The following is a 111,767-nucleotide window of genomic DNA, read 5'->3' as shown; positions in this document are numbered from 1 at the left end:
GCCCCGCAGAGAAGCCCTACGGGCAGGGCGCGAACTTCTCCCGCTACCAGGACCAGCGCGGACCCACCCCGTCCAAGTCGTGGATGCACTGGCGCACCTGGCCCACGTAGCCGCTCCGCGCCCGGATCAGGCGGCAATCGAGCGAAACTCCTGAATACGGGTGCTATCCGGCCTACGGTCGGGGTATGAACTTCACGCAGAGCTTCCAGAACATGATGGACAGCGTCATCGCGTTTCTGCCGCGGGCGCTGGCATTCATCGCAATCCTCGTCGTCGGCTGGTTCATCTCGAAGTGGATCGGGCGCCTGGTCGGGAAACTCCTCAACCGGGTCGGCCTCGACCGGGTCGGCGAGCGCTCGGGGCTGCGCCGCTTCACCGGCAAGTTCGAGCTGAGCGACCTGCTCGGGCGGGTCGTGTACTTCATGCTGCTGCTGTTCACGCTGCAGCTGGCGTTCGGGGCGTTCGGGACCAACCCGGTGTCGACGCTCCTCAACCAACTCGTGGGCTGGCTGCCGCTCCTGTTCGTCGCGCTCGTCATCGTCGTGGTCGCCTTCGCGATCGCCAACGCGGTGTTCAAGCTCGTCGACGGGACCCTGGAGAACACGAGCTACGGGCGGACCGTGGCGCGGATCTGCCAGGTCGCGATCATCTTCTTCGGCGCCGTGGCCGCGTTCGGCCAGGTCGGCATCGCCACGACGGTGACCACGCCGATCATGTGGACCGTCCTGTCGATCATCGCGGGCGTGACCATCGTCGGCGTCGGCGGCGGCCTCGTCGCGCCGATGCGCGAGCGCTGGGAACGGATGCTCTCCAGCGCCGAGACCGAGGCCGGGCGCATGAAGGACGACATGCAGGAGCGCGGCACGCACGACGCGACCGCCTCGATGTCCACCACGTACTCCTCGGACCGGTACGGCGCCGAGGCGAACACGCAGGTCCAGGAGCCGACGCCGCCGACCGGCGCGCCCGCGATGGGCGACCCGGGCGCGGCGGGCCAGGGGATGGACCCGAACACCCGCTGACGTCCGCGGCGGGAGTCCATGTGTCCGGTCTCCCGCACCGCGACATGAGCGCAGCTCGACACGCTGCTCCACGATCGGCCGCATCCCGTGCACGGGGGGTGCGGCCGGTCCGCGTTCCGGGGGCCGCGTCCCGCCGAAAGTGGGCTTTTGCTCCCTGCTCGCAGGAGTACGCCCGAGTAACCTCATCTGGGTGGAAAAGCAAACAGCAGGCGGACGGGGCGGGTCCAAGCGCCGCCGCGAGATCCTCGACGTCGCGGTCAAGCTGCTGGCGAAGCACGGCTACCACGGCGTGTCGATGGACGACATCGGCGCGGCCGCGTCCATCACCGGCCCGGCCCTCTACCACCACTTCAAGGGCGGCAAGGAGCAGATGCTCGCCGACGCCCTCATCCCCGTCTCCGAGCGCCTCCTTGCGGGCGGGCGCCACTGGGCGTCCGTGCACTCCGAGGACCCGCAGGCCGCGCTCGAAGCGCTCGTGGACTTCCACCTCGAAGTCGTCATCGACTCGCCCGAGATCGTCATCCTCCACCTCCACGAGCTCGACCGGCTCCCCGAGGAGCCGCGCCGCGAGGTCCGCAAGCTCCAGCGCGTGTACGTCGAGGAGTGGGTGGGCGTCCTGTGCCGCCTGCGCGAGGGCCTCAAGCCCGAGCAGGCGCGCGTCCTCGCGCACGGCGCGTTCGGCCTCATGAACTCCACGCCGTACCTCTCGCTGGGCCAGGAGGTCTCCGCCGACGAGACCGCCGCGCTCCTGCGGGCCGCGGCCCTGCGCGCGCTCGACCCCGGCTGACGTCCCGCCCCGCGGGATAGCATGGGCGGGTAAAAGGTCCAACGACGGACGGAGGCGGCACATGCACCAGCCCGATCGGGTCACGCTCAGGGAGGTCGCCCCGCGCGACGGGCTCCAGAACGAGCCGCCGGTGCCCGCCGCCGGCAAGATCCGCCTCATCGACGCGCTCGCCCGCACCGGCCTCTCCCGCATCGAGGCCGTCTCGTTCGTGAGCCCGAAGGCCGTCCCGCAGATGGCCGACGCCGCCGAGGTGTGGGCCGCGGTCGAGAAGCACCCCGGCATCCGCTACTCCGCGCTCGCCCCGAACCGGCGCGGCGTCGAGCGGGCCCTGGACGCCGGGTTCACGGCCGTCGAGGTCGTCGTCTCCGCGTCCGAGACCCACAACCGGGCCAACATCGGCCGCTCCGTGGCCGAGTCGCTCGCGGAACTGCCGGACATCTGCGCGGTCGCCAAGGAGCACCTCGCGGCCGTCGAGGTCATCATCGCGACGAGCTTCGGCTGCCCCTTCGAGGGCGACGTCGACCCGGGCCAGGTGGCCCGGATCGCCGAGGCCGCCGAGGCCGCGGGCGCCGGGCGCGTCGCGTTCGGCGACACCACCGGCATGGGCACGCCGCGGCGCGTCACCGACCTCCTCGACGCCGTCTCCACCGGCCTGCCGATGCTCATGCACTTCCACGACACCCGCGGCACCGCGCTCGCGAACCTGCTCACGGCCCTCGACCGGGGCGTCACCGAGTTCGACGCGAGCGTCGGCGGCATCGGCGGCTGCCCCTTCGCGCCCGGCGCCTCCGGGAACGTCGCCACCGAGGAGGTCGTGCACATGCTCCACGACATGGGCGTGGACACCGGCGTGGACCTGGACGCGCTCATCAGCACGGCCGAGCTCGCCCAGGAGATCGTCGGCCGCCCCCTCGAATCCGGCGTCCTCCGCGCCGGCCCGCGCACCAGGCTCTCCCCGAAACCGTAGCGAGAACCTCACGGCCGCAAGGCAACCTGCGGCGTCCGGGCAGCGTCTTCTGTAGGCAACCGCTGTCCTGCGGGTGCGCACCTGCAACACAAGGAGAACCGATGCGCCAACGCGTCATCGCCGCCCTGAGCATGCTCTCGGCGGTCCTCGGCTTCCTGGTCCTGGCGGCCTCGCCCGCCGCGGCCGCCGAGGTGAACTACGCCGTCGACGCCGACTGGCCCGGCGACGGGGACTACAAAGACTGCATGTCCGCCTACGGCTACACCTACGCCCAGGTCCAGGGCTGCTTCGAACCGGACGGCGACACGTTCTGGGTCGACGACCGGGCCGCCGACGGCTACGGCGTCGGCATCAAGTGGCGCGACACCGAGGCCGGACGGTCCGGCTACTGCTACCACAACCTGGGCTCCGCGAAGGCGTGGGCGATCTGCGCCAAGAACTTCCAGGAGGACAACCAGGTCAGCTGGACGCTGATCTGGGACTCCGCCAGCGGCTGGAAGGAGGCCGCGATCTGGATCACCACGCCGGCCTAACCCGCTGACCTGCCGCCGGAGGTGCGCCCGGCGGCAGAGCGAAGGCCCCGGGGTCTCGAACCTCCCCGGGGCCTTCTTCTCGGACACCGCCACAGGACGGCCGGTGTCCGCGTGCCGGGTAAAACCTCCGAATACCCGGACGTCCTCATCGTGACACCGGAACCTCAGAGCCAACACGCAACTCGGGCGAACCTCACGTCACATTTCGCTAACACTAGGTGTCGTTCGGCACATGCTCCGCGAACTTCCAGGCAGCGAGCACCGCCGCGACCACGAGCAGGCCGAACACCCCGCGCCATCCGTACAGCGGCAGCGCGAGCAGGGCCAGGACCCCCGCCGCGACCCCCGCGAGCAGGGCCGCCGCCGACAGGGCCACCGAGGCCGAGCCGTCGCCGACCTCGACCGCCGCGAGCACCCGCCCCGAGACCGCCACGACCGTGCCCGCCGCGACGCCGAGCAGGCCGCACGCGGCCACCGCGAACGCGAAGCCCGGCGCCAGCGCCGCCGCCAGTGCCAACAGGGCGAGGGCGCCGGCGCCGGCGCCGCCGACCGCGCGGGCCCGGCCGAGCGGGCCGGTCCGCCCGGTCGTGCACGCGGCGAGCGTGAAGCCGATCGCGAACGCCCCCAGCGGCCACAGCCGCGTCCCCGCCGCGGCATGGAACTGCGCGGCGGCGTCGGCGGCGAGGAAGGCGGTCACCGCGCCCGAGGCGAACGCGACGGCCTGGGCGTACGCCGCCCACAGCGCGGTCGCCCAGCGGCGGGGCGCCGAGCGGCGCCGGGCCGGTGCGGGGGTCTCCACGGTTGCGGTCATGGCTCGACCGTAGGCGCGCCGAAGCGCCTGCGCCCCAGTCGAACGACCGGGCCCGGCGACCGGTCCGCGGACCCGGTCCCCGCAGGGGCCGCCCACCCCAGTCGAATGACAGATGCGACCGGGGTCCGGGCGCGGATACGCTGGAAGCGTCCCCGGTCGTCCTGAGGATGGAGTCCCCTTTGCCGCCTGCATACGGCCCCGCACCGCAGCCCCTGCGCGAGAGCCAGGCGGCGTACGGGGAATCGCCCGCGCCCGCGCAGCGCGCCGTCCTCTACGGGCGCGACCGGGAGCTCGACTCGATCCAGGCGCTCCTGGACGGCGCCCGGGTGGGCCACGGCGGCGCGCTCGTCGTCCGCGGCGAGCCCGGCATCGGCAAGTCCGCGATCGTCGACGCCGTCATCCCCCGCGCCGAGGGCTTCACGGTCCTGCGCACCCTGGGCGTGGAGGCCGAGCACACGTGGTCGTACGCGGGGCTCCAGATGCTGCTCCACCCGCTGCTGCACCGCCTCGACCGGCTGCCCGCCGCGCAGGCCGACGCGCTGCGCACGGCCCTGGGCATGGCCGACGGCACGGGCAGGGCCCACTCGCTCCAGGTGGGGCTGGCGCTGCTGAACCTGCTCGTGGACGCGTCCGCGAAGCAGCCGGTGTACGTGGTCATCGACGACGCGCACTGGCTCGACCGCGACTCCACGAACGCGCTGCTGTTCGCGGCGCGGCGCCTGTCGACCGAGTCGATCGGGATGGTCCTGGTCGTGCGGGACGGGTTCGCGCCCGACTTCCCCGCGCCCGGCATCCCCGAGCTCACCCTCGGGCCGCTGGACCTGCCCGCGTCGCAGGCGATCCTCGACATGCGCGCCGACGAGATCCCGTTCACCAGCCGCGACTGGATCCTGCGGATGTCGGAGGGGAACCCGCTGGCGCTCCTGGAGCTGCCGGCCGCCGACAACGAGGAGTCGCTGCTGCGCGCCGACACCTCGAACAGCCGCTACTCCACGACCTCCCGCATCAAGCAGGCGTTCACCGAGCGCATCATCGCGCTCCCCGACCGCACGCGCACGATCATGCTCCTGGCCGCCGCCGAGGAGACCGGCGAGACCGCGGTGATAGCGGAGGCCGCGGCCCGCATGGGCTCCAGCCTCGCCGACCTCGAACCGGCCGAAGTGGACGACCTGCTGCGGTACCATCGGGGCCGCATCGAGTTCGTGCACCCCCTGATCCGCTCCACCGCCTACCACTCGGCGCCGCGCGCCCGCCGCATCGAGGCCCACCGGGCCCTCTCGGAGGCGTTCGGCGACGGCGACATCCGCGCCGCCCGCCACCTGGCCGCCGCGACCACCGGCCTGGACGAGAAGGCCGCCGCCGCCCTCGAAGCGATCGCGTCCTACGAGGCCGAGCGCGGCGGCTGCGTCGCCGAGATGGCCGCGCTCGAACGGGCCGCGAGCTTCACGCCCGACCCGCACCGCCGCGCCCGCCGCCTCGTCGAGGCCGCGCAGTGCGCGTACGCCGCGGGCATGACCGGCAAGGCCGTCGAGCTCGCCGAGGACGCCGAGCGGCTCACCGACGACCACGTGCTCCTCGCCCGCACCGCGCTCATCCGCGCCACGATCCTCTCCTGGGCAGGCCACTCCAAGGGCTTCGACGTGTGGATGGAGTCGGCCGAGCACTACGCGGCCACCGGCCACGAGAACACCGGCTACCCGCTGCTGCGCGGCGTCTGGAACGCCTGGGAGACCGGGGACTTCGCGAAGGTGAAGTACGCGTCCGGGCTCGCCTCGAAGTACGGCGGCTCGAACAACGCGTGGGTGCGGCGCCTCGCGCGCGCCGCCGCCGGGCTCAACCGCCAGCCCGGCGACACCGCCGGGGAGGCCGTGGACGCGCTGCGGTCCCTCTACGACTACTACCAGCCGCTGCACGAGGACTTCCAGGCGTTCGACCAGGTCCTGGCGGCGCGCTGGCGGTTCCTCGCGGGCGACGTGCCCGCCGCGCACCAGGCGGCGGCCGAGCAGGTGCGGTGGTGCCGCGAGCGCGGGGCGATGAGCCCGCTCGTGCAGGCCCTCCTGGTGCAGGCGCAGACCCAGTTCCACTACGGGCGGTACGCGGACGCGCAGGCGTCGGCGACGAGCGCGATCGAGCTGGCGCACGAGCAGAACGACCGCCGGGCGCTCATGCAGGGCCGCATCTGGGTGCTGCTGCCGATCGCGGCGATCCGCGGGGAGGAGCGGCGCTGCCGCGAGCTGGTGGCCGCCGCGATCGAGGACGCCCCCGAGGACTCCGTGATCCCCGCCGACACCGCGCTGGGCCTGCTCGAACTGGGGCTGGGCCGGTACGAGGCGGCGTTCGACCGGCTGCTGCGCATCGCCGAGGGGCTCACCCCCATGGAGGTGCTCACGCAGGTCCCGACGCTCGTGGAGGCCGCGTTCCGGGCCGGGCGGCTCGCGGAGGTCAAGGAGGCGTTCGACTGGTTCGCCGACTGGGCCGACGCGACGGGCCGCTCCTACTGGGAGGCGCTCGTGGAGCGGTGCCGGGCGCTCATGGCGACCGAGGCGGAGGCGGGGACGCACTTCGCGCGGGCCGTGGAGCTGCACCGCGCCGACGACATCGACCCGTTCGAGCGGGCCCGCACCGAGCTCGTCTACGGCGAGTGGCTGCGCCGGGTCCGGCGGATCAACGAGGCCCGCGCGCACCTGCGCGAGGCCACGGAGGTCTTCGAGCGGCTCGGCGCCGCCCCCTGGACCCAGCGGGCCCAGGGGGAGCTGCGGGCCGCGGGCGACTCGACCGCCGTCGAGTCCAAACCGGACCTCGCCGAGCTGCTGACGCCGCAGGAGCTCCAGGTGGTGCGCCTGGCCGCCGACGGGCTGACGAACCGCCAGATCGGCGAGCAGCTGTTCGTCAGCCCCAGGACGGTGGGCTACCACCTGTACAACGCGTACCCGAAGCTCGGCGTCTCCTCCCGCACGGAGCTCGCCAAGCTCGACCTCTAAGCGGCCCTTGGGGTCCGCCACGGCTTCGTGGTGGCCTGGAGGAGCGCCCCGGCGACGAGCATCGCCGCGACGACCCACGCCGAGAGCTGGTAGCCGTCGACCGCGGTCGCGCCGAGGCCCCACGCGAGGGCCGCCAGGACCGGGCCGAGCGAGGACCCGATGGTGCGGGTCGTCGCCATGAACGCGCCCGCCGTGCCCGACTGCTCGGGCGGGGCCGAGTTCAGCAGGTACGTGTTCATCGGGCTGTTGAACACGCCGTACGCCAGGCCCAGCAGGCCGATCCGCGCGCCCAGGCCCAGGAGTGTCGAGTCCTCGCCGACGGCGATGAGCGGGCCGACCGCGGCCACCACGAGGACCGCGCCGGCCAGCGACACCCGGCCGGGCCCGTACCGGTCGGCGAGCCAGCCCGCGACGGGCGTCATGGCCGCGACGCCGCCGATGAACGCGAGCATCACCGTCGACACCAGCTCCGGGCGCGCGCCCTGCACGTCGGTGAGCAGGTACGGGAGGCTGAAGTTGAGCAGGCCCGTCACCCCCGACAGGAGCGTGAGGCTCAGCAGCGCCCCGCCCAGCTGCGGCGACCGCAGCAGCCCCACCGTGGGGGCCGACGACGGCTGGCGCACCCACGCGGTCGCCAGGAGCACGCTGAGCGCGAACGCGCCCGCCGCGATCCACGGCGCGGTGTCCACGTACTCGAACGCCAGCAGGAACGACGCGATCGCGCCGCCCGAGGTGGCCGTGTCGACCAGGAGCGCCCGGTCGGGGCGCGGCAGCCCGGTCCCGTTGGAGGGCACCGCGACCGCCACGGCCGCCACCGCGGCCGCGCCCATCGCGGCGAACACCCAGAACAGGCCCTGCCAGTCGAACGCGGCGACGACGAACCCGCCCGCGCCGACCATGCCCATGCCGCCCACCGTCATCATCAGCGCGATCGCCGACATGGCCCGGCCGCGGTGCTCGGGCGAGGACGAGGTGACGACGATCCGCCCCGTCATCCCGAACAGCAGCCCGCCGAGGAGCCCGCCGACCGCCCGCGCGGCCAGGAGCAGCCCGAACGAGGGCGCCAGCGCCGCCGCGACCGACGCGACGGTCAAGGCCGCCATGGAGAACACGGCGACGGCGCGCAGGTCCGCGCGGTCGGCGAGGCGGCCCGCGGCGATCGCGACCGCCCCGACGGGGAGGGCGTAGGCGAGGAGCACCCAGGCGGTGGCGGCCTCGGACACGCCGAACTCGGTGCGGATGAGCGGGAGGGCGACGGCGATGCTCGACATCGCGCCCGCGACGACGAGCTGGGAGAAGCCGACGGCGAGGATCGCCCCCCACCGGGTGGCGGCCTCCGGGGCCGCTTGCGTTGCAGTGGTCATGGCCGCCACCGTATTGACCGGCCGACCGGCCGGGCATCCGTCATGCGACCGGAAACGGTGCGGTCACCGCCGCACCGGGGCCGACCGTACCCGGCCGGCGGGCATGCCCCCGCCGGTGCGGCCCTGCTCCGCGTGCGGTTCCAGTCGGCGGCCAGTCGCTCGACGGATGTGGCCCCCGTCGGTCCGTCCGTAGCTTCGTCCGGGAAGCACACGAGACCGGAGGAACCGTGAACGACAAGCTGAACCTGGGCGTCATCATCGGATCGACCCGCGAGAGCCGCTGGGCCCCCGCCCCCGCGAACTGGATCGCGGGCGTCGCCGCCGAGCACGGCGGATTCGACGTGGACCTCATCGACCTGCTCGACGCCGACCTGCCGCAGCACCTCGCCGAGCACGACATGTGGTCCACCCCCAGCGACCCGTCCGCGGCCGTGGCCGCGCTCGCCGAGCGCCTCGACCGCGCCGACGCGTTCGTGGTCGTCTCGGGCGAGTACAACATGTCGATCCCCGCGGCCCTCAAGCACGCCGTGGACTACTACATGAACGAGTGGGCGGCCAAGCCCGTCGCCATGGTCACCTACGGCGGCAAGGTCACCGGCGGGCAGAACGCCGCCCAGCACCTGCGCCAGATCTTCCCGGAGCTGCGGACCATGACCATCCGCAACACCATCGCGTTCCCGCGGTTCTACCAGCACTTCGACGAGCGCGGCGAGTTCACCAAGTTCGACGAGTCCGAGCCCGCGGCGAAGAGCCTCCTCGACGAGCTGCACTGGTGGGCGCGGGCGCTTGCGAACGCGCGCGCCGCGACCCCCCTGCCGAGCCCGTTCTAGGGCCCGTCCCGGACCGGACCGGACATGACCGCCCAGTGGCCGCGCCAGGGGCGAACCGGGCGGGCGGCGGTACCGTTGGAACCGTGCTGTACGGACGCGACACGGAGACCGCCGCCCTCGCCGACCGCCTCGACCGGGCCCGCGCGGGCACCGGCTCGGCGCTGGTCGTGCGCGGCGAGGCCGGGATCGGCAAGTCGAGCCTCGCGGCCGCGGCCGCCGAGGCCGCCGCGGACTTCACCGTGCTGCGCTGCACCGGCGTCGAGTCGGAGCACTCGTGGTCCTTCGCGGGCCTCCAGGCGCTCCTGCTGCCGCTGGCCGGGCACCTCGAATCGATCCCCGAGCACCACGCGTGCGTGCTCTCGCGGACCCTCGGCCTCGAAGCGGTCCCCGAGAAGGCCGCGCCGCCCGGGGACCTGCGGTTCACCGTCGGCCTCGCCGCGCTGAGCCTCCTCGCCGCCGCGGCGGCCGACCGCCCGGTGCTGTGCGTGGTGGACGACGCGCACTGGCTCGACCCGGACTCCGCGGCCGTCCTGCTGTTCATCGCCAGGCGCCTCGCGGCCGAACCGGTCGCGATGGTCCTCGCCGTGCGCGAGGGGTACGCGCCCGACTTCCCCACGCCGGGCCTCGACGAGATGCGCCTGGGGCCCTTGGACGACGCGTCCGCCGGGGCCCTGGCCTCGGCGCGGCTGTCGGGCCTGCCCGCGGACGCGCGCGCCCGCGTCCTGCGCACCGCCGAGGGGAACCCGCTGGCGCTGCTGGAGCTGCCCGCGGTCGAACCGGACACGCGGTCGGCCGTCGACTGGACCGGCGCGCGGTCCACCACGACCCGGCTCACGCAGGTGTTCGGCGACCGCATCGACCGGCTCCCGGAGGCCACGCGGACGCTCCTGCTGCTCATCGCCGCCGACGAGACCGCCGACCCCGCGCTCGTGCTCGACGCCGCCGCGAAGCTCGGCGCGCAGCTCACCGACCTCGCGCCCGCCGAGGCCGACGACCTGGTCCGGTTCCAGAGCGGGCGGTTCGCGTTCGGGCACCCGCTCATCCGCTCCGCCGCGTACCAGGGCGCGCCCGTGTACCGGCGGCTCGAAGCCCACCAGGTCATGGCCGACGTCATGGACCCGGCCGACCACCGGCGGCCCTTCCACCTCGCGGCCGCCGCGACCGGGCCCGACGAGGCCATCGCCGCCGCCCTCGAAGCGTCCGCCGAGTGCGCCTCCACGTGCGGCGGGCACGGCGTCGAGTACGCCACGTTCGAGCGCGCCGCCGCGTTCACCCCCGAAGGGCCCGAACGGGGCCGCAGGCTCCTGCGCGCCGCCGAGGCCGCCGCCGCGGCGGGCAACGGCCCCAAGGCCCGCGAGCTGACGTTCAGGATCGGGCGGGCCACCGGGGACCGGGCCGTCCACGCCCGCGCGACCCTCATCGCCGCGATGGTCGCCGCCTGGGACAACGACGTGAGCGAGTCCTACCGCCTCTACATGGAGGCCGCCGACCACTACACGGCCGCGCAGCCCGAGGCCGCCGGGTACCCGCTGTTCCGCGCCGTCGAACTCGCCTGGCAGGCAGGGGACTTCTCGCGCGCGGAGGTCGCCGCCGAGCACGCCGAGCGCCTCGCGATCGACCACTCCCCGTGGGTCCGCGACCTCGCCGCGGCCACCGCCGGGTTCAACCGGTCCTGCACGATCACCGTCACCGAGGCCGTCGCGGCCCTGCGGCGGCTCATCGCGATCCACGTCGGGTTCGGCGAGGCCGTCAGCCCCGAGAACCGCGCCATGATCGCCTGGTGGCAGACCCTCGTCGGCGACATCGCCGCCGCCGAGCGGACCGCGGCGGGCGCCGTGCGCGCCGCCCGCGAGTCCGGCGCGGCCGGGGCCCTCCCGCGGCTGCTGACCCTGAACGCGCTCACCGAGTTCCACCGCGGCCGCTGGAACGACGCCGAGGCGCTCGCCGCCAACGCCGTGGACCTCTCGGTCGAACTGGGCCAGCGCATCGGGCCCGTGAAGGCCCGCGCGTACGTCCTCGCGCCGGTCGCGGCGCTGCGCGGCGACGCCGACCTGACGCGGGAGCTCGTCGACGCGGCCGTGCGCGACTCGCCCGGGAACAACCTCGTCCCCATCGACGTCGCCACCGCGCTCCTCGACTTCTCCATGGGCCGCAACGAGGAGGCCCTCGACCGGCTCGCCGCGCACCTCGACTCCGCGGCTCCCGGCGACGCCCTCGGGTACGTGCCGGTGGCCGTCGAGGCCGCCGTCCGCGCGGGCGAGCCCGGGCGGACGGCGAAGGCGTTCGACTGGTTCGCCGAGTGGGCCGCGGCCGACGGACAGGACCACTTCGCGGCGCTCGTGGAGCGCTGCCTCGGCCTCCTCGCCGCGGACGCGGAGGCGGGGGCCCACTACGAGCGGGCGGCGGGCCTGCACCGGGCCGCCGAGCTGGCCGGGAACGCGTTCCCGTTCGAGGCCGCCCGCACCGACCTCCTCTACGGCGAGTGGCTGCGGCGCGCGCGGCGCGTCAACGAGGCCAAGTCGCGGCTCCGTTCGGCAGCGGCGGTGTTCGAGCGCCTCGGGGCCGAGCCGTGGACCGAGCGGGTCCGCCGCGAACTGCGCGCCGCGGGCGACGCGGGCCCCGTCGAGGCGGCCCCCGACCTCGCCCGGAGGCTCACTCCCCAAGAGCTGCAAGTGGTCCGCCTCGCGGCCGCGGGCCTGAGCAACCGCGAGATCGGCGAGCACCTGTACCTGAGCCCCCGCACCGCCGGGTACCACCTGTACAAGGCGTACCCGAAGCTCGGCGTGGCGTCCCGGACGGAACTCGCCAAGCTCGGCCTCTGACGGCCTCTAGAGGCCGTGGCGCTCAAGGAAGTCGAGCACGAGCCGGTGCCACTCCTGCGTCTTCTCGGCCATGAGCACGTGGCCGGATTCGAGTTCGGCGTACTCGGCCCCGGGGAGGTGTGCGGCGAGGAACCGGTGGTTGGCGGGGTCCACCAGCAGGTCCCCGGTCGCGGCGACGACGAGCGTGGGGACGGCGACCGCGGCGAGGTCGGCGGTGGTGTCGACGCGCCGGATCAGGTCGAGCTGGGCGGCGGCCCCGCCCGGCTCGCGGCCCGCGATCCCGGCGAGGGCCGCGGCGACCTCCTGCGGCGGGAGGCCGTTGGTGAACGCGGGGCTGAAGGCCGCGTGGAGCGCGAACCGCGCGAAGGACTCCCGGTCGCCGCGCTCCAGGAACGCGTCCCAGATGTCGAGGGCCAGCCGGGTCCGGTTGTCGGCCTTGGCGATTCCGGCGGCGAGGACCAGTCCCGCCACGCGGTCGGGGTGGCGGACGGCGGCCCGGACGGCGACGGCGGTGCCGAGGGAGAAGCCGATGAGCGCGAACCGCTCGGTGGCGGCGTCGGCGACGAGCGCGTCGGCGAGGGCGTCGAGTTCGAGGTGCGTGTCGTCGGCCGGGTAGTCGGAGGCGGTGACGGTGTGGGCCTCGGCGAGGAGCGGGATGAGCGGCCCGAAGTTCGCGTCGATGCTGCCGGTTGCGCCGTGGGCGAGGACGATGCCGGGGCCGGTGCCGGAGACCCGGGTGTCGAGGACGATGGGATTCGCGGAAATGTTCGTCATGTCCGGGACGTTATGGCTTCACACCAGTGTGAAGGTCCAATGAAAGTGATGGAGGCCACGATGCTGATCGGCGACCTGTCGCGGCGCACCGGGGTGAGCGCCCGGCTGCTGCGCTACTACGAGGAGCAGGAGCTCCTTGTGCCGCAACGCGACGCGAACGGCTACCGGTCCTACGCCGACGACGCCCCCGCCGCGGTCGAGCAGATCCGGGCCTTCCTCGACGCCGGACTGACGACCCGCGCCATCCGCGAGCTCATGCCCTGCCTGTGCGAGAAGGGGATGCGCCACTGCGACCACTCCCGCGAGATCCTCGACAGCGGCCTCTCCCGCCTTGATGAGCAGATCGCGGCCCTCACCGAGAAGCGCGGCCTCCTCGCCGAGCAGGTCGAGGACGTGGCGAGCCGGCCCCTCCGGCCCGGCCCGTCGTAGGGCAGCCCGCGCACCGCCCGATTCCCCGGGGGTGGGCCCCCGGTTCGCAATGGTGCCAGGGGGGTCCGACAGTCCGCGGCGGTCAGCCGCGGCGGGCCCAGGTGCGGGCGGCGGCCTGCTTGGCGTCGTTGATGGTCTCGACCTCGACGACCTCGATGCGGTGGCGCTCGGAGACCGAGCCCTTCGGGACGATCGCGGTCTTGAAGCCCAGTCGCGCGGCCTCGGAGACGCGGCGGTCGGCGTTCACCGTGCGGCGCACCTGGCCCGTGAGGCTCACCTCGCCGATCGCGACCAGGTCGGCGCTCACCGCGATCTCCTGCTCGGCGCTCACCAGCGCCAGCGCGAGCGCGAGGTCCGAGGCGGGCTCGCGGACGCGGATGCCGCCGATCGTGGTCGCGTAGACCTCCCGGTCGAGCAGGCGCATGCCGCCGCGGCGGGTGAGCACCGCGAGGATCATGTTCAGCCGCGCCTGGTCGAGCCCGGAGACGGTGTGGCGCGGGATCGCGCCGTCCTTGACCGACTTCCCCACGAGCGCCTGCACTTCCACCGGCACGGCGCGGCGGCCCTCCATGGTGACGGTGACGCAGGTGCCGGGCGTGGGCTCGGCGGGCGCGTCGTCGAGGAACAGGCCCGAGGGGTCGGCGAGGGAGACGATGCCGTCCTCGGTCATCTCGAAGCAGCCGACCTCGTCGGAGGGGCCGAACCGGTTCTTGACGCCGCGCAGCAGCCGCAGCATCGAGTGCCGGTCGCCCTCGAAGTGGACGACGGTGTCGACCAGGTGCTCCAGGGCGCGCGGCCCGGCGATGCCGCCGTCCTTGGTGACGTGGCCGACGAGGATCACGGCCATGTTGCGGGCCTTGGCCTCCTGGGTGATCGCGGTGGCGACGGCCTTGACCTGGGTGACGCCGCCGGGGACGCCGTCGGTGTCGGGGGCGATGACGGTCTGCACGGAGTCGAGGACGAGGAGGCCGGGCTTGACGTCCTCGATGTGCCCGAGGACCGCGCCGAGGTCGGTCTCGGCGGCCAGGTACAGCTCCTCGGAGAGGCACCCGGTGCGGTCGGCGCGGCGGCGGACCTGGGAGGCGGACTCCTCGCCGGTGGCGACGAGCGCGCGCCCGTACCCGGCCTCCCCGAAGCGGTGGGCGACTTCGAGGAGCAGTGTGGACTTGCCGACGCCGGGCTCGCCGGAGATGAGGGTGACGCCGCCGGGGACGATGCCGCCGCCCATGACGCGGTCGAACTCGCCGATCCCGGTGGGCAGGCTCGCGGCCTGCTCGGCGGAGACGGTGCCGATCTTCAGCGCGGGCATCGCGGGCCGCCGCACGGCCGACGCCGCACCGGCGGGCCCGGCGGCCTGCCGCGGCGGAGCGGCGGTCTCCTCCATGGAGCCCCACTCGCCGCACTCGGGGCACTGCCCCACCCATTTGGGGACCCGTGCCCCGCACGCCCCGCAGGCGTACGCGATTCGCTGGCTCTTCGGCATGGCGCCCAGCTTACGGCCCGCTCCCGACAACCCGCCGTTCGAAGCGCCGCCCCGGCCCGCTGTCGGACCCCCCTGGCACGATTGCAGACCGGGGGCCCAACCCCAGGGCCCCGGCGGGCCGGTGCCGTGCCCGGAAACGCCGAGGGCCGCGGCCGGGCCCGGTGCGATGTCGGACCCTTCGGGCACCATTGCGAACCGGGGGCCCAACCCCGGCGGCCGGGCGGCTCTCGCCGTGCCCGGCGGGCCGACACGTCCCGGGAGCGGTGCGACAAGTGGCCGAAAGGGGTTTGCCGCGCTGTTTACACTTGCGGCATGAACGCAGCGGCGCACCGCGACGGCTCACCGGCACTCGCGCTCGAACCGGCCCCGGCGCCGGCCCGGTCGCAGGGCGGCGCGGTCTTCTTCGACCTCGACAAGACGATCATCGCCAAGGCGAGCAGCCTCGCCTTCTCCCGCCCGCTCTACCAGGGCGGGCTCCTCGCGCGCCGCGACGTCCTCAAGGTCGCCTACTCCCACCTCCTCTTCCGCCTCGGCGGCTCCGCCGACGAGGCGCAGATGGCGCGCACCCGCGACTCGGTCGCCGAGCTCTCCCGCGGCTGGCCCGCGCACGAGGTCAAGGCGATCGTGGAGGAGACGCTCGACGAGCTCATCGCGCCCGCCGTGTACGCCGAGGCCGCCGCGCTCATCGAGGCGCACCGCTCCGCCGGGCGCGCCGTGGTCCTGGTCAGCGCCTCCGGGGAGGAGATGGTCGCGCCGATCGGGCGGATGCTCGGGGCCACCGACGTGATCGCCTCGCGCATGGTCGTCGGCCCCGACGGCCGGTACACCGGCGAGATCGACTTCTACGCCGCGGGCCCGGCGAAGGCCGAGGCCATGCGGCTGTTCGCGGCCGAGCGCGGGATCGACCTGGGCGCGTCGTTCGCCTACTCCGACTCCATCACCGACGAGCCGATGCTCCGCGCCGTGGGCTTCCCGCGCGCGGTCAACCCCGACCGCGGGCTGCGGCGCCTCGCGCAGGAGGAGGGGTGGCCGCAGCTGACGTTCCGGCGCCCCGTGGCCCTGCGCCCGCAGCTGTCGGGGCCCAGTCCGCTCAAGGTCGCGGCGGCGGGCGTCGGTGTTGCCGCAGTTGCGTACGTGGTCTGGCGAGTGTGGAGGGACCGGCGCCTCCGGACCGCTTGAGCAGCGCTTTCCGCAGATGAGTAGCCTCAGCGAGATGGAACGCAAACAACCGGCCCGTCTGGCCGACGTCGCCCGAGCCGCCGGCGTCTCGGTGGCCACCGCCTCCCGCGTGCTCAACGGCTCACCGCACCGGGTGAGCGACCAGCTCAGCGAGCGGGTCCGCGAGGCGGCGCGACGGTTGCGGTACGCCCCCAACGTCGGCGCGCAGGTGCTCGCGCGCGCGACCTCGCAGACCGTGGCCCTGCTGCTCCACGACGTCACCGACCCGTACTTCGGGCAGATCGCGGGCGGCGTCCTCGCCGAGGCGGCCCGCCGGAACGTGCGCGTCCTCATCGCCGACACCGGCATCGACCCCGACTCCGAGGTGCAGCACCTCGACTCGCTGCGCGGCTACCGGCCGCGCGCGGTGATCGTCGCGGGCTCGCGGACCACCGACAAGGCCGCGGAGCAGCGCCTCTCCGAACACCTGTCGGACCTGCTGGAACTGGGCGCGACCGTGGTCTCGGTGGGCCAGCCGGGCCTGCCGGGCCGGGTCGTGCGGCCCGCGAACCGCGAGGGCGCGGCCGGTCTGGCGCGGCACCTGTCGGAGCTGGGGCACCGCCGGTTCGCGGTGGTCGCCGGGCCCGAGCAGCTCCAGGTGGTGCGCGAGCGGCGCGAGGGGTTCCTGTCGGCGCTGCCCGAGGACGCCGAGGTCGTGCACGTCCCGGCCGAGTTCACCCGGGACGGCGGGTACCAGGCGGGGCGGCGGCTCCTCGACGGCGAGCGGCTCCCGACCGCGGTGTTCGTGACCTCCGACGTGCAGGCGACGGGCCTGTGCACGGCCCTGCGCGAGGGCGGCGTGGCGATCCCCGAGCAGGTGTCGGTGGCCGGGTTCGACGACATCCCGATCGTGCGCGACCTCACGCCGTCGCTGACGACGGTGGCGCTGCCGCTCCACGACATGGGCGTGCAGGCCCTGGAGGCCGCGCTCGTGGAGGAGGAGGACTACCCCGAGGAGCTGTCGGTGGACGCCGAGCTCATCGAGCGCGACTCGACGGCCCCGCCGCGGGCCTGAATCGCGGCGAGCAGGGCGGGGCCGATCGGCCCCGCCCTTCGTGTTGTCCCCAAATGTGGGCTTTCTCAAGTCGATGTAACCGAGTGGAAACGCAGGCGGGCCGCATTTCTTGCCGGTGCGCGCTAACATCAAGAATCAGAGCTGTTCTATATGTTGGGATGTCGATCGATCGACCGGGGTGAATCCGCTCTCACCGTGAAATCGGCAACCGCTTGAACATAGGGAGATTTAGATATAACTCCTGGTAGTGCGGCCTCAACTCAATAGCCGTCCCTGCGGCCTGCGAAATGATCAAGTGTCGGCGGTGGCCCCGTCGGCAGTGCAGGCGTAATCTCGGCGTTGGATCCGGACCGGGCCTGGTGCAGCCCGATTCGCGGTCCAGCGGAACCGAAAGCCTTTGCGAGCCGGAAGCGTCGTCGTTACCGCCCGGCCACACCGCGGGGGCATATTCAGGGTTGGAACTGGATTAATGGCAGTGCGGCCGAATCCGGTTCCGACTGGAACCAATCCGGAAGGAACACGATCATGGTGCGAGTCACCGTCGAGGCCGAGACGCCAGTCTCGCCGGTCAGCGGCGAAACGCTCTCCAAGTCCGACGCGGAGCGCATCGCGGGTGTCCTCAAAGCACTCGCCGATCCGAACCGCCTCCAGCTCATCAGCCTCATCCAAGCGGCTCCCGAGCAGGAGGCGTGCGTCGCCGAGCTGACCGAACCGCTCGGGCTCTCCCAGCCCACCGTCTCCCACCACCTGCGCATCCTCGCCGAGGCGGGGGTCGTCCAGCGCGACAAGCGCGGGGTGTGGGCCTACTTCCGCCTCGTCCCCGAGACGATGCGGATCGTCGCCGACCTGCTGACGCCGCCGAAGCGGCGCCCGCGCCGCCGGTGACCCCCAGCGGACGCCGGGGCCGACCGGGACCGGGGCGAACCGCCCGGAACCGGCTCGGCCCGGGGCGTCCGTGACGTGCCGTAACGCTCGGTCCCCTTGGGATAACTGAAAAACGCGACCTCGACGGCGTTTGCCCCAGGTCATACACTCGTCACATGACCGGTGTGCACCGCAAGCGAGGGCGCCTCTCGAAAGAGGGACGCCGCCTCCTCGGAGGCGCGGCGCTGCTGGCCGTCTTCGCGCCGGTGACCGCCTACACGCTCAACGCCGCCATCGCCCACGTCCAGTCCTGCGGGACGGAGGTGGAGCTCCAGGTCGCGGCCGCGCCCGAGATCGCCGCGGTCCTCGACGACTTCATCGCCGCCGGCGGCGGCGCCCCCTCCCGCGGCTCCGACGTGTGCGCCGACATCACCGTCACACCCGTCGCCGGGAACGCCGTCGCGGACACCGGCGCCGACGTGTGGATCCCCGAGACCGGCCTGTGGCGCAACCTCCCGGAGGCGGGCCTCGCGGAGCAGTGGGAGGTCCTCCAGGAGTCCACGGCCTCCAGCGCCGTCGGCCTCGCCCTCCCCGAAGGCGCCGCCACCGACCAGGTCCTCCCCGACGAGACCGAAGTGGCCCTGCAGGACCCGCGCCGGCACGCCGCGAGCCTCATGTGGATCATCATCTTCGGCGTGGACGAGTACACCGCCGAAGGCGGCGACGGCGCGGCCGTCATGTCCGCCCCCGAGGTGGCCGCCCACAACGCCGCCGAGGCCGACCAGCTCCAGGCCCCCACGGGCGCCACGCAGGTCGCCCAGTTCGAGTACCCCATGTACATCGCCGCCGGGACCGGCGAGGACGAGCGCGAGGCCGCGCAGAACCTCCTGCGGTCCTACAGCAGCCAGCAGTACTCCGACCTCCTCGCGCAGCACGGGCTCACGCTCGGCATCCCGCAGCCCTCGCCGACCTCCACGGACATCATCACCGCGGCTCTCGCGGCCTGGGACGAGCGGTAGCGCCGAGCGGCAGGGGCGCTAGGCGGCCTTCGCCGTCGCCTGGTTCAGCACGTCGTTGAACACCTGCCAGCACTCGTCGGAGCGGAAGTCCGCCACGTCCACGCTCGACCACGCGTGGAACACCCCGTCCCCGGTGTCGGTGAACACGCTCAGCGCGCCCCGCCACCGGCCCGACACCTGGGTGCGCTCCGAGACCCCGATGTCGCCGTTCTGGAACTCCTGCAGCGGCTGGTACGGCAGCGCCTCCCGCATCGCGTCGCGCGCCGCCGTCGGGCAGCTCCCCGCGCACGCCTCCCAGCCCACCGTGATCTTCGAGTCCCCGGCGTCCGCCGTGCACACCGCGCTCTGCCCGGACTCGCTGCACGAGAAGCCCTCCGGGACGCGGAACGCGAACGGCCAGCCCGCGTACGCCACCGTCCGGGTCCCCTGGCCCTCCTCGAACAGCGTGCCGCCGACGCGCTCCTGCGGCGCCTCCGGGTCCCACTGCGGCACCTCGTTCTCCGGCGCCCCGTCCTCGGCGGCCTCCGACGGGGCCCCGGTCGCCTCGCCCGCCGCCGTGGTGGTGTCCGAGGGCTCGGCCGAGGAGTCCGACGGGTCGTCCCCGCCCGACAGGAGGACCCACACGCCGACGACGAGCGCGAGGATCACCACGACCGACCCGATCCCCACCAGGATCGGCACGAGCTGCGAGCGCTTCTTCGGCGGCGCGATGATGACCACCGGCGGCGACATCGGCGGCGGCGAGCCCGCGAAGCCCGCGGCCCCGCGGGGGCTCCCCGACGCGGGCCCGGCGGGCGCGGCCGGGGCGGCCGAGCGCCGCGCCGCCGCCAGCTGGTGCCCGGCCCGCTGCGCGGCGGCCGCGGGCCCCACCGGGAGCGGCCCCGTGGCGGGCCCGAGCGCGAGCAGGCGGTCCATGATCCGGTCGGCGCCGCGCAGCCGCGGGTCCTTCAGGACCACCACGTACGGCTGCTCGGCTTCGAGGTCGGCCACGAGGATCGGCGCGTCCTCGGGCCCGGCGGTCGCGTACGCCCAGGCCACGGTGTCGGAGAGGAGGCCGCGGCGGGCCGGGTCCTTGGAGGAGGTGGAGCCGAGGGTGAGGATCTGGACGGGGCGGCCGCCCTCGTCGCTGCCCTCGCACAGCTCGTAGGCCCCTTCGACGCGCGCGGTCGCGACATCGTTGTACGGCCCGACCGTGCGACTCATCGAAGCCCCCTCAACCTGCGATAGCCGAGCGCTGTCCGGGCGCGGAGCCGTAAGAAGCGCGGAATTACCACTAAGTATGGCCCGGCCCCGCACGCCGTGCGACACCTGGCCGAACGCCGCTCGCGAAACGCCCCGCGCGGGTCGGCCGCGCGGCCCCGGGGCCTCGGTCCGATGACCGAGGCGGGCTCGAACGCGAGCCCGTTACGCTGGCGGCGTGACCAACATGCTCAGCGAAACACTGGCACTGGCCGCCTCCACGGGAGACGTCACCCACGCCGACGAGTACGACGGCATCATCGGATGGGTGCTCGACCTGATCACCAGATTCGGTGAGGTGGGCGTGGGCCTCGCGCTCGCGATCGAGTCCGTCTTCCCCCCGATCCCCTCCGAGCTGATCCTCCCGGTGGCGGGCTTCCTCGCCTACCAGGACAAGATGAACTTCTGGCTCGCCATGTTCTTCGCCGCGCTCGGCTCCATGGCCGGCGCGTACATCCTCTACTACGTCGGCTACTTCTTCGGGCGCGAGCGCACGCGCTGGCTGTTCGAGAAGCTGCCGCTCCTGGAGCTCAAGGACTTCGAGCGCTCGGAGAAGGTCTTCGCCAGGTGGGGCGGTGTCGCCGTGCTGGCCGGGCGCTGCCTCCCCCTGGTGCGCAGCGCGATCTCGGTCCCGGCGGGCATCGAGAAGATGCCGTTCTGGAAGTTCACGGGCTACACGCTCATCGGCTCGGTGGTGTGGAACGGGATCTGGATCGGCCTGGGCTTCGCGTTCGGCCCCGCGATCGAGCCGATCCTCGCCGAGTACTCGGGCCTGCTGAGCAAGATCGTGGTCGGCATCATCGGGGTCCTGTTCCTGTGGTTCGTGGTGTCGCGCAGCATCAAGCTGATCCGCAACAGGCGGGGCGGCGGCGGCGAGGACCAGAACAACGGCGGCGGCCACTCGGACACGATGATCCTGCGCCGGGTGCAGTAGCAAGGATCACGTCTTTTCCTTTGCGGCCCTTCGCCTTCGGGCGGAGGGCCGTTCCGCGTCCCCGTGAAAGACCCGAGTCGGGCATATGCGTCATCCTCATATTTCGGGTGCGCAACATCGCATCTTTTTTGAATTTCTTCGCGTCTGGGCGTAACCGCGCCCCCGCCTCTCCAGTTATGCAGGGTGGCCGCACGCGATGCGGCCGGGCCGGAGTGTCACCGGCCCTTGGACAGCGAGCGCGGTCCCCGATCCGCCGGAGATCCAGCCGGTGCGGTCGCGGCTGGGGGTCGCAGGTGCGGGCGCCGCTACCGGCGCCGCCGCCATCAGCCGCTGGTGAACCGACAATTCAGCGATCTTGCACCGCTCCGCGGTCCGTCCGTGCTGCTTCCCCAGCCGCCGGACCAGGGCGGTACGAAGAAAGGCAAACAAGCAGATGAAGATGCGCACTGTGCGTACGGCGGGCCTCGTCGGGGGCCTCGCCACGGGGGCTCTGCTGCTCGCGGGGACGGCCGCTCAGGCCGCCGACACCGGCGTCGAGGAGTCCGCTGGCGACCTCGTCGCGGCGACTCCGGAGGCCCTCGGGGGGCTCCCGGTCTCTCCCGACCAGGTCACCGGGATGGCCTCGGGCGTGACCCAGCAGGTTCCCGGCCTCTCCGCGGTCTCCGCGGTCCCCGGCCTCAACATGCTGGTGCCCTCGGGCCCCGACGCCGAGGCGAAGACCGACCAGCCCGCCGAGAACCCGGCCAAGGGCGGCCAGGACCAGAAGAAGGACGAGGAGCCCCAGGGCGGTCCGCTCGACGCACTGCCGGTCGACGACCTGCTCGGCGGCCTCGGCGGCGGCCTCCCGGTCCCGCTGCCCTTCTAGGGCGCCGCACCACGACGGCCAGGCGCCCGCCGCGCCCGGCCCGACCCGGACGACGGGCCCGTCCGGCCCGCGGAAGTCCGCGACATGAGCGAACGCGCTGAGGCGGTGCACCGCCGAGGCCGCGCGAGCCTGCCCGCGGACCGCCGCACCGGACGGCCCGCCGACCGCACAACTCTCCCGGTTTCGATAGCACCCTGTCCGACAGGTGGGACCCAGCCCGCCTCCGGACGCGCACAAGCCATCGGAGCCACGGAGCTTCACGGGGGACGTGATGAGACAGCAACAACCATTTCCCTGAAAGGTGAGACTTCGTGACTAACTCATGGGCTCGCAAGACCGCGCAGACCGGACTCGTCGCCGTCGGGGCGGTCCTCGTCGCCGGCGCCGGCACCGCGCACGCCACCGGGCCTGACACGACCACGCAAGGCAACGTCGGGGCCGTCTCCGGCAACCAGGTCGTGGCCCCGATCCAGGTGCCCGTCAACATCTGCGGCGTCGCCGCGGCCGTCCTCGGCACCGCCGACGCCGGCTGCGAGGGCGGCGCGGACGCCGAGTTCGGCGGCGCGGGCCACCTGACCACCCAGAACAACACCGGTCTGGCGAACGGCAACCAGGCGTTCGCCCCCGTCCAGGTCCCGGTCGACGTCAGCGGCATCGCCGCCGCGGTCGGCGGGCACTCGGGCGCCGGGTCCGACGGCGGCTCCAGCGCCGTCGTCGCCGAGTCGGGGCACGCGACCGAGTCGGGCAACACCACCACCCAGCGCAACTGGGGCGCCCTCTCGGGCAACCAGCTCCTCGCGCCGATCCAGGCCCCGATCAACGCCTGCGGCAACGCGGTCGCCATCGGCGGCGTGTCCGACGCGGGCTGCGAGGGCGGCGCGGACGCCGACTTCGGCGGCGCGGGCCACCTGACCACCCAGGACAACGTGGGCCTCGGCAACGGGAACCAGGTGTTCGCTCCGATCCAGGCGCCGATCAACGTGTGCGGCAACGCCATCGCGATCCTCGGTGTGGCCACCGCCTCGTGCGACGGCGGCTCCGAGGCCGAGATCCCCGGCGGGCACGACGGCCACGACAGCCACAAGGGCCTGGACCAGGGCGACATGGAGGCCGCGGACGTGGACCTCAACGAAGAGGCCCTCCCCGTCCCCGGTCTCGACACGGTCGGCGGCGTCGTCAGCGGCGCCCCGGTCGTGGGCGGCCTCACCGGCGGCCTGGTCGGCAACACCACCTCCGAAGGTGTTGCGGACACGGCCTCCGACGCGGTCTCCGGCGTGACCGAGCTGGCCGGCGCGGGCGTCCTCTAGGACCCCGCACCGCAGGGGACGCACCGGCCAGGAGCGGCCCCGCCACTACTGAACACACGACTCGCGCCGCGGTCCCCCAGGGCCGCGGCGCGAAGCCCCGTCTTCAGTCCCGGTCCCCGGGCTTCTCCCGGAGGCGGGCGGCGAGCGCCTCGTTCATCGACGTGAAGCCGCGCTCGGTGTCGCCGAGGGTGCCCGCCATGAGCGGCACCAGGATGCCGGTGAACCGCTCGCCGTGGGTGAGGACGGTGGTCCCGTCCTGCTGCGGTTCGAGCACGAGGTAGTGCTCGCCGTCGAACAGCCCGCCGGGGCCGAGCCTCCCGAGCCAGCGGATCTGGCGGGCGGGGGAGACGCGCAGCACGCGCGGCCGGAACGTCATCGACTTCCCGTTGCCCTGCAAGAAGACCGCTTCGAGGCGCTCGTCCTCGGCGAGGAGGCCCGAGATCGCGGTGATGAACGGGTTCCACTCGCCGTAGGCGGGGAAGTCGGTGAGGACCGCCCACACCTCGTTCGCGCGCGCGTCGAGGTGCGCGGTGGTCTCGATCCGGTGCTCCTTGCCCCCGGCCCAGATGGCGTATGCGGTTGCGGCGGCGACGACGACGGCCGCGACGACCAGGATGATCACAGTCCCAGACTCCAGAATTGAATGTTGCCTTGGTCGTCGCCGGTGACGGCGTACTGCACGCCGTCGACGGTGACGTCCACGAGTTTCAGGGGCGTGCCGGCGTCGTCGGACGCGAAGTCGACCGTCTCGCCGGTGCCGATCGCGACGGCGCGGGCCTCGTCGTTCTCGTTGATGTACAGGAGGGACTGCTCGGGGTAGTCGCCGCCGCCGAGGTCCATGTCCACCATCTCGGTGTGGAACTCGTCCTCCGTGCTCTCGTACGCGAGCGGGGAGAGCGCGGGCGTCTGGCCTTCGAGGTCCCAGAAGTGCAGGTAGCCGTCGTCGCCGTAGAGCATCGCGTACGGGGTCCCGAAGTCGTAGACGACGCCGAACGCCTCGGTGACGACGCCGTCCATGTACTCGTCGGACATGTTCAGGCCCATGGGGTCCCCGGTGCCGCCGTCGATGACGTCGACGGTCTGGTCGCCGGTGACGGCGACGATGTTCATCGAGGTGCCCTCGAACGTGGTGTAGAACCGCGGGTAGCCGTACCCGTCGGGGAGGTCGAAGCGCGAGCGCGTGATCTGGTTCTGGAGGTCGAACAGCTCGTACTCGTCGTCGTTGAGCATCCCGAGCGTGGGGTGGTACTCGACGGTCCCGACGCGGTTGTACAGGTTCTCGGCGCCTTCGGCGACCATCTCCGGGAGGAGGGTCTCGGTGAAGTCGCCGGTGTCGGGCGTCCACACGTAGGGGACGGTGCCGGTGCCCATGGCCACGACGTACTCGTCGCCGTTCGAGGCGAACACGGGCCACAGGGCCTGGACGCCGGTGCCGAGGTCGTATTCGTCGATCATCTCGCCGGAGCCCATGTCCCACTGGCGGATCACGCCGTCGTCGCCCGCGGAGAACAGGCTGGTGCCGTCCACGTCCTCCGCGGCCGCGAGCGACTGGACGCGGTCGGCGTGGGCGCCGGTGATCTGGAAGAGGAGCGTGCCCGCCTCCTCGGTGTCCCAGTAGGGCTCGAACGCGGTCGCGGCGCCGTCGGCGTCGTATTCGCCCTCGAAGCCGTCGTCGCGGTTGAAGTACCAGGCGAGACCGGCGACGATGAGCAGGTCGACGGCGATGAACCCGGCGAGGAGGCGGCGGCCGATCTTCTTGCGGCGCAGCCGGTCGGCGTCGGTCTCGGGGGGCTCGGGGTCGCCGCCGGAGACCGTCACGGGCGGCGTGACGGGCTGGGCGGTGCGCGGGGGGAGGGCCTGCGGGGCCTGCGCGGGAGGGGATTGCGGGACCGGGGCCGTCCGCGGCGGGCTGTCCTGGCGGTACGAGTGGGGCGTGTGCGGCGCGAACGAGACGGCGGTCTGCGGGGTGTGCGGGGCCGGGGCGGGCGGCGCCGGGGGCGTGTAGGGGCGTTGGAGCGAGAGGGTCGAGGTGTCGGGGCCCGACCACAGGACCGAGCCCTCGGCGACGACGACCTCCGGCTGGTCGAGGACCGTGGGGGCGACGCCGAGCTCGCGGTGGAGCATGGTCGCGACCAGGGGCATGCGGCTCGCGCCGCCGACGAGGAACACGCCCGCGGAGTCGGCGAGGTCCAGGCCCGCGGCCCGGATCACCGCCTGCGTGACGCGGATCGTCTGCTCCAGGTGCGGGCGGGCGAGCTGCTCCAGCTCGGTGCGCGTCAGGTGCGCCTCGACGTCGAGGAGGGGGATCGCGATGTCCGACTGCTGGTGGCGCGAGAGGCGCTCCTTCGCGCCGCGCACCTCCTCCTGGAACTCGCGGAAGTGGCGGCGCTCCTCGACGGTGGCGGGGTTCACGAGGCGCTTCCAGCCGTCGCGGTCGCCGTAGACGGAGCCGAGGTGCTCGATGAGCGCGGCGTCGATGTCGAGGCCGCCGAGGTCGCCGCGGCCGTCGAGGGCGACGGTCTCGAAGCCGTGCTCGGTGCGGCGCACCACGCTCGCGTCGAACGTGCCCGCGCCGAGGTCGTAGACGACGATCGAGGAGCCGACGGCGGCCCGGTGCTTCAGGGCCTGGGCGTAGTAGGTCGCCGCGGCCACCGGCTCGGGCACCATGCGGACCCGGCCGAGCCCGGAGCGGGCGGCGGCGTCCTCCAGGACGTGGCGGCGGGCCGGGCCCCACTCGGCGGGGAACGTGAGCGTCACCTGCGCGGGGCGGCCGACGACCCGGCGGCATTCGTCGGCGACCGCGTCGAGGACGGCGGCGATGAGGTCGGCGACGGGGAACTCCCGCTCGCCCAGGAGCGTGGAGGGCAGGTCGATGAGCCGCTTCGGGTTCGGCTCGAACCGCTCGGGGTGCCTGCGGCCCGCGTGGACGGCGTCCCTGCCCACGAGCAGGCCGCCGTCGCCGTCGGCGCACACCGCCGAGGGCATCAGCGGCGCGCCGTCGAACAGCAGCGGGCGCACGCTCCCGTCGGCGCGGCGCACCACCGCGATGGTGTGCGAGGTGCCGAAGTCGACGCCGAGCGAGGTTCCTTGGGGGCCGGGGCTCATGACAGGAATCGTAACGAACCGTACGGCCGCGTCAGGGCCCGCGCTCGCAACCCCCTTGAATTTGTTCGGTCGTACGTCGTAATGTCGTGGGGTACTGACGCCGACCGATCGGACCCGCATGAGCGCTCCCGCCCACCTCGACCCGACCAGGCCCGTCGCCGAGCGCGTCGAAGCCCTCCTCGTCCTCCTGAGCGACGAGCAGAAGCTCGCCTGCCTCAACGGCATCCCGGAGACCGTCCTCGCCGACGGCACCGTCCTCCCGGCCTTCGGGAACGCGTTCAACGAGGTGCTGCACAGCTCCGGCAAGAAGCCCGACGCCACGTTCTTCCCGCAGGCCATCGGCCTCGGCGCGACCTGGGACACCGAGCTGCTGGAGGCGGTCGGCGCGGCCGTCGCCCACGAGGTGCGCGCCCGCGACGCCCACGTGTACGCCTCGTTCGGGCCCGTCGCCGACATCCGCTCCAACCCGCTCGCCGGCCGCTTCGAGGAGGGCTTCGGCGAGGACCCCCTCCACGTCGGCGCCATGACCACCGCCTACGCCTGGGGCCTGCGCGGGCGCCACCCCGTGTACGTCAAGACCTTCACGCAGATGAAGCACTTCCTCGGCTACGACCACGAGTGGCACCGCGCGCAGAGCTCCTCGTCCATGGGCGTGCGCGCCCTCCACGAGTACCAGGCCGTGCCCTACCGGATGCCCGTCGAGGCGGGCGCGGTCATGGGCGCGATGACCGCGTACAACAACGTCAACGGCGTGCCCTCGATCATCTCGCCGCTCTTGCAGGTCCTGCGGGCCGAATGGGCCGAGGACGGCGAGTTCTTCTTCCTCCCCGACGGCTGGGACGGCGTCAACCTGCACACCACCAAGGGCGAGCCGTGGGACACCTGGCAGGTCGACCCGCGCGGCGACGTGCCCTACCCGACCGCCCTCGCCGCCGAGCAGGGCCTCGACATCGACGAGGCCGAGAACGGCGTCTACGCCTCCGCGCTCATGCTCCTCGCCGGGGTCAGCCACTTCCACGACGGCTCCGAACTGCCGTTCGTGCCGAACGCGGGCGAGGCCGTGCGCCGCGGCGTCCTCGGCGTCACCATGTCCCATGTGGACCGGGCGGTGCGCGACTGGCTCCGCTTCCTCGTCCGCACCGGCAGGCTCGACGGCGACGCCTGCGAGTACAACCGCATCCCGGCCGACCCGCACCCGCAGGACCGGCCCGAGCACCTCGCCCTCGCCCGCCGGGCCGCCCGCGAGCAGCTCGTGCTCCTCAAGAACGAGTCGGCCGCGCTGCCGATCCCCGAGACCGCGAGCCTCGCCGTCCTCGGCCCGCTCGCCGACCTCAACCTCCGCGACTTCTACAGCCCCACCGTCCCCGCCGAGCGCCGCCCCAGCCCCCTCCAGGCCCTCCGCGAGCGCTTCGCGCAGGTGACCCACCACAGCGGCAACGACACCGTCGCCTGGCAGGCCGGCGGCCGGTACGTCACCGTCGCCGAGGACGGGGCCCTCGCCGCCCGCGCCGAAGGCCTCGGCGCCACCGAGACCTTCGAGGCCTGGGACTGGGCCCACGAGCAGCACATGTTCCGCCACACCGCCACCGGGAGGTTCGTGCAGGCGAACCTCCTCCAGCGCGCCGACGGCCCGGCCACCTTCGAGAACCAGGCCGGCGCCTCCGGCGGGGGCGGCCCGCGCCTCGAAGCCCTCACCGACGTCATGGAGGACGGCGACGCCTGGTTCACCCACCAGAACCTCCACTACCGCCGCGGCGACGGCGCGGCGGACGGCGCGGTCGAGCTGTTCGGCGTCAACCACGTGCCCGCCGAAGCCGACGGCCCCTTCCACCCGCGCCTCGCCCAGGACGGCACCCTGCCGCTCGTCAAGGGCCCGGCCGAGCCGCTCCTCACCGAGACCCTCGTCGAGAGCGGCCCCGAAGCCGCCGCGGCCCTCGCGGCCGAAGCGGACTGGGCGGTCGTGTTCGTCGGGAACCACCCGATGGTCAACGCCCGCGAGTGCTTCGACCGGCCCGGCCTCGACCTCGCGCCGCGCCAGGCGGACCTGGTCCGCGAGGTCGCCGCCGCCAAGCCCGGCCGCACCGTCGTCGTCGTGGTCTCGGCCTACCCCTTGGCGATCGGCGACATCGCCGCCGACCCGAACGTGGCCGCGATCCTCTACACCGCCCACGCCGGGCAGGCCCTCGGGCCCGCGCTGGCCGACGCGATCAGCGGCGACCACTCGCCCGCCGGGCGGCTCACCTCGACCTGGCTCGCCGACACGTCCTCGCTCCCGAAGGCGGGCCCGCGCCGCGAGCCGTACCGCGTCGGCGAGGTCGACATGCTCGAATACGACGTCATCAGCGCCGGACTCACCTACCAGTACTCGAAGGCCGAGCCGGTCTACGGCTTCGGCCACGGCCTGAGCTACACCCGCTTCGCGTACGGCCCGCTCCGCGTCCCGACCGCGGTGGACGCCGACGAGCCGTTCACCGCCGAGGTCGACGTCACGAACACCGGCGACCGCACCTCGGACGAGGTGGTGCTCCTGTTCGCGAGCATCGCGGCGTCCGCCTACGGCGACCGCGTCCCCGGGACGCGCCTCGCGGGCTTCACCCGCGCCCGCGACATCGCCCCGGGCGAGACCCGGCGCGTCGCGATCGAGGTCGACCCGCGGCACCTGTTCGTGTGGGACGTCGTGGGCGGCAAGCGGATCGTGGAGACCGGCGACTACCTGTTCGGCGTCGGGACCGACAGCGAGGGCCCCGAGGCGCAGGTCCGCATCGAGGGCGAGACCATCGCGCCGCTCGACCTGTCGCAGGGCGCGAACGTGTGGGAGAAGGCCACCATCGCGCAGGGCGTCACGTACTGGGAGGTCTCCAAGCTGAACACGCTCAAGCGCGAGGGCGGGTACCACTCCACGGCCTCGCGCCGCCCCGGCGACCACGTCGGGTTCACCCGCGTGGACCTGAACGGCGCGAAGCGGATCGAGCTGCGCACCGCGACCACGGCCGCCGACTGGGCCGACCTCGCGGACCCCGTCGTCGAAGTGCGCGCCGGGGACGCGGACGGCCCGCTCCTCGCCGAGGTCGCCGTCCCGAAGACCGCCGGCCTCCAGGACTTCGCCGCGGCGGGCGCCGACCTCGAAGGCGCCGAGGGAATCCAGGACCTGTACCTGGTGTACCGCGCCGGAGGCGTCTACATCGACACGATCCGCCTGGCCCGCTAGGCGAACGACGAAGGGGCGGGACCGCATCGGTCCCGCCCCATCGCGCTGCGCTCTAGTCGTGGTGCTCGGTGGCGACGAGCCGCCCGCCCGCGGTGTGGAACACCACGAACTCGCCCTTCTCCAAGGGCCCCACGGGGACGGGGGTGCCGAGGCGACCGCTCGTGTAGGCGATCATCTCGTCGATGTGCTCGCCGTGCCCGCACACCACCGCGGGCCTGCCGGACTCGATGATCTCGTCCAGGCGCGCGGTGGCCTTGGCGGGCTTGAGGGTCCCGATCGTGAACTCGGGCAGGCCCGTGACCGCGACGCCCTCGGCGGCGCAGTACGGCAGCAGCGTCTCCAGGCAGCGCGCGCTCGACGAGGAGTACGCCGCGCCCGCCGGGAACGCCGCGAGCAGCACTTCGAGCTGCTGGGCGCGCTCGCGGCCGCGCTGGTTCAGCGGCCGCAGCTCGTCCTGGTCGAACCAGTCGGCCTTCGACATCGCGACGGCGTGGCGCACGAACACGATCGGGACGGTCTCGCGCGCGATCTCGCGGGAGAAGTCCTCCAGCACCGGCCGGTCGCGCTCGTAGGTGAGGCGGTCGGCGACCCGGTCGAGCGGGATCCACTCCAGGTCGTCCACCTCGCGCGGGTCCACGGCCTCGTCCACGGCCTCCGCGTCGGCGGCGGGCGTCGCGCACCAGTAGTCGACGCGCTTGAGCCTCCCCTCCTTGTCGTAGAAGGAGGGCGCGAGCGGGCGGCCGAGGACCGGGCGGATGCCGGTCTCCTCGAAGACCTCGCGCTGGGCGGCGGCGAGGAGGTGCTCGCCGCGCTTGAGCTTGCCCTTCGGGAACGTCCAGTCGCCGTACTTGGGACGGTGGATGAGGGCCAGCTCCGGGCCGTCCTCGCCCTGGCGCCAGAGCACGGCGCCTGCCGCGAGGATCTCGGGTTGCATCAACGGTGCTCCTGCATGAGTTGTTCCTGGAGGTCCGCCCCGCCCCGCGGGCGGGACCACAGGCCCAGCGGGCCGAGCCTCCAGGTCCGCGTCCCGTCGTCCATGCCGCGGTCGAGGAGCGAGGTCAGCTGCGCGCGATGGGCGTCGCCGTGGACCCGCACCAGCACCTCCACCCTGCGGTCGAGGTTGCGGTGCATGAGGTCCGCGCTGCCCAACCATACTTCCGGGTCGCCGCCGTTCTCGAACACGTACACCCGGGAGTGTTCGAGGAAACGGCCCAGCACGCTGCGGACGCGGATGTTCTCGGACAGGCCGGGCACGCCCGGGCGGAGCACGCAGATGCCGCGCAGGAGCAGGTCGACCGGGACGCCCGCCTGGGACGCCCGGTACAGCGCGTCCACGATCCCCTCGTCGGTCAGCGAGTTGCACTTGAACCGCAGGCGCGCGGGCAGGCCCGCCTTGTGGTTCTCGATCTCGCGCTCGATGCGCTCGATGAGCCCGGGGCGCAGCGAGTGCGGGGCGGCGAGGAGCCGGTGGTAGTCGACGTCCCGCGAGTAGCCGGTGAGGTGGTTGAACACGGCGTTGACGTCCTCGCCCACCTCGGGGTCGGTGGTGAGGAGCCCGAAGTCCTCGTAGAGGCGGGCCGTGGTCGGGTGGTAGTTCCCGGTGCCCACGTGCGTGTACCGCAGGAGCGTCCCGTCGGCCTCCTGGCGGACCACCAGCGACAGCTTGCAGTGCGTCTTGAGGCCCACTATCCCGTACATGACGTGGCAGCCCGCGCGCTCCAGCTTCTGCGCCCAGTCGATGTTCGCCTGCTCGTCGAAGCGGGCCTTGATCTCCACGACCACCACGACCTGCTTCCCGGCGGCGGCGGCGCTGATGAGCGCGTCCACGATCGGGGACTTCCCGGACGTGCGGTAGAGCGTCTGCTTGATGGCGAGGACCTTCGGGTCGGCCGCGGCCTCCTCGATGAGCCGCTCGACCGAGGCGGTGAACGAGTCGTAGGGGTGGTGCAGGAGCACGTCGCGGTCGCGCATCACGGCGAACAGGTCGGCCTCGGGCGGGAGCACCTGCTCGGAGGGGCGGAACCGCGGGTACTTCAGGTCGGCCCGGTCGATGTTCGCGATCGCGTCGAGCCCGGCGAGGTCCAGCGGCCCCGGCAGGCGGTAGACCACCTCGTCGTCCACGCCCAGCTCCGCGGTGAGGCGGTCGAGCACGCGCGGGTCGATGGTGTCCTCCACTTCGAGGCGCACCACGGGGCCGAAGCGGCGGCGCAGGAGCTCGCGCTCCAGGGTCTGGAGGAGGTTCTCGGTGATGTCCTCGTCGATCTCCAGGTCCTGGTTGCGGGTGACCCGGAACGTGTGGTGCGCGAGGACGTCCATGCCGGGGAACAGCTGCGCCAGGTTCGCGGCGATGACGTCCTCAAGCGGGGCGAACCGGCCCGGGGCGACGGCGATGAACCGCGGCAGCAGCGGCGGGACCTTCACGCGCGCGAACCGGGTGGTCCCGTTGCGCGGGTCGCGGACCTGCACGGCCAGGTTGAGGGACTGCCCGGAGATGTACGGGAACGGGTGCGCCGGGTCCACCACCAGGGGCGTGAGCACCGGGTACACGCGGGTGCGGAACAGCTCCTGCATGCGGGCGCGCTCGGTGTCCTCCAGGTCGGCCCAGCGGACGATCGCGATGTCCTCCTTGGCCAGCAGCGGCGCGATCTCGTCCCGGAAGTACTCGGCGTGCTCGATGCTCAACTGGTGCGCGAGCCCGGCGATGCGGCCCAGGAGCGCGTGCGGGGAGCGGCCCGAGGAGGTGCGCACGGGCAGGCCCGTGGCGAGGCGGCGCATGAGCCCGGCGACGCGGACCATGAAGAACTCGTCGAGGTTGTTGGAGAAGATCGAGAGGAACCGGACCCGTTCGAGCAGCGGCAGCTCGGGCGACTGCGCCAGGCGCAGGACGCGGCCGTTGAACCGCAGCCAGCTCTCCTCGCGGTCGAGGAACCGGTCGGGCGGCAAACCGGCGTCAACGAGGGGAACAGGGTCACTATTCGTCATACATCACAAGGTTAACGAAGAAAATGAACTCGCGGTGAACGCGCTTTGAAATCCGCTCATGATCACGGGATCACGGTCCGTGACCACTGAGGAGTCGCGCTGGCAGCGCGTCCGCGGCCGTCTCGCGCGAACGCGTGCAGAGACGGCCGTCCCGGGGAACACTGGGCGCCGGAGCGCAACGCCAAGCGGAAGGGAGGCGCCGTGAGCGACGACGTCAATGAGGGCGACCCGTACGGCTACATCGACGACGGCGAGGAGGAGGGCGAGGAGGTCGAGGACGACATCCTCGACGCCCGCGACTACAGCGAGGCCGACCGGTGGGGCATGACCGCCGACGAGGAGCGCCGCGGCGCCCCGCTCGCCGACGAGCTCGCCGCCGAGGAGCCCGACTTCGGCGCCGGGGACGACGAGGACCGCCCCGGCCCGGGCGACCCGGTCCCCGACCGCGCCGAACCCGAGGACCCGCCCTCCTACTGAGCGCACGAAGAAGGACCGCCGACGAGTCGGCGGGCCTTTCCCTCACTGCGGTCCCGACGGGATTTGAACCCGCGACCTCCACCTTGACAGGGTGGCGAGCACTCCTAGCTGCTCTACGGGACCTTGGTCGATTCTTCCGAATCTGCAAGGTCGCAAGACCTCTTCATTTATACCATCCGCGTCCGAGTGACCGGCGCCGCGTCTGGGCTGTACCCCCAACGGGATTCGAACCCGTGTTACCGCCTTGAAAGGGCGGCGTCCTAGGCCACTAGACGATGGGGGCGCACGTCGATCCTGGCATGCGGCAACAGGTGTCGCACTCCGTTTTCTCCGGCTCACCACCGCGGAATTCCGCTTGGGCTCGACAAGCATACGTGACCGCGGAGGGCCTCCGGGAGGAGGGTGGCCGTTGAGACCGCGGTCTCAACGCGGCCCGCCGCGACGGGCCGGACGCGCTGCTCGCGGCCGCGATAGCGTTGGCCCATGGAGTTCGCCTATCTGGGACCGCGCGGGACCTTCACCGAAGCCGCGCTCCGCCGGCTGCCCGCCGCCAAGGGCGCGGCCACCGTGCCGATGCCCTCGATCCCCGAGATCCTCGACGCGGTCCGCCGCGGCGACGTCGCCGCCGGGTTCGTGCCGATCGAGAACTCCCAGGAGGGCACCGTCACCCTCACCGTCGACGAGCTCGTGGGCGGCGACCCGCTCGTCATCGCCGGGGAGGTCGTCCTCCCCGTCACGTTCGTGCTCGCCTCCGCGAAGCCCCTCGCCGAGGTCGCCACCGTCGCCTCCCACCCGCACGCCATCGCGCAGACCCGCGGGTACCTGCGCCGCGAGCTGCCGAACGCCGCCGTCCACCAGGCGCTCTCGACCGCCCAGGCCGCCCAGCGCGTCGCCGACGGCGAGTTCGACGCCTGCGTGTGCGCGCCCTTCACCGCCGAGGCCGCCGGACTCCCCGTGCAGGCCTTCGACATCGGCGACAGCTCCGGCGCCGAGACGCGCTTCGTGCACGTCGTGCGGCCCGCCGCCCCGCCCGAGCCCACCGGCAACGACATCACCTCCCTCGTCGTCTCCATCGACCACGACCGGGTCGGCGCGCTCCTGGCCGTGCTCACCGAGCTGGCGATCCGCGGGATCAACCTCACCCGCATCGAGTCGCGCCCCACCGGCGAGGGCCTGGGCCGGTACGCGTTCTTCCTCGACTGCACCGGGCACCTCGCCGACGCGCGCATGGGCGAGGCCCTCACCGGGCTGCGCCGCATCTGCGCCGACGTCCGGTACCTCGGGTCCTACCCGCGGGACCACTCCGACCGGCCCGTGCCGCACCCCGAGGGGCTCTCGGACGGCGACTTCGCCGACGCCGCGGCCTGGCTGGAGCGCCTGCGCTCGGGGGGCGCGGCCTGAGCGCGGCTCCGCTCCCGAGAACCCCGCGTCAGGGCCCGCGCGCCTAGTCTGGGGGCATGGCCTCACTGCCCGAGGAGCTCGCGCTCCTCGCCCACGACGACACCACCGGCCGCGACCGGTCCGGCGGCCACCTCGACCTCGGACTCGCGGGCGCGGTCCTCTACGAGCTCGCGCTCGCCGGACGCGTCGGCGTCGAGGGCGGCAGGGTCCGCGTCCTCGACCCTGCGCCCACCGGCGACCCGCTCGCGGACGCCGGGCTCGCCGCGATCGGCGCCGACAAGCCCCGCATCGCCCGCGTCGCGGTCGAGCGGACCGCCAAGGGCCTCAAGCGGACCGTCCTCGACGACCTGGTCGCGCGCGGCGTCCTGCGCCACGAGCGGGGCAAGGCCCTCGGCCTGTTCCCGGTCAACCGGTACTTCCCGCAGGACCCGAACGCGAAGGCCGACGCGCGCGCCCGCATCAACGCCGCCGCCCGCTCCGGGCGCGCCTTCGACGACCGCACGAAGGCCCTGCTGTCCCTGGTCAGCGCCATTCGCGTCGACGCCGCCGCGTTCCCCGACCGCGCGTCCCGGCCCTCCCGCAAGGAGCTCAAGGCCATGGGCGGCGACTCGTGGGTGGGCGAGGCCGTGCGCAAGGCCGTCAGCCACAAGGACGCCGCGTCGGCGGCGGCCGCCAGCTCCGGCGGCGGGGCCTGACGGCGGGTCCTGCGCGGTCCTGGGTGCGCCCGCCGCCGCGGCGTGGTTGACTTGGGGCATGTCTGAAACATCTCCTTCGCATCGCGACGAAGGACCGCCGATGGTCCCGATCCCTCCGGCGATCCCCTTCCCGCCCGGGATCCCGGTGCCGCCCGTGCCGCCGACGCCCCCGGACCCGGTGCGGGGGAAGCGGTTCCCGAACCAGGTGCGCATCAGCGACCCCGAGCGCATGAAGGCCCTCGCCCACCCCGCCCGCATGGCCGTGTTCGACTTCCTCGGCACCCGCCGGGTCGAGGGCTTCGACGGGGCCACCGCCACCGAGATCGCCGAGGTCGCCGGGATGACCCCGAGCGCCATGAGCTACCACCTGCGGACCCTCGCGAAGGCCGGGTTCATCGAGGAGGCGCCCAGCCGCGGCGACGCGCGCGAGCGGGTGTGGCGGCTCGCGCTCGACAGCTTCTCGATCTCGGCGGAGGACGACGCCTCGCCCGCCGACCGCGTGGTCGAGCGGACCATGGGCCAGATGTTCACCGACCGGCAGGAGCAGAACTACGAGCGGTGGATGGACCGCCGCCTGGAGGCGACCCGGGAGCTGCGCGACGCCACCGTGGCCTCGCAGGGGCGGCTGCGCCTGACGCTGGAGGAGTCGAAGGAGTACATCCAGCGCTTCCACGAGCTCGAAGGCGAGTACGCGGAGCGCTCGCGCCGACGCTCGGAGCAGGGGCCGAACCCGGACGACGGCACGGTCGTCTTCAACTACCTGTTCCGCGTGTTCCCGCAGTCCTGACCGGCGGCCGGGCGGCCCGCGCCGCCCGGCGGCGGGCCGTCACCGAAAGTCGTGAAAGAACTACTTCGAAAAATCTGAAAAACCTCTTTCGCAACCCGGTGTGAAAGTGTATCTTCGAAATATGTCTTTCACATCCTTCACCGACGGGACCCGCTGGTCCGACGTCTACACCTCCGCCGCCTGCGCCTTCCTCGCCGGCACGGCCATGTTCACGGCCGACTTCGCCCTCACCCTCCGCCTCCAGACCGACGGCTACGGCGGCATGGCCATCGCCGCGCTCATCATCTGCGCGACCCTCCCGCTCGTGGTCCTCTCGCCCGTCACCGGCCGCCTCGCCGACCGCTTCGACAGCCGCACCCTCATGGCCCTCTCCGGGCTCCTCCAGGCCGCCGCGATCGTCCCGATGGCCTTCACCGACAACCTGATCGCCCTGTACCTGCTGGTCATCCTGAACGCCTGCGGCACCGCGGTGAACCAGCCGGTTGTCAGCGCCCTGGTCACGGTCATGGCCAGGCCGAAGGACCTCCCGCACGCCGTCGCCATGGTCCAGACCGGCACGCTCACCGGCCTTGCCGCCGGACCGGCCCTCGCCGGGTTCGTCATCGGCAGCCACTCCGCGGGCGCGGCCCTCATGCTCGCCGCCGGGTTCGCGCTCCTGCGAGTCCTGTTCTGCCTCGACATCCGCACCCGCCGCGGCGGCCTGCGCCGCGACCTCACTGCGCAGGCCGCGACCGCCGCCGCGCCGTGGCGCCTGGGCGGGGACCGGCTGCTCACCGCGATGGTCTTCGGCCTCAGCGCCGTCATCGCCGCGATGTGCGCCGTCAACGTCCTCAGCGTCTTCCTCGTCCGCGAGGTCTACGACGCCACCGAGTCGATGTACGGCCTCATCAAGTCCTGCTGGACCGTCGGCATGGTCGCGGGGGCCTGGATCGCCGCCGCCCTGATCCGCCGCCTCGACCGCGACGTGCAGCTCGCCTGGATGCTCATGGCCTGCCTCGCGGGGGTCGGCCTGGTCTGCATCGGCCAGGGCGTCCCGCTCGCCACGGTCCTGCTCATGGTGCCGCTCAACCTCATCGGCGGCGTCTTCAACGCCGGGGAGAACTCGGCCCTCGGCATCGCGATCGCCCGCCGCGTCCCGGAGGCCTTCCGGGGCCGGGCCAACGCCGCCGTGAACGGCCGCGTCAACGCCGCCCAGCTCATCGGCTTCCTCCTCGGCGGCGCGATGTCCACGTTCATGGACGTGCAGACCGCGTTCGTCGCGGTCGGCCTGGTGTCCATCGCGATCGTCCTCGCCTGCCTGCCCGTCATCCGCCGCGCCGCCCGCCGCGACGGCGCCCCCGCCGCCGCGGAGGCGGCCCCCGAGCGGGTGCTGGCGGGCGCGGCCGCGTGAGCGCCGCACCCGTTGCGGGGGCGGTGAACAGCTCCAGGGAAACGGGAGACAGAGGGCCGGAGGCAGTGCGTGCCTCCGGCCCTCGCCGCCGTTCAGGCCGGGTAGGCGCGGATCTCGGCGGCCTTGACCGCGGCCCAGACCTCCTGGCCCGGTTCGAGGCCCAGCTGCGCGGCGGCGGCCGGGGTGACGTCGGCGGCGGCCTTCAGGGGGCCGTCGAGCTGGACGCGCAGGTGGTCGCCGTGGCGGTGGACCCCGGCGACGACCGCGCGCCAGGTGTTGCGCGGGCTGCCGTCGGGGCGCGAGCGGTACAGGGCGACGGCGCTGGGCGCGAACGCGGCGAACGCGTCGCCGTCGAGGGCCTCGGCGGTGGCGAGCGTTTCGCCGGAGGAGAGGGCCACGGTCCGGCCGGTCGCCGTGCCGCGGTAGAGGTTCAGGCCGACGAGGCGGGCGATGTAGTCGGTGCGGGGGCGGGCGGTGATCGACTCGCCGTCGCCCTCCTGGACGGCGCGGCCGTCCTCGACGACGACGAGGCGGTCGGCGAGCATGAGCGCGTCCACCGGGTCGTGGGTGACGAGGACCGCGGGGCCCGCGAGGCCGCCGAGATGGCGGTGGAGTTCGGCGCGCGTGTCGAGGCGGGTGCGCGCGTCGAGGGCCGCGAGCGGCTCGTCCAGGAGCAGCAGCGCCGGGTCGGTGGCGAGGGCCCGCGCGAGGGCGACGCGCTGGGCCTGGCCGCCCGAGAGCTGCCCGGGGCGGCGCTTCCCGAAGTCCCCCAGGCCGACCCGGTCGAGCCAGTCCGCGGCGAGGGCCCGCGACTCGGCGCGGCCGAGGCCGCGGCGCCTGGGTCCGAACGCGATGTTGTCGGCGGCGCTCAGGTGCGGGAACAGCAGGTAGTCCTGGAAGACGACGCCGATGCGGCGGTGCTCGGGCGGGACCCAGCGCGCCGTGCCCGTCGGGTCGTCCAGTCGCGCGCCGTCGAGGTCGATGTGGCCGCCGGAGAGCGCCTCCAGGCCCGCGAGGGCCCGCAGCGCGGTGGTCTTCCCGGCCCCGTTGGGGCCGAGGAGGGCCACGGTCTCGCCGGGGGCGGCCGTCAGGCGCAGGTCGAGGCGGAAGGCCCCGCGGTCGACCACCAGGTGCGCGTCGAGGCCGCTCATGCGACGGCCGTCCAGCGGTCGCGCAGCGACGCGAGCACCGCCACGGACACCGCGAGCAGGATCAGGCTGAGCACGATCGCGGCCTCCAGGTCCGATTGCAGCGCCAGGTAGACGGCGAGGGGCATGGTCTGGGTGCGGCCGGGGAAGTTCCCGGCGAACGTGATCGTGGCCCCGAACTCGCCGAGGGCGCGGGCCCAGCACAGGACCGCCCCGGCGAGGACGCCCGGGGCGATCATCGGGAGCGTCACGTGCGTGAACACGGTCCACCGGCCCGCGCCGAGGGTCGCGGCGGCCTCCTCGAAGCGCACGTCCGCGCCGCGGAGCGCCCCTTCGACGGAGACGACGAGGAAGGGCATGGACACGAACGTCATGGCGAGGACGACCGCGGTCGTGGAGAACGGGATCGTGACGTCGAACCGCTCGTGCAGCCAGGACCCGACGACGCCGCTGCGCCCGAACACGAGCAGCAGCGCGACGCCGCCGACGACCGGCGGGAGCACCAGCGGCACCGTCACGAGCGCGCGCAGGAGGCTGCGGCCGGGGAAGTCGCCGCGGGCGAGGAGCCACGCGATGGGGACGCCGAACAGGAGCGACAGGGCGGTGGCGAGGGTGGCGGTGACCAGGGACAGCCGCAGGGCGTCGAGCATCGCGGGTTCGGCGAGGCGCGCGGGCAGCTCGGTCCAGGGGGCGCGGGCGAGGAGGCCCGCGAGCGGGAGGATGAGGAACGCCAGGCCGACCGCGGCGGGCGCGAGGAGCGCGGCCGGGACGCGGCGGCGCCTGCGGGTGCGCTTGGCGGGCATGGCGTTCCCCATCGTCAGGTGTTCACGGCCGCTGGAATCCGGCGGCTTCGAGGACGGCCCAGGCGTCGTCGCCGAGGACGTACTCGGTGAACTCTGCGGCCAGGTCGGGCGCGGCGGCGTCGGCGAGGGCCGTCACGGGGTAGGAGTTCACGGCCTCGGCGGACTCGGGGAACTCGACGGCGTCGACCTCGTCGCCCGCGGCGATGGCGTCGGTGCGGTAGACGAGCGCGGCGTCCACTTCGCCGAGGGTGAGCTTCTGGAGCGTGGACTTGACGTCGGCCTCGAAGGTCACGGGCGTGAGGTCGGCGCCGGAGGCGGCGACGGCGGTCTGGGCGGCGGCCCCGCAGGGGACCTCCTCGGCGCAGGCGGCGAAGTCGAGGCCCGCGAGGTCGGCGAGGCCCGCGACGCCCTCGGGGTTGCCCTCGGGGACGGCGATGACGAGCTGGTTGAGGGCGAACACCTGCGGGTCGACCGCGGCGTCGGCCTCGATCACCTTGTCCATGTTCTTCTGGTCGGCGGAGGCGAACACGTCGGCGGGCGCGCCCTCGGTGATCTGCGCGGCGAGGTCGGAGGAGGCGGCGAAGCCGAACTCGACGGTCACGCCGTCGTGCTCGGCCTCGAACTGCTCGCCGATCTCGGTGAACGCCTCGGTGAGGGAGGCGGCGGCGAGGACGGTGAGCGTGGTCGGCTCGGCGTCGCCGGTGTCGGCGTCGTCCCCGCTGCCGCAGGCGGCGAGGGCGGCGAGCGCGAGGGCGGCGGTGAGGGCGAGGGCGGGTCTGGTGCGGCGCATGGGGCTCCCGGGTCTCGGCGGCGTCAGGCTTCGACGACGACGTTGGTGGACTTGACGACCGCGGTCGCGAGGGAGCCGACTTCGAGGCCGAGGTCGTCCACGGCCTCGCGGCTCATGAGGGACACGACCCGGAACGGTCCGACCTGGAGGTCGACCTGGGCCATGACCTGGTCCTTGACGATCGCGGTGACGATGCCGCGCAGGCGGTTGCGGGCTGAGGAGGTCCCGTTGCCGCCCGGGTCGGCGGCCCGGGCGCGGGCGAACGCGGCCAGGTCGGCGCCGGTGATCGCCCGGTGCCCGTGCTCGTCGCGCGCGGCGGCGAGCCGCCCGGCGTCGATCCAGCGGCGGAGGGTGTCGGCGGAGACCCCGAGCAGTTCTGCGGCCTCCCCGATGCGGAACGTCGTCACCGTACGAGCATAGCCTCGCGGATGCGACGCCTGTGTTGACAAGCGCTCGCATTTGCGAACCCGCAATCGTGAATCATCCGCGGATGCGAGCGCACTGTCGGACCCCTGTGGCACGGTTTTTGAACCGGGGGCCCAGCGGTTGGGCGGGACTCGCGACCGAACAGCGGCTTGTGATGCCCTGAAAACGCGCTCCGGGCCGGTCAGCCCCAGCCGAGCTCGTGGAGGCGCTCCTCCTCGATTCCGAAGTGGTGCGCGATCTCGTGGACCACGGTCACGGCGACCTCGTCCACGACCTCCTCGGGGGTGGCGCACATGCGCAGGGTCGGGCCGCGGTAGATCGTGATCGTGTCGGGCAGGACCCCGCCGTACTCCCAGCCGCGGTCGGTCAGGGCCGTGCCCTGGTAGAGCCCGAGCAGCTCCTTGTCGGCGCCCTCGGGTTCGTCGTCGACCAGGATCACCACGTTGTCGAGCATCGCCATCAGCTCGGCGGGGACCGCGTCGAGCGCGTCCGACACCGCCGCCTCGAAGTCCGCCTCGTCCATATCTACCGCCACACGCCCACAATATGCGCTGGGGCGGCCCGCGGCCCGGCCGGTAATCTGTGGACGTGATTGATCTGCGAGCACTGCGAGAGCACCCTGACGCCTACCGCGACAGCCAGCGCAAGCGGGGCGCGTCCCCGGACGCCGTCGACGCCCTGCTCTCCGCCGACGCCGAGCACCGCAGTGCGCTCCAGTCCTTCGAGACGCTCCGGGCCGACCAGAAGGGCCTGGGGAAGCGGATCGCCGGCGCCGCCGCCGACGAGAAGCAGGCGCTGCTCGAACGCACGAAGTCCCTGGCCGCGGAGGTCAAGGAGGCCGAGGCGCGCGTGACGGAGACGGCCGCGGCGTTCGACGCGGCCGGGAAGGCCATCCCGAACCTGGTCGCGGAGGCCGCGCCGCCCGGCGGCGAGGACGACTACGTGGTGCTGCGCGAGGTCGGCGAGCGCACGAGGATCGAGGACCCGAAGGACCACCTGGAGATCGGGACGGCGCTGGGCCTGCTCGACACCGAGCGGGGCGCGAAGGTCTCGGGCTCGCGGTTCTACTACCTGACCGGCGACGGGGCGCTGCTCCAGCTGGCGATGCTGAACCTGGCGATGGCGCAGGCGGTGGAGACGGGCTTCACGCCGATGATCCCGCCGGTGCTGGTGCGCCCGGACGCCATGGAGGGCACGGGCTTCCTCGGCGAGCACGCCGACGAGATCTACTACCTGGAGCGCGACGAGCAGTACCTCGTGGGCACCTCGGAGGTGCCGCTGGCGGCGTACCACTCGGGGGAGAACCTGGGCGAGCTGACGCGGCCGGTGCGGTACGCGGGCTGGTCGTCGTGCTTCCGGCGCGAGGCGGGCTCGTACGGGAAGGACACCAAGGGCATCATCCGGGTCCACCAGTTCGACAAGGTCGAGATGTTCTCGTACTGCCGCCCGGAGGACGCGGAGGCGGAGCACGAGAAGCTCCTGTCGTACGAGGAGGCGATGCTCCAGAAGATGGAGCTGCCGTACCGGGTCATCGACGTGGCCGCGGGGGACCTGGGGACGTCGGCGTCGCGGAAGTTCGACTGCGAGGCGTGGGTGCCGACGCAGGGGCGGTACCGGGAGCTGACCTCGACGTCGAACTGCACGACGTTCCAGGCGCGGCGCCTGAACGTGAAGTACCGGGACGAGCAGGGCCGCAACGCGGTCGCGGCGACGCTGAACGGGACGCTCGCGACGACGCGGTGGATCGTGGCGATCCTGGAGAACCACCAGCTGCCCGACGGTTCAGTGTCGGTGCCGAAGGCGCTGCGGCCGTTCCTGGGCAAGGACGTCATCGAGCCGAAGAAGTAGCACCGGAGCATGGAGCGGCCCGCCGACCCGGAGGTCGGCGGGCCGTCTCGCTGTCGTCGTTACTCGGAGAGCTGCTCGTCGAGCCAGGACTTGAGGACGAGGGCGTGGTTGACCTCGGGGTCCTTGGCGGCGTAGAGGAGCGTGACGGGCCCTTGGCGGGCGGCGTCGAGGAGCGGCTGGGCGCGCTCGGGGTGGCCGTCGAGTTCGCTGCGGTAGCGGCCGGTGAACTCCTCGAAGCGGTCGGCCGTGTGGCCGAACCAGATGCGGAGGTTCGGGGAGGGCGCGGCGTCCTGGGCCCACTCGACGCCGTCGAGGTCCTCCTTGCTGACCCCGCGCGGCCACAGCCGGTCGACCAGGAACACCGTCCCGGCCCGCTGCGGGTCCCGGCGGTAGTCGTAGACGCGTTCGATCGTGATGTCGGACATGTACGCACGGTATGCCCCTTCCGCCAGTGATGAGGGTGTTTGGTGTGATTGCAGCTTTCATGAGGGCGGCCACGTGAGTTCAGCCGCTCGACACCCCGCCGTTCACCGGGGTGGGGCTACCGTTGAGGCGTGTCAGACATCGCCCCGGACCCTTCGCGAAGAGATCAGCCCCCGAAGCTCGTCGCCGTGGACCTCGACGGCACGGTCGTCGACTACCACGACGAGCAGCTCACGACCCCTTCCCGCGCGGTGATCGAGGCGATCGGGCGGGTCAGGGCGGCGGGCGTGCCGGTCGCGGTGGTCACCGGCCGGGCCCTGTGGGGCACGGTCCGCACCGCATCCGACCTGGGACTGGACGAGGGGTTCGCGTCCTCGAACCACGGCGCCGCCGAGTTCGACCTGGGCCGCGGCGAGGTCTCCTACGAGGCGGTCGTGGACGTGCGGTCGGCGGTCGAGGCGTTCATGGCGGCCGACGGGGCGGTGGAGTTCGCGGTCGCGCACGGCCTCGACGGCTGGTGGCACACCAAGGGCTTCAAGCGCGACTTCCACGCGAAGTGGGCCGGGGTCATCGACCTCGACGACCTCCTGGACCGCCCGGCGGCCCGGATCGTCGCCCGCGTCGCCTCCGACAACAAGTACGGCAGCGCCACCCGCTGCCCGCACGCGATGCGCCTCGCCGACGGCGCCGGGCTCGACCCGCTCGCGTACCACGTGGAAGTGGGCTACAACGGCTGGGTCGACATCGGACCCCCGGGCGTGACCAAGGCGACCGGCATCGCCCGCATCGCGGAGCGCTACGGCGTATCATCGGCCGACACCGTGGTCTTCGGCGACGCCCACAACGACCTGACCATGTTCGCGTGGGCCGGTCACGCCGTCGCTATGGCGCAGGCGGACCCCGACGTGCGGGCCGCCGCGGACGAGGTCGCGCCCTCGGTGTGGGAGGACGGCGTCGCGAAGGTGCTGTCCCGCTGGTTCCCCTGAGCCCGGCGGGAGTTCGACGAACGAGAGATTCGCGGCAGCGGGTCGAGACTACCGAGGAGGACGCATGATCCAACTGGCCCGGCTCCCGAAGCTCGTCGCGACGGACCTCGACGGGACGGTGGTCCGCTCGGACGAGTCCGTCTCCCCCAGAACGATGTCGGCGCTCAAGCGGCTCGCCGCCTCCGGGGTGATCCTGGTGGGCGCCACCGGCCGCGGCCCGCGGCTGCTCGACATGTGCCGCAACGACGTGCCCTCCGCGGACTTCCTCGTCCTCGGCCAGGGCGCGTTCGTGTACGAGTGCCGCTACGACGACACGGTCGTGCAGCTCGCCGACCGGTCCGTGGACGGGGAGATCCTCCACGAGGCCCTGCGGCTCATCGAGGCCGAGGTGGGCCCCGTGCGGGCCCTCGCCGAGCCGGCCGACCCGGACCGGCCGCTCACCGGCGACCCGATGCCCGACTGGCCGTGGCCCGCGGTGCGCCTGGAGACCGCGCCCCGCGACGTCGCGTTCACCGGCCCGATGGTCAAGGGCTACTTCGTGTCCGACCACCACACCGGCCCCGAGCTGCTGGTCGCGGCGCAGGACGTCATCGACGAGGACCTGGTCACGGTCACCGAGTCGGGCGTGGGGATGCTCGAAGTGTGCCCCGTGGGGGTCACCAAGGCCGCCGGGATCCAGGTCGTGCTCGACAAGTTCGGCATCGACTGGTCCGACGTGCTCGTCTTCGGCGACGCCACCAACGACCTGTCGATGATGCGCGCCGCCGGGCACTCGGTCGCGATGCCCAACGGGCACCCGTGGGTGCAGGCCGCGGCCAGCGAGATCGCCCCCGCGGGCAACAACGACGACGGCGTCGCCCAGTACGTCGAGGCGCTCCTCGAACTGCCGTAGGCGCCGCCGTCCACTGCACTGCATGACCGGCGCGCTGCCGTTGCGGCGCACTGTCGGATCAAGGACAACAGCGGCGGACCCGTTGCGCCCCGGCGCGATCGGCCATAGGCTCCTCCCTGGTGGGGACCCCGGGCCGAGCCCGTCGCAGACGGCGCGGCCGGGACCGTCGTCCACCAGTACGATCCCGGTCGCGCCTTTTCAGCGGCGCAGCGGCTTCAGCGCACGTCCCAGACGGGCTCGTCCGACTCGACGACCTCGCCGTCGCGCTGGAACACCACGAACCGGTCGAAGCCGCGCGTGAACCAGCGGTCGTGCGTCACCGCGATGACGGTGCCCTCGAAGGACTTCAGGCCCGCTTCGAGCGCCTCGGCGCTGGCGAGGTCGAGGTTGTCCGTCGGCTCGTCCAGGAGCAGGCACGTCGCGCCCGACAGCTCCAGCAGCAGCACCATGAACCGGGCCTGCTGCCCGCCCGAGAGCGTCCCGAAGTCCTGTTCGGACTGGAGCGCGAGCTCGTAGCGCGACAGGGCGCTCATCGCCTTCGACCGCTCCAGCGAGGGCCGGTCCCGGTCGCCGTCCCACAGGATCTGGCGCAGCGTGCGGCCCGTGAACTCCGGGTGCTCGTGCGTCTGCGAGAAGTGCCCCGGACGGACGCGCGCCCCGAGCCGCGCGGTCCCGTTGTGCCGCACCGGCTCCAGCGCCGCGACCACGCCTCCTTCGGGGTCGGTGCCGCCGCGGGCGAGCAGCCGCAGGAAGTGGCTCTTGCCGGTGCCGTTGGCGCCCAGGACCGCGACGCGGTCGCCGTACCAGACCTCCAGGTCGAACGGGAACGTCAGGTCCTCCAGCTCCAGCCCCTCGCACACGACCGCCCGCCTGCCGGTGCGCCCGCCTTCGAGCTTCACGCGGATGTCCTGGTCGCGCGGGGGCTCGGGCGGCGGCCCGGCCTCCTCGAACTTCCGCAGCCGCGTCTGCGCGGCCCGGTACCGGGAGGCCATGTCGGAGTTGAAGGCCGCCTTGTTCTTGTACATGAGCATCAGCTCGCGCAGCTTGTGGTGCTCCTCGTCCCAGCGGCGGCGCAGCTCCTCGAACCGCTCGTGGCGGGCCGCCCGCGCCTCGTGCCAGGTCCCGAACCCGCCGCCGTGCGTCCACGCCGTGCCCGCTTCGAGCGTCACGATCCGGTCGGCGGCGTTGGCGAGGACCTCCCGGTCGTGCGAGACGAACAGGATCGACTTCTCCGACTCCCGGATCGCCTGCTCCAGTTCGCGTTTGGCGGGCACGTCGAGGAAGTTGTCCGGCTCGTCGAGCACGAGCACCTCATCGCGGCCCTGGAGCAGCAGGTGCAGCGCGAACCGCTTCTGCTCCCCGCCCGAGAGCGTGCGCAGCGGCCGCGCCTCGACCTCCGTCCACGGCAGACCCAGGACCGACACGGCGACCGTGTCGCACACGACCTCGAACTCGTACCCGCCCGCCTCGCCCCAGTCGGCGAGGGCCTGCGCGTACGCGAGCTGGTCCCGCTCGGCGCCGCCCGCCATGCGCGCCTCCGCGGCACGGCGGCGCCGCCACACCTCGCGCAGCCGCGGCGGCCCCAGCTCGGCGGCCAGGTCCCCGAGGGGCCGCTCACCCTCGCGCATGCCCACGAGCTGGCGCATCACGCCCAGGCCGCCCGCGTGGGCGACCGTCCCGGAGTCCGCCGACAGGTCGCCGGTGACGATCCGCAGCAGCGTCGTCTTCCCCGTCCCGTTCGCTCCGACGAGCGCGACCTTCGCGCCCTCGCCGACACGGAACGACACGTCCGAGAACAGCGTCCGGCCGTCGCCGAGCACGTATCCCACGCCTGAGAGGTCTGCGAATCCCATCCCGCGATTGTGGTCGGACGTGCTCCGCCCGTCAAAGCGTTTGCGGCGGTGGCCGCGGCCCGCGGGACCTGAATACGCTGGAGCGATGAACGACACCCCCGACAGCAACGGTCCGGAGCGGACCCCCAAGGGCTTCTGGCGGCGATTGTCCGCCAGCGACTGGGTCGAGCTGGCCATCTACGTCGCGTTCGGACTGATCGCGCTCATCGCCGGGATCGGATGGCTGCTCGCCCGGGTGTGATCCCCCGGAACCCCTCCTACCATTGCGGGATGGACCCGCTCAGCGAACTCCTCGGCGGCATCCGCGCCGAGGGCGCGATCCTCGGCGACGCGCTCCTCAAGGCCCCCTGGGTGGTCCGGTTCGACGACCGGGCCCCGCTCACCATGGTCACCGTCGCCCGCGGCGGCGGCGTGCTCCTCCTCGCCGACGGCGCCAGCGTCCCGGTGCGGGAGGGCCAGACCGCGATCGTGCGCGGCCACGAGCCGTTCCGCATGGCCGACGACGCCGCGTCCGTGGAGCGCCCGCACCTCGACTACTGGCTCACCTGCTTCGACCCCGAGGCGTGCGCCTACGAGGCCGCCCCGCCCGCCGGGGACGGCCCCGCCACCGACCTGTTCGTGGGCGCCTACCGGGCCACCGGCCGCCGCCACGAGCGGCTCCTGCGCGCCCTCCCGCCGGTCATCGTCGTCGACGACGACGCCGAGACCGCCGGCCTCCTCGCCGTGTGCGCCTCCGACCTCGCGTCCCGCAAGCCCGGCACCCAGGCGTACATCGACCGCCTCTTCGACTGGGGCCTGGTCTGCACCCTCCGCACCTGGTTCGACGAGCAGGCCGACGGCGCCCCCGGCTGGTACCGCGGCTTCGCCGACCCCGTCGCCGGGCCCGCCCTGGAGGCCATCCACACCCGCCCCGCCGCCCCCTGGACCGTCGCCGCCCTCGCCCTCCAGGCCGGCGTCTCACGGGCCCTCCTCGCCAAGCGCTTCACCGAGGTCATGGGCGCCCCGCCCCTGACGTACCTGACGGAGCGGCGCATGGAGCTCGCCGAAGAGCTCCTCGCCGACCCCGACCTCACCGTCGCCCAGATCGCCCGCACCGTCGGCTACGCCGACCAGTTCGGCTTCAGCAACGCCTTCAAACGCCGGAAGGGCAAGAGCCCCACCGCCTACCGGGCCGCCGCGCCCGTCTGATCACCGCTCCGCGCGCACCCACCAGTGCGCGCCCAGGCCCGCCGGGTCGGTGAGCCGGGCCGACTCGCCCGCCAGCGCGAGCGCCGTCGCGTACTCGACGGGCGAGCGGCGGGCGAGGTCCAGGGGCGGGCGGGCGGCGGTGACGCCGAGGCCGCGGAGGGCCTCGCGCTGGCGCTCGCACCGGTCGCCGCCGAGGGCGTCCACGGCGACATGCGCGGTGAGGTCGCAGGTCCCGTCGGGCACGGGCGCGGTGTCGCGGCCGTCTTTGAAGCCGGTGAGGGTGCCCGCGGGCGGGCGGCGGTCCCCGGTGTGGCCGTAGTCGACCGCGAGGGCCGTGCCGCGGTCGAGGCGGCCGGTGAGGGCCCGCCACGCCTCGTCGCGGGGGCGGCCGATCTCGGCGCGGTCCCCGGGGGCCCCGATGGGCCACCACCGGTCGAGCCACGCGTCGTCGGCGGGTTCGAGCGGGCCGCCGGGCCGCACGGCCCCGGACGGGTCGACCTCCTCGTACCGGCGCTCGCCCGCCCCGTCGACGACGGCGACGTCGCAGGGGACGTTGTCGAGCAGCTCGCAGGCGACGAGGAGCCCGGTGACGCGCCCGGGGGGCTCGGGGAGCCACGCGACGCGCGGGGGGAGGCCGCGGGGGCGGGGGCGCAGCTCGACGGCGGTGAGCGCGATCCGCTCGGGCAGGAGCGCGGCGAGGTGGGCGAGGAGGTCGCCCCCGCCCGCGCCGACGTCCACGACCGCGAACGCGTCGGGCCGCCCGAGGCGCTCGAAGGTCCGGGCCGCGAGCCGCGCGACGGCGGCGGCGAACGCGCGGGTCTGGGCGCTGGTCGCGAAGTGATGGGCGGGCAGTTCGCGCCGGTAGAACCCGCCGGGGCCGTAGAGGGCGCGGTCCATCGCGGCACTCCAGCGCTCGAATCCGGCCATGCACCGAACAGTAGGCCCGCAGTGAGAATGGCCACTCGGGGGCTCCCGGACTGGCGTTGCCGTCGCGGAGACGCACAATTAACGCGTAAGCAATGACCGGTACCTTCCGAAGGACTGGATCAGCATCATGGATCAGCAGCGCAGCGGCGCGTCGCAGCGACCGGCCTCACGGCTCGCGGTCGGCGTCGTCTCCGCGGGCCGGGTCGGCTCCGTCGTCGGGGCGGCCCTCACCCGCGCCGGCCACCGCGTGGTGGCCGCCTCCGCCGTATCCGAGGACTCGCGCAAGCGCGCCGCCAGGCATCTGCCGGGCGCCGAGATCCTCCCTCCCCCCGACGTGGTCGCCGCCGCCGAGCTCGTGCTCGTCGCCGTCCCCGACGACGCGATCGCGCCCCTCGTGGCGTCCCTGCCCGTGCGGCCCGGCCAGATCTGGGTCCACACCTCGGGCGCGCTGGGCGCCGAGGCGCTGCGGCCCGCCCGCGACGCGGGGGCGCTCACCGTGGCGCTGGCCCCGGCGATGACGTTCACGGGCCGCGACGAGGACCTGGAGCGCCTGAACGGGATCTCGTGGGCCGTCACGGGCGAGGCCGAGGCCCGCTTCGTGGGCGAGGCGCTGGTCCTGGAGATGGGCGGGGAGCCCGAGCACGTGGACGAGGCGGACCGGGCCCGGTACCACGCGGCGCTGGTGTACGCCGCGAACCACCTGATGACGCTCGTGAACGACGCCGCGGACCAGTTGCGGGCCATCGGCGTCGCGAACCCGGAGCGGCTCATGGAGCCGCTCGTGTCGGCGTCCCTCGACAACGCCCTGCGCCACGGCGACGCGGCCCTGACCGGGCCGGTGTCGCGCGGCGACGCGGGCACGGTCGCCAAGCACCTGAAGGCCCTCGCGGGCACCGGCATCGCCGGGACCTACCGGGCCATGGCCCGGCGCACCGCCGAGCGCGCCCTGGACTCGGGGCGCCTGCGGAGCGCCGACGCCGAGGGCCTGCTCGACGTGCTCGCCCACCCCGACAAGGAGGAGACGCCATGACGGCGGTCGTCCACACCAAAGCCGACCTGGCGAAGGCCCGCGCGGCCCTGCGCGGGCGCGTCGCGGTCGTCCCCACGATGGGGGCGCTCCACGAGGGCCACCGCGCGAACTTCAAGCGCGCCAGGGAATCCGCTGACTCGGTGATCGTCACGATCTTCGTGAACCCGCTCCAGTTCCGCCCGAACGAGGACCTCGACAAGTACCCGCGGACCCTCGACGCGGACCTGGCGGTCTGCGAGGCCGAGGGCGTCGACCTGGTGTTCGCGCCGAGCGTCGCCGAGATGTACCCGGAGGGCCGCGAGGGCCTGACGACGGTGCACGCGGGGCCGGACGGGGAGCTGCTCGAAGGGGCGTCCCGGCCCGGGTTCTTCACCGGCGTGCTCACCGTCGTGTCGAAGCTGTTCCACCTGACGCGTCCGGATGCGGCCATGTTCGGGGAGAAGGACTTCCAGCAGCTCGCGATGGTCCGGCGCATGGTGCGCGACCTCGACATGGGGATCGAGGTGGTCGCCGTCCCGACCGATCGCGAGGCCGACGGCCTGGCCCGGTCGAGCCGCAACGTGTTCCTGTCGGCGGCCGAGCGCGCCGCCGCCCTCGCGATCCCCCGCGCGATCGGGGCCGCCCAGGCCTCCCCCGACCCGCTCGCCGCCGCCCTCGCGGTCCTGGCGGCCGAGCCCGGCCTGGACGTCGACTACGTCGCCGTCCGGGCGAACGACCTCGGCGAGGCCCCCGACCGGGGCCCGGCGAGGATCCTCATCGCCGCGAAGGCGGGCACGACCCGCCTGATCGACAACGCCCCCGTGAATGTAGGAGACGCCCGATGATCCGCACCATGTTCAAGTCGAAGATCCACCGCGCCACCGTCACCCAGGCCGACCTGCACTACGTCGGGTCGGTCACCGTGGACGCGGACCTGCTCGACGCCGCCGACATCCTCGACGGCGAGATGGTCGCCATCGTCGACATCACCAACGGCGCGCGCCTGGAGACGTACACGATCGCCGGGGAGCGCGGCTCGGGCGTGATCGGCATCAACGGGGCCGCCGCCCGCCTCGTCGCCCCCGGAGACCTTGTGATCCTCATCTCATACGCGCAGTTGGAGGACGCGGAGGCGCGGGCGTTCACGCCCACGGTCGTTCACGTCAACGAGCGCAACGAGATCATCGAGGTCAACGCCGACAAGGCCCACCCGGCGCCCGGGACGGCGGGCAACGCGGTGGCGTCGCCACTAGCCGGGCGGTAAGTTACAGACTCATGAGCGAAGAACCGAAGAACGAGACCGCGCCCGCCGCCGAGGACAAGAAGGCCGACAAGCCCGACCCCGTCGACGACCTGAAGACCACCCGCCACACCCTGGGCGACCTCGCGTACACGGCGACCACCGGACGCATCGTGTTCCACGAGGAGGTCACCGAGGACGACAAGTTCAACGGCCGCAAGCCCAAGGCCGAGGTCTCCATCACGTACTACACCCTCGACGACGCCGACGTCACCGAGCGGCCGGTCACCTTCGCCTTCAACGGCGGCCCCGGTTCCTCCTCGATCTGGCTGCACATGGGCCTCCTCGGCCCGCGCCGCGTCGACTCCGGCGACGCCGGGAACCTCACCCCGCCCCCGTACGGCCTCCTCGACAACGAGGAGACCCTCCTGCGCCACACCGACCTGGTGTTCATCGACCCGATCTCCACCGGCTGGTCGCGCGCCGTCGAGGGCGGCAACCCCCGCGACTACCACGGGTTCACCAAGGACATCGAGTCCGTCAGCGAGATCATCCGCCTGTGGACCACGCGGAACAACCGCTGGCTCTCCCCGAAGTTCCTCATCGGCGAGTCCTACGGCGGCACCCGCGGCGCGGGCATCGCCGAGTACCTCCTGACCCGGTTCGGCCTGGCGCTCAACGGCGTCATGTTCATCGCCCCGGCGTTCAACATGGAGACGCTGTTCCACACCAGCCGCTCCGACCTGCCGGGCCCGCTGTTCCTGCCGATGTACGCGGCCACCGCGCACTACCACGGCCTGCACCCGGACCGCGAGCTCGACGACCTGGTCGCCGAGGCCCGCGCCTACGCCGACGAGTACCGCGCCGTCCTCGCCAAGGGCCAGAACCTCGACCCCGCCGAGCGCGCCGCCGCCGTCGCCAAGGTCGCCTCGCTCGCCGGCGTCTCCGAGGACTACGTCGACGCCGCGAACCTGCGCCTGGAGCACACCCGCTTCTACGCGGAGCTGCTGCGCCACAAGCGCCTCGTCACCGGCCGCCTCGACACCCGCTTCACCGGGCCCGCCGACCACTACACGTACGAGAAGATGCCGTACGACCCGTTCCTCATCGGCACCGACGGGCCGTACACGGCCGCGCTCCAGCACTACGTGCGCACCGAGCTCGAATACGAGAACGAGCACGTCTACGAGCGCCTCTCGCGCGCCGTGCACCCGTGGTCGTACAAGGAGTTCGAGGGCGAGGCCGTCGACGTCATCGGCAAGCTCGGCAACGCCATGCGCCTCAACCCGTACATGAAGGTCCACGTCGCCATGGGCCGCTACGACGGCGGCGTCCCCGTCGAGGCCATCGAGTACACCCTCGACCACCTGGAGATCCCGCTCGACGCCCGCGCGAACGTCGAGACGAAGACCTACCCGGCCGGCCACATGATGTACGTCCACGAGCCCTCCCGCCTGGCCCAGTCGGCCGACCTCGCCGACTTCGTCCAGCGCGCCTCCGCCCGCGGCTGACCCCACCCGTGACCACGACCGACCCGGGCCCGGCCCCCACCGCACACCGCGGTCCAAGCCGGGCCCGGCCCCGTCCCCACGACGCCCGAACCGCGCCCCGCCTCCGCCCGCGAGGCTCCCGAACCGCACCACGGCCCCCCTGTCGGACCCTTCGGGCACGCTTGAAAGCGGGGGCGCCAGCGAACCCGCGAACCCTTCACATTCCCGCCCGCCGCGCGGCCGCGCCCGACCCCGGGCCGCTGGCACGGCTCTCCTGTCGGACCCCTCGGGCACGCTTGAAAGCGGGGGCGGCCGTGAACCTGCGCATCCTTCACCTTCCCGGGCCTTCGTGTGACGCGATCGTCACGTCTGCTGGCGCGGAGGCGCCCGGTGAGGGCACAGTTGATCCGAACCGCGCGCCGGTCGGCGCGCACACCGAGCGGGTCCCCGGGCGACCGGGGCGACCCGGCTAGAAGGGCGACGGCACGTGCCACCCGTGTTCACAGGGCCGGAGGCCGGGGCGCTCCCGCACCTGCCCCGCCTGCCGCGGCGGCTGCGCGCCGCCGCGCCGTCCTGGACCGAGACCACCGACGTGTGCGTCATCGGCTCCGGCGTCGCCGGACTCACCTGCGCGCTCAACCTGCGCCAGGCCGGATTCCACGTCACCGTCGTCACCAAGGTCCACATCGACGACGGCTCCACCCGCTGGGCGCAGGGCGGCGTCGCCGCCGTGCTCGACCCGCACGACACCCCCGCCGCGCACGCCCGCGACACCCAGATCGCCGGCGTCGGCCTCTGCGACCCTGCGGCCGTCGACGTCACCGTCACCGAAGGCCCCGAACGCATCGCCGACCTCATCCACCTCGGCACCGAGTTCGACCGCGACCCCGACGGCTCACTCCAGCTCGCCCGCGAAGGCGGCCACCGCGCCCGCCGCATCGTCCACGCCGGCGGCGACGCCACCGGCGCCGAGATCCAGCGCGCACTCCACGCCGCGGTCCTGCGCGACCCGTGGATCCGCATCATCGAGAACGCCATGGTCCTCGACCTGCTCACCGACGCCCGCGGCCACGCGGCCGGGGTGAGCCTCCACGTCCTAGGCGAGGGCGTCGAGCACGGCGTCGGCGGCGTCGAGGCCCGCGCGGTCGTGCTCGCCACCGGCGGCCTCGGTCAGATCTTCCAGTCGACCACCAACCCCTCCGTGTCCATCGGCGACGGCGTGGCGCTGGCGCTGCGGGCCGGTGCGACCGTGACCGACCTGGAGTTCGTCCAGTTCCACCCGACGTCCCTGTACGTCGCAGGCGTCGCGGGCGACGGCCTGCGCGGTCTGCCCGGCGCCTCCGGCCCCGGCGGCGGCACCGCGGCCGGAGGCTCCGAACTCGGGACCGACGGTATCCCCGGGGACCGACAGTCCAGTCTCACCGCAGGCCAGGGCCCGGACCGGGTCCGCGCCGACCAGCAGCCGCTCATCTCCGAGGCGCTGCGTGGCGAGGGCGCGTACCTCCGCGACTTCACCGGCGACCGGTTCATGATCGGCCGCCACGAGCTCGCCGAGCTCGCGCCCCGCGACGTCGTCGCCAAGGCCATCACCAACCGCATGATCGCCGAAGGCAAGCCGCACATGTGGCTCGACGCCCGCCACCTCGGCCGCGACATGCTGGAGCACCGCTTCCCCACGATCACCGCCTCGTGCCGCGCGATCGGCGTCGACCCCGTGGCCGACCTGATCCCCGTCGCGCCCGCCGCCCACTACTCCTCCGGGGGCGTGCGCACCGACCTGTACGGGCGCACCAGCGTCCCCGGCCTGTACGCCGCCGGGGAGGCCGCCTGCACGGGCCTGCACGGCGCGAACCGGCTCGCCTCTAACTCCCTGCTCGAAGCGCTCGTGTTCGCGCAGCGCATCGCCGACGACCTCGCCGAGCGCAAGCCGAGCCCCGGCGTCCCCGAGCTGCCCGAGGGCGAGGGCACCGTGTGCTCCACGACCTCCCGTGCGCCCCTCCAGGAAGCGATGACGAAGGGCGCGGGCGTGCTCCGCTCCGAGTCGTCACTGGAGGCCACCGCGGCGTCGCTCACCGCACTGGGGGACAATGTGTCCGGACGTCCGCGACCGGCCACATGGGAGGCCACGAACCTCTTGACCGTGGCGGCCGCCGTCACGGCCGCGGCGCACCGGCGCCGCGAGACCCGGGGCAGCCACTGGCGCGAGGACCACCCCGACGCCGCCGACGCCTGGCTCGGCCACCTCGCACTGTCCATCAGCTCCGACGGGGAGCTCGAAACCACCTGGGAGCCCATCAGATGAGCAGATTCGCCGAAGTCCCCGGCGGGGCCGGACTGGACGAGCGGCTGCTCGCCTGCCGCCTCGACCCCGAGGACGTGTACGTCGCCGTCCAGGACTACCTGGACGAGGACCTCTCCCACGAACGCCGCGACGTGACCTCCGAGTCGATCTTCGGCCCCGAGCACACCTCCACCGTCGCCGTCACCGCCCGCGCCGACGGGCTCCTCGCGGGGCTCCCGGTCGCCCACGCGGTCTTCCACGCCATGCCCGGGGACGTCGAGTTCCAGTACCTCGCCAAGGAAGGCGCGCGCATCCGCGCCGGGCAGGTCCTCGCCCGCGTCACCGGCCCCACCCGCTCGCTCCTCGCCGCCGAGCGCACCGCCCTGAACCTGCTGTGCCGCATCAGCGGCGTCGCCACCCACACCCGCCGCTTCGCCGACGTCCTCGCCGACTGGCACACCACCGTCCTCGACACCCGCAAGACCACGCCGGGCCTGCGCGCGTTCGAGAAGTACGCGGTGCGCGCCGGGGGCGGCGACAACAAGCGCATGGGCCTGTACGACGTCGCCATGATCAAGGACAACCACAAGGAGGCCGCGGGCTCGATCACCGAGGCGTTCAACGCGGTCCGCTCCGCCGAGCCCGATGTGGACGTCCAGGTCGAGGTCGAGACCATCGAGGAGGCCCTCGAAGCGGTCGCCGCCGGTGCCGTGTTCCTCCTGTGCGACAACATGAGCCCCAAGGAGCTCGCCGAGGTCGTCGAGGCCGTCGGCGAGCGCGCCGAGCTGGAGGCGACCGGCACGATCACCCTCGACACCGCGGTCGACTACGCCGCCACCGGCGTCGACTACATCTCCGTGGGCGCGCTGACGCATTCGTCGCCCATTCTGGACATCGGCCTGGACTTCGAGGAGTAGACCCGTGCTGCTGTGCGTGGACATCGGGAACACGAACACGGTGCTCGCCGTGTTCGACGGGGAGACCCTCAAGCACTCGTGGCGGATTCGCACCGACCCGCACGCCACCGCCGACGAGCTGGGCCTGACGTTCCGGGCCCTCCTCGACGGCGACGGCGTGGACCTCTCGGGCATCGCGCTGTCCTCCACGGTGCCCCAGCAGGGCGCGGAGGTCGCGAAGATGGCGCAGCGGTACTACCCGCACGCACGCCTCGTGCAGATCGCCCCGGGCGTCAAGACCGGTGTGCGCCTGAGCATCGACAACCCGCGCGAGGCCGGGCCCGACCGCATCGCGAACACGTACGCGGCGTTCCACCTCTACGGCGGGCCGTGCATCACCGTCGACTTCGGAACGTCCACGAACATCGACGTGATCTCCGAGACCGGCGACTTCCTCGGCGGCGCCTTCGCACCGGGCATCGAGATCTCCATCGACGCCCTCGCCTCGCGGGCCGCGAACCTGCTGAAGATCCCGCTCGTCAAGCCGCGCAGCGTCATCGGCAAGAACACCGTCGAGTGCCTCCAGTCCGGCATGGTCTACGGCACCGCCGCCCAGGTCGACGGCCTGGTCCGCCGCATCACCGCCGAACTCGGCGGCTCGGTCGCGGCGGTCGTCGCCACCGGCGGCCTCGCCCCGGTAGTCATCGAGCAGTGCGAGACCGTCACCCACTACGAGCCCAACCTCACCCTCCACGGACTCCGGATGATCTGGGACCGCAACGCCTGACATAACCGGAATTCCGGAAATGTCCGACGGCGGCGCCCCCGGACAACCCAAATTATCAAGGGCCACCGACAGGACGCCGCGGCGAGAGGAGACCTCAGGCGGCCGGGCCCGGGACCGGGCCGTGGGCCAGGTGGACGCTTCGGGCTCCGCCGCGCATTCTGATGCGGCGGGCGAGGGCGACGGCGTGTTTGACGTCGTCGGCGAGGAAGAGGACGGTGGGACCGGAGCCGGAGACGTGGGCGGTCAGGGCCCCCTCTTCGAGGCCGCCGTGCATGAGGGAGGCGAGCTGCGGGCGCAGGCTCACCGCCGCGGCCTCCATGTCGTTGACGAGGAGGCGGGCCAGGGAGTCGGCGTCGGCGCCGGTCTCGAAGGCCCGTACGATCTGGTCCACATCGGAGGAAAAGCGGCCGATGCCGTCCTCGCGGAGGCGGTCGACCTCCTTGTAGCACTCGGGGGTCGAGATCTGCGTGTCCGTGGTCGCCACGACCCAGTGCCACGTCCCCTTGGCGGCCACCGGGGTCAGCTCCTCGCCGCGGCCCGTGCCGATCGCCGTGCCGCCCTTGAGGCAGAACGGGACGTCGGAGCCCAGACCCGCCGCGAGGCGGTGCAGCTCGGCGTCGCCGATCTCGACGTCCCACAGCCGCGAGCAGGCGATCAGCGCACCGGCCGCGTCCGCGGAGCCCCCCGCGAGGCCCCCGGCGACGGGGATGCGCTTGTTCAAGTGCAGCTTGACGTCCGGTTCGATCCCGGCGTACAGGGCGATGAGCTTCGCGGCCTTGTACGCGAGGTTCCCCTCGTCCGTGGGCAGCTCCCCGGCGCCCTCGCCGGAGATCGTGATCTCGATGCCCGGCTCGCCGCGCCGCTCCGCGGTCACGGTGTCGTGCAGCGAGATCGCCTGGTACACCGTGGACAGCGCGTGGTAGCCGTCGGCGCGGGCGTCCCCGACGCCCAGGTGCGGGTTGATCTTGGCGGGGACGTCGACGGCAACGCCGACCGGCGGTGCGGCCGGCGCGGTCTGTCCGGTCATTCAGGCCTCCTCAGGTCCGACTGGTCCCGCCCAGCGCCTCCTTGGCGTCGGCGAGGGCGATGAACTCCGCTATGTCCAACGACTCACCCCGCCTCGTGGGTTCGATCCCCGAGCGCTCCAGCACCGCGTCCACGTCCTCGCCCGCCCACGCCTTCAGCGACTGGCGCAGCATCTTGCGCCGCTGCCCGAACGCGGCGTCCACGGCGCCGAACACCTCGACGCGGTTCGCGTCGGGGCTCTGGATGCGCTCGAACGCGACGAGCGCGCTGGCGACGTTGGGCACCGGCCAGAACACGTTTGCCGACACCGAACCGGCCCGCTTCGCCTTGGCGTACCAGGCCATCTTCACGCTCGGGGAGCCGTAGATCTTCGACCCGGGCGAGGCGGTGAGCCGGTCGCCGACCTCCGCCTGGACCATGACGAGGCCCTTGCGCAGGGTCGGGAAGTGCTCCAGGGCGTGGAGCACGACGGGCACGGCCACGTTGTACGGCAGGTTCGCGACCAGCGCCGTCGGCGGCTCGGGGAGCTGCGCGGGGTCGATGCGGGCGGCGTCGGTCTCGACGACGACGAGCCGCTGGTGCTCCTCGGGCGCCCGGTGCGCCACCGTCGTGGGCAGCGCGAGCGCCAGCTTCGGGTCGATCTCCACGGCGATCACTTTGCGGGCGGTCTCGATGAGGGCCAGGGTGAGCGAGCCGAGGCCGGGGCCGACCTCCATGACGACGTCGTCGGCGTCGAGCTTCGCGGCGGCGGCGATGCGGCGCACCGTGTTCGCGTCCACGACGAAGTTCTGGCCCCACTTCTTGGTGGGGGTGATGCCGAGGCCGCGCGAGAGCGTGCGGATGTCGCCCGAGGTGAGCAGGCGCGCCATCAGCCCTGGCCCCCGGCCAGGAGCGGCTCCAGGACGATGCCCGGGTAGTCGTTCTGGATGGTCTGGATGCGGTACTTGTTCGGCAGCGCCACGAGGAACGCGCCGTCGCGGGGCCGCGAGAACACCTCGACGCCCGGGGCGGTGCGCAGCCGGGCCGCGCCCTCGGCGTCGGTGAGGCGCGCGAGCTGGTACGGCAGGTTGCTGATCGTGGCGGGGACGTCGAACTCGGCCTGGAGCCGGGCCGTGGTCACCTCGAACTGGAGGGGCCCGACCGCGGCGAGCACGGGCGTGGCCTCGCCGCGCCGCTCGGAGTACAGGACCTGCACGACCCCTTCGGCGTCGAGCTGCGCGATGCCGCGCCGGAACCGCTTGGCCTTCGAGGTGTCGTGCATCTGGAGCGCCCCGAAGTGCTCGGGCGCGAACGCCGGCAGCGGCGGGTACTCGACGGCCTTGCCCTGGTAGATCGTGTCGCCCACCGACAGGCCGGTGGCGTTGACGAGGCCCACGATGTCGCCGGGCCACGCCTCGTCCACGGTGTCGCGCGCCGACCCGAACAGGGTCTGCGCGTACTTCGTGGACATGGTGCGCCCGCCCTGCGCCTGCGTCACCTGCATGCCGCGCTCGAACCGGCCCGAGCAGACGCGGATGAACGCGAGCTGGTCGCGGTGCGAGGCGTTCATGTTCGCCTGCGACTTGAACACGAACCCGGAGAACCCGGTCTCCAGCTCGCGCGGCTCGCCTTTGGCGTCCTCGCGCGAGAACGGCGAGGGCGCGATGTCCACGAGCAGGTCGAGGAGCTGCCCGACCCCGAAGTGGACGAGCGCGGCGCCGAACAGCGTCGGCGTGGTCTGCCCGGCCTCGAACGTCTTCTGGTCGAAGTCCGCCTCGACCTCGCTCAGCAGCTCCGACTCCTCCTGGGCGCGTTCGTACTCGGCCCCGAACTGCGCGGCGGCCTCCTCGGCGCCGAGCTGCTCGGCGATCGCCGACCGCTCCCCGCCCGGAGACCGCTCGTACCGGACCATGCCTGGGACCTGCGGGCCCGTCTCGCGGCGACCGTCGCGCCACGGGCCGAACCCGATCCGCTCGATGACGCCGCGGAACTCGCCGCCGACGCCCACGGGCCACGTCACGGGCGTGGGCTTGATGCCGATGCGCGTCTCGATCTCCTCGATGAGTTCGAGCGCGTCCTTCGCGGGCCGGTCCCACTTGTTCACGAACGTGATCACGGGGATGCGCCGCGCCCGGCACACCTCGAACAGCTTCAGCGTCTGTGGCTCCAGGCCCTTCGCGGCGTCCAGGAGCATCACGGCGGCGTCGACGGCGGTGAGGACCCGGTAGGTGTCCTCGGAGAAGTCGGCGTGGCCGGGGGTGTCGAGGAGGTTGACGACGCAGCCGCGGTACTCGAACTGGAGGGCCGCCGAGGTGATCGAGATGCCGCGGTCCTGCTCCATGGACATCCAGTCGGACACCACGCCCTTGCGGTCGCCCTTGCCGTGGACGGCGCCCGCGGTCGAGATGGCGCGGCCGTGCAGCGCCAGGGCCTCGGTGATCGTCGACTTGCCGGCGTCGGGGTGGGAGATCACCGCGAACGTGCGGCGGCGCGCGGCCTCCGCCGAGATGTGGCTGGACATGGATTCCTCAAGGTGTTGAAAAGTGCTTCGGGCCCGACCCTCAACGATAGCCGTGCGCAGCGACACGGCCCGGCCGCGTCACTGCGCGAGCGCGTCCTTGACGATGCCCGCGACGAGCTTCCCGTCCGCGCGCCCGGCCGTCTTCGGGCCGATCGCCTTCATGACCTTGCCCATGTCCTTCGGCCCCGAGAACCCGCCCTCGATGATCGCCGCGCGCACCAGTTCAGTGACTTCCGCCTCAGTGAGCTCCGTCGGCAGGTACCGCTTGATGACGGCCTCCTCCGCGAGCTCGTTGTCCGCGGACTCCTCCCGGCCCCCGGCGCGGAACGCGTCCGCCGCCTCGCGCCGCTGCTTCGCCTGCTTGACCAGCACCTTCACGATCTCGGCGTCGTCGAGTTCGCGCTTGCTCTTCCCGGCGACCTCTTCGTTCCGAATTGCCGTGATGATCATGCGGAGCGTGCCCAGTGTCACCTTGTCCTTCGCCTTGAGGGCGGCTCGCATATCCGTTTCCAACTGGGTCTTTAGCTCGCTCATATCTCGACAATCTACCGTTGGGGGTATGAAGATCAGCCGTGGACTTGCCGCAGCAGCCGGGATCGGGGTCGGCGCGGGGGCGCTGGCCCTCGCGTACGCGTCGCTATACGAACGCGTCCAGTACACGCTCAGGCACTTCGCGGTGCCCGCGCTTCCCGAAGGTGCCGAGCCTATCCGGGTCCTGCACATCTCCGACCTCCACATGACGCCCGGCCAGGTGCGCAAGGCCCACTGGGTCGCGTCCCTGTCGGCGCTCGACCCGGACCTGGTGCTCCTCACCGGCGACAACCTGTCGCACCCGGACGCGGTCGACCTGGTCGCCAAGACCCTCCGGCCGCTGCTCAAGGCGCCGGGCGCGTTCGTGTTCGGCTCGAACGACTACTACGCGCCGGTGTTCAAGAACCCGCTCCAGTACTTCAACCGCAACCACGAGCACCGGTACGGCGAGCCGCTGCCGACCGAGGAGCTGCGGAAGGTCCTCGTCGACGGCGGGTGGCTCGACCTGAACAACGCCGCCGCCGACAAGGTCGTGTCGGGCATGAACGTCCACTTCGCGGGCGTCGACGACCCGCACTTCGACCTCGACGACTACGAGCTGGTCGCCGGGCCCGTCCCCTCCAGCGCCGACCTGTCGATCGGCCTCACCCACTCGCCCGAGCCGCGCGTCCTCGACGCGTTCGAGGCCGACGGCTACGACTTCGTCGCCGCGGGCCACACACACGGCGGCCAGGTCTGCGTGCCCGGGTACGGCGCGCTCGTCACCAACTGCGGCATCGACCGCGAGCGCGTGAAGGGCCTGCACCCGTGGGAGGACATGTGGCTGCACGTCTCGGCGGGCCTGGGCACCAGCCCGTACGCGCCGGTGCGGTTCGCGTGCGCCCCGGAGGCGAGCCTCCTGACGTTCGTCCCGAAGGTCTTCTAGCCGCGGGGCCGGGGCCCGGATGTGACCGGGCCCCGCGCCCCCGACCCCGTTCGACGGCCCCGCCCGGGTTCGGGTAGCATTTCCAAACGACGCATCCGCCCAGCGTGTGCGCGAAAACAGAACATCGGGTTGTGGCGCAGCTTGGTAGCGCACCTCGTTCGGGACGAGGGGGTCGCAGGTTCAAATCCTGTCAACCCGACCACACGGTTCAGGCCGGGAGTTTCGACTCCCGGCCTGATCTGTGCTCACGGCTTGGGGGCGACCAGGCCCGCGTCGTAGGCGGTGATGACGGCGTGGACGCGGTCGCGGGCGCCGATCTTGGCGAGGACCCGGCCGACGTGCTTCTTGACGGTGGACTCGGTGAGGACGAGCCGCTCGGCGATCTCGGTGTTCGACAGGCCCCGGCCGACCAGGACGAGCACCTCGCGCTCGCGGTCGCTGAGGGCGCGCAGGCGCGGGTCGTCGGCGGGCTCGGCGGGCGGCGAGAGCACTTGGTGCGCATAGGCGTCGAGGAGGCGCCGGGTGAGGCTGGGGGCGACCACGGCGTCCCCGGAGGCGACGGCCCAGATGCCCGCCACGAGCTCCTCGGGGCGGGCGTCCTTGAGGAGGAAGCCGCTCGCGCCCGCGCGGAGGCCGTCGTGGGCGTACTCGTCGAGGTCGAACGTGGTGAGGATGATGATCCTGGTGCGCCCGCCGGAGGCGACGATGCGGCGGGTCGCTTCGAGGCCGTCCATGCCGGGCATGCGGATGTCCATGAGCGCCACGTCGGGCCGCAGGCTCGCGGCCGCGCGCACGGCCTCGGCGCCGCTCGCGGCCTCGCCGATCATCTCCAGGCCCTCGGTGCCCTGCAACAGCATCCCGAGGCCGAGGCGCTGCATGGGCTGGTCGTCGGCGACGAGCACGGTGATCACTGGGACGCTCCTGTTCCGGGCGGGGCGGTGGCCGGGTCGAGGACCACGTCCACGGTCCAGCCGCTGCCGCTTCCGTTGGGGCCGATGGTGGCCGTGCCGCCGTACAGGGCGGCCCGCTCGCGGATGCCGATGAGCCCGCGGCCCGGCTCGCGGCGTCCATTGCGGACGACGGGTTCGCCGCCGGTGTCGAGGACTCTGATGTGGACTCTGCTGTGGTCGACCGTCAGCGTCACCGCGGCGGCGGCCGGGCCCCCCGCGTGCTTGATGGTGTTCGTCAGGGCCTCCTGGATGATCCGGTAGACCGTCAGCTGCACGCCCGGCCCGAGCAGGTCGAGGCGGCCCGAGGTGCGGCAGGTGACGACCAGCCCGGCGGCGCGCACCCGGTCGAGCAGCGCGTCCAGGTCCCCCACGCCCGGCTGCGGACTGAGCGAGCGCGGGTCGCGGTCCTCCGCGTGCAGGACGCCGAGGACCCGCCGCAGCTCGTCCATCGCCTCGCGTCCGGTCTCGCCGAGCATCCGCAGCGTCGGGGCCGACTCCTCGCCGCGCCGGTCCGCGAGCGTCGCGGCCCCGTCGGCGAGCGTGACCATCACGGACAGGTTGTGGCCCAGGATGTCGTGCATCTCCCGGGCGATGCGCGTGCGCTCGGCCGCGGCGATGAGCCGCTCGCGCTGGTCGCGCTCGACCTCCATGCGCCTGGCGCGGTCTTCGAGGGCCGCGGTGTACATGCGGTGGATGCGCGCGGTCAGGCCCAGCGCGCCCGCGGCGGTGACCGTGCCCAGGATGAGGACCAGGCTCAGCAGCGGCTGCGACATGTCCTCGAACACGAGCACCATCAGGAGCATCCCCGCGCCGATCAGCACTGCGCCCCAGGCGAACAGGCGCAGCGGGCCGATCGAGGCGAGCGTGTAGAACGCGAACAGGGTGCAGAACGCGAATATGATGCTCACGCGCGCCGGCAGCCACAGACCGGACGCCGACTGCGCGACCACGAACACGGTGAGCGCGAAGAACACCGCGGCCGGGTGGCGGCGCCGCCACCACAGCGCGAGCGCCATCGCGACGGCGCACGCGTACGGCACGAACGCCGGGACGCCGCCGCGGTCCGCGTCCGGCGCGCTCTCGCCGAACAGCAGGTCCGACACGGCGACGAGGGCGACGGCCGCGACGACCGCCGCGTCCAGGACCCGCGGGTGCCGCCGGTCGAACCCGCGGGCCCGCCGCCGGAGCCGCACGGCGCGGTCCAGCAGCGGGTCGGCCGCGGGTTCGGGACTCATGGCCTTCATTGTCCGCGAAATCAGCGCGCCGCGTCGACGAGCGCCGCTTCGCCGCCGGTGCCGCCCGCGCCCTCCCCGGCGAGCCGCTCCTGGAGGCGCTCGCCTTCGACGTCCACGTCCGGCAGGATGCGGTCCAGCCACTTCGGCATCCACCACGAGCCGCGCCCGGTGAGCGCCATGACCGCCGGGATCACCGCCATGCGGACCACGACCGCGTCGAACACCACGGCCATCGTCAAACCGAAGCCCATCGACGCGATGAACGCCTGGTCGGCGAGGATGAACGCCCCGAACACCGAGACCATGATGAGCGCCGCCGCCACGACCACCCGCGAGGAGTGCCCGTAGCCCTCGACGATCGCCTGCCGCGGGCTCGCGCCGCGCACGTACGCCTCGCGGACCCGCGTCACCAGGAAGATCTGGTAGTCCATCGCCAGGCCGAACACGAGGCCGATCATCAGCACCGGCATCATCGACATGATCGGCCCCGGGTCCTCCACCCCGAACAGGCCCGCGCCCCAGCCCCACTGGAACACCGCGACCAGCGCGCCGAGCGCCGCGCCGACGCTGAGCACGAACCCGAGCGTCGCCATGAGCGGCACCAGGACCGAGCGGAACACCAGCATCAGGATGAGCGCCGCGAGGACGACCACGAGCGCCAGGTACGGGACGAGAGCGTCGCTGAGCGTCTCGGAGATGTCGATGCTCATCGCCGTCGCGCCGGTCACCGACCAGTCCGCGCCCGGGTCGCCCGCGAGCGCGTCGCGGATGGCGTGCACCAAGTCAGTGGTGGCGGCGTCGGCGGGCCCGGTCTCGGGGGTGACGGCGATGAGGACGGTGTCGCCCGCCTCGTTCGGGACGGCCTGCCCGACCGACGCGATCCCGTCGATGCCGTCGAGCGCGGCGGCGGCGTCGGCGGCGGCCGTGGCCGCATCGGCGCCGTCGAGGTCGCCGACGACCAGGAGCCGCCCGTTGTAGCCGTCCCCGAAACCCTCCTCGATGAGCGCGGCGGCCCGGCCAGCGGTCGTGTCCGAGGCTGGCCCGGTGGACATGCTCAGCTCCAGGTCGGCGGCGGGGATCGCGACGATGCCGAGCCCGACCGCGCCGACGAGGCCGACCAGGACCGGGCGGCGGGTCACGAACGCGGCCCAGCGCCTGCCGCGGTTCGGCTTCGACTCGTGCGCGCCTTCGGCGATGCGGCGGCGCTGGCGGCCGGCGAACACGCGCTTGCCGAGGAGGCCGCCGAGGGCCGGGAGGAGGGTCACGGCGATGACGACGGCGAGCGCGACGGCGACGGCCGCGGCGGCGGCCATCTGCGTCAGGAACGGGATGTTCACGACCGCGAGGCCCAGCAGCGCGATGATCACCGTCAGGCCCGCGAAGACCACGGCCGAGCCGGCGGTGCCGACGGCGCGGCCCATCGCCTCGGAGCGGGCGTCGGGGTCCTCGACGCGGCCGTCCTGCGCGAGCTCGGACCGGTAGCGCGAGAGGATGAACAGGGCGTAGTCGATGCCCACGGCCAGGCCGATCATGACCGCGAGGATGCCGGTCGAGTCGTTGACGTCGAGGAACGCGGTGGCGGCCGCGATGCCGAACGTGGTGAGCACGACGCCCAGGAGCGCGGTGAGGATCGGCAGGCCCGCCGACATGAACGCGCCGAACGTGAGCACCAGGACGATCAGCGCGACGCCGACGCCGATGATCTCGGTGGCGGGCGGGCCGCCGGACTCCTTGAGGACGTCGCCGCCGACCTCGATCTGGAGGCCCTCGGCTTCGGCGTCGGCGGCCGCGACGGCGTCGTCCAGGTAGTCGACCGTGGCGTCGTCGAGCTCCTTCGCCGGGGCGGCGTAGGTCACCTGGAGGACGCCGATGGTCTGGTCCTCGGCCGACAGCATGCCGATCGGGGTGCCGTCGGGTGCGGTCGCGAGGGGGCTGACCACGGTCGCGACCTGCGGGGAGTCCTCCATGGCGGCGGTCAGGGCCGCGATGGCGGCGGCGTTGGCCTCGGCCGTGAGCGGCTCGCCGTCCTCGGAGGCGAACACGATCCGCGCAGCGCCGCCGTCGGCGCTCATCTGCGGGAACCGCTCGTCCAGGAGGTCGAACGCCTCCTGCGACTCGGTGCCCGGGAGCACGAACTCGGCTTCGGTCTCTTCTTGCAGTGCGCTCGCGGCGACGCCGGCGCCCGCGGCGACGAGGACCCACACGGCGAGGACGAGCCATCGCAGACGCATGGACCCCCTGCCGAGCCGGTAGAGGAAGGTGGCCATTGGACTTGCGCTCCAATCGAAAGGACCGGTCCTGCACGCCTCACGGCGGCAGCTCCGCCGAACCTACGACCACCCCGGCCCACCCCAATGGGCCTGAAGTGGAATCCTCCACCCCGCAATGGGCCCCCGGTACCACTCGGACGCCGTCCGGCGGGCTCGCCGTTCACACGAACGAGGGAGCCCTTACGGCCAGTGATCGATCAACCGCTCAGCGGATTTCATTGAACGCTCAACAGGCATAGCCTCTCCCTACCCCGGCGCACCCTCCGATCCCCTGGGAGGCAACATGTCCACCCCCAGCGCCCAAGGTCCCGTGAAAGGCCGGAAAGGCACTTGGTCCAACCCGTCGACGCCGCAGATCGTCGCCTTGGCGATTTCCGGAACGGCGTTGATGCTCTGCTGCGCGAGCACGCTCGGTTCGATGGTAGGCAACGGCGACGAACCGGAGACGCCGACGGAAGTCGCCACCGAGAGCGAATCAGTCTCCACAGCGCCGACCACCGAAGGCCCGACCTTCTGGGGACTGACCGAGGAGCCCAGCTCGGCCGCTCCCGAACCTGAACCGGAGCCGACCACTGAGGAGGCCGAAGAGGTCTACTACGAGAACTGCGATGCCGCCCGCGCGGCGGGCGCCGCGCCGGTCCGCGAGGGTGACCCCGGCTACCGATCCGGCCTCGACCGGGACGGCGACGGGATCGGCTGCGAAGACTCCTCCTCGGGCGGCGGCTCGGATTCCGGCGGCGATTCCGGTGGCGGCAGCGACGACGGCGACGACTCCAGCTCCGTCTACTACGAGAACTGCGACGCCGTCCGCGCCGCAGGAGCCGACCCCATCCACCGCGGCGACCCGGGCTACCGATCCGGCCTCGACAGGGACGGCGACGGCGTCGGCTGCGAGTGAGGGGTAGAGGAAAGTTCACCACGGAGTCGGGCGCCTGCGGCAATGCCGGGAGCTGCGGGTCTGCTTAGGGTTTTAGGCATGGACATCGCAATGCCGCAGGCGCTCCCGTGGCGCCGAGCGCCCCGCGTGATCGTGCGGGGGCTGTGGGACGGCCGGACGTGGCTCGCCCTCGTACACCTGGTGACCGGGTCGGTGATCGGCACGCTCGGCGGGATCGTCATCGGGGTGCTGTTCGCCACCGCCGCAGCAGGTTTCGTCACCCTCGTCATCCCGGCGATCGCGCTCGCCGCGACCCTCCTCGTCAGCGCCGCGCTCACCGTCGTGCAGCGCGCCCGCCACACCGCCTACCTCGGGATCGTCTGGCCCAAGGACCAGTCGGCGCCAGTGACGTTCACGCCGCGGTCCCTCATCGGCGTGGTCGGCTCCGCGAAGACCTGGCGCCAGTTCTCGTACCACGTCATCGCGGGCGTGTACGGGTTCATCGCGGGGATGATCGCCCTGACCGTGTGGACGATCGCGCCCGCGATGATCGCCTCGCCGGTCTTCGGCCTCGCCTCGGGCCTGGAGGCCCGGCACCTGGGGATGTTCCTCGGCGGCGTGATCCTCCTGCTCGCGGCCCCGTGGATCACGCGCGGGCTCTCGGAGCTCGACGCGCTCTTCGCCCGCCAGCTCCTCGTGGGCACCACCCGCGCCCAGGTCCTCGAAGCGCGGGTGACGAACCTGACGGAGAGCCGTCACTCTACTGTGGATGCCGCGGACGCCGAGCGCCGCCGCATCGAGCGGAACCTCCACGACGGCGCGCAGCAGCGCCTCACCTCCCTCGCCATGAACCTCGGCATCGCCCGCGCCACCCTCACCGACCTCCCCGATGACGGCAAGCGCGCGCTCGCCGACGCCCACGAGGAGGCGAAGCAGGTGCTCACCGACCTGCGCGACCTCGTGCGCGGCCTGCACCCCGCGGTCCTGGAGGACCGGGGCCTGGACGCCGCGCTGTCGGCGGTCGCCGCGAGGTCGCCGATCCCGGTGCGGCTCAAGGTGGACATGGAGCGGCGCGTCGCCCGCGACGTGGAGGCCGTGGCCTACTTCGTGATCTCCGAGGCGCTCACCAACACCGCGCGCCACTCGGGCGCCGAGCACGCCGCCGTCGAGGTGACCCTCGAAGGAGAAACGCTGCGGCTCAGGGTGATCGACGACGGCCGCGGCGGCGCCGACGCCGAGAACGGCACCGGCCTCAAGGGACTGTCAGATCGCGTCAAGTCGATCGACGGGACGTTCAAGCTGACCAGCCCGCTCGGCGGGCCCACCACCATCGAAGCGGAGCTGCCATGCGCGTCGTGATCGCCGAAGACTCGGTCCTCCTCCGGGAAGGCCTCGCCAGGCTCATGGAGATCGGCGGGATCGAGGTCATCGACACCGTCGGCGACGCCGAGTCGCTGCTCCGCTCGGTCGAGCGCGACCGCCCCGACCTGGTCGTGGCCGACGTGCGGATGCCGCCCGACCAGAGCGACGAGGGCGTGCGCGCCGCGCTGGTCCTGCGCCGCCGCTACCCGGACCTGGCGATCCTCATGCTCTCCCAGTACGTGGAGGAGCGGTACGCGGTCGAGCTGCTCACCGGCCAGATGCGCGGCATCGGCTACCTGCTGAAGGACCGCGTCGCGGACGTCGAGGAGTTCCTGGACTCGCTGCGCCGGGTCGCCGACGGCGGCACCGCGCTCGACCCGGAGGTGATCTCGCAGCTCCTGGTCCGCCGCGAGGGCGACGAGCTCGACCGGCTGACGCCGCGCGAGCGGGAAGTGCTGTCGCACATGGCGGAAGGCCGCTCGAACGCCGGGATCGCGGGGGTCCTGTTCCTCTCCGAAGGGGCCGTCAGCAAGCACATCAACTCGATCTTCGCGAAGCTCGGGCTCCCGCCCACCGACAGCGGCAACCGCCGCGTGCTCGCCATTCTCAAGTTCCTGCAAGGCAACACGAAGGACCGGTCATGATCGACACCCCGACCAAGCCCGCCGCCGGCTCGCCCGACACCCCCGACCAGCCCGTCTACCCCGCCCGCAAGGTGTGGTGGATCGTCGGCGGCTCCATCACCGGCGCCGCCCTCGTCACCGGGTTCGCCTTCTACGGCGCCTGGTCCTGGGTCGTCTCCGCGGAGGACCGCGACGACTCGCGCACCGAGGAGTTCGACCGCGCCGTGAGCGCCGTCGACGTCACCGCCGACGTCGGGGACGTGCAGCTCGACGCCGCCGACGGCACCGTGCTCGACTTCCGCCTGGACGCCGCCTGGCGCGGCACCGAGCCCGACACGACCGAGGAGTGGAGCGGCACCACGCTCCTCGTCCACGGCGAGTGCGACGACGGCAACGTCCTCGGCCTCGACGTCGACCAGTGCCAGACGAACTACACGCTCGCCCTGCCCGCGGGCACCGACGCCTCGGCCGAGACCGGCGTGGGCGACATCCGCCTCGACGGCCTCGACGGCGACATCGACGTGGTCGCGGGCATCGGCTCCATCGACGGCGCCGACCTGCGCTCCACCGGGGTCACCGTGTCGAGCGGCGTCGGCGACGTGGACCTGGAGTTCGACGAGGTCCTCGGCGACATCACCGTCGACGCGGGCGCCGGGGACGTGGTCATCACCGTCCCCGACGACGGCACCACCTTCGACGTGCAGATCGACGGCGGCGTCGGCGACCGCGACATCCGCGTCGCGACCGACCCGAGCATCGAGGCCGACTACGTCATCAACGTGACCAGCGGCGTCGGCACCGTCACCGTCAAGTACGGGGCCTGAACCGCCCCAACGGGAACCGGAGACCCGGAGTCCCGCGGCAGGGTCAGGCCGCCTCGGTCCCGAGCGCGTCGACCGCGCGCAGCGCGATCGCGGCGGCCCGCCGCATCGCCGCCGAGGCGGCCTCCGCGTCCTCGCCGTCCTGGAGGCTGACGATCGCGGCGGCGCACACGGCGCCGACGACGGCCCCCACGACGCCCGCCGCGCTCGTCCGGTCCAGCGCCTCCGGATAAGCCGCCCGCATCGCCTCGGCGATGCGGGCCTGCCCCGTGAAGACGCTGCGGAGGATGCGCGCCTGGACCGTCGGCGACTCGACCATGAGCCGGGCCCGCATGGCGGCCATGCCGTTCGGCAGGTCGGCGGAGGCGGTGTCGGCGATCATCGCGTGCACCGCCGCGGCGAGGACCTCGCGCATCGGCGCCTCCGGCGCCCGCTCCCCGATCACCCGCAGCGCCAGCTCGATCCGCGCGGGCCCGTCGCTCAGGAGCACGTCCTCCTTGGTGGGGAAGTGCAGGAAGAACGTGCGCTTCGTGACGTCGGCGGCCTCGGCGATGTCCGCGACGCCCGTCGCGTCGTACCCGCGCTCGTTGAACAGCCGCGCGGCCGTCTCGATCAGGGTGCGCCTGGTCTGCTGCTTCTTGCGCTCGCGGCGCCCGAGTTCCTCCACCACCGGCCCAGCATAGTGCATCGCGAATACTAATACTCTAGGTATATTAATGCACTCGGTATACTGATAGGCTCGGGCCACTGAGCGCCTCGATCCGAGGCGCGACACCGAGAAGGAGTGCAGTCATGGGCGAGCTGACAGGGCGGACGGTGCTGGTCACCGGCGCGGGCAGGGGCATCGGGCGGGCGGAGGCGCTGCATCTCGCCTCGCTCGGCGCGAACGTCGTCGTGAACGACCCGGGCGTGTCGATCGACGGTCACGGCGGGGACGAGAGCGTCGCCGCGGCCGTCGTCGCGGAGATTCACGCCCTCGGCGGCCGGGCCGTCGCCGACACCGGCAGCGTCACCGACTGGGACGACGCCGGGAGGATGGTCGAGCGGGCCGTCGAGGCGTTCGGCGACCTGCACGCCGTGGTCAACAACGCCGCCACCGAAGTCAACAAAGGACTCGAACGGCTCACCGAAGCCGAGTTCGACGGCGTGGTGGCCGTGAAGCTCAAGGGCGCGTTCGCGGTGAGCCACTGGGCCGCCGCGCACTGGCGGCGGGAGTCCGACGCGGGCGCGACGGCCGACCGCGCGATCGTCAACACCGCCTCGGGCTCAGGGCTGTACAACCCCCTGCCGGGCCAGTCGAACTACGCGGCGGCCAACGCGGCGGTCGCGGCCATGACCACCGTCCACGCCCTGGAGCTGGGGCGCCTGGGCGTGCGCGTCAACTGCATCGTCCCCTCCATGGTCCGCACCCGCCTGACCCTCCAGGTGCCGGGCATGGACCAGGCCCCGCCCGAGGACGGGCCGGACCCGAAGGACCCGGCGGTCGTCGCGCCTCTCGTGTCCTATCTGGTCAGTGCCGCGTGCCCGCTGACGGGGCAGTTCCTCTCCGTGCGGGGCGGCACCGTGAGCGCGATCCGCGGATGGACGCCCGGCGAGCACGTCAGCAAGGACGGCGATGCGTGGACGGTTCCCGAACTCGCGCAGCGCTTGGAGGCGCTGCCGCTCGACGACCCGTTCGAGCGCCTCGCGGCCGCGCTCGGCACAGCGCTCGGCACCCATGGACGCGAAGCGCTGCAAGCGATGATCGCCGCCGAGCTCGACAAACCCTGACCCGGCGCTCAACCCGAGGTGTTGCTCGGCCTGCCGGGCCGACCGGGACGGCGGGCCTCGGCGCCGATCAACCCGCAGCGCCAGTTAGCCTGCGGTGCCGGTCGGACCGCAGTGCCGCCCAACCCGCCACGCCGGTCGGCCGACAGTGCCGGTCGGCCCGCGGCGCCGGTCAGCCAGCGGCGCCGGTCAGCTCCGCGAAGGCGTCGTCCCTCCCCAGAGCCACCCCGGCGTCGTACGCCTCCCGGAACGCCTTGTCGCCCAGCGCGTCACGGGTCCGCACCTCGGTGCGTAGTGCGGCGTCGTAGCCGCGGCCGTCGTCGATGCCCAGGAGGGCGCGGCCGAAGCCGAGCCTCCGGGCCGCAAGGGCCGCATCGCCTTCGGCGAGCGCGTTCGCCGCGGACACGCGGGCCGCCATCGCCAGGTCAGCGGCGCCCGCGCCCTCGACCTGCGACTGCGGCAGTCCCGCGATCGCGCGCGGCGACGGCTCGTCCCGCAGCAGCGCAACAAGATCTTGGATGGCGGCGCTCATGACGCGCATGCGCTCGCCGAGGCTCGGCGCCCCGTCGAGGGCGCTCTGCGCGGCGGGCAGTTCGGCGACGGCCTCGTCGTACCGGCCCTCGGCGACGAGCACCGGGAGGCGGAACCACCGCACGTACGCCTGGCTGAGCGGTTCGCGGGCGGCGTCGGCGAGGGCGGTGGCGCGTCCGATCGCCTCCCAGGCGCGCGGGATCGATCCGTTGCGGGCCAGGCAGTATGCGAGTTCGGCGTACGCCTCGCTCGCGTCGCCGCGCGTCCCGAGTTCGTCCAGGAGCCGGGCGGCCTCCACAAGGGCCAGTTCGGCGCCTTCCATGTCGCCCTGCCAGCCGAGGCGCTCGCTCTTGACGCGCAGGGCGGACGCGAGGCCCCAGCGTTCCCCGAGTTCGGCGAAGATCGCCTCGGCGCGGTCGATCGGCGCGGCCCCTTCGAGTCCGGTGAGGATGCTGCCGGTCGCGGCGGCGATGAGCAGGGCCGTGCCGAGTTCCCAGCCGTGCAGGTTCCGGCCCTCGATGTCGGGCGCGTCGGGCAGGTACGCGGCGCCCATGGAGACGAGGAACCGTCCCGGGGCGTCCTCGGGGAGCGCCTGGCCGAGCTGGACGCCCTTGCTGACGGCCTCTTGGCCTGCGGCGTAACCGCCGAGCTCGACGGCGGCGACGCCTTCGAGGATGAGGGCGGCGGGCTGGAGCGGCTCGGGGATGTCGGCGGGGACGGCCAGCACGAGGTCGGTCCAGGTGCGGAACTCGGTGTGGCTGCCGAGGAGGTGCCAGTACCAGAACATGGCGGCGACCATGCGCAAGCCGGTCTCGATGTCGGCGGTGGCTGCGGCGCGGCCGATGACGGCGACGAGGTTGCCGTGCTCGGCGTTCAGGCGGGCCATGGCGTCGAGCTGGGCGGCGGTGCGCAGTTCGGCGTCGGAACGCTCCACGAGTTCGACGCAGTACACGGCCATCTCGTCGGCGACGCGCTCGGCGTCGCCGCTCTCCTCCAGGCGCGCGACGGCGTAGGAGCGGATGGTCTCCAGCATCCGGTACCGCTCGCCGTCCCGGTCCACTAGGGACTTGTCTACGAGCCCGGCGAGCGCGTCGAGGTCCTCGACCCGTTCCAGGGCGACCCCGGCGGGGTTGACGCACAGCCGCATGGCAAGGGCGCGTTCGTCATCTGAGAGCAGGTCCCAGCTCCAGGCGATGACGGCGCTGAGGGTGCGGTGCCGGGCGGGCGCGGTCCGATCGGCACCGGCGAGGAGCGCGAACCGGTCGTCCAGTCTGGACGCGATCTGCGCCGCGTCGAGCGCCCTCATGCGGGCGGCGGCGAGTTCGACGGCGAGCGGCAGGCCGTCGAGTCGGCGGCAGATCTCCACGACCGCATCGATGTTCGCCGCGTCGAGCTTGAAGTCCGGCTTGACGGCCGCGGCCCGCTCCACGAACAGCCGCACCGCGGGGCTCGACGCGGGGTCTTCAGTGGACAGCGGCAGGGGCGGGATCGGGAACAGTCGCTCCCCGCCGATCGCGACCGCTTCGCGGCTGGTCGCGAGGATGCGCAGCCCCGGGCACGCGCCGAGGAGGCGCGCGGCGAGATCGGCGACGGCGTCGAGCTGGTGCTCGCAGTTGTCGAGGACGATCAGGGCGTCCTGCCCGCCGAAGTACTCCTCCAGGCGGGAGGCGGCGTCGTGCGCGGACGGCTCCAGCAAGCCCGCCTCGCGCGCGCCGATGGCGCGGAGCACGGCGGGCGCGACGTCGTTCCCGTCGGTGGTCGAGGCGAGCTCCACGAGCCAGACCCCATCGGGCGCACCGCCTTCGGCGGCGATCTTCGCGGCGGTCTCGACCGCGAGGCGGGTCTTCCCCGCGCCGCCGGGCCCGGTGACGGTGACCAGGCGCGCGCTGCCGACGGCGTCGGCGAGGGCGGCGAGGTCGTCTTCGCGTCCGACGAAGCTCGTCAGCAGCGACTTGAGGTTGGAGCGGCGCGCGGGCTTCTGCACGGGCGCGGCGGACTGGCGCAGGATCTGGAGGTGCAGGTCGGCGAGTTCGGAGGAGGGGTCGGCGCCGAGTTCGTCGGCGAGGCGCTCGCGGGTCTGCTCGTACACGTCGAGGGCCTCGGCGGGGCGGCCGGTCGCGTAGAGGGCGCGCATGTGGAGGGCCTGCCAGCGCTCGTCGAGGGCGTGGGCGGCGGCGAGGGGTTCGAGTTCGGCGAGGACGTCGGTGCCGGTGGCGATTTCGAGGGCGAGGCGCTCTCGGGTGGTCTCGGTGCGGAGGCGTTCGAGCCTGACGGCCTCGTTCTGGGCGAACCGGTAGTCGAGGAGGTCGGCGAGGGCGGGGCCGCGCCAGAGTCCTTCGGCTTCCTTGAGCGCGTTGAGGTCGCCGCTGCGCCTGCCGGTCTCGGCGAGGCGCTCGAAGCGGACGAGGTCGACGTTCCCGGGTTCGACGTCGAGCTTGTACCCGGCGGCGCCGCGGACGACCTTGTCGGCGCCGATGGCGCGGCGCACGCGGGAGACGAGGGCCTGGAGGGCGTTCGTGGAGGTCGCGTCGTCCTCCCAGATCGCGTCGATGAGCGTGTCTGCGGAGACCTCCCGCCCGGCCTCGAAGGCGAGCCGCGCGACGAGCGCGCGGAGCCGCGCCCCGGCGAGGTCGAGGGGCTGGTCCTTGTCGTCGCGGAGGTCGAAGGAGCCGAGAAGGAGTACGCGCATACGGGTAGTGTGCCCTGCCCGCCTGAGCGACGCCGAAGTCGGCCCGGTCCGTCTTGACGTTCTCTTGACGCTCCCGCCCGTGAACGCCATCACATATCACCCGATCGTGGACAGCGGGTCGGAAACTGTCGGACCCCGTCGATAGCTTCGAGTGAGCAATTGAATACCGCGCCGGACCTCCGGGTCCGCCGCGACAAACGATCGGACGGTGCGATGACCATGACGACCTCATCCAGCAGCCCCCAGATCCACACGAGCCTCGACACCGACCCGCCGGCGCCCGCGACTGCGCCGCCCGGCCCCGAAGCGCTCGCGCAGGCGCTCCAGTTCGAGACGATCCCCATCGACCTCCTCCGCGAGCACTTCACGAGATGGCTGGTCGAGACCCTCACGCAGCACCGCTTCCCACCGGCCGAGGGAGCGCCGGAAGCGGCGGTGTCGCCGATACCTGGAGCGGCCCCGGTCGCCGAACCGGCTGCGGCCACGGGACCCGCGCGAAAGCCGAAGCGGCCCAGTGCGGGCAGTCGCCCGCCGACCCGGAAACGGGAGGGCCCGCTCGCCGACGCGATCCCGCCGCCGCTCTCCTCCCCGCCGGTTCCGCCGCCAGACTCAACTCCGCAGCCCGATCCGCCCGCATCGCCGGAACCGCAGACAGGCCGACCGCAGTATGTCCGCATGGGCGACAAGTCGGTCTGGCTGACCAAGCCGATGCTCCGCTCGCGCGGCTGGACCGAGGCGGCGATTCGGGATTTCCTGCCCGGACCTGAAGCGCTGAAACCGAACCCGCGGTTCGCGGTCTCGGGCGCGCCGATGCCGGTCTGGCGGCCCGCCACGGTCGCCAAGGCCGAGTCCGACCCGAAATGGCGGGCCTGGCTCGAACGCTCCCTCAACCGGAGGCAGACCACCCTCGCCGACCTGGCCGAGACTCCCGACCTGGAGTTTCGCAACCGCATCGAACTCGCCGACCAAGCGATCAAGGAGTGCCTGGCCCCGCCGACCCTCCTGGAATCCCTGGAGCCCGCCATGTGACCGAATCCGAGAGACCCCGCCGCCGCTGGCCGCTGAAGCCGCCACCGGCAGCCAGCGGCGGCGCACCGCGATTGGGGGAGGGGGAATCGGGAAACCGGGGATGGAGGGGCGGGCCGGATCTTAGGTTGGAGGTCGGTTCGCAGGGGATCGACAGGAGGTTTGCTATGAGTGATTTCGCGTTCGCGGGCAAGACGTTCGTGGTCCGGCTCGACAACGGCGTGGTGCTGCACAACATCTATGCGGCCGAGGGCAACAGGCTCCAGTACGCGGAGATCGACGGTGCCTCCGAGAGCGCCTCGGGGACGGTGGACCTGCACGTCGCGGAGGTCTCGCCCAAGGTCTACCTGCTCGGATGGAACGAGGTCACCGGCACCGCGGTCACCCACGTCATGAACTTCCACGACCGCACGATCACCGGCTTCTGGTCCTTCGCCGACCACGGCGGCCGCACCGGCGAAGTCCACTCCGGGACCTTCGAGGAACTCGACTAGCCGCGGCCGCAGGTGGGAGGATGAGCGGGCCCGAACCGAGGAGGACGCCATGAACGTCAACGTGGACCGGTCGAGCGTCGCCATGGGCGACGACGTCTACCCGCACACCGAGACCGTCGACCTGCCCGAGGCGAGCACGATCGCCGAGGCCGTCGCCTACTTCCGCCAGCGCCGGTACCTTCCGCTCATCATCGGCGGGCGCGCCACCTGGCTCCTCGAAGTCAACGGCAAGCCTGCGGCCGTGATCGCCGAGCAGTGGCCCGAGCCCAAGTTCGCCGTCGACCCGTCCGACACGCTCGGCTCCTTCGGCGAACCGCTCTCCCTCATGTTCAAGTACCGCGCCCAGATCGACCCCGACGACCTCTACGACACCCTCGACGGGGGCTGACCGACCGGGCCTGGCGAGCACGCGGGTCAGGCGAGTTTGAAGCCCGCTGCCGTGGCGAGTTCTCCGGCGATCTCCACGGCCTGGTCGGGGGTGATGAGGGCGCCTTTGAGGCTCATCAGGCCGGTGATCCGGCCGAGGTCGGAGCGGCGGAGGTCGCAGCCCTTGGCGTTGGCGACGCGTGAGAAATCCGCGCCGGGGAAGGAGCAGTCGATGAAGACCGCCTTCGAGAGGTCCCCGAGGAACGTCGCGTTCGTGAACCGGCAGCGCTCGAACACGACCGGGCCCTTCGCGGTGCCGATCGAGACGCCCGCGAAGTCCGCCCGCGAGTCGGCGACGTAGAGGTCCTGGACGAGCGTGAACTGCGCCTGCCAGCCCACAAGCTGGCTCTCGGTGATCTCCACCCGGCGGGCCGTCGCCTGCTCCCAGCGGGCGTTCGACAAAACCGCGTGGTCGACGGCCACATCGACCACCTCGAACGGCGAGAGCACCGCCCCGGACAGGTCGCTGTTCCGGATCACCGAGCCCTCAAGGCTCCCGTCGCCGTGCCCGCCGGTCCAGTCCGCGCCCTCGATCAGGCGCTCGCTCCACTCGAAGTCGTAGTCGAGCGCCTCGTCGAGCGGCCGCAGCCGCTCCTCCTCGACCAGCGGCTTGCGCATCACCAGCTTGTCGTCGATCTTCCTGAACTTCACCCGGCGCCTCCTCCATCGACCTCGGCAGGCTACGCCACCCCACCGACGATTCCGGCCCGTCGACGCCCGCGGAAGTGACCCCGCCGCCACAACGCCGGGACACCCCGGTCTCCCGATTTCCGCTATGGTCGGCCATATGTCTTCATCCACCCCCGATGAAAACGCCCACAACAACAACACTCCAGACCCCGATGCGAACGCCCCGGACCGAACCGCCTTCCTCGCCTCGATGCGCGAGGGCGTCTCCGGCTCGATGGCCCGCCTGCGCGCCTCCCTCCACAAGGCCGCCCACCCGACCCTGACCGCGCTGATCTGCGCGAGCGCCTGCGCGCCCGTGATCGCCGCCGCGGCCGGCGCCGGCCTCACCCTCACCGCCGCCCTCGCGCTGCTGGGGTCCGTGGGCGGGAACGCCGTCAGCGAGTTCATCGGCGACCGGCTCGCCCGGCTCAAGGGCCGGGACGCCCCCGCCGCGGAGGCCGCGCTGGCCGAGGCGTTCAGCGAAGTGCTGCAATCGGATTCGCCCGACACGGCCGAGGTGCGGCGGGCCCTGGCGGCCCTGCTGGAGCAGACCGGCGCCTTCACCATCGTGATCGGGGAGGCCGCCCGCGACGACGACAGCGAACTCCTCGAAGCCGTGCGCGCCGAGTTCGAGCACCTCGCCGGGCTCAGCGAGGAGAACCACCGGCTCCTCCTGGAGCAGGGCGCCCGCATCCTGGACCTGTGCCGCGACCACGCCGCGAGCCTCAGCCTCCAGACCACGGTCCGCGACACCGCGCAGGAGACCCTGGGCGTGCTCGTCCAGTTGTTCCAGTTCGTGCAGTACGTGGCCGCGACCCCCGGCGCCGAGCACGGCACGACCCGCTGGGACGGCAACCCCTACCTCGGGCTGCAACCGTTCACGACCAGCGACGCCCCGATCTTCTTCGGCCGCACCGCCACCCTCGCGCAGCTCGTGGCCGCGGCCGAAGCCTTCGTGCCCGGCGGGTCCATGATCGTCACGGGCCCTTCAGGAGTCGGCAAGTCCTCCCTGCTGCGCGCGGGGTTCGCGCCCGCGGTCGAGCACGGCCTCTTCCGGGAGGACCCGAGGCAGGGCCCCTGGCGCACGGTGCTCCTCGAACGCCCCGGCGAACGGCCCCTCACCGCGCTGGCGGCGGAACTCGCCAAGCACGGCGGCCCCGACTCGACCACCACCGAGCAGTCCCTCCGCACCGGCCCCGAGGCCGCCGCCGCCCGAGTCGAGGAGCGCCGCAACGGCCCTGACGGCGCCCGCCCCGAACGCCTCCTCATCCTCCTCGACCAGGCCGAAGAGCTCTTCACCCTCGCGAACGAGGAGGAAAGAACTCTCTTCCTGCGGGCGCTGGAGTCGATCGCGAAGAGCCCGGGCGCCTTCACCGTCCTCGGCATCCGCAGCGACCACATCGACGACTGCATGGCGGTCCCCTCGCTCCGCGACACCGCGCAGCACCGCCTGTTCAGGGTCGGCCCCATGACCCGCGACCAGATGCGCCAAGCCATCACCCTCCCCGCGGCCGCCGCGGGCGTCCGCATCGACGACCGGGTCGTCGCCACCCTCCTCGAAGACCTCTTCGGCACCAAGGACACCCCGAGGTCACCGGGCGCGGCGCTCCCGCTCATGTCGCAGACGATGCTGCTCCTCTGGAACCACGGCCGAGCCGACCGCCGCCTCACCGAAGCCGAGTACCTCGCCATCGGCGGCGTCCACCGCGCGGTCACCACCGCCGCAGAGGCGGCCTACAACACCCTCACCGAATCCGAACGCATCACCTCCCAGCACCTCTTCCGCCGCCTGGTCGGCGCCGAATCGGCGGATCGGCTCGTCCGCACCGAAGTCGCGGCCGACTCCCTCACGGATGCGGAGCGAGCGGTCGCCCGAACCTTCCTCGACGCCCGCCTGCTGGTCGCAGACGCCGCAACCGTACAGATAGCCCACGACATTCTCCTGGAGCAGTGGGACCGCCTCAAGAAATGGATGGAACCCGACCTCACCGCCCGCATCCTCCTCACCCGCCTCGAAGCCGCCGCGGACCAACGGAAGCAGGGCACTGGCGACCTCTACTCGGCCGCCAGCCTCGCCGCGATCGCGACAGACGGCGAACCGCGCTGGGCGGCATTGCGACTCGCGCCGACCAAGGACGCCGCCGAGTTCCTCCAGCAGTCGCGGGCCAACGCGCGACGCGCCGACCGCGACCGCCGCATCCGCCTCGCCACGCTCTCGGCACTCGCCGTCATCGCCATGCTCATCGGCCTCTACACCATCTTCCAGAACGGCGAACTCACCGACGAACGCAACCGAGCCGTCTCCCAACGCCTCGCGGCCGACAGCATCGCCCTCCTCGGCACCGACGGCGAACAAGCCCGACTCCTCGCGGCCGCCGCCTGGAACCTCAGCGAAACCGACGACGCCTACGAAGCCCTCATCCGCTCCGCGAACGACACCTCCACCGGCCTGGTCACCACCGACACCCTCGACAGCATCATCGACCTCGCAGTCAGCCCGGACGGGGCATGGGCAGCCTCTATCGGCTTCGGCGGCTCGATCGAGCTGTGGAACACCGAGAATTGGACCTCCGTGCATCTCGCTTCGGACGGTCTCTACCTCCTGAACGCCAGCGCGCTGGAATTCAGCCTGGACGGTCGAATGCTCGCAGCAGCTACCGAGTCCGGAATCATCATCTGGGACACCGCAACCGCAGAACAGGTCGCAGGGTTCATCACGCTCGCCGAGGGTGATCTGGCGTTCAGCCCTGATGGCAAGAAGTTTGCGGTCCTCGCCAAGGGTGCGGTCGAACTATGGGAGCTTCCGACACAAGGAATGGTGACTGAGCTTCCTTCAACGGAGGACATCAGTGCCTTGGCCTTCACGAATGACGGGGATTCGCTCCTCGTATCCGGAATCGATGCAGGTCTGCGCGAATGGAACCTGGCGACCGACGAGCTATCCGAAGTGCAGGTTCCCCCGAGCTCGTGGATCGATCAGATGTGGGTGAGCCCTGAGTCCTCGAACGAGATGCTGGGCTGCTTTGAACAACAATGCATGTCGAGACCTCAGGAAGGACAGTGGGAACCGATCGAGTCGGCGCAGTGGAGCGCCACTTACGCCATCGCGCCCGATGGCAGTGGGATCGCGAACTACGACTCGGGCGGGTTGTCTGTCTGGGACGCCGAGACTGATTCCTGGTCCTTCACCTCGCTCCCTGAGACCGATGTGAAGCGGCTGGTGCTCTTCCCCGAGGGGCACACTGCCGCCGCCGCTACCAGCGCGGGCATACAAGTGTGGAACCTTACCAGCCCGGCCACCACGGGCTCTCGACCCGAGTCCGTGGAGAGCGTCACCACTGCCGCAGCCTCCGATCGAGTCGTCTTGCACAGCCTCGATGGCACTGCCGTCTGGGACTTCCCGGACACGCTCCTCAGGCAGCTCGACGATGAAGGGGATGCCACGGTGTTCACACCGATCCACCTCAGCGCAAACGGAAGTGTCGCCGGTGGGAAGGGTCTCGTCAACGGGCAGAGCGCTGTCCAGTTGTGGGAGGCAGATACCGGTGCGCGACTACCTGCGCCGGATGGACACGGCAAGCTCTTTGAGCAGATCGCGCTCAGTCCAGACGGGGCGCGGCTTGCAGCGGTGGTTCGTATCGATGACACCTCCGTAATCCAGACCGACGAGTTGTGGATCTGGGACCGCTCCTCAGGGGAGGCGATCTTGTCGGCGGCCAAGTCGAGCGAGGACATCAGCGCACTTGCGTTCAGCCCGGATGGGACGGCAGTGGTTACTGCCGAGGCATCTGGCGAGGTCAAATTCAGGAGCAGCACGGATGGGCGCACGATAGACACGCTCGCAAGCGGAGACAGCAGCCTCTACAACCTCACTTTCAGTGCCAACGGTCGATATCTTGCCGCGAACGGGAACGCCGGACCGAGGCTTTGGGACCTGGAAACCGGTGAAAGCCGGTCTGCCGAGGCGGTTCCGGCCACCGCGGGTATTGCGTTCTCGCCGGATGGCAAATTCCTAGTACTCAGTGACGACCTGGGTCTGAGCGTTTGGGACCTCGAACGTGACCAGGTCGTCCGCCAAGTCTTCTTCGAAAGGGCTGGTGACTTCGCCGGATTCCGGTCCGATTCCTGGAACCTGATCGGACTGAATGTGCAGCGGCTCGTCGTTCACGACCTCTCGTTCCTCACGGACCCCTACCAGACAGTGTGCGAGCGGACCGATCGGGGGTTGACCCGGGAGGAGTGGGACGAGTACCTCGGGGAGTTCGAGTTCGAGGAGTTCGAGGTGTGCGGTTAGGGGAGCATCTGGACCAGGTCTTTGACCGCGACCTGCTGGGAGAGCAGGAGCCACAGGAGGAGTCCGACGAGGGCGATCTTGACGAAGAGGCCGGTGGCTCGGTCGGTGAGGTCGATGCCCGCGGAGAGGCGGGGGGCGCGGGCGGGGGTGTGCTCTGGGCGGGATTCGTCGCGGAAGCGGTGGAGGCGCTGCTCGGTTTCGGCGAGGTAGGCGGTGTCGGCCGTGCCCGCGAGGACGATCGCCATGCGGGACAAGGTCTCCTCGACCTCGGGCGGGACCGAGGCCAGCATGGAGTCGTGGCCCGACAGGTGCTCCCGCAGATGCGCCACGCTCAACCGCAGCAGCAGCGCGGTCGGGTGCTCCACCCCCGGGCCCGCCCCGGCCTGGAGGTGCCGGGCCTGGCGTTCCGCGGCAACGGCGACGGACTGCAATGCCCTGCGCCGCTTTCCGGAAGCGTCGGCCGCGGGGTGCTTCGCGCGCTTGTCGGGCAGCGACGCCAGGAACTCCGAGACCCGGTCGAGCGCGTACCACCGCCGTACCCGCGAACGGAGCACCCGGTCGAAGGCCCATACGCATCCGGCCGAGGTTGCGATGCCGAGCAGCAGCATGAGGAAAGCGCGCTCGTTCTCCCTGGCGGGGCCGGGCGACAGCAGGACCTCGGTTGCGACCAGGAACGCCGCCAATGCCGCCGACAGCAGCCCGACTCTGGAGAAGAGGTGAAGACGGTAGACCGCCTTCGCCGCCTGAAAACGGCTCTGCGCGTCGATGTGCGCTGCGGGCAACGGGAGCGGCGGGGCCCAGAAGTACCAGGCCCGCCGGTCCGAGTACATCCACTTGAACGGCCGCATGAACCCCAGAGGGCTCCACAGGTCGACCGCGAAGAGGCAGAGAAGGAGCGCGAAGGAACCCAGGTCGCCGCTGAGCGGCGACGTGTCGGTGTACGACCCGACCGCGAACAGCACGAGGTACACCCCCGCCCCTGCGACCGCGAGCGACGACAGGAGCAAGAACGGGATTCCGAACGCGTTGTGGATCAGCGCCGACACGGTTTTGAGCCCCCGGCCGCCCCGGTTCTGCTCCATTCGGGCTGCACGGAACATGTACTTGGCCGTCACGAGCGGGCCCCGCTCCGCGAGGCACCTCGCCCATCGCTCGTCGATCACCTCGATCAGGATGCTGAACAGCCAGCCGAGTGCGCAGAACAGCAACAGGTGCAGCAGGAACAAGCCGGTCGTGGCAACCAGAACGGTCGCGACGAATTGCAGCGCATACATGCGAGGGGCACTCCTGGAGGGGGAGAAGGGGCCCAAGGATGATACTGCGGCCGGGCGCTTGGCGGGGGTTCACCGAGTCCCGCGGAGGCGCTGGGCGAGGCGGTGGATTGCTGTGGTGATTGGGCCGCGTTTGGTTGGGCGGGGGCGGCCGGTGGTGTGGGCTGCTGCCAGGGGTTCGGAGGCTTGGAGGAAGCGGTCCCAGGCTCGTTCGCGGAAGAGGGGGAAGGAGTCGGGGGCTTCGTAGCGGCGGTGGCGGCCGGTGCGGGTGTCGCGGTGGTAGGTGTTGGTGGGGTGCCAGGGCCAGGGGCCGGGGTCGAAGGCGTCGTAAGGGGCGGTGCGGAGGATGTACCCGGATGGGTGGGTTGTGAGCTGTGTCGGACGGTTTTTGGGTGCAGTCGGCTGCGGTATCGTCGAACACGACATAGGAAGCTCTGCTTTCTTGTTGGAAGCCGCCCGGTGGTCGTAGTTGGTAGCTAAGTTGCCACTGGGCGGCGTTTTTTATGGACGGTGTAAAGAATGAACACCGCCCACGGGATTGTCAACCCCATGTGACGGTGTGTCGCGAAGTCTTATATGGATTTTGTTGGGGGCAGCCCTATCAGCGCGCGGCCCGCAGGAGGCTCTTGAAGTCCGAGACTGCAAGGTCGAAGACCGGAGACTCGTTGCCCAGCTTGGAATCCCGGATGTGCATGGCGTCTGAGTCGTTGCAGGCCATCAGTTCTACGCAGTTGGTGTTGTTGTCGCTGCCGCTGCGAGAACTCTTGCGCCAGGCCCGACGAAGCTCAACGCAGCTGGTGTTGTTGTCACTCCCGCTGCGGGTGCTCTTCCGCCAAGCTGTCACGTCGGTCATCGAGGTGCTCCTTCAGCGCGATCGATTTTCCCAGGAGGAACTTCCATCGCTCATCGTATCGCTCGATGCGAGGGATTTCCTCGATGCACCAGCTGTCGTCCAGCACCTCGGTGTACACGAAATCCGGGCCGCCGAACTCGGCCTCACCTGCGCGGTAGATGTCAAATGCACCGCCGTGTTCCAGGTGCACCGCCGGGACGATCCTGATCTCCCAGTTCGGAAGCGAGTCAAGGTATTGGAGCCGCTTGAGCTGCTCGATGCGGTCGGCCTCTGGGAGGAACCGCAAGTTCAGAAGCGCGGTCTCGCTGATGAGGATCACGACCCGCGGATTGTCGGTGCGGGCCAGCAACGCCTTGAGCCGCTCCAGCTTGAACTTCCAACCGCGATTGAGCTGCTGATCGGTGGAGCCTTCGGCCATCCGCAGGAACTTGAAGTGGTAGGCGCGGGTCTGCGCGATGCCCGGGATGTACAGCGGATCCCACTTGCAGATCACGCCGTTGTACATCTCGGCGTACTGGAGGCAGATCGCATTGAAGCGCTGGTCTGCTCGGAAGTTGCTCTGCGCTTCGTTGCGGGCGATGTCGATCATGTAGTCGCGCAACTCGTCGCTGAGTTCGAGCAGGTCCGCGAGCGCGTAGCAGTCGCCGACCGAGGGGCAGGATCGACCCTGCTCCATCTTCGCGATCGTCTGGTAGTTCTTGCCGAGGAAGTTCGCGACATCCGTCTGAGTCAGGCGCTTCGTCTTCCGCCCGAGCGAGACGACTCGGCCCGGGAACCACTTGGCGAGCTTGGACTCAGGCACGCGGTGCCTCCTTCATCGGAGTGATGACCATTCGACGTCTCATGATGACACTCCGTTGTCGATCGGCAAACATCTGTCAGTTTTCGTCATTCAGGAATCGTCATTGTTCCGTCGTCATTCAGAACTCGGGAGGTGAAGCTACTGGTCAGGGGCTTGTGGGCGGCCTACATTCGGTGCATCGCGGGAATGGAGGATGCGATGAGCAGACCGAGACCGGGTGAGTCGGGGCGAGAGGCGTTGGAGCGCGGGGGGTTCAGTGACGGGCGGGGCGAGTTCACGGTGCGGGCGTCGAGTTCCGTTGCGCCGGACTCGTTCCAGGTGTACACGGGCGAGGGGCACGCGGACATCGTGTTGATCGTGTCCGGGCTGAACACGGGGCACCTGCATGCGACGTGGGGCGCGAAGTGGCGGGCCTGCACTCCGGAGTGGAAGGTGTGGTTCGAGGACGCCGCGTTCAAGGTGTTCTACACCGGGCACGGGATCGGGGTGCGGTTCTGTGACGGCTGATGAGGAGGGGGTCCACCCGGACGAGGACGGGTGGCTCGGCGACTTCGCCAGGGGGCCTGCGGTGTTCGCGGTTTACCGGGAGACGAAGGGGGCGCATCCGCTGGCGCCGCCGGAGTACCGGATCGAGTGCAACGACGGGGCGGGGCCGCGGGTGATCTGTCGGATTCTCGACGCGTCCGATCCGGTGCCGGAGTGGTACGGCGCCTGGGAGGGCGACCAGTGGTGCGAGTGGATCTTGCAGCGGGCCTTCGGGCTCATCAAACGGCCGCGGAACCGGTAAGGGGCCTTCGGCCTCCGCAAGCCGCCCGAGGTCCGGGGGAACCCCCAGGCCTCCCGACCCGGGCATGAAAAGGGCCGGCCGATGCTTGGTGGAGCATCGGCCGGCCCGCTCGCCTTCGTAGATCCTATATCCTATAGGAAATAGGATGTAGGATCGCCGGTCAGAAGTCGGCCGGGGCGAGGATCGGGCTGCCGAGCTTGCCCATCAGGTCGTTCGCCGGGTGGTTGCGCTCGCTGCCGAGGAAGAAGCTGAAGATCGTTCGGCGCCATTCGTCGGGCGAGATGCGGTTGTCGTGGTCTGCGTCGAGGAACTCGAAGAGTCGGTGGCTCTCTATATAGTCGACCCCGTTCCAATTGCGAAGGAGGTGGACGAACTCGCCGGAGCTGATGAGGCCGTCGCCGTCCTCGTCGGCGATCGTGAAGTAGGCGTCGGCGATCGAGGCGAGCTTGGCGGCAGCCGTGATGCGGTCGGCGAGCATGTGCTCGGCGAGCGCGTTGCGCAGTTCGCGACGGGTGACTCGGGCTTTGTCGTCCACCGCGGCCGGGGCGATGAACTCAGTCCACAGGCGCTGCGTGGCCTCGCGCAGTTCCAGGCCCATCGGGCTGTCCACCGGGACGCCGCGCGCACCGAGCACGCGGTCGGCGGCCTGGCGCAGGTTCTCCTCGGCGATGTAGTCGTTGCCGTCGATGTCGAGCGTGTCGAACCAGCGGTCGAACTTGTTCCGGCTCACGCTGCCCACGACCGGGCGGCGGCGGCTCCTGACCGTGGCGACGATCGCGGCCCCCGCGGCGATCGTGGTGGCGGCGATGGCGCCGGTGACCAGCGCCTTCGTGGCCCGGTTCGACTTGCGGGCCCTGCGGGCCCCGGCGTTCCGGTTGCGCGACTTCGTGTTCTGCGAGGTCGTGATCCGCGGCATGGATTGCACCTTCCCGTTGGAGTTCCCTTACGCGTTCCCTGTCCAGGTCGGATCGTGCCATGGCGGGAAGGGCCGGGGACTGAAACGGCCGATCCGGGACGAGGGGGCGGAATCCTATATCCTATATCCTATAGGATGCACGATCCGGAGCGCGAGCGTCCATTCGCGAGGCGGTGTCCGAGGAGTGGCACGGGCGCGCGGCAGGGTACGCCGGGCGGGTCGATCGCGCTAGCGTCAAGATCATAATTGAACGTGTTCAAGTATCGGGGTATCGTTGGGGGATAAGGAGGAACCCCCATGAAGATCGTCATCCCCGGAGGCACCGGCAACCTCGGCGCCGTCCTTGAACGCGGCCTCCTCGCGGCAGGCCACCGCGTCACGGTCCTCACCCGGAACCCGGTGCGGCCGAACCACCTCCACTGGGACGGGCGCACGCTCGGGCCCTGGGCGGACGCGGTCGACGGCGCCGACGCCGTGATCAACCTCGCCGGGCGCAGCGTCAGTTGCCGGTACACGCGGGAGCACCTCGACGAGATGGCGGCTTCGCGCGTCGACTCGACCCGCGTGGTGGGGCGGGCGATCGCGGCCGCGGCGCGGCCGCCCGCGGTGTGGCTCCAGGCCGGGACCGCCACGATCTACGCCCACACCCAGGGGCGGCCCAACGACGAGGCGACCGGCGTCATCGGCGGCGGCGAGCCCGGCGCGCCCGCGTACTGGGCCGAGAGCGTCGCGATCGCGCGGGCCTGGGAGGCGGCGCTCGACGAGGCGGACACGCCCGCGACGCGGAAGGTCTCGATGCGGACGGCGATGGTGATGAGCCCCGAGCGCGGGTCGGTGTTCGACGTGCTCTCGCGGATGGTGCGGTGCGGGCTCGGCGGGCCCGTCGCGGGCGGGCGGCAGTTCGTGTCGTGGATCCACGAGGCCGACTTCGTGCGGGCCGTGGCGTTCCTGCTGGAGCGATCGGACCTCGACGGGGCGGTGAACGTGTGCGCGCCGCATCCCCTGCGGCACAAGGACTTCATGCGCATCCTGCGGCGGGCCCGCGGCGTGCGGTTCGGGCTCCCGGCGACGCGGTGGATGGCCGAGCTGGGGGCGCTGGCGCTGCGGACGGACACGGAGCTGCTGCTCAAGAGCCGCCGCGTCGTCCCGGCCCGCCTGGAGGCGGCCGGGTTCGGGTTCGAGTTCCCGGCGTGGGAGGCCGCGGCCGGGGACCTGGCGGGCGTGGCGCGGGAGACGGAGCGGACGTTGGCGGCCTGAGGAGAGGAGTTCGTGGAACATATGATTCCGTTCTGATATGCTGAGGCGAGTCTTCAGCGACGCAGAGAGGGAATCCCATGAACTCCAAGCCCGACACCGTCCCCGCCGGGTACGGCACGGTCACGCCGTGGATCGTCACCGCCGACACCGTAGCGCTCCTCGAATTCCTCACGGCCGCATTCGATGCCGAGGAGCTGGGGCGCGTCGAGAACCCGCCCGGGAAGATCGGGCACGCCGAGGTGCGGATCGGCGACTCGGTCGTGATGATGTTCGACACGCCGTTCAAGGTCGCCACCCCCGCGCTCCTGCGCTTCTACGTGGAGGACGCCGCCGCCACGATCCAGCGGGTGGTCGACGCGGGCGGGACCGTGGCGACGCCGCTGACCGACGTGCAGGCGTGGGGCGACCGGGTGGCGCGCGTGCTCGACCCGCTCGGGAACCTGTACTGGCTTCAGGAGCGCGTCGAGGAGGTCGACCCCGAGGACGTGCCGCGGCGGATGCAGGAGGACCGGTACCTCAAGGCGATGGAGCAGACCCAGGTGCTTGACGCGCCGGGCCTGACGTAGCGGCGGCCGGGCCGTGACCCGCTGGGGCTCAGGGCTTCTGGAAGCGGTCCTCGATGAAGCCCGCGAGCGCCATGAGGGCCGCGACCGCGGCGGCCGACCAGCAGACGGCGCTGAACGAGACCTCGTGGGCGAGCACCGAGCCGAGGCCCGCGCCGAGGAGGTAGACCGCCCAGACGCCCGCCTGGAGGCGGGCCGAGCGGAGGTCCTCGCGGTTGCCGGACAGGTTGACCGACAAGGCGATCAGGGTTCCGGTGAGGACCGTGGTCGTAACCCCGGCGAGTCCGATGCGGGCCGCGTGGATGCTCTGGACGCCCATCGCGAACGCCGCCAAGGCGATCGCGACCTCGAAGCGGCCCGCGAGTCCGGCCAGGGCCAGGAAGACGACCTCGGCGACGAGGAGCGCGGGGACGCCGAAGCTGGTGAGGACGTGCCTGCGGGTCGCCAGCGACGCGAGGACCGCGCCGGCCGAGAAACCGCCCAGTGAGCACAGTGGACCGACTGCGGAGAGGTAGTCGCTGCGGCCCGTCAGCTCCCCGGACAGGGAGACCGCCAGGAGCACGGCGTTCCCGGTCTGGTTCGCGACGAACTGCTGCCCCAGGCTGAGGAACCCCGCCCCGTCGACCGCGCCGGCCAGCGCGGTCAGCACGAGGGCCGTCCACGCGTGGGCTCCGGCGCGGTCGATCGGGGCGCGGTCCGCCATCAGTTCTGCCTGCCCCTGCGGCGCATCGAGGCCGCGGCCACCACTCCGGCGCCGACGACGACGAGCGCGACCGCGCCGAACACGACCGGGCCCAGCGAGGAGCCGGTAGTGGCGAGCGGGACGCAGTCGCCGGTCGTCTCGTCGGCGCCGCCGGACGGCGACTCGGAGGCGCTCGGGACCGCCGTCGTCGGGCCGTCGGTCGTGGGCGCGTCGGAGGTCGGCGCGTCGGTCGAGGGCTCCTCGCTCGGCGTCCCGGTCGACTCGCTCGGGCTCACCGACGGGCAGTCCGTGGGGCCGTCGGTGGTGGGCGCCTCGGTGGTCGGGCCGTCGGTCGTGGCGCTCGGCGTGGGCTCGTCGGACTCGCATTCGAGCTGCGCGCGGAACGGGAAGTAGTGGACCTCGCCGCCGTTCTCGCCGACGTCGCCGAAGAGGGCGTTCTTCGCGATGACCTGGCCCTCGACGTTCTCGGGGCTCACGTCCCGGAAGTCGGCGTCAGGGGCGAGGATGCTGCCCTCGACGGTGTCGCCCGAGACGATGTCCAGGCGGGTGGTGTCCTTGAAGTTCCAGAGGATGTAGGGGGCGCCGTTGCCGCCGCCCGCGCCCGCCTGGTTCGGGACGTCCCAGTCGAGCTCGCCGCCCGTCCCGGAGGTGTCCACATTGATCAGCAGCGGCGTGTCGGCCGACGGCTGGGCGGAGAAGGTCAGCTCGGACATGTTGTTCAGATCCTCGCCGGTCACATTGAGGATGTTGGTGACACCGGGCTCCAGTGTGATGCGGATCTGGTCCCCCGGGGCCACCCCGCCCTTGGGGACGGCCGTGCCGTCGGGGGTGTGCATCTCGATCTCGTGGGCCTCGCACACGTACAGGTCGTTCGCGTTGGCGCGCAGCTGCGCGAACGCCGCGTCGAAGTCGATCGGGCTCGCCGGGCCCACCGACGCCTCCGGCTGGCGGGTCGTGAGCTCGATGCGCGGCGTCGAGTCGTAGCCCGCGCCCTGGGCCGTCAGGCGGGTGTTCACGACCGCGCCGTTGACGTCGTTGTTGACGACGTCGGTGCCCGTCATGTCGCCGACCTTCACGTACCCGTCGCCCTCGACCCGCACGACCGAGGTCGCCGGGTCCTGCGAGTAGTCGATCTTGCCGCCGACGACGAGCGCGGACGGCCGCGCGTCCCCGGGGGCCGTGAAGGTCGCCTCGCCGTGGATGTCGACGTTGTAGGAGCCCTTGATGACCAGGTCGCCGCCGGTCGCCATGGGGCCCTCGGACTCGGTCGAGACGAGGGTGGTCCGGTCCTCCACGAACGTGTTGAAGTTCAGCGCGGGCGCGAGCGGGTCGATGGCGACCGCGGCGGCCATCGCGGTCGGGCCGGTGCCCGCGGCGTTGAAGGCGATGGCCGTCGCGGCGGCGGCCGCGGTGAGCGTCACCGCGCCCGCCAGCGAGAGGCGGCGGGCCCTGCGGCCCGGAGTCCTGAGATGCACTTGTCCCCCTGGGGTGCTCGATGGTCAGGATCGGCGGGGGAACCGGGCCTGAGCCTAACGGCGGGAGCGGTCAGGGGAGGCGTGTGAAACGCTCACCGGACCGGTGGAAATTCACTCGTTCAGGAGACGGAGTACCACTGGGCGGGACACGGTCCCGGCGACCTGCTTCGCGAGACGGTTGGCGCTGGCACCTGCGGTGTTGGCGCGGCGCAGGGCCGCGCCGAGGTGCTCGCGGGCGGCGTCGGCCTCGGCCTGGGCGCGGCGCAGGCGCTCGGCGGCGGCGGCGACCTCGTCCTCCGCGTCGTCCTTCCCTTCGTCCTCCGATTCGCCCTCCGCCGCCTCGGGTGCGGCGGCCGGGTCGGCGAAGGCGAGGGCGGCGTGCTCGGCGAACGGGACGAGGAGGGCTTTGATCGCGTCGGCGTCGTTCGAGCGCTCGCCGAGCATGAGGCGGCGCAGCTGCGGGACCAGGTTGAGCCAGTTGGGGACCCCGCAGATGAGGAGGGTGATCAGGCCCGCGCGGAAGGCGTCGTCGGTGGCGAACTGGGCCATCGCGGCGTCGAGCTTGCGCTCGTAGTGGGCGGCGCGCCAGCCGTCGATGTCGTGGGCGTCCTCGCCGCGGTCGAGGCCCTCCCAGGTGAGCAGGCGCAGGAGCTGGGGGTGCTCGCGGTGGTAGTCGTAGAGGCGGACCACGAACGGGCCGACGCGGCCGTCCTTCCAGAGGGGGTCCACGACGTCGGTGAACTCCTGGAGGGCGTGGATGAGGACGGCGTCGAAGAGCTTGTCCTTCGAGCCGAAGATCCCGTAGATGCGCTCCTTGTTGACGCCCGCGGCCTCGGCGATGCGGTCGACGCGCGCGCCCGCCAGGCCGCGCTCGGCGAACTCCTCGCGGGCGGCGCACAGGAGGGCGGCGCGGGTGGCGTCGGAGCGCTTGGCCTCGTGCCTGGTGTCTGCGGTCGGCATGAGGGCCAGATTACCAGAAGATAAACCAACTATTTGGTTGACATAGACGCGCGGGCGGGCCTACATTTGCCCGCATGACAGCAACCACCACCGCGTCATCCGCCCGGTACGTGCCCGCGGGCCCGCCCGGACGCCCCCGGACCGGCTTCACCCCGGCGCGCACCGCCGTGCCGGTCTTCGCCTTCGCCGCGCTCCTCGCGACCGGCCAGATGTACACCCCCATACCGATGTTCGCGCAGATGGAGGCGTCCTGGGACGCCGGGATCGGCGCGATGACCTGGATCATCAGCGCCTTCGCGTTCGGCTACGCCGCCGGATTCGTGCTCTTCGGGCCCATGGCCGACCGCTTCGGGCAGCGCCGCGTCCTGGTCACCGGATTGATCGCCGCCGGAGTGGTCACCCTCTTGACCGGTCTGGCGCCCTCGCTGGCCGTCGCGATCCCCCTGCGCGTCCTCCAAGGGCTCGCCGTCGGCGCCATCCCGCCCGCGATGACCGCCTACGCCACCACCAGGATCGACCCCGCCCGGCGCGCGGTCGCCGTCACCTCCATCATCACCGCGTTCCTGTCCGCCACCGTGATCGGCCAGCTCGCCGCCCAGGCCGTCGTGCGCTCCGCCGACTGGCGGTGGGTGTTCGCCGGGTCCGCGGTCCTCTTCGCCGTCGCCGCGCTCGCGGCCTTCCGGATCATGACGCCCGACGAGCCGCGGCCCGGCGCGAGCCTCGCCCGCAGCTACGCGGCCATTCCGCGGGTGCTGCGGATCGGGCGCCTCGTGCCCATGTTCGGCGCGGCCGCACTCGCCATGGGCGCCATGGTCGCCGCGTACACCGGGATCGAGCTGACCGGCGTCGTCTCCGGCAACGCCGAACTGCTCGCCCTGCGCGCCAGCGCGCTCCCGGTGATGATCGCGCTGCCGTTCATCGCCGTGCCGCTCGCGCGGCTGGAGCGGACGACGCACCTGCTGCTCGGGACCGCCGTCGCCGGGCTCGCGATGGTCGGGGCGGCGTTCGCGGGCGGGCAGGTCGTGGCCCTCGCGTTCCTGCTGGCGCTCCTGGTGCTCGGCATCGGGATCGTCGGCCCGGCCATGAACCAGACCGCGGCCGAGGCCGGCGGGGAGCACCGGGCCGCGGCGACCTCCGTGGCGATGTTCAGCTTCTACGTCGGGGCGACCGCGGGGCCGCTGGCGGCGCGGGCCGTCGCGCCGCACGGGTTCGCCGCGCTCGCGTGGACGCTTGCGGCGATGCTGCTCGTTGCAGCAGGATTGGCCTTGTGGGGCAAGCGGAAAGCCTCACGCGACTGAATAGTCAGGACAGTGGAGGGCCAACTCTGATGGAGCAGCACTACGAGCGCGGGCTGAAGGCGCTTCAGTTCGTCTCGGGGGAAGCCGACCCGCAGGTCGTCTCCTCCCTCGCGGACATCGCCCCCGAGCTGGGCCGGTACATCGTCGAGTTCGGGTACGGCGAGGTCTACTCGAACCCGGTGCTGGAGCCGCGCGACCGGCAGCTGGTGACGCTCGGCGCCCTTGCGGCGCTGGGCAACGCGGAGCCGCAGCTGCGGTTCCACATCAACGGCGCGCTGAACGCGGGCTGCACGCGGGCGGAGGTCGTCGAGGCGCTCACGCAGATCGCGGTGTACGCGGGGTTCCCCGCGGCGATCAACGCGGTGACCGCCGCCAAGGACGTGTTCGCGGCGCGCGACGCCGAGGCCGAGAAGGAGTGACCGGACGGCGGGCGGGCGACCCCACATCGCCCGCCCCCGCCGTCCGCCCCCGTGCGGGAGTTCATCCCAGGGTGAAGCGCAGGACCGCGGCGCCGTCGGCGTCCATGCCGAGGAGCTGCACGAGCAGTTCGCCCGCGGCCGGGGCGGTGTCGTCGAGTTCGGCGATGTCGCCGACGCACCGGGACTGGAACGAGGTGCCGACGGCGGTGAGCTCGCAGACGCCGTTGACCGAGCCGCCGACGGACGAGCCGCCGCCTGCGATCGAGAACTCGATGCCTTCGCCGGTCACCGCGGTGACCTCGAACGGCAGGGTCTCGCCTGGCGCGCCGACGGTGATTGCGACCGGTTCGGCCACGGCCACTTCGCAGGCGCCGTCGGCGCAGGCCGTGTAGTCGTCGCCGTCGGCGGCGGCGAGTTCGGGCTCGGCCGGCGCTGACGCGGTGGTCTCGGCCCCGGTCGCGGGGTCCCGGGTCGTGGCGTCTGCGGCCGGGTCGTCGGCGGGCTGCGCGCCGCAGACGGCCAGGGCCGCGGCGGCGAGGAGGGCGGTGGCGGTGCGGACGGTGGCGGTGCGGGCGGTGGATCGCATGCGCCGACGGTAGGCGCGCGCGGGCGGGACCGGTCCCGGGGCTCCCGTGCTGCACTGGGGTTCCCGAGGGCCCGAGGAGTGCCGCATGTACCCCTTTCCGATCGTGCCGCAGGCCGTCCCGCCTGCCGCGCCGCCGCCGAGGCCGACTCCCCGCGACGCCGACCCGATGGCCGCGGTCGCGGGCAACGCGACGATGCTCGGCGTCGGGTACATGCTCATGCGGCGACCGGTCCTGGCCGCGGTGGCGCTGTGCGGCACCGGGTTCCTGACGTGGTCGGCGGCCGTCCAGACCGAGAATCCCCTGTGGAGGTACCTGCTCCCGGTGTGGGGGCTGGCGATGATCGCGCACGCGTGGTGGCTGACGCGCCGCGTCCTGCCGTCCCCGCTCGTGGACCCCTCGGACGCGGTGCGGCGCCTGCGGTTCTTCGCGGGCACCGCCGCGGCCCTGGTGCTGCTCTCCTTGGGCTGGTTCCGGATCGACGCGTGGTGGATCGTCCACGACGCCGAGGGCGCGCAGGCCGCGGGGGACTGCGGCGGGGCCGTCGCGGCCCTCGACGACCTCGACGCGGTGCACCGGGTCGCGTTCGGGCCGATCGCGCTGCGCGCCGAGGAGGAGCGGGAGGCGTGCGGCATCCTCCTTGCGGCCCTTGGCGAGGAGCCCGGCGAGGCCGCAGAGGGCGTGGGCGAGTACATGGAGCACCCGGGCGCGCTGTGGGACGGCGCGGGGGTCGAGCGGGCGTCGCTGCTGCTCGCGGCGGCCGCCGAGGGGGCCGTGCTCGACCTGGTGGACGTGGAGAACGCGTTCGCGCAACTGGAGGCCGTGCTCCGCGAGACGCCGGGCCAGGCGGGGGCGGTGCGGGAGGTGGCGGAGGCGTTCGTGGCGGACCTCGCCGGGATGCCCGTCTGCAAGGGGTACGCGGGCGACGAGTGGATCGCCGCGCAGGACTGGGACGCAGCGGAACTCACCGGGCCGGTCGCGGACGGCGCGGACCTCGTCCCGGCCCGTGTGCTCGGGTGCGCCCAGGAGCGCGCCGAGGAGGGCGACGGCGAGGGCGCCGTGGTCCTCTTCCGGGAGTTCCTCGCCGAGTACCCGGAGCACGAGCTCGCGGGCGAGGCCGCGGACGGGGTGCTCGCGTCGGGGACGTACTGCGCGGACCCGGTCGCCTACGCGGGCGCGCCCGCCTACAGCGGCCGCGGGCCGCACCCGATGCAGATCGTCGGCGGCGGCTGGGGCGCGGGCGGGCGCGGGTTCCCCGACTCGTGGCTGGGCACGTCCGCGGACGGCACCGAACTGGCCGTCTGCGTCGACGCGGAGGTCGGGGAGTTCCAGGAGTTCTGCCGGTACTCGGGGTCCTCCGGGACCGTCGACGTGTGGTTCTTCGCGCACCTGTTCACGATCAAGGCGTACGAGCTGCGCACCGGCGAGCTCGTCGCCGACTACACCCGCGAGATCGGGGACGCCTGCCCCGACACCATGGACAACACGTTCGAGACGGTCTACCTGTCGTGGTCGGGGTCGAGCATGAGCCTCGCCTCGGAGTTCACCGACGCGGACTTCCGCGGCATGTTCTCCGGCATTGTCGGTGCCTAGAGGTACTGTCCGACCTGCTGCTGCGGGACCTGGTGCTCGGTGCGGTTCGGGCTCGTGCCGCCGCGGCGCGCGTACAGCTCCGCGAGGGTCATCGGCTCGCGGACCTGGGCGCCGCCGAGCCAGTCGCTGGATTCGAGCGTCGACAGCTCGCCGACCTCGATCTGCGCGAGGCAGCGGCCGGGCCTGACCACGGCCGGATGGAGGCGGTCGAGGCGCTCGTTCGTGGTGATCGCCACCATGATCTCGCGGCCCTGGCCGAGCAGGCCGTCGGTCAGGTTCAGCAGGCGCGCGAGCGACTGCCCCGACGCCTCCTTCGCCTCGCCGCGGATGAGCTCGTCGCAGTCCTCCAGGACCATGAGCCGCCAGTGCTCGCGGCGCGGCTCGCCCGGGGCGAGGTCCGTCTCGATCGCGAGGTCCATCTCCGACCCGATGATGACCTCCATCAGGTAGGACGGGTCCGCGAAGAACGCCTCCGGGTCGAGGACCGTGTCCACCTGGCACCACGGCGCCCACTCGCGGGCGAGCGCCCGCAGCGCCGTCGTCTTGCCCGTGCCGGGCGGGCCGTGGAAGAGCACGAGGCGGCCCGTCACGTCCGAGGACTGCGTCGCCATGAGCTTGCCCAGTGCCGAACCGGCGCTGGAGGAGTAGTTGCGCTCGATCTCGGGCCAGCGCGGGGCGCTGATCGACCGGGTCGAGCGGAACGGGCCGCGCGCCGACCGGTACCAGAAGCCCATGTCGACCTTGTCCTCGCCGACCTCCTCGACCGAGCCGGTCCGGTCGGTGACGTACGCGGCGATCTCCTCGGCGCGCTCGCGGGTCACGGCCGTGACCACCGCCTGGCCCGAGCCGTCGCGCCAGCGCTGCGTGCGCAGCGTCCAGCCGTCCCCGGTCACCAGCTGGAGGAACGAGGTCCCCGAGATCGACCGGACGAGCACCCCGCCCTCGGGGATCAGGTCGACGTCGTCCGCGACCATGTCGAGCGCCCGGACCACCGCATGCGGCTGCGAGCCGCTCACGTACGCGTCCAGTGCCATGAGGTTCAGCACGTTGGACGGGTCGTCCGAGCCGTCCAACGTGAAGTGCATGTTGCCCAGCACGCCGCCGCCTCCCTGGAGCAGGTTCATGATCTCACCGCGTCTTTCGATGATTCCCATCGCGATCCACCATAGAAAATACGGCTCCGCCCCCGTCGCTGCGACTGGCAAGGCTACTTGGACGGCGCCCCGTGATCGTGCCTTATGACCCCGACATGGCGGGTCGCCGCCCGCAGGGTTGGCCGGGGGAGTCGCCGGAGATATCTGACCCCACCCGGTGGGGCGTGAGCTGGAACAATCAGCCATGCTGGGCTACGTGACCGCATCGACCGAGACCAGCCAAAACACCGCCGACACCATACCTGTTGGCGGCGGCGGTCCCCGAAGCGGGCTGCGCGCGTCGCGGCGCCGGGGGCTGCGGGCCCTCGCGGTCGCCGCGGCGGCCCTGGCCGGGCTGCTCGCCGCGGTGATCGCCCTCGACCTCGGCGGGGCCGTGGACGTCGAGGAGATCCCCGGGCTCTCGGCCGCCGACCCCGCCGTCACGTGGGCCGCCGGGCTCCTCAAATACGCGTACGACCTGGCGATGCTCGCCGCCGTCGGCTGCACCGTCGCCGCCGCGTGCTTCCTGCCCGGCCGCGCCGACGCGCGGAGCAGGCTCGCCGCGCAGCCGTGGCGGTGGCTGCGCGTGGGCGCCGCCGCCTCCGGGCTGTGGGCGGCCGTCGCGCTCGTCAGCCTCCCCGTGGACTTCGCGAACACGTTCGCGCGGCCCCTCTCGGAAGTCACCCTCCCGGGTCTGTGGTCCTACATCGCGCAGTACGAGCAGGGGCGGGCCCTCGGGCTGACCGTGCTCCTCGCGGGCGCGGCCGCCGTCGCCGCGGCGCGCGCGTTCACGATCCCCGGCGCGGCCCTCGCCGCGGCCCTGGCGCTCGCCGCCGCCGTGCCGCCGGTGTTCACCGGGCACTCCGCGTCCAACGGCAACCACCAGATCGCCGTGGACGGGCTGCTCATCCACATCGTCGCCGCCGCGTTCTGGGCCGGGGGCCTGTTCGCGCTGTTCATCGCCCGCAAGGACCCCGCGGTCGCCGCCCGCCGGTACTCCTTCGCCGCGGCCTTCGCGTACCCGGCGGTCGCCGCCTCCGGGCTCATCGTGTTCGTCGCGAACGTCGCGTTCACCGACCTGTGGGAGTCCGCGTACGGGCGCATCGCGCTCGCGAAGCTCGCGGTCCTCGCCGTCGGCGGCGTCCTCGGCTGGGCCCACCGGCGCAGGACCCTCCCCGCCGTCGAAGCGGGCAGCCGCCGCGCGTTCCACCGGCTCGCCGCCGTCGAGCTGGCGCTCATGGCGATCGCGTTCGGCCTCGCCTCCTCCCTGTCGGTCACCCCGCCCCCGGCCGAGGAGCTCCCCGACCCGAACACGGCCCTCCTCGGCTTCCCCACGCCCGAGCCGCTCACGCTCGCGCGCATCCTCACCGACTGGTACCCGTCGGTCCTGTTCTGCGCCGCCGCGCTCGCCGCGACCGGGTTCTACATCGCCGGGGTCGTGCGCCTGCGCCGCCGCGGCGACACGTGGGCCTGGTACCGCACCGCCCTGTGGGTCGGCGGCTGGGCGGTAATTGTGCTCACCACCTCCACCGGCCTCGGCAAGTACGGCATGGTCCTGTTCAGCGCGCACATGGTGCAGCACATGGCGCTCAACATGCTCGCGCCGATCCTGCTCGTGCTCGCCGCGCCCGTGACCCTCGCGCTGCGCGCCCTCAAACCGGACCGCGCCGGGGGCCCGCGCGAATGGCTCCTCGCGGCGCTCCACAGCCGCTGGTCGAGCTTCGTCTCCCGCCCGCTCATCGCCCTCCTCGTCTACCTGACGAGCCTGTACCTCATGTACTTCACCGGGATGTTCGAGTGGGCCATGCGGTCCCACTTCGGGCACCTGTTCATGACCGCGCACTTCCTCGCCGCCGGGAGCCTCTTCTTCTGGGTCGTCATCGGCCCCGACCCCAAGCCCCGGCCGCTCTCCTACCCCGCCAAGGTCCTCCTCTACTTCGTGTCGATCGTCTTCCACGCCATCTTCGGCGTGACCCTGATGATGGGGACGACGCTCATCGCCGACGGCTGGTACACCCAGATCGCCGTCCCCTGGGTCACCGACCTCCTCGCCGACCAGCGCGCCGGAGGCGGGATCGCCTGGGGCTTCGGGGAGATCCCCAGCCTCATCATCATCGTGGTCCTCATCGGACAGTGGGCCCGCTCCGAGGAGCGGGAAGGGCGCCGGCTCGACCGGATGGCCGACCGCGCCGCCGCCAGCGGCCATCCGGAGGACGACCCCCACGAGGTGTACAACGCCTACCTTGCCAGCCTCGACCAGGAACGCCGCTAGACGAACGTCCGGAACCACCCCCGACGAAAGTCAGGGATTCCGGGCCCCGATTCCGGTCGAAAGACAGATGCGGCCCGACCCCGCCCGCCATACCGTTGCGGCATGAGCGAACACGACGCAGCAGCCGCCATCGACACCCTCGCCGTCCACGCCGCCGAACCCCGGCCCGCCCACGGCGGATCGGTCGTCCACCCCATCTACCAGGGCACCGTCTTCGAGACCGTCCCCGGCCAGGCCTACGACGAACTCCAGTACATCCGCCTCAACACCAACCCCTCCCAGGAGTACCTCCACCGCAAGCTCGCCGCCCTCGAAGGCGCCGAGACCGCCCTCGCCACCGCCTCCGGCATGGCCGCCATCACCACCACCCTCCTCGCCACCCTCGGCGCCGGAGACCACCTCATCGCCGCGGGCGCCTTCTACGGCGGCACCCACCACTTCCTCACCGAGCAGGCCCCGCGCCTCGGCTGGACCGTGGACTTCGTCGACCCCGAGGACCGCGACGCCTGGACCGAGGCCCTCCGGCCCCGCACCAAGGCATTCCTCGTCGAGACCATCAGCAACCCGCTCGCCCGCGTCGCCGACCTCGAAGGCATCGCCGCGTTCAGCCGCGAGCACCGCCTCACCAGCATCATCGACAACACCTTCGCCACGCCCGTCGTCTTCCGGCCCCACAGCATCGGATTCGACCTCGTCTGCCACTCCGCGACCAAGGCCCTCAACGGCCACTCCGACCTCGTCGCGGGCGTCGTCACCGGCAGCGCCGAGCACGTCGGCGCCGTCCGCCACGTCCTCAACCTCTACGGCGGCAGCCTCGACCCCCACGCCGGATTCCTCCTCGCCCGCGGCCTCAAGACCCTCGCCCTCCGCGTCCGCCAGCAGGGCGCCAATGCCCTCGCGCTCGCCCGGTTCCTGGAGGGCCACAACGCCATCGCACAGGTCAACCACCCCGGCCTCGACACCCACCCCGACCACGCCCGCGCCAGCGCCCTCTTCGACGGCTACGGGTCCGTGTTCTCCTTCCGCCCCGCAGGCGGCGTCCCCGCCGCCGAAGCGCTCCTCAAAGCGCTCCGCCTCCCCTACGTCGCCCCCAGCCTCGGCGGCGTCGAATCCCTCATCACCCGGCCCGCCGTCACCAGCCACGCCGGAATGAGCCCCGAAGAGCGCGCCGCCGAAGGCATCCACGACGACCTCGTCCGCTTCTCCACCGGCATCGAGGCCGCCGACGACCTCATCGCCGACTTCAGCCGCGCACTCGGCGACTGAGGCCGCGAACCGCCGACCCGGGAGGAGGGAGCCGCTGGCGCAGGACACAGAACTTCATTAGGGTGGGGCCAATGCGCCGAATGCCCGCGAAAGGGGCCGTGCCATGGGACCGTCCGACCGGATGCTGCTCGTCGAGATCACCGAACGGCTCAAACGCCTCGGCGACGCCGTCGAAGGCGTCCGCGAGACCCAAGCGGGCATCGAACGGCGCCTCGACGCCCTCGAAACCGAGACGCGGGCGAACCGCAAGGCCCTCAAGACGAGCGCGCGCACCACGTACGCCCAGTTCGAGGACCTCATGGCGCTCTACCGCCTCACCGGGCCCGCCGGTCCGCTGCCGCGCATGCGCGACTGGGCCGCCGGACCCGAGCTGACCCGGTACCTCGCCGAAGAGGTCGCCGCCCGCGGCGGCGCCCGCGTCCTCGAATGCGGTTCCGGCACCAGCACCGTCGTGCTCGCCCTCGTCGCCCGCTCCCTCGGCGCCGGGCAGGTCACCGCCCTCGAACACGACCCGCACTACGCCGCGCGGACCCGCGCCGAACTCGACGCGCGCAACCTCGGCGGCTGGGGCAAGGTCGTCGACGCGCCCCTGACGGACGTCGACCTCGGCGGCGAGCGCTGGCGCTGGTACGACCCGGACCTGTTGCCCCGCGGCGAGATCGACATCCTCCTGGTCGACGGGCCGCCCGGCCCGACCGGCCCCCAGGCCCGCTACCCGGCGCTCCCGGTCCTCGCCGAGCGCCTCGCGAAGGACGCCCTCGTCGTCCTCGACGACGCCGACCGCCCCGACGAGCGCGCCATCGCCGCCCGCTGGACCGACGCCTACCCCGACCTCGCCCCCGAGCACCTCCCGCACGACCGGGGCACCCTCCTCCTGCGCCGAACGGCCGCGCAGGGCGAGATCGCCGGCGCGCATGAAAAGCTGAAGGCTGTATAAGCCGTCCCTAGCCCCCACCCACCCAGAGGGGAAAGCGAGTCTGGGGCCGATCATTGCCGGAGGGTCCGACAGAAAACGGCCCCGGCGGGTCCGCGGGGCGCGGAATCCGCCCGATCGGGGGAGGCGATGCGAGTCGGACTCAGGCGCGCTTGCTCCAGTGGGGCATGGGGATCGGGACGAAGCGGATGCGCGAGCCCGGCCGGGCCTGGGCGGCCGCGGCCTGGGCTTCGGGGCCGACGACGCCGATGACCGGGTAGCCGCCGGTCGTGGGGTGGTCGGCGCCGAAGAGGATCGGCTGGCCGTTCGGGGGGACCTGGAGCGCGCCCGCGGCGATGCCCTCGCTCGGGAGCTCCAGGGACGCGTCGGCGCGCTTGAGGGCCGGGCCCTCCAGGCGCAGGCCGATGCGGTTGGAGTGCTCCGAGACCGTCCAGACGCCGCGGGTCAGCTCCGCGACCGCCTCGGGGCGGAACCACTCCAGGCGTGGTCCCAAGTGGAGCTTCATGACGAACTCGTCGCCGATGCCCGCCCACGGCGCGGGCCACTGGGTCGGCAGCGGCGGGTGGGCCGGGGCCGGGCCGAGGGGGATCGTGTCGCCGTCCTTCAGCGGGGCGGGGCCCAGGCCCGAGAGCAGGCACGTGGAGTGCGATCCGAGGCTCGACTTCGGGTGCAGCCCACCGGAGAACGCGAGGTAGGAGCGGACGCCGACCTCGGCGGGCCCGGCGTCGAGGACCGACCCGGCCCGCAGCTTCACGGGCTGGCCCCACGCCTCGGGGCGGCCGTCGACCGTGACCGCGCAGGGCGCGCCGCCGACCACGACGGTGACGGCGCGGTGGGCCCTCACGGTGGCGCCGTTCAGGGTCGTCTCCAGGGCGCACGCCCCGGTCGGGTTGCCCGCCAGCTGGTTCGCGAGCCTCCAGGAAGGACGGTCGGCGGCGCCGGAGGGCGGGACCGCGAGGTGGCCCCAGCCGGGCCTGCCCGCGTCCTGGCAGGTGGTGAGGACGCCCGCGCGCAGGATCTCGATGTGGCTCATACCCGCACCGCCGCGAATCGCACGCGCGTGCCGGGGACCAGGAGCGCCGCCGGTTCGCGGTGCTCGTTCCACAACCGGCCCGGGTTCGTCATCGTCGCGATGAGCTGCCAGCCGCCGGGGCTGGTGCGCGGGTACACGCCCGTGTAGGGCCCGGCGATGCCGAGCGAGCCCGCCGGGACCCGCGTGCGCGGACTCTCGCGGCGCGGCACGCGGTAGCGCTCGGGGAGCCCTTCGAGGTACGCGAAGCCGGGGGAGAAGCCGCAGAACGCCGCCTCGTACTCGATCCCCGAGTGGATGTCGGCGACCTCGTCGGCCCGCACGCCCCACAGGGCCGCAACGGCTTCGAGGTCGGGGCCGTCGTAGCAGACGGGGATCTCCACGGCCTCGCCCGCGGCCTCGGGCTCGTCGCCGAGCGGCCAGCCCGGCAGCTCGGCGGCGAGGAGCTCGGGCTCGTCGACGCCGTCGACGAGGACGGTGGTCGCCCCCGGGACGAGGTCCTCGGCCTCCAGGAGGCCCGACATGCGGCGGCTCTGGAGCGACCGGTAGCAGGCGCGGGCGGCGGCTGTGGTGCCGCAGTCGATCAGGATGCCCCTCGGTCCGGCCGGGAGGGGCCTGAGCCGGTGGGCGGCGGGCGGTGTGCTCACGAGAATGCCTCCACGTCGATGCCTCGTTCGTCCAGTGCGGCCCTGATCGCGGCGGCGACCGCGACCGCGTCGGGCCCGTCGCCGTGCACGCAGATCGATTCGGCGGCAACGGTAGTGCGGGTGCCGTCGGCCGCGGTGACCTCGCCGTCCGCGGCGAGGCCGAGCGCTTGCGCGACGGCGTCGCGGGGCGCGAGGAGCGCCCCCGGCTCGCCGCGCGGGACCAGGCGGCCGTCGCTGCGGTAGCCGCGGTCGGCGAACGCCTCGCCCGCGACCCGCAGGCCCGCCGCGGTCGCGGCGCGGTCGAGCTCGCTTCCCCGCTGCGTCAGCACCAGGCCCACCCCCGCGAGGCGCGCGCCCTCGGCGACGGCCGCGGCCTGGACCGGGTCGCGTCCGGCCCGGTGGTACAGGGCCCCATGGGGTTTGACGTAGGCGACGCGCGACCCGGCGGCCTCGGCGAAGACCCGCAGCGCCCCGATCTGGTAGGCGACCTCGGCGGCCAGCTCGGCGGGCGGGACGTCCATCTCGCGGCGGCCGAACCCGGCGAGGTCGCGGTAGGACACCTGCGCCCCGATCCGCACCCCGGCCGCGGCGGCCAGCTCGCACACCCGCCGGAGCGTGGCCGGGTCCCCGGCGTGGAAACCGCATGCGACATTCGCGCTCGTGACGATCCGCAGCAGTGCGGCGTCGTCGGTGAGCTCCCAGCGGCCGAAACCTTCCCCCAGGTCCGCGTTGAGGTCCATGCGAACAACGGTACCGGATCACTCTTTCGGGCGCATTTTGCGCACAGAGGTGGTTCCGGGGCAGTGGGAATCGGGTTGCGGCAAACGCTTTCTTTCGCTATGTTTCAAGCAGTCAGCCAGGTCCGGCCGAGCGGCCGCCGACACCCCCGGAGGAACCATGACGACCGGTCCTGCCTCGAACCCCGACGACCTCCGCGCCCCCGCGCCGCTGTTCACCGACCCGGTCTTCGACGGGCCCACCGACCCCACCGTCGTCCACGACCCCGCGGGCGGGCTCTGGCACCTGTTCTACACCCAGCGCCGCGCCAACCAGTCCGACGCGATCGGCAACGACAGCGGCGTCGCCTGGGTCCACGGCACCGACATCGGGCACGCCACGAGCCCCGACGGGCGCGAGTGGACCTACGCGGGGACCGCCGCCGGTCCCGGCGGCGGCGACCGCGACACCTGGTGGGCCCCCGAGGTCCTGCGCCACGACGGGCGCTGGCACATGTACGTCACCTATCTCGAAGGCGTCCGCGAGGACTGGTCCGGCCCCGCCGAGATCCGCCACTACACCTCCGGCGACCTCGCCGCCTGGGCGTACGAGTCCACGCTCGACCTCGACTCCGAGCGCGTCATCGACGCGACGGTCCACCGCCTCCCCGACGGGCGGTGGCGCATGTGGTTCAAGGACGAGCGGCGCGGGAGCCACGTCTACACCGCCGACTCCGACGACCTCTTCGCCTGGGCCCCTGCCGGTCCCGCCGTCACGGGCCAGAGCCAGGAGGGGCCCACGGTGTTCGCGCTCGGCGGCGTCTACTGGATGGTCACCGACGGCTGGTCGGGCCTGCTCGTGCACCGCTCCACCGACCTGGAGCACTGGCACCGCCAGCCGGTCCCGCTGCTCGCCGGGCCAGGCCGCCGCGCGTTCGACGAGGCGCTCGGGCACCACGCGATGGCGCTGACGCAGGGCCCCGACGAGGCGTACCTCTACTACTTCACGCACCCCGGCGGCGGGCGCCGCTCCGCCGTCCAGGTCGCGCGCCTCCACGTGCGCGACGGGTGGCTGCGGTGCGTGCGCGACGACCACTTCGACTACCTCCCCGACCCCGCCAAGACCGCCGCGCTCCGGGGCGGCACGGCCTGAAGCGCGCCGGAACCGGTCCCAAAGCGGGCGAAGCGAACTCCTGACACTCTGTAAACAAGCTTGTCGAATCCCCTGGTGGGGCGGCACTTTCAGGGGACCCGTTTGTGGCGGGCCCGGTCTATGCTGAAGGCCACACCGAGTCCACTAAGACCCCCGGAGGCGGCATGTTCGGTGAGGACGCGATCGCCCAGCAGCTGGCGGAAGCCCGCTCGGCGCTCGACGAAGTCAGACAGCAGCAGGGCCAGCCGGTCCAGCCCGTCACCGCCGAGGCGGCGGACGGGCGCATCCAAGTGACCCTCGGCGCGAACGGCCGCGTCGAGAGGTTCCGCTTCCTGGAGGAGCGGGTCCTCAAGGAGGGCACCGAGTTCCTCGAAGTGGAGATCGCCAAGGTCGTCAACGCCGCACTCGACGCCCGCACGGAGGCGCTCACGGCCGACGTCCCGACCCCGGACCTGGAGGCGATCGGCACGGCCGTCGCCCAGATCCAGGAGCAGGGCGTGCGCCAGATGCGCGACATGACCGCGCAGATCAGCGCGGTCATGCAGAAACTCCAGGGAGGGAGCTGACATGGTCGTCAAGCTCGACCTCGAATCGATCCGCGAAGGCGCGCAGCAGCTCGACGCCGCGACCGAGACCGTGCAGGGACTCTTCGACCAGTTCAAATCCTCAGTGGAGGGACTGGCGGACTCGTTCGGCGGGGACATGATCGGCAGCCTGCTCGACCTGGCCCACCAGGTCTGCATGGAGGCCATCACCGAGTGCATCTCGACCAACATCGAGGACCTCGGCGACTACGCCAAGAACCTCCGCGAGATGGCCGACGCCCACGAGGACAACGACGCCGAGGTCGAACGGCTCTTCAAGGAGCTCCTCGCGGCGCTGGGCAGGGACTGACCCCAGGGCCCCGCCCGATCCCCGACCCCCCGACTTCCACCCTCTCACTCTCCTTCTCCCCCAACGGCCGCCGGCACCGGCCCGCATCAACTCCTTCATAACGCTCCGTACCACGGGCACTGCGCAGTGTCCCCTCTCTAAGGAGCCCTCAGTGGGTTTGCAACTGCCCTCCGAGCTGAGAAGCCTCCTCAGCATGCTCGGCTACGACTGGCCCGAGCCAGACGAGGAGAAGCTCTTCAACCTCGGCGACACCTGGACCGATCTCGCCGATCAGATCGGCGGCGCGATCGACAAGCTCGAAGCCGCCGCGAAGACCGTCACCGACAACAACATCAGCGAGGACATCGCCGCGTTCAAGTCCGAATGGGAGGACGGCGAGTCAGCCGTCCGCAACATCGCGGACATCGGCGAGCCCTCCAACATCATCAGCATCGGCCTCATGATCGCCGCGGGCGTCGTGCTCGCCCTCAAGATGCAGATGATCGTCCAGCTCGTGACGCTCGCGATCCAGATCGCGCAGGCCATCGCCACCGCCGTGGTGACGTTCGGGGCGTCGCTGCTGGAGATCCCCATCTTCAAGATGATCACCTCCAAGCTCATCGACATGCTGCTGGACATGGCCATCGAGTCGGTGCTCAATGGTTAGGACACGCACCCGCGCCGCGCGGAAGACCACCGCCAAAGGCGCCAAGATCATCTCCGGACTCATCAGCAACACGCATTTCTTCCGCACGGGGAAAGGCGGCGGCAGCTGGGTCAAGAAAACGGTCAAGAGCACCGCGCAGAAGTCGACCCGCTCCAAATGGCGCGCGAAGGTCGGCCGCTCGCTCAGCAACGACTACAAGGGCACGTTCTTCAAGAAGCACCCGAAGCTCAAAGGCAAAGTGGTCGTCCACCACGCCGTCGAGCAGCAGGTCCTGCGCAGGTACAAGGGCCGCTTCTCCGCCGCGGAGCTGCACTCGCTCGAAAACCTCCGCGGCATCCCCAAGGGCCAGGTGAACAGTCGCGTCCACCTCAGCCAGATCCGCAAGGAATGGAACCAGTTCTACAAGGACTACCCGAACGCCACCCGCCAGCAGATCCTCGACCACGCGACGAAGGTCGACCTCAAGCTCGGCACGAACTTCAATCCGTCCGTCCCCTAAGTTAGGATGCGCCAATGAGCTACTACCTTCTGGAGCCCGAGGTCGCCGGGGAACTCGGCGAGGACACGGTCATGGACACCGACGTGCACCCGCCCGTCGTGACCAGGCTCCAGTACGTGATCCAGGACTGGCTCGGCGACGAGATCCTGGAGTCGACCCCCTGCTTCGTCGTCACGGAGCACCTGGCCGGCCTCATCGGCGCGGCGGGCCTGTCCGGCTACCGCCTCGCCGACGCCGAGGTGATCCTCGGCGAGGACGCCGAGGAGCTCGCGGGCGGCCCCGTCGACCTGCCCAAGTGGCAGTGGCTCCAGCTCACCGGCACCGCCGAGAGCGACGACTTCGGGGCCTCCCGCAACGGCAGCCTCGTCGTCTCCCAACGGGCCCTTGACGTCCTGCGCCAGGGCACCCTCGCCAACTGCGACGTCGAACCGCTCTAGCGGACATCGAGCGAAGGGGCGGCCGTTTCGACCGGCCGCCCCTTTTCGCGTGCGTGTCCTACAGGTCGGGGTCAGAACATGCCGGAGAAGGCCGCGACCACGAAGAGGACCAGGACGACCAGGACGCCGATCGCGATGTACAGGAACAGCTGCGGGGAGAGGATGAAGATGACCAGGCAGGCGACCGCGGCGATCGCCACGGCCACGCCCGCGATCTTCCACTTGTTCGAGCGCTCCTCGGCGCCGTCGCGAAGCTGCTGGTTCGCCTTCGACAGGGACTCGGGGCGCATCTCGCGGGTCGGCTCCATCGACGCCTCCGCGAACCCGGGCGGGGGGAGCTGCCGCAGGTCGGAGATGAGGACGTCCAGCTCGGAGTAGACGCGGGCGCGCATCGCCGCGTCCACCCGGTCCTGGTACTCCGGCACGTCCAGGCGGCCCTCCTCCACCGCCTGACGCAGGCGCTCCATGACGACCTGCCGGTCGCTCTCCGAGGCGCGCATCTGATCGCGGTCCATTCGGCCACACCTCCAATGTCGGATGCTCCGTCTAGGATGCCAGGGCCCGGCAACACGGTGCCATGCCAACCTATGGCACGCGAGCTTTGCCATGGCTCCTCTTCCCGAACCGGGAGGAAACTGGAACGATGAGGGGGTGAGCGAAGAGCTGATCGTCGGCGTGGGCGCCGCCACCGAGACGACCGACATGGTGCTCAACATCGGCCCGCAGCACCCCTCCACGCACGGGGTGCTCCGGCTCAAGCTGCGGGTCGACGGCGAGCGCGTCACCGAATGCGAGCCGATCGTCGGCTACATGCACCGCGGCGCCGAGAAGCTCTACGAGGTGCGCGACTTCCGGCAGATCATGCTGCTGGCCAACCGGCACGACTGGCTGTCGGCGTTCTCCTCCGAACTCGGAGTGGCCCTCGCCGCCGAGCGCCTCGCCGGGATCGAGGTCCCCGAGCGGGCCGTGTGGCTGCGCATGGCGCTCGCCGAGATGAACCGCATCCTCAACCACCTCATGTTCCTCGGGTCCTACCCGCTGGAGATCGGCGCGATCACCCCGATGTTCTACGCGTTCACCGAACGCGAGCGCATCCAGGCGGTCATGGAGGAGGCCAGCGGCGGCCGCGTCCACTACATGTACAACTGCGTCGGCGGCCTCAAGCAGGACGTGCCCGACGGCTGGGAGGACCGCGCCCGCCGCGCCGTCGACGACGTCGAGACCGGCATGGCCCGCCTCGACAAGCTCCTGCGGCACAACGAGATCTTCGCCGCCCGCACCAAGGGCGTCGGCGTCCTCGACGCCGCCACCGCCGCCGCGTTCGGCGTCACCGGGCCCGTCGCCCGCGCCTCCGGCCTCGACTTCGACCTGCGCCGCGACGAGCCCTACCTCGGGTACGGCGAACTCGACGTGCCCGTCGTGACCCGCACCGAAGGCGACTGCTACGCCCGGTTCATCTGCCTCATGGACCAGGTCGGCGCCTCCATCGAACTCGCCCGCTTCTGCCTCGGCCGCGCCGTCACCACCCGGGGCCCCGTCAACACGAAGCTCCCGAAGATCTTCAGGCCCCCCGCCGGCGAGACCTACGTGTGGACCGAGAACCCCCTGGGCGCCAACGGCTACTACCTCGTCAGCCGCGGCGAGAAGACCCCCTACCGGCTCAAGCTCCGCACCGCGTCCTACGCGAACGTGCAGGCCCTCGCCACCCTCATGACCGGGTGCCTCATCCCCGACATGATCGCCATCCTCGGGTCCATGTTCTTCGTCGTCGGCGACATCGACAAGTAGCCCGCCGCCGAGCCGCGCGTCAGGTGCAGCCGCCCGTGGTCTCGTGGACCCTCAGCGGCTCGGCCTCGACCGCCTCCGTCCACGACGACAGCTCCTCGCCGCCCGGGCAGGGCACCGCGCCCCACGACCACTCGGGCGTCGCGCTCGCGGGCGGGTCCGGCGCGAACGACGCCACGCCGCCGCCGTCCAGGGGACGGCAGCCCGTGACCGCCTGGACCTGCACCGGGTCCGACCAGCGGCCCCCCGGAGGATCGGGGACCTCCGCGGTCACCCGCAGGCCGATGTAGCCCTCGGCCTCCCCCGACCACACGGCCGCCGCCGTGTTCGAGGACCGCTCCAGGCCGAACCGCTCCGCCAGCGCCTCCACCTGCGCGACCGTCGCCCCCGACACCTGGAGCGTCCGCGACAGCGACAGGCCCGGCCGCACCGGCGTCACGTCGCACTCCTCCACGCCCAGCGGGCCCGCCGCGAGGACCGCCGCGCCCGTCACCGCCGCGGCCGCCTCCCCCAGCGCCGCGTCCATGACCGCGCGCGCCTCGGCGGCGTCCACCTGCTCGCGGACCGTCGCCCGCGTCCCCGCGAACGCGGCCGCGAGCAGCAGCAGCGCCCACACCGCGACCGCGGCGCGCAGGCGGCGGCGCCAGCGCGCCGAGACGTTCGAGAACACGGGACACAGTCTGCCCTACCCGATCAGCGAGACAACCGTCACAATCAGCGATCCGGTGTCACACTCTTGAACCATGCCCCGTCCTCCCCGCATGAACCGACCGGAATCCGAGGCCGCACGCGGCGAGACCGCGCTGTTCCAAGAGCTGCGCCCCCGCCTCGTCGGCGTCGCGTACGGACTCCTCGGCTCCGTCAGCGAAGCCGAGGACGTCGTCCAGGACGCCTGGATGCGGCTGCAGCGCACCGACACCGCCGCCATCGACGACCTCACCGGCTGGCTCGTCACCACCACCTCCCGCCTCGCCCTCGACGTCCTGCGCTCCGCACGCGTCCGCCGCGAGGCCTACGTGGGCCCCTGGCTGCCCGAACCCGTCGCGACCGCCCCCGACCCCGCCGACAGCGTCAGCCTCGCCGACTCCCTCTCCTGGGCCATGCTCGTCGTCCTCGAAACCCTCAGCCCCGCCGAACGCGCCGCGTTCGTCCTCCACGACGTCTTCGGCCTCACCTTCGACGAGGTCGCCGCCGCCCTCGGCCGCAGCGCTCCCGCCTGCCGCAAACTCGCCAGCCGCGCCCGCGACCACGTCGAGGCCCGCAAACCCCGCTTCGACGTCGACCCCGACGAGCACCGGCACGTCGTCGAGGCGTTCTCCCGCGCCGTCACCTCCGGCGACATCGACGGCCTCACCGCCCTTCTCGACCCCGACGCCGTCCTCACCTCCGACGGCGGCGGCGTCGTCCGCGCCGCCCGCAAACCCGTCCGCGGCGCCGAGAAGGTCGCCCGCTTCCTCACCGGCGTCACCGCCCGCTACGACGACTTCCACCACCAGGTCACCACCGTCAACGGCGGCCCCGCGCTCCTCACCGTCACCGGCGGCGAGGTCGGCGGCATCACCCTCCTCGGCATCGCCGACGGCCGCATCGTCGCCGTCGACATGGTCCGCAACCCCGACAAGCTCACCGGAATCCACGAAGTCCACCGGCCCCGCTAGGCCGCGCAGAGAGGAACCGCCATGGAAGCCCGACTCGCCTTCACCGACACCCAGTTCGCCAAGTCCTACTACAAGAACATGCTCGCCAACGAGATGCTGTTCCACACCGCCACCGCCGTCCCCTTCCGCACCATGGAGCTGATGAAGCTGCGCGCCAGCCAGATCAACGGCTGCGGGTACTGCACCGACATGCACTTCAAGGACGCCGTCCACGCCGGGGAGAGCGCCGAGGACTTCAACCTCGTCGCCGTCTGGCGCGAGGCGCCCGTGTTCACCGCCGCCGAGCGGGCCGCGCTGGCGCTCGCGGAGGAGTCGGCGCGCATCGCCGACAACCCGCACGGCGTGAGCGACGGGACGTGGGCGGCGGTGCGCGAGCACTACGACGACGAGCAGATCGCCGCCCTGGTGGCGATGTGCGCGCAGATCAACGCGTGGAACCGCGTCAACGTCATCCTCCGCACCCCGGCGGGGTTCTACGACCCGGAGACGAAGACGGCCCGCTACCGGGACCTCCAGAAGCAGTAGGGTCCGCCGCTGTCACTGCGGCGCATGAAAAGGGCCCGGACACGAGTGTGTCCGGGCCCTTCCTGACTGGGATACGAGCTGAATCGCCCCGGTCGGTTCTAGCGGCTGACGGCGAGCTTGGTCTCGTTGACGCCGCGGGCGGCCTCGATCTCGCCGGTGGCGTCGCCGTAGCGCGAGAGCGCGCGGAGCGTCCACTTGCCGGGGGCGGCGAAGAAGCGGAACTGGCCGCCCTCGCCGGTGACGACCTCGGCGGTGAACTCGCCGGTGCCGTCGAGGAGGCGCACGTAGGCGCCCTGGACCAGTTCGCCCTCGTCGTTGACGACCGTGCCGCTGAGCACGGTCTCCTTTTCGAGGTCCACGGACGCCGGCAGGGCCAGGTCCTGGTCGGGTGCAGCGCAGCTGTCAGACATGGAGGTTCCTTTCCGTACCGTCGCCGGTGCTACTTGGTGCCGGGCTCGTCGCCCAGCGCGATCGGGACGCCGACGAGGGAGCCGTACTCGGTCCAGGAGCCGTCGTAGTTCTTGACGTCGGTGTAGCCGAGGAGCTCGCGGAGCGCGAACCAGGTGTGGCTGGAGCGCTCGCCGATGCGGCAATAGGCGATGGTCGACTTCGACTCGTCGAGGCCGGCCTCGCCGACGTAGAGCTCGCGGAGCTCGGCCTCGGACTTGAAGGTGCCGTCCTCGTTCGCGGCCTTGGACCACGGGACGCTGAGCGCGGTGGGGATGTGGCCGGCGCGCTGGGACTGCTCCTGCGGGAGGTGGGCCGGGGCCAGGAGGCGGCCGGCGTACTCGTCGGGGGAGCGGACGTCGATGAGGTTCTTGACGCCGATGGCGGCCTCGACCTCGTCGCGCTTGGCGCGCAGGTCCCAGTCGAGGGGCTTGGCGACGTACTCGGTGGCCTCGCGCCCCGGCACCTCGGTGACGACCTCGCGGGCGTCGAGCTCCCACTTCTTGCGGCCGCCGTCGAGGAGCTTCACGGACTCGTGGCCGTAGAGCTTGAAGTACCAGTACGCGTAGGCCGCGAACCAGTTGTTGTTGCCGCCGTAGAGGACGACGGTGTCGTCGTTGGCGATCCCGCGCTCGGAGAGGAGCTGCGAGAACTGCTCCTGGTTGACGAAGTCGCGGCGGACGGCGTCCTGGAGGTCGTCCTTCCAGTCGATCTTGACCGCGCCCTTGATGTGGCCGCTGTCGTAGGCGGAGGTGTCCTCGTCGACTTCGACGAACACCACTCCGGGGGTGTCGAGGTTCGCTTCCGCCCAATCGGCGGTCACCAGCACGTCTTCACGGGCCATGGCTGTTCTCTCCTGAACGTAGAAAGGCTTGGTTTCGGTATCCGGCTGTTCCGAGTTCGCGAGTGGCCCGGCGGGCGGTGCGGAGAAG

The 111,767-nt window shown here is 72.3% G+C and carries 106 protein-coding genes and 3 tRNA genes (1 of these 109 only partly in view); 64 read left to right on the top strand and 45 right to left on the bottom strand.

Annotated elements, in window-relative coordinates; translation table 11 throughout:
- From dcd to ACFFXY_RS02920, 5 genes are all read left to right on the top strand, one after another.
- Positions 1-110, top strand: the final stretch of a protein-coding gene (gene dcd / locus ACFFXY_RS02940; protein ID WP_382345708.1) for a dCTP deaminase. It extends 466 nt beyond the left edge of the window; the window shows 110 of its 576 coding nt (coding positions 467-576); its start codon lies off the left edge, out of view; it ends in the stop codon at positions 108-110.
- Between the two features lie 75 nt (positions 111-185).
- Positions 186-1,022 (top strand): mechanosensitive ion channel family protein, encoded by an 837-nt coding sequence (locus ACFFXY_RS02935; RefSeq protein WP_382345706.1) that lies wholly within the window; start codon positions 186-188, stop codon positions 1,020-1,022.
- Between the two features lie 190 nt (positions 1,023-1,212).
- Entirely contained in the window at positions 1,213-1,809 is a 597-nt protein-coding gene (locus ACFFXY_RS02930; protein ID WP_382345704.1) for a TetR/AcrR family transcriptional regulator, read from the top strand.
- A gap of 61 nt (positions 1,810-1,870) precedes the next feature.
- On the top strand, positions 1,871-2,776 hold the full coding sequence (locus ACFFXY_RS02925) for a hydroxymethylglutaryl-CoA lyase (RefSeq protein ID WP_382345702.1): 906 nt from the start codon (positions 1,871-1,873) through the stop codon (positions 2,774-2,776).
- A 101-nt stretch (positions 2,777-2,877) separates the two neighbouring features.
- A complete protein-coding gene (locus tag ACFFXY_RS02920; protein WP_382345700.1) occupies positions 2,878-3,309 on the top strand; it encodes a hypothetical protein in 432 nt (143 codons plus the stop codon).
- A gap of 214 nt (positions 3,310-3,523) precedes the next feature.
- Here ACFFXY_RS02920 and ACFFXY_RS02915 read toward each other — a convergent pair whose 3' ends face one another.
- Positions 3,524-4,120, bottom strand: a complete 597-nt coding sequence (locus ACFFXY_RS02915) for a hypothetical protein (RefSeq protein ID WP_382345698.1) — start codon at positions 4,118-4,120, stop codon at positions 3,524-3,526.
- 179 nt (positions 4,121-4,299) lie between these two features.
- On the opposite strand from ACFFXY_RS02915, the gene ACFFXY_RS02910 reads away from it, so the two are divergent.
- Entirely contained in the window at positions 4,300-7,101 is a 2,802-nt protein-coding gene (locus tag ACFFXY_RS02910; protein ID WP_382345696.1) for a helix-turn-helix transcriptional regulator, read from the top strand.
- Here ACFFXY_RS02910 and ACFFXY_RS02905 read toward each other — a convergent pair.
- Positions 7,098-8,465: an MFS transporter gene (locus tag ACFFXY_RS02905; RefSeq protein WP_382345694.1), complete on the bottom strand. Its 1,368-nt coding sequence runs from the start codon at positions 8,463-8,465 to the stop codon at positions 7,098-7,100. The two genes, ACFFXY_RS02910 and ACFFXY_RS02905, sit on opposite strands and share 4 nt — an antisense overlap.
- A 227-nt stretch (positions 8,466-8,692) precedes the next feature.
- Between ACFFXY_RS02905 and ACFFXY_RS02900 the strand changes: the two genes are divergently transcribed.
- A complete protein-coding gene (locus tag ACFFXY_RS02900) occupies positions 8,693-9,295 on the top strand; it encodes an NADPH-dependent FMN reductase (protein WP_382345692.1) in 603 nt (200 codons plus the stop codon).
- Between the two features lie 83 nt (positions 9,296-9,378).
- Positions 9,379-12,117: an ATP-binding protein gene (locus tag ACFFXY_RS02895; protein WP_382345690.1), complete on the top strand. Its 2,739-nt coding sequence runs from the start codon at positions 9,379-9,381 to the stop codon at positions 12,115-12,117.
- A gap of 6 nt (positions 12,118-12,123) precedes the next feature.
- On the opposite strand, the gene ACFFXY_RS02890 is transcribed toward ACFFXY_RS02895, so the two are convergent.
- Positions 12,124-12,891 carry an alpha/beta fold hydrolase gene (locus ACFFXY_RS02890; RefSeq protein WP_382345688.1) on the bottom strand — a complete coding sequence of 256 codons (768 nt, stop codon included), beginning with the start codon at positions 12,889-12,891 and terminating at the stop codon, positions 12,124-12,126.
- A gap of 60 nt (positions 12,892-12,951) precedes the next feature.
- Here ACFFXY_RS02890 and ACFFXY_RS02885 point away from each other — a divergent pair, with 60 nt between their 5' ends.
- Positions 12,952-13,320, top strand: coding sequence for a MerR family transcriptional regulator (locus ACFFXY_RS02885; protein ID WP_382347344.1), 369 nt, complete (start codon positions 12,952-12,954; stop codon positions 13,318-13,320).
- A gap of 82 nt (positions 13,321-13,402) precedes the next feature.
- Here the strand turns inward: ACFFXY_RS02885 and radA are convergent, their stop codons facing one another.
- The gene (gene radA / locus ACFFXY_RS02880; RefSeq protein ID WP_382345686.1) at positions 13,403-14,803 is read right to left on the bottom strand and encodes a DNA repair protein RadA; all 1,401 of its coding nucleotides are present in this window, start codon (positions 14,801-14,803) and stop codon (positions 13,403-13,405) included.
- Between the two features lie 312 nt (positions 14,804-15,115).
- Here radA and ACFFXY_RS02875 point away from each other — a divergent pair, with 312 nt between their 5' ends.
- The 4 genes from ACFFXY_RS02875 to ACFFXY_RS02860 all read left to right on the top strand — a co-directional run bounded on the left by ACFFXY_RS02875 (position 15,116) and on the right by ACFFXY_RS02860 (position 18,919).
- Complete coding sequence (locus tag ACFFXY_RS02875) at positions 15,116-15,982, top strand: HAD family hydrolase (protein WP_382345684.1); 867 nt, start codon at positions 15,116-15,118, stop codon at positions 15,980-15,982.
- 34 nt (positions 15,983-16,016) lie between these two features.
- The gene (locus ACFFXY_RS02870) at positions 16,017-17,036 is read left to right on the top strand and encodes a LacI family DNA-binding transcriptional regulator (protein WP_382345682.1); all 1,020 of its coding nucleotides are present in this window, start codon (positions 16,017-16,019) and stop codon (positions 17,034-17,036) included.
- Between the two features lie 525 nt (positions 17,037-17,561).
- The gene (locus ACFFXY_RS02865) at positions 17,562-17,921 is read left to right on the top strand and encodes an ArsR/SmtB family transcription factor (RefSeq protein ID WP_091033022.1); all 360 of its coding nucleotides are present in this window, start codon (positions 17,562-17,564) and stop codon (positions 17,919-17,921) included.
- A 155-nt stretch (positions 17,922-18,076) separates the two neighbouring features.
- Complete coding sequence (locus tag ACFFXY_RS02860) at positions 18,077-18,919, top strand: hypothetical protein (protein WP_382345680.1); 843 nt, start codon at positions 18,077-18,079, stop codon at positions 18,917-18,919.
- Positions 18,920-18,937: 18 nt separating this feature from the next.
- Here the strand turns inward: ACFFXY_RS02860 and ACFFXY_RS02855 are convergent, their stop codons facing one another.
- Complete coding sequence (locus ACFFXY_RS02855; RefSeq protein WP_382345678.1) at positions 18,938-20,122, bottom strand: flagellar basal body-associated FliL family protein; 1,185 nt, start codon at positions 20,120-20,122, stop codon at positions 18,938-18,940.
- A 223-nt stretch (positions 20,123-20,345) separates the two neighbouring features.
- On the opposite strand from ACFFXY_RS02855, the gene ACFFXY_RS02850 reads away from it, so the two are divergent.
- From ACFFXY_RS02850 to ACFFXY_RS02840, 3 genes are all read left to right on the top strand, one after another.
- Complete coding sequence (locus ACFFXY_RS02850; RefSeq protein ID WP_382347341.1) at positions 20,346-21,092, top strand: DedA family protein; 747 nt, start codon at positions 20,346-20,348, stop codon at positions 21,090-21,092.
- Positions 21,093-21,531: 439 nt separating this feature from the next.
- Positions 21,532-21,957: a hypothetical protein gene (locus tag ACFFXY_RS02845; protein ID WP_382345676.1), complete on the top strand. Its 426-nt coding sequence runs from the start codon at positions 21,532-21,534 to the stop codon at positions 21,955-21,957.
- 311 nt (positions 21,958-22,268) lie between these two features.
- Complete coding sequence (locus ACFFXY_RS02840; protein WP_382345674.1) at positions 22,269-23,264, top strand: chaplin family protein; 996 nt, start codon at positions 22,269-22,271, stop codon at positions 23,262-23,264.
- Positions 23,265-23,367: 103 nt separating this feature from the next.
- On the opposite strand, the gene ACFFXY_RS02835 is transcribed toward ACFFXY_RS02840, so the two are convergent.
- Both ACFFXY_RS02835 and ACFFXY_RS02830 read right to left on the bottom strand, forming a co-directional pair.
- On the bottom strand, positions 23,368-23,886 hold the full coding sequence (locus tag ACFFXY_RS02835; protein WP_382345672.1) for an SRPBCC family protein: 519 nt from the start codon (positions 23,884-23,886) through the stop codon (positions 23,368-23,370).
- Positions 23,883-26,369 (bottom strand): Hsp70 family protein, encoded by a 2,487-nt coding sequence (locus ACFFXY_RS02830; protein WP_382345670.1) that lies wholly within the window; start codon positions 26,367-26,369, stop codon positions 23,883-23,885. Before ACFFXY_RS02830 ends, ACFFXY_RS02835 begins: the two co-directional genes overlap by 4 nt.
- A 118-nt stretch (positions 26,370-26,487) precedes the next feature.
- On the opposite strand from ACFFXY_RS02830, the gene ACFFXY_RS02825 reads away from it, so the two are divergent.
- Entirely contained in the window at positions 26,488-29,577 is a 3,090-nt protein-coding gene (locus ACFFXY_RS02825) for a glycoside hydrolase family 3 C-terminal domain-containing protein (RefSeq protein WP_382345668.1), read from the top strand.
- 52 nt (positions 29,578-29,629) lie between these two features.
- Here the strand turns inward: ACFFXY_RS02825 and ACFFXY_RS02820 are convergent, their stop codons facing one another.
- Both ACFFXY_RS02820 and ACFFXY_RS02815 read right to left on the bottom strand, forming a co-directional pair.
- The gene (locus ACFFXY_RS02820; RefSeq protein ID WP_382345666.1) at positions 29,630-30,511 is read right to left on the bottom strand and encodes an NUDIX domain-containing protein; all 882 of its coding nucleotides are present in this window, start codon (positions 30,509-30,511) and stop codon (positions 29,630-29,632) included.
- Positions 30,511-32,559 carry an RNA degradosome polyphosphate kinase gene (locus ACFFXY_RS02815; protein WP_382345664.1) on the bottom strand — a complete coding sequence of 683 codons (2,049 nt, stop codon included), beginning with the start codon at positions 32,557-32,559 and terminating at the stop codon, positions 30,511-30,513. The genes ACFFXY_RS02820 and ACFFXY_RS02815 overlap by 1 nt, the downstream gene beginning before the upstream one ends.
- A 201-nt stretch (positions 32,560-32,760) precedes the next feature.
- Here ACFFXY_RS02815 and ACFFXY_RS02810 point away from each other — a divergent pair, with 201 nt between their 5' ends.
- Positions 32,761-33,036: a hypothetical protein gene (locus tag ACFFXY_RS02810; protein ID WP_382345662.1), complete on the top strand. Its 276-nt coding sequence runs from the start codon at positions 32,761-32,763 to the stop codon at positions 33,034-33,036.
- A 48-nt stretch (positions 33,037-33,084) separates the two neighbouring features.
- Here ACFFXY_RS02810 and ACFFXY_RS02805 read toward each other — a convergent pair.
- Positions 33,085-33,159 (bottom strand) — tRNA-Asp (locus tag ACFFXY_RS02805).
- Positions 33,160-33,246: 87 nt separating this feature from the next.
- Positions 33,247-33,319 (bottom strand) — tRNA-Glu (locus ACFFXY_RS02800).
- 200 nt (positions 33,320-33,519) lie between these two features.
- On the opposite strand from ACFFXY_RS02800, the gene pheA reads away from it, so the two are divergent.
- The 4 genes from pheA (at position 33,520) to ACFFXY_RS02780 (ending at position 37,309) form a co-directional block, all read left to right on the top strand.
- Positions 33,520-34,437: a prephenate dehydratase gene (gene pheA / locus ACFFXY_RS02795; protein ID WP_382345659.1), complete on the top strand. Its 918-nt coding sequence runs from the start codon at positions 33,520-33,522 to the stop codon at positions 34,435-34,437.
- A 56-nt stretch (positions 34,438-34,493) separates the two neighbouring features.
- Positions 34,494-35,132, top strand: coding sequence for a GOLPH3/VPS74 family protein (locus ACFFXY_RS02790; RefSeq protein WP_382345657.1), 639 nt, complete (start codon positions 34,494-34,496; stop codon positions 35,130-35,132).
- Positions 35,133-35,232: 100 nt separating this feature from the next.
- Positions 35,233-35,919: a helix-turn-helix domain-containing protein gene (locus tag ACFFXY_RS02785; protein WP_382345655.1), complete on the top strand. Its 687-nt coding sequence runs from the start codon at positions 35,233-35,235 to the stop codon at positions 35,917-35,919.
- Between the two features lie 121 nt (positions 35,920-36,040).
- Entirely contained in the window at positions 36,041-37,309 is a 1,269-nt protein-coding gene (locus ACFFXY_RS02780; RefSeq protein ID WP_382345653.1) for an MFS transporter, read from the top strand.
- A gap of 92 nt (positions 37,310-37,401) precedes the next feature.
- Here the strand turns inward: ACFFXY_RS02780 and ACFFXY_RS02775 are convergent, their stop codons facing one another.
- The 5 genes from ACFFXY_RS02775 to ACFFXY_RS02755 form a co-directional block, all read right to left on the bottom strand.
- The gene (locus ACFFXY_RS02775) at positions 37,402-38,460 is read right to left on the bottom strand and encodes an ABC transporter ATP-binding protein (RefSeq protein ID WP_382345652.1); all 1,059 of its coding nucleotides are present in this window, start codon (positions 38,458-38,460) and stop codon (positions 37,402-37,404) included.
- Complete coding sequence (locus ACFFXY_RS02770; protein ID WP_382345650.1) at positions 38,457-39,272, bottom strand: ABC transporter permease; 816 nt, start codon at positions 39,270-39,272, stop codon at positions 38,457-38,459. The genes ACFFXY_RS02775 and ACFFXY_RS02770 overlap by 4 nt, the downstream gene beginning before the upstream one ends.
- Positions 39,273-39,282: 10 nt before the next feature.
- Positions 39,283-40,050, bottom strand: coding sequence for a molybdate ABC transporter substrate-binding protein (modA, locus tag ACFFXY_RS02765; protein ID WP_382345647.1), 768 nt, complete (start codon positions 40,048-40,050; stop codon positions 39,283-39,285).
- Between the two features lie 23 nt (positions 40,051-40,073).
- Entirely contained in the window at positions 40,074-40,457 is a 384-nt protein-coding gene (locus tag ACFFXY_RS02760; RefSeq protein ID WP_382345645.1) for a TOBE domain-containing protein, read from the bottom strand.
- A gap of 200 nt (positions 40,458-40,657) precedes the next feature.
- The gene (locus tag ACFFXY_RS02755) at positions 40,658-40,999 is read right to left on the bottom strand and encodes a metallopeptidase family protein (RefSeq protein ID WP_382347338.1); all 342 of its coding nucleotides are present in this window, start codon (positions 40,997-40,999) and stop codon (positions 40,658-40,660) included.
- A gap of 65 nt (positions 41,000-41,064) precedes the next feature.
- On the opposite strand from ACFFXY_RS02755, the gene serS reads away from it, so the two are divergent.
- Positions 41,065-42,324: a serine--tRNA ligase gene (gene serS, locus ACFFXY_RS02750; protein ID WP_382345643.1), complete on the top strand. Its 1,260-nt coding sequence runs from the start codon at positions 41,065-41,067 to the stop codon at positions 42,322-42,324.
- Positions 42,325-42,383: 59 nt separating this feature from the next.
- On the opposite strand, the gene ACFFXY_RS02745 is transcribed toward serS, so the two are convergent.
- Complete coding sequence (locus ACFFXY_RS02745; RefSeq protein WP_382345641.1) at positions 42,384-42,749, bottom strand: DUF488 domain-containing protein; 366 nt, start codon at positions 42,747-42,749, stop codon at positions 42,384-42,386.
- Between the two features lie 129 nt (positions 42,750-42,878).
- Between ACFFXY_RS02745 and ACFFXY_RS02740 the strand changes: the two genes are divergently transcribed.
- The gene (locus tag ACFFXY_RS02740) at positions 42,879-43,733 is read left to right on the top strand and encodes an HAD family hydrolase (RefSeq protein ID WP_382345639.1); all 855 of its coding nucleotides are present in this window, start codon (positions 42,879-42,881) and stop codon (positions 43,731-43,733) included.
- A 64-nt stretch (positions 43,734-43,797) separates the two neighbouring features.
- Positions 43,798-44,625 (top strand): HAD family hydrolase, encoded by an 828-nt coding sequence (locus ACFFXY_RS02735; RefSeq protein ID WP_382345637.1) that lies wholly within the window; start codon positions 43,798-43,800, stop codon positions 44,623-44,625.
- Positions 44,626-44,840: 215 nt separating this feature from the next.
- Here ACFFXY_RS02735 and ACFFXY_RS02730 read toward each other — a convergent pair whose 3' ends face one another.
- Entirely contained in the window at positions 44,841-46,478 is a 1,638-nt protein-coding gene (locus ACFFXY_RS02730; RefSeq protein ID WP_382345635.1) for an ABC-F family ATP-binding cassette domain-containing protein, read from the bottom strand.
- A gap of 85 nt (positions 46,479-46,563) precedes the next feature.
- Between ACFFXY_RS02730 and ACFFXY_RS02725 the strand changes: the two genes are divergently transcribed.
- On the top strand, positions 46,564-46,719 hold the full coding sequence (locus ACFFXY_RS02725) for a hypothetical protein (RefSeq protein WP_382345633.1): 156 nt from the start codon (positions 46,564-46,566) through the stop codon (positions 46,717-46,719).
- 29 nt (positions 46,720-46,748) lie between these two features.
- Entirely contained in the window at positions 46,749-47,666 is a 918-nt protein-coding gene (locus tag ACFFXY_RS02720) for an AraC family transcriptional regulator (protein WP_382345631.1), read from the top strand.
- Here ACFFXY_RS02720 and ACFFXY_RS02715 read toward each other — a convergent pair whose 3' ends face one another.
- Positions 47,667-48,593 (bottom strand): SAM-dependent methyltransferase, encoded by a 927-nt coding sequence (locus tag ACFFXY_RS02715; RefSeq protein WP_382345629.1) that lies wholly within the window; start codon positions 48,591-48,593, stop codon positions 47,667-47,669.
- A 127-nt stretch (positions 48,594-48,720) separates the two neighbouring features.
- Here ACFFXY_RS02715 and ACFFXY_RS02710 point away from each other — a divergent pair, with 127 nt between their 5' ends.
- The 7 genes from ACFFXY_RS02710 (at position 48,721) to ACFFXY_RS02680 (ending at position 56,296) form a co-directional block, all read left to right on the top strand.
- Positions 48,721-49,623, top strand: a complete 903-nt coding sequence (locus tag ACFFXY_RS02710) for a Rossmann-like and DUF2520 domain-containing protein (protein WP_382345627.1) — start codon at positions 48,721-48,723, stop codon at positions 49,621-49,623.
- Positions 49,620-50,447, top strand: coding sequence for a pantoate--beta-alanine ligase (panC, locus tag ACFFXY_RS02705; protein WP_382345625.1), 828 nt, complete (start codon positions 49,620-49,622; stop codon positions 50,445-50,447). The genes ACFFXY_RS02710 and panC overlap by 4 nt, the downstream gene beginning before the upstream one ends.
- On the top strand, positions 50,444-50,866 hold the full coding sequence (gene panD, locus ACFFXY_RS02700; RefSeq protein WP_382345623.1) for an aspartate 1-decarboxylase: 423 nt from the start codon (positions 50,444-50,446) through the stop codon (positions 50,864-50,866). The genes panC and panD overlap by 4 nt, the downstream gene beginning before the upstream one ends.
- 11 nt (positions 50,867-50,877) lie before the next feature.
- Entirely contained in the window at positions 50,878-52,353 is a 1,476-nt protein-coding gene (locus ACFFXY_RS02695) for a S10 family peptidase (protein WP_382345621.1), read from the top strand.
- Between the two features lie 466 nt (positions 52,354-52,819).
- Positions 52,820-54,634: an L-aspartate oxidase gene (locus ACFFXY_RS02690; RefSeq protein WP_382345619.1), complete on the top strand. Its 1,815-nt coding sequence runs from the start codon at positions 52,820-52,822 to the stop codon at positions 54,632-54,634.
- Positions 54,631-55,530, top strand: a complete 900-nt coding sequence (nadC, locus tag ACFFXY_RS02685; RefSeq protein WP_382345617.1) for a carboxylating nicotinate-nucleotide diphosphorylase — start codon at positions 54,631-54,633, stop codon at positions 55,528-55,530. The genes ACFFXY_RS02690 and nadC overlap by 4 nt, the downstream gene beginning before the upstream one ends.
- A gap of 4 nt (positions 55,531-55,534) precedes the next feature.
- Complete coding sequence (locus tag ACFFXY_RS02680) at positions 55,535-56,296, top strand: type III pantothenate kinase (RefSeq protein ID WP_382345615.1); 762 nt, start codon at positions 55,535-55,537, stop codon at positions 56,294-56,296.
- 94 nt (positions 56,297-56,390) lie between these two features.
- Here the strand turns inward: ACFFXY_RS02680 and ACFFXY_RS02675 are convergent, their stop codons facing one another.
- The 4 genes from ACFFXY_RS02675 to ACFFXY_RS02660 all read right to left on the bottom strand — a co-directional run bounded on the left by ACFFXY_RS02675 (position 56,391) and on the right by ACFFXY_RS02660 (position 60,323).
- Positions 56,391-57,323, bottom strand: a complete 933-nt coding sequence (locus tag ACFFXY_RS02675) for a 4-(cytidine 5'-diphospho)-2-C-methyl-D-erythritol kinase (protein ID WP_382345613.1) — start codon at positions 57,321-57,323, stop codon at positions 56,391-56,393.
- A 10-nt stretch (positions 57,324-57,333) separates the two neighbouring features.
- The gene (gene rsmA, locus ACFFXY_RS02670) at positions 57,334-58,191 is read right to left on the bottom strand and encodes a 16S rRNA (adenine(1518)-N(6)/adenine(1519)-N(6))-dimethyltransferase RsmA (protein WP_382345611.1); all 858 of its coding nucleotides are present in this window, start codon (positions 58,189-58,191) and stop codon (positions 57,334-57,336) included.
- The gene (locus ACFFXY_RS02665; RefSeq protein ID WP_382345609.1) at positions 58,191-59,822 is read right to left on the bottom strand and encodes a peptide chain release factor 3; all 1,632 of its coding nucleotides are present in this window, start codon (positions 59,820-59,822) and stop codon (positions 58,191-58,193) included. The genes rsmA and ACFFXY_RS02665 overlap by 1 nt, the downstream gene beginning before the upstream one ends.
- Before the next feature lie 78 nt (positions 59,823-59,900).
- Complete coding sequence (locus ACFFXY_RS02660; protein WP_382345607.1) at positions 59,901-60,323, bottom strand: GatB/YqeY domain-containing protein; 423 nt, start codon at positions 60,321-60,323, stop codon at positions 59,901-59,903.
- 58 nt (positions 60,324-60,381) lie between these two features.
- On the opposite strand from ACFFXY_RS02660, the gene ACFFXY_RS02655 reads away from it, so the two are divergent.
- Both ACFFXY_RS02655 and ACFFXY_RS02650 read left to right on the top strand, forming a co-directional pair.
- Positions 60,382-61,278: a metallophosphoesterase gene (locus tag ACFFXY_RS02655; protein WP_382345605.1), complete on the top strand. Its 897-nt coding sequence runs from the start codon at positions 60,382-60,384 to the stop codon at positions 61,276-61,278.
- A gap of 125 nt (positions 61,279-61,403) precedes the next feature.
- Positions 61,404-61,480 (top strand) — tRNA-Pro (locus ACFFXY_RS02650).
- 43 nt (positions 61,481-61,523) lie between these two features.
- On the opposite strand, the gene ACFFXY_RS02645 is transcribed toward ACFFXY_RS02650, so the two are convergent.
- Genes ACFFXY_RS02645 through ACFFXY_RS02635 form a run of 3 tightly spaced genes read right to left on the bottom strand, consistent with a single transcriptional unit; the run spans position 61,524 to position 65,730 of the window.
- A complete protein-coding gene (locus ACFFXY_RS02645) occupies positions 61,524-62,189 on the bottom strand; it encodes a response regulator (protein ID WP_382345603.1) in 666 nt (221 codons plus the stop codon).
- Positions 62,186-63,463, bottom strand: a complete 1,278-nt coding sequence (locus ACFFXY_RS02640) for a sensor histidine kinase (RefSeq protein ID WP_382345601.1) — start codon at positions 63,461-63,463, stop codon at positions 62,186-62,188. Before ACFFXY_RS02640 ends, ACFFXY_RS02645 begins: the two co-directional genes overlap by 4 nt.
- 20 nt (positions 63,464-63,483) lie before the next feature.
- Positions 63,484-65,730: an MMPL family transporter gene (locus ACFFXY_RS02635; protein WP_382345599.1), complete on the bottom strand. Its 2,247-nt coding sequence runs from the start codon at positions 65,728-65,730 to the stop codon at positions 63,484-63,486.
- A gap of 286 nt (positions 65,731-66,016) precedes the next feature.
- Between ACFFXY_RS02635 and ACFFXY_RS02630 the strand changes: the two genes are divergently transcribed.
- The 4 genes from ACFFXY_RS02630 to ACFFXY_RS02615 all read left to right on the top strand — a co-directional run bounded on the left by ACFFXY_RS02630 (position 66,017) and on the right by ACFFXY_RS02615 (position 69,419).
- Positions 66,017-66,631 (top strand): excalibur calcium-binding domain-containing protein, encoded by a 615-nt coding sequence (locus ACFFXY_RS02630; protein WP_382345597.1) that lies wholly within the window; start codon positions 66,017-66,019, stop codon positions 66,629-66,631.
- 78 nt (positions 66,632-66,709) lie between these two features.
- A complete protein-coding gene (locus ACFFXY_RS02625) occupies positions 66,710-67,969 on the top strand; it encodes a sensor histidine kinase (protein ID WP_382345595.1) in 1,260 nt (419 codons plus the stop codon).
- Positions 67,957-68,616, top strand: coding sequence for a response regulator transcription factor (locus tag ACFFXY_RS02620; protein WP_382345593.1), 660 nt, complete (start codon positions 67,957-67,959; stop codon positions 68,614-68,616). The genes ACFFXY_RS02625 and ACFFXY_RS02620 overlap by 13 nt, the downstream gene beginning before the upstream one ends.
- The gene (locus ACFFXY_RS02615; protein WP_382345591.1) at positions 68,613-69,419 is read left to right on the top strand and encodes a DUF4097 family beta strand repeat-containing protein; all 807 of its coding nucleotides are present in this window, start codon (positions 68,613-68,615) and stop codon (positions 69,417-69,419) included. Before ACFFXY_RS02620 ends, ACFFXY_RS02615 begins: the two co-directional genes overlap by 4 nt.
- Positions 69,420-69,462: 43 nt before the next feature.
- On the opposite strand, the gene ACFFXY_RS02610 is transcribed toward ACFFXY_RS02615, so the two are convergent.
- Positions 69,463-70,086, bottom strand: a complete 624-nt coding sequence (locus ACFFXY_RS02610; RefSeq protein WP_382345589.1) for a TetR/AcrR family transcriptional regulator — start codon at positions 70,084-70,086, stop codon at positions 69,463-69,465.
- Positions 70,087-70,208: 122 nt separating this feature from the next.
- Here ACFFXY_RS02610 and ACFFXY_RS02605 point away from each other — a divergent pair, with 122 nt between their 5' ends.
- Entirely contained in the window at positions 70,209-71,186 is a 978-nt protein-coding gene (locus ACFFXY_RS02605) for an SDR family NAD(P)-dependent oxidoreductase (protein WP_382345587.1), read from the top strand.
- A 169-nt stretch (positions 71,187-71,355) separates the two neighbouring features.
- Here ACFFXY_RS02605 and ACFFXY_RS02600 read toward each other — a convergent pair whose 3' ends face one another.
- Complete coding sequence (locus ACFFXY_RS02600; RefSeq protein WP_382345585.1) at positions 71,356-74,403, bottom strand: AfsR/SARP family transcriptional regulator; 3,048 nt, start codon at positions 74,401-74,403, stop codon at positions 71,356-71,358.
- Positions 74,404-74,616: 213 nt separating this feature from the next.
- On the opposite strand from ACFFXY_RS02600, the gene ACFFXY_RS02595 reads away from it, so the two are divergent.
- The 3 genes from ACFFXY_RS02595 to ACFFXY_RS02585 all read left to right on the top strand — a co-directional run bounded on the left by ACFFXY_RS02595 (position 74,617) and on the right by ACFFXY_RS02585 (position 76,311).
- Complete coding sequence (locus tag ACFFXY_RS02595) at positions 74,617-75,432, top strand: hypothetical protein (protein WP_382345583.1); 816 nt, start codon at positions 74,617-74,619, stop codon at positions 75,430-75,432.
- 164 nt (positions 75,433-75,596) lie between these two features.
- Positions 75,597-75,923 carry a phenolic acid decarboxylase gene (locus ACFFXY_RS02590; protein ID WP_382345581.1) on the top strand — a complete coding sequence of 109 codons (327 nt, stop codon included), beginning with the start codon at positions 75,597-75,599 and terminating at the stop codon, positions 75,921-75,923.
- A gap of 49 nt (positions 75,924-75,972) precedes the next feature.
- Entirely contained in the window at positions 75,973-76,311 is a 339-nt protein-coding gene (locus tag ACFFXY_RS02585; RefSeq protein ID WP_382345579.1) for a hypothetical protein, read from the top strand.
- A gap of 26 nt (positions 76,312-76,337) precedes the next feature.
- On the opposite strand, the gene ACFFXY_RS02580 is transcribed toward ACFFXY_RS02585, so the two are convergent.
- The gene (locus ACFFXY_RS02580) at positions 76,338-77,000 is read right to left on the bottom strand and encodes a pentapeptide repeat-containing protein (protein WP_382345577.1); all 663 of its coding nucleotides are present in this window, start codon (positions 76,998-77,000) and stop codon (positions 76,338-76,340) included.
- 136 nt (positions 77,001-77,136) lie between these two features.
- Here ACFFXY_RS02580 and ACFFXY_RS02575 point away from each other — a divergent pair, with 136 nt between their 5' ends.
- Positions 77,137-81,312, top strand: a complete 4,176-nt coding sequence (locus tag ACFFXY_RS02575) for an nSTAND1 domain-containing NTPase (RefSeq protein WP_382345575.1) — start codon at positions 77,137-77,139, stop codon at positions 81,310-81,312.
- On the opposite strand, the gene ACFFXY_RS02570 is transcribed toward ACFFXY_RS02575, so the two are convergent.
- The 3 genes from ACFFXY_RS02570 to ACFFXY_RS02560 form a co-directional block, all read right to left on the bottom strand.
- The gene (locus ACFFXY_RS02570; RefSeq protein WP_382345573.1) at positions 81,309-82,586 is read right to left on the bottom strand and encodes a hypothetical protein; all 1,278 of its coding nucleotides are present in this window, start codon (positions 82,584-82,586) and stop codon (positions 81,309-81,311) included. The genes ACFFXY_RS02575 and ACFFXY_RS02570 overlap by 4 nt on opposite strands.
- A 598-nt stretch (positions 82,587-83,184) precedes the next feature.
- Positions 83,185-83,436, bottom strand: a complete 252-nt coding sequence (locus tag ACFFXY_RS02565; protein WP_382345571.1) for a DUF397 domain-containing protein — start codon at positions 83,434-83,436, stop codon at positions 83,185-83,187.
- Positions 83,390-84,238, bottom strand: coding sequence for a Scr1 family TA system antitoxin-like transcriptional regulator (locus ACFFXY_RS02560; protein WP_382345569.1), 849 nt, complete (start codon positions 84,236-84,238; stop codon positions 83,390-83,392). The genes ACFFXY_RS02565 and ACFFXY_RS02560 overlap by 47 nt, the downstream gene beginning before the upstream one ends.
- 132 nt (positions 84,239-84,370) lie before the next feature.
- Here ACFFXY_RS02560 and ACFFXY_RS02555 point away from each other — a divergent pair, with 132 nt between their 5' ends.
- Entirely contained in the window at positions 84,371-84,745 is a 375-nt protein-coding gene (locus ACFFXY_RS02555) for a hypothetical protein (RefSeq protein ID WP_382345567.1), read from the top strand.
- Positions 84,735-85,025 (top strand): hypothetical protein, encoded by a 291-nt coding sequence (locus ACFFXY_RS02550; protein WP_382345565.1) that lies wholly within the window; start codon positions 84,735-84,737, stop codon positions 85,023-85,025. Before ACFFXY_RS02555 ends, ACFFXY_RS02550 begins: the two co-directional genes overlap by 11 nt.
- 160 nt (positions 85,026-85,185) lie before the next feature.
- On the opposite strand, the gene ACFFXY_RS02545 is transcribed toward ACFFXY_RS02550, so the two are convergent.
- Positions 85,186-85,941 carry an EF-hand domain-containing protein gene (locus ACFFXY_RS02545; protein ID WP_382345563.1) on the bottom strand — a complete coding sequence of 252 codons (756 nt, stop codon included), beginning with the start codon at positions 85,939-85,941 and terminating at the stop codon, positions 85,186-85,188.
- A gap of 297 nt (positions 85,942-86,238) precedes the next feature.
- On the opposite strand from ACFFXY_RS02545, the gene ACFFXY_RS02540 reads away from it, so the two are divergent.
- Positions 86,239-87,198, top strand: coding sequence for a TIGR01777 family oxidoreductase (locus ACFFXY_RS02540; RefSeq protein WP_382345561.1), 960 nt, complete (start codon positions 86,239-86,241; stop codon positions 87,196-87,198).
- A 77-nt stretch (positions 87,199-87,275) separates the two neighbouring features.
- Positions 87,276-87,764, top strand: coding sequence for a VOC family protein (locus ACFFXY_RS02535; protein ID WP_382345559.1), 489 nt, complete (start codon positions 87,276-87,278; stop codon positions 87,762-87,764).
- Between the two features lie 28 nt (positions 87,765-87,792).
- On the opposite strand, the gene ACFFXY_RS02530 is transcribed toward ACFFXY_RS02535, so the two are convergent.
- From ACFFXY_RS02530 to ACFFXY_RS02520, 3 genes are all read right to left on the bottom strand, one after another.
- Positions 87,793-88,464, bottom strand: a complete 672-nt coding sequence (locus ACFFXY_RS02530) for a YoaK family protein (protein ID WP_382345557.1) — start codon at positions 88,462-88,464, stop codon at positions 87,793-87,795.
- Entirely contained in the window at positions 88,464-89,939 is a 1,476-nt protein-coding gene (locus tag ACFFXY_RS02525) for a collagen-binding domain-containing protein (RefSeq protein ID WP_382345555.1), read from the bottom strand. Before ACFFXY_RS02525 ends, ACFFXY_RS02530 begins: the two co-directional genes overlap by 1 nt.
- A gap of 111 nt (positions 89,940-90,050) precedes the next feature.
- Positions 90,051-90,899 carry a TetR/AcrR family transcriptional regulator gene (locus tag ACFFXY_RS02520; protein ID WP_382345554.1) on the bottom strand — a complete coding sequence of 283 codons (849 nt, stop codon included), beginning with the start codon at positions 90,897-90,899 and terminating at the stop codon, positions 90,051-90,053.
- Between the two features lie 74 nt (positions 90,900-90,973).
- On the opposite strand from ACFFXY_RS02520, the gene ACFFXY_RS02515 reads away from it, so the two are divergent.
- Together ACFFXY_RS02515 and ACFFXY_RS02510 are read left to right on the top strand one after the other, a co-directional pair.
- A complete protein-coding gene (locus ACFFXY_RS02515) occupies positions 90,974-92,197 on the top strand; it encodes an MFS transporter (protein WP_382345553.1) in 1,224 nt (407 codons plus the stop codon).
- Positions 92,198-92,226: 29 nt separating this feature from the next.
- Entirely contained in the window at positions 92,227-92,616 is a 390-nt protein-coding gene (locus ACFFXY_RS02510) for a carboxymuconolactone decarboxylase family protein (protein ID WP_382345552.1), read from the top strand.
- A 61-nt stretch (positions 92,617-92,677) separates the two neighbouring features.
- Here ACFFXY_RS02510 and ACFFXY_RS02505 read toward each other — a convergent pair whose 3' ends face one another.
- Positions 92,678-93,202: a hypothetical protein gene (locus tag ACFFXY_RS02505; protein ID WP_382345551.1), complete on the bottom strand. Its 525-nt coding sequence runs from the start codon at positions 93,200-93,202 to the stop codon at positions 92,678-92,680.
- An 85-nt stretch (positions 93,203-93,287) separates the two neighbouring features.
- Between ACFFXY_RS02505 and ACFFXY_RS02500 the strand changes: the two genes are divergently transcribed.
- Positions 93,288-94,793, top strand: coding sequence for a hypothetical protein (locus tag ACFFXY_RS02500; RefSeq protein ID WP_382345549.1), 1,506 nt, complete (start codon positions 93,288-93,290; stop codon positions 94,791-94,793).
- Here ACFFXY_RS02500 and ACFFXY_RS02495 read toward each other — a convergent pair.
- Complete coding sequence (locus tag ACFFXY_RS02495) at positions 94,790-95,917, bottom strand: DUF5925 domain-containing protein (protein WP_382347336.1); 1,128 nt, start codon at positions 95,915-95,917, stop codon at positions 94,790-94,792. The two genes, ACFFXY_RS02500 and ACFFXY_RS02495, sit on opposite strands and share 4 nt — an antisense overlap.
- A gap of 226 nt (positions 95,918-96,143) precedes the next feature.
- On the opposite strand from ACFFXY_RS02495, the gene ACFFXY_RS02490 reads away from it, so the two are divergent.
- The 3 genes from ACFFXY_RS02490 (at position 96,144) to ACFFXY_RS02480 (ending at position 100,401) form a co-directional block, all read left to right on the top strand.
- Positions 96,144-98,198 carry a bifunctional copper resistance protein CopD/cytochrome c oxidase assembly protein gene (locus ACFFXY_RS02490; RefSeq protein ID WP_382345547.1) on the top strand — a complete coding sequence of 685 codons (2,055 nt, stop codon included), beginning with the start codon at positions 96,144-96,146 and terminating at the stop codon, positions 98,196-98,198.
- A gap of 102 nt (positions 98,199-98,300) precedes the next feature.
- Positions 98,301-99,464, top strand: a complete 1,164-nt coding sequence (locus ACFFXY_RS02485; protein ID WP_382345545.1) for a trans-sulfuration enzyme family protein — start codon at positions 98,301-98,303, stop codon at positions 99,462-99,464.
- 103 nt (positions 99,465-99,567) lie between these two features.
- Positions 99,568-100,401: a class I SAM-dependent methyltransferase gene (locus tag ACFFXY_RS02480; RefSeq protein WP_382345543.1), complete on the top strand. Its 834-nt coding sequence runs from the start codon at positions 99,568-99,570 to the stop codon at positions 100,399-100,401.
- A 139-nt stretch (positions 100,402-100,540) separates the two neighbouring features.
- Here the strand turns inward: ACFFXY_RS02480 and ACFFXY_RS02475 are convergent, their stop codons facing one another.
- Genes ACFFXY_RS02475 through ACFFXY_RS02465 form a run of 3 tightly spaced genes read right to left on the bottom strand, consistent with a single transcriptional unit; the run spans position 100,541 to position 102,815 of the window.
- Positions 100,541-101,431: a 5-oxoprolinase subunit C family protein gene (locus ACFFXY_RS02475; protein WP_382345541.1), complete on the bottom strand. Its 891-nt coding sequence runs from the start codon at positions 101,429-101,431 to the stop codon at positions 100,541-100,543.
- Positions 101,428-102,075 carry a 5-oxoprolinase subunit B family protein gene (locus ACFFXY_RS02470; RefSeq protein ID WP_382345539.1) on the bottom strand — a complete coding sequence of 216 codons (648 nt, stop codon included), beginning with the start codon at positions 102,073-102,075 and terminating at the stop codon, positions 101,428-101,430. The genes ACFFXY_RS02475 and ACFFXY_RS02470 overlap by 4 nt, the downstream gene beginning before the upstream one ends.
- Entirely contained in the window at positions 102,072-102,815 is a 744-nt protein-coding gene (locus tag ACFFXY_RS02465) for a LamB/YcsF family protein (protein WP_382345537.1), read from the bottom strand. Before ACFFXY_RS02465 ends, ACFFXY_RS02470 begins: the two co-directional genes overlap by 4 nt.
- A gap of 157 nt (positions 102,816-102,972) precedes the next feature.
- On the opposite strand from ACFFXY_RS02465, the gene ACFFXY_RS02460 reads away from it, so the two are divergent.
- From ACFFXY_RS02460 to ACFFXY_RS02435, 6 genes are all read left to right on the top strand, one after another.
- Entirely contained in the window at positions 102,973-103,944 is a 972-nt protein-coding gene (locus ACFFXY_RS02460) for a glycoside hydrolase family protein (RefSeq protein WP_382345535.1), read from the top strand.
- 164 nt (positions 103,945-104,108) lie between these two features.
- Positions 104,109-104,510: a YbaB/EbfC family nucleoid-associated protein gene (locus ACFFXY_RS02455; protein WP_382345533.1), complete on the top strand. Its 402-nt coding sequence runs from the start codon at positions 104,109-104,111 to the stop codon at positions 104,508-104,510.
- Position 104,511: 1 nt separating this feature from the next.
- Positions 104,512-104,838: a WXG100 family type VII secretion target gene (locus tag ACFFXY_RS02450; RefSeq protein WP_382345531.1), complete on the top strand. Its 327-nt coding sequence runs from the start codon at positions 104,512-104,514 to the stop codon at positions 104,836-104,838.
- 151 nt (positions 104,839-104,989) lie between these two features.
- Positions 104,990-105,484, top strand: a complete 495-nt coding sequence (locus ACFFXY_RS02445) for a WXG100-like domain-containing protein (protein WP_382345529.1) — start codon at positions 104,990-104,992, stop codon at positions 105,482-105,484.
- Positions 105,477-105,983: a hypothetical protein gene (locus ACFFXY_RS02440; RefSeq protein WP_382345527.1), complete on the top strand. Its 507-nt coding sequence runs from the start codon at positions 105,477-105,479 to the stop codon at positions 105,981-105,983. The genes ACFFXY_RS02445 and ACFFXY_RS02440 overlap by 8 nt, the downstream gene beginning before the upstream one ends.
- A gap of 14 nt (positions 105,984-105,997) precedes the next feature.
- Positions 105,998-106,420 (top strand): hypothetical protein, encoded by a 423-nt coding sequence (locus ACFFXY_RS02435; protein ID WP_382345525.1) that lies wholly within the window; start codon positions 105,998-106,000, stop codon positions 106,418-106,420.
- A gap of 71 nt (positions 106,421-106,491) precedes the next feature.
- Here ACFFXY_RS02435 and ACFFXY_RS02430 read toward each other — a convergent pair whose 3' ends face one another.
- Positions 106,492-106,935 carry a DUF1707 SHOCT-like domain-containing protein gene (locus ACFFXY_RS02430; protein ID WP_382345523.1) on the bottom strand — a complete coding sequence of 148 codons (444 nt, stop codon included), beginning with the start codon at positions 106,933-106,935 and terminating at the stop codon, positions 106,492-106,494.
- 91 nt (positions 106,936-107,026) lie between these two features.
- Here ACFFXY_RS02430 and ACFFXY_RS02425 point away from each other — a divergent pair, with 91 nt between their 5' ends.
- Positions 107,027-108,208, top strand: coding sequence for an NADH-quinone oxidoreductase subunit D (locus tag ACFFXY_RS02425; RefSeq protein ID WP_382345521.1), 1,182 nt, complete (start codon positions 107,027-107,029; stop codon positions 108,206-108,208).
- 19 nt (positions 108,209-108,227) lie between these two features.
- Here the strand turns inward: ACFFXY_RS02425 and ACFFXY_RS02420 are convergent, their stop codons facing one another.
- Positions 108,228-108,875: a hypothetical protein gene (locus ACFFXY_RS02420; protein ID WP_382345519.1), complete on the bottom strand. Its 648-nt coding sequence runs from the start codon at positions 108,873-108,875 to the stop codon at positions 108,228-108,230.
- Between the two features lie 91 nt (positions 108,876-108,966).
- On the opposite strand from ACFFXY_RS02420, the gene sigJ reads away from it, so the two are divergent.
- Positions 108,967-109,863 (top strand): RNA polymerase sigma factor SigJ, encoded by an 897-nt coding sequence (gene sigJ / locus ACFFXY_RS02415; RefSeq protein ID WP_382345517.1) that lies wholly within the window; start codon positions 108,967-108,969, stop codon positions 109,861-109,863.
- Positions 109,864-109,884: 21 nt separating this feature from the next.
- Entirely contained in the window at positions 109,885-110,388 is a 504-nt protein-coding gene (locus tag ACFFXY_RS02410; protein WP_382345515.1) for a carboxymuconolactone decarboxylase family protein, read from the top strand.
- A gap of 98 nt (positions 110,389-110,486) precedes the next feature.
- Here ACFFXY_RS02410 and ACFFXY_RS02405 read toward each other — a convergent pair whose 3' ends face one another.
- Positions 110,487-110,798, bottom strand: a complete 312-nt coding sequence (locus ACFFXY_RS02405; RefSeq protein ID WP_106362999.1) for a DUF1416 domain-containing protein — start codon at positions 110,796-110,798, stop codon at positions 110,487-110,489.
- A gap of 29 nt (positions 110,799-110,827) precedes the next feature.
- Complete coding sequence (locus ACFFXY_RS02400; protein ID WP_382345513.1) at positions 110,828-111,679, bottom strand: sulfurtransferase; 852 nt, start codon at positions 111,677-111,679, stop codon at positions 110,828-110,830.
- Positions 111,680-111,767 lie beyond the last annotated feature (88 nt).

It is taken from the genome of Glycomyces mayteni (genome assembly GCF_042428885.1).
Taxonomy (GTDB): domain Bacteria; phylum Actinomycetota; class Actinomycetes; order Mycobacteriales; family Micromonosporaceae; genus Glycomyces; species Glycomyces mayteni.
The sequence above is the reverse complement of the archived record's forward strand: the minus strand, read 5'-3'. Positions and strand labels throughout refer to the sequence as shown.

Coding starts and splice junctions, on each gene's coding strand:
- ACFFXY_RS02935 (WP_382345706.1), top strand. CDS start 186: ATGAACTTCACGCAGAGCTTCCAGAACATGATGGACAGCGTCATCGCG.
- ACFFXY_RS02925 (WP_382345702.1), top strand. CDS start 1,871: ATGCACCAGCCCGATCGGGTCACGCTCAGGGAGGTCGCCCCGCGCGAC.
- ACFFXY_RS02920 (WP_382345700.1), top strand. CDS start 2,878: ATGCGCCAACGCGTCATCGCCGCCCTGAGCATGCTCTCGGCGGTCCTC.
- ACFFXY_RS02915 (WP_382345698.1), bottom strand. CDS start 4,120: ATGACCGCAACCGTGGAGACCCCCGCACCGGCCCGGCGCCGCTCGGCG.
- ACFFXY_RS02905 (WP_382345694.1), bottom strand. CDS start 8,465: ATGACCACTGCAACGCAAGCGGCCCCGGAGGCCGCCACCCGGTGGGGG.
- ACFFXY_RS02890 (WP_382345688.1), bottom strand. CDS start 12,891: ATGACGAACATTTCCGCGAATCCCATCGTCCTCGACACCCGGGTCTCC.
- ACFFXY_RS02885 (WP_382347344.1), top strand. CDS start 12,952: ATGCTGATCGGCGACCTGTCGCGGCGCACCGGGGTGAGCGCCCGGCTG.
- radA (WP_382345686.1), bottom strand. CDS start 14,803: ATGCCGAAGAGCCAGCGAATCGCGTACGCCTGCGGGGCGTGCGGGGCA.
- ACFFXY_RS02875 (WP_382345684.1), top strand. CDS start 15,116: ATGAACGCAGCGGCGCACCGCGACGGCTCACCGGCACTCGCGCTCGAA.
- ACFFXY_RS02870 (WP_382345682.1), top strand. CDS start 16,017: ATGGAACGCAAACAACCGGCCCGTCTGGCCGACGTCGCCCGAGCCGCC.
- ACFFXY_RS02865 (WP_091033022.1), top strand. CDS start 17,562: ATGGTGCGAGTCACCGTCGAGGCCGAGACGCCAGTCTCGCCGGTCAGC.
- ACFFXY_RS02860 (WP_382345680.1), top strand. CDS start 18,077: ATGACCGGTGTGCACCGCAAGCGAGGGCGCCTCTCGAAAGAGGGACGC.
- ACFFXY_RS02855 (WP_382345678.1), bottom strand. CDS start 20,122: ATGAGTCGCACGGTCGGGCCGTACAACGATGTCGCGACCGCGCGCGTC.
- ACFFXY_RS02850 (WP_382347341.1), top strand. CDS start 20,346: ATGCTCAGCGAAACACTGGCACTGGCCGCCTCCACGGGAGACGTCACC.
- ACFFXY_RS02845 (WP_382345676.1), top strand. CDS start 21,532: ATGCGCACTGTGCGTACGGCGGGCCTCGTCGGGGGCCTCGCCACGGGG.
- ACFFXY_RS02830 (WP_382345670.1), bottom strand. CDS start 26,369: ATGAGCCCCGGCCCCCAAGGAACCTCGCTCGGCGTCGACTTCGGCACC.
- ACFFXY_RS02825 (WP_382345668.1), top strand. CDS start 26,488: ATGAGCGCTCCCGCCCACCTCGACCCGACCAGGCCCGTCGCCGAGCGC.
- ACFFXY_RS02820 (WP_382345666.1), bottom strand. CDS start 30,511: ATGCAACCCGAGATCCTCGCGGCAGGCGCCGTGCTCTGGCGCCAGGGC.
- ACFFXY_RS02815 (WP_382345664.1), bottom strand. CDS start 32,559: ATGACGAATAGTGACCCTGTTCCCCTCGTTGACGCCGGTTTGCCGCCC.
- pheA (WP_382345659.1), top strand. CDS start 33,520: ATGGAGTTCGCCTATCTGGGACCGCGCGGGACCTTCACCGAAGCCGCG.
- ACFFXY_RS02790 (WP_382345657.1), top strand. CDS start 34,494: ATGGCCTCACTGCCCGAGGAGCTCGCGCTCCTCGCCCACGACGACACC.
- ACFFXY_RS02785 (WP_382345655.1), top strand. CDS start 35,233: ATGGTCCCGATCCCTCCGGCGATCCCCTTCCCGCCCGGGATCCCGGTG.
- ACFFXY_RS02780 (WP_382345653.1), top strand. CDS start 36,041: ATGTCTTTCACATCCTTCACCGACGGGACCCGCTGGTCCGACGTCTAC.
- ACFFXY_RS02775 (WP_382345652.1), bottom strand. CDS start 38,460: ATGAGCGGCCTCGACGCGCACCTGGTGGTCGACCGCGGGGCCTTCCGC.
- ACFFXY_RS02770 (WP_382345650.1), bottom strand. CDS start 39,272: ATGGGGAACGCCATGCCCGCCAAGCGCACCCGCAGGCGCCGCCGCGTC.
- modA (WP_382345647.1), bottom strand. CDS start 40,050: ATGCGCCGCACCAGACCCGCCCTCGCCCTCACCGCCGCCCTCGCGCTC.
- ACFFXY_RS02755 (WP_382347338.1), bottom strand. CDS start 40,999: ATGGACGAGGCGGACTTCGAGGCGGCGGTGTCGGACGCGCTCGACGCG.
- ACFFXY_RS02745 (WP_382345641.1), bottom strand. CDS start 42,749: ATGTCCGACATCACGATCGAACGCGTCTACGACTACCGCCGGGACCCG.
- ACFFXY_RS02735 (WP_382345637.1), top strand. CDS start 43,798: ATGATCCAACTGGCCCGGCTCCCGAAGCTCGTCGCGACGGACCTCGAC.
- ACFFXY_RS02730 (WP_382345635.1), bottom strand. CDS start 46,478: ATGGGATTCGCAGACCTCTCAGGCGTGGGATACGTGCTCGGCGACGGC.
- ACFFXY_RS02725 (WP_382345633.1), top strand. CDS start 46,564: ATGAACGACACCCCCGACAGCAACGGTCCGGAGCGGACCCCCAAGGGC.
- ACFFXY_RS02720 (WP_382345631.1), top strand. CDS start 46,749: ATGGACCCGCTCAGCGAACTCCTCGGCGGCATCCGCGCCGAGGGCGCG.
- ACFFXY_RS02715 (WP_382345629.1), bottom strand. CDS start 48,593: ATGGCCGGATTCGAGCGCTGGAGTGCCGCGATGGACCGCGCCCTCTAC.
- ACFFXY_RS02710 (WP_382345627.1), top strand. CDS start 48,721: ATGGATCAGCAGCGCAGCGGCGCGTCGCAGCGACCGGCCTCACGGCTC.
- panC (WP_382345625.1), top strand. CDS start 49,620: ATGACGGCGGTCGTCCACACCAAAGCCGACCTGGCGAAGGCCCGCGCG.
- panD (WP_382345623.1), top strand. CDS start 50,444: ATGATCCGCACCATGTTCAAGTCGAAGATCCACCGCGCCACCGTCACC.
- ACFFXY_RS02695 (WP_382345621.1), top strand. CDS start 50,878: ATGAGCGAAGAACCGAAGAACGAGACCGCGCCCGCCGCCGAGGACAAG.
- nadC (WP_382345617.1), top strand. CDS start 54,631: ATGAGCAGATTCGCCGAAGTCCCCGGCGGGGCCGGACTGGACGAGCGG.
- ACFFXY_RS02675 (WP_382345613.1), bottom strand. CDS start 57,323: ATGACCGGACAGACCGCGCCGGCCGCACCGCCGGTCGGCGTTGCCGTC.
- rsmA (WP_382345611.1), bottom strand. CDS start 58,191: ATGGCGCGCCTGCTCACCTCGGGCGACATCCGCACGCTCTCGCGCGGC.
- ACFFXY_RS02665 (WP_382345609.1), bottom strand. CDS start 59,822: ATGTCCAGCCACATCTCGGCGGAGGCCGCGCGCCGCCGCACGTTCGCG.
- ACFFXY_RS02660 (WP_382345607.1), bottom strand. CDS start 60,323: ATGCGAGCCGCCCTCAAGGCGAAGGACAAGGTGACACTGGGCACGCTC.
- ACFFXY_RS02655 (WP_382345605.1), top strand. CDS start 60,382: ATGAAGATCAGCCGTGGACTTGCCGCAGCAGCCGGGATCGGGGTCGGC.
- ACFFXY_RS02640 (WP_382345601.1), bottom strand. CDS start 63,463: ATGAGTCCCGAACCCGCGGCCGACCCGCTGCTGGACCGCGCCGTGCGG.
- ACFFXY_RS02635 (WP_382345599.1), bottom strand. CDS start 65,730: ATGGCCACCTTCCTCTACCGGCTCGGCAGGGGGTCCATGCGTCTGCGA.
- ACFFXY_RS02630 (WP_382345597.1), top strand. CDS start 66,017: ATGTCCACCCCCAGCGCCCAAGGTCCCGTGAAAGGCCGGAAAGGCACT.
- ACFFXY_RS02625 (WP_382345595.1), top strand. CDS start 66,710: ATGGACATCGCAATGCCGCAGGCGCTCCCGTGGCGCCGAGCGCCCCGC.
- ACFFXY_RS02620 (WP_382345593.1), top strand. CDS start 67,957: ATGCGCGTCGTGATCGCCGAAGACTCGGTCCTCCTCCGGGAAGGCCTC.
- ACFFXY_RS02615 (WP_382345591.1), top strand. CDS start 68,613: ATGATCGACACCCCGACCAAGCCCGCCGCCGGCTCGCCCGACACCCCC.
- ACFFXY_RS02605 (WP_382345587.1), top strand. CDS start 70,209: ATGGGCGAGCTGACAGGGCGGACGGTGCTGGTCACCGGCGCGGGCAGG.
- ACFFXY_RS02600 (WP_382345585.1), bottom strand. CDS start 74,403: ATGCGCGTACTCCTTCTCGGCTCCTTCGACCTCCGCGACGACAAGGAC.
- ACFFXY_RS02595 (WP_382345583.1), top strand. CDS start 74,617: ATGACCATGACGACCTCATCCAGCAGCCCCCAGATCCACACGAGCCTC.
- ACFFXY_RS02590 (WP_382345581.1), top strand. CDS start 75,597: ATGAGTGATTTCGCGTTCGCGGGCAAGACGTTCGTGGTCCGGCTCGAC.
- ACFFXY_RS02585 (WP_382345579.1), top strand. CDS start 75,973: ATGAACGTCAACGTGGACCGGTCGAGCGTCGCCATGGGCGACGACGTC.
- ACFFXY_RS02575 (WP_382345575.1), top strand. CDS start 77,137: ATGTCTTCATCCACCCCCGATGAAAACGCCCACAACAACAACACTCCA.
- ACFFXY_RS02570 (WP_382345573.1), bottom strand. CDS start 82,586: ATGTATGCGCTGCAATTCGTCGCGACCGTTCTGGTTGCCACGACCGGC.
- ACFFXY_RS02565 (WP_382345571.1), bottom strand. CDS start 83,436: ATGACCGACGTGACAGCTTGGCGGAAGAGCACCCGCAGCGGGAGTGAC.
- ACFFXY_RS02545 (WP_382345563.1), bottom strand. CDS start 85,941: ATGCCGCGGATCACGACCTCGCAGAACACGAAGTCGCGCAACCGGAAC.
- ACFFXY_RS02540 (WP_382345561.1), top strand. CDS start 86,239: ATGAAGATCGTCATCCCCGGAGGCACCGGCAACCTCGGCGCCGTCCTT.
- ACFFXY_RS02535 (WP_382345559.1), top strand. CDS start 87,276: ATGAACTCCAAGCCCGACACCGTCCCCGCCGGGTACGGCACGGTCACG.
- ACFFXY_RS02530 (WP_382345557.1), bottom strand. CDS start 88,464: ATGGCGGACCGCGCCCCGATCGACCGCGCCGGAGCCCACGCGTGGACG.
- ACFFXY_RS02520 (WP_382345554.1), bottom strand. CDS start 90,899: ATGCCGACCGCAGACACCAGGCACGAGGCCAAGCGCTCCGACGCCACC.
- ACFFXY_RS02515 (WP_382345553.1), top strand. CDS start 90,974: ATGACAGCAACCACCACCGCGTCATCCGCCCGGTACGTGCCCGCGGGC.
- ACFFXY_RS02510 (WP_382345552.1), top strand. CDS start 92,227: ATGGAGCAGCACTACGAGCGCGGGCTGAAGGCGCTTCAGTTCGTCTCG.
- ACFFXY_RS02505 (WP_382345551.1), bottom strand. CDS start 93,202: ATGCGATCCACCGCCCGCACCGCCACCGTCCGCACCGCCACCGCCCTC.
- ACFFXY_RS02500 (WP_382345549.1), top strand. CDS start 93,288: ATGTACCCCTTTCCGATCGTGCCGCAGGCCGTCCCGCCTGCCGCGCCG.
- ACFFXY_RS02495 (WP_382347336.1), bottom strand. CDS start 95,917: ATGAACCTGCTCCAGGGAGGCGGCGGCGTGCTGGGCAACATGCACTTC.
- ACFFXY_RS02485 (WP_382345545.1), top strand. CDS start 98,301: ATGAGCGAACACGACGCAGCAGCCGCCATCGACACCCTCGCCGTCCAC.
- ACFFXY_RS02480 (WP_382345543.1), top strand. CDS start 99,568: ATGGGACCGTCCGACCGGATGCTGCTCGTCGAGATCACCGAACGGCTC.
- ACFFXY_RS02475 (WP_382345541.1), bottom strand. CDS start 101,431: ATGAGCCACATCGAGATCCTGCGCGCGGGCGTCCTCACCACCTGCCAG.
- ACFFXY_RS02465 (WP_382345537.1), bottom strand. CDS start 102,815: ATGGACCTCAACGCGGACCTGGGGGAAGGTTTCGGCCGCTGGGAGCTC.
- ACFFXY_RS02460 (WP_382345535.1), top strand. CDS start 102,973: ATGACGACCGGTCCTGCCTCGAACCCCGACGACCTCCGCGCCCCCGCG.
- ACFFXY_RS02455 (WP_382345533.1), top strand. CDS start 104,109: ATGTTCGGTGAGGACGCGATCGCCCAGCAGCTGGCGGAAGCCCGCTCG.
- ACFFXY_RS02450 (WP_382345531.1), top strand. CDS start 104,512: ATGGTCGTCAAGCTCGACCTCGAATCGATCCGCGAAGGCGCGCAGCAG.
- ACFFXY_RS02440 (WP_382345527.1), top strand. CDS start 105,477: ATGGTTAGGACACGCACCCGCGCCGCGCGGAAGACCACCGCCAAAGGC.
- ACFFXY_RS02435 (WP_382345525.1), top strand. CDS start 105,998: ATGAGCTACTACCTTCTGGAGCCCGAGGTCGCCGGGGAACTCGGCGAG.
- ACFFXY_RS02430 (WP_382345523.1), bottom strand. CDS start 106,935: ATGGACCGCGATCAGATGCGCGCCTCGGAGAGCGACCGGCAGGTCGTC.
- ACFFXY_RS02425 (WP_382345521.1), top strand. CDS start 107,027: ATGGCTCCTCTTCCCGAACCGGGAGGAAACTGGAACGATGAGGGGGTG.
- sigJ (WP_382345517.1), top strand. CDS start 108,967: ATGAACCGACCGGAATCCGAGGCCGCACGCGGCGAGACCGCGCTGTTC.
- ACFFXY_RS02410 (WP_382345515.1), top strand. CDS start 109,885: ATGGAAGCCCGACTCGCCTTCACCGACACCCAGTTCGCCAAGTCCTAC.
- ACFFXY_RS02405 (WP_106362999.1), bottom strand. CDS start 110,798: ATGTCTGACAGCTGCGCTGCACCCGACCAGGACCTGGCCCTGCCGGCG.
- ACFFXY_RS02400 (WP_382345513.1), bottom strand. CDS start 111,679: ATGGCCCGTGAAGACGTGCTGGTGACCGCCGATTGGGCGGAAGCGAAC.